Annotated in this window: 78 protein-coding genes, 2 tRNA genes and 3 pseudogenes; 43 read left to right on the forward strand and 40 right to left on the reverse strand. The window is 73.3% G+C overall.

The features are described from left to right. Positions 1-243: 243 nt before the first annotated feature. The 3 genes from tatA (at position 244) to ACLFMI_RS23235 (ending at position 3,148) form a co-directional block, all read left to right on the forward strand. Positions 244-528, forward strand: coding sequence for a Sec-independent protein translocase subunit TatA (gene tatA / locus ACLFMI_RS23225; RefSeq protein WP_410950068.1), 285 nt, complete (start codon positions 244-246; stop codon positions 526-528). A gap of 6 nt (positions 529-534) precedes the next feature. After that, a complete protein-coding gene (tatC, locus tag ACLFMI_RS23230; RefSeq protein ID WP_410950069.1) occupies positions 535-1,440 on the forward strand; it encodes a twin-arginine translocase subunit TatC in 906 nt (301 codons plus the stop codon). Positions 1,441-1,747: 307 nt separating this feature from the next. Beyond that, entirely contained in the window at positions 1,748-3,148 is a 1,401-nt protein-coding gene (locus ACLFMI_RS23235) for a hemolysin family protein (RefSeq protein ID WP_410950070.1), read from the forward strand. Between the two features lie 84 nt (positions 3,149-3,232). Here ACLFMI_RS23235 and ACLFMI_RS23240 read toward each other — a convergent pair whose 3' ends face one another. Next, a complete protein-coding gene (locus ACLFMI_RS23240; RefSeq protein WP_410950071.1) occupies positions 3,233-5,023 on the reverse strand; it encodes a BCCT family transporter in 1,791 nt (596 codons plus the stop codon). Between the two features lie 226 nt (positions 5,024-5,249). On the opposite strand from ACLFMI_RS23240, the gene ACLFMI_RS23245 reads away from it, so the two are divergent. Then, on the forward strand, positions 5,250-5,456 hold the full coding sequence (locus ACLFMI_RS23245) for a hypothetical protein (protein WP_410950072.1): 207 nt from the start codon (positions 5,250-5,252) through the stop codon (positions 5,454-5,456). Positions 5,457-5,576: 120 nt separating this feature from the next. On the opposite strand, the gene ACLFMI_RS23250 is transcribed toward ACLFMI_RS23245, so the two are convergent. Next, on the reverse strand, positions 5,577-5,858 hold the full coding sequence (locus ACLFMI_RS23250) for a hypothetical protein (protein ID WP_410950073.1): 282 nt from the start codon (positions 5,856-5,858) through the stop codon (positions 5,577-5,579). 92 nt (positions 5,859-5,950) lie between these two features. Continuing rightward, positions 5,951-6,394, reverse strand: coding sequence for an OsmC family peroxiredoxin (locus ACLFMI_RS23255; RefSeq protein ID WP_410950074.1), 444 nt, complete (start codon positions 6,392-6,394; stop codon positions 5,951-5,953). A gap of 329 nt (positions 6,395-6,723) precedes the next feature. Between ACLFMI_RS23255 and glmU the strand changes: the two genes are divergently transcribed. From glmU to pth, 4 genes are all read left to right on the forward strand, one after another. Then, positions 6,724-8,316 (forward strand): bifunctional UDP-N-acetylglucosamine diphosphorylase/glucosamine-1-phosphate N-acetyltransferase GlmU, encoded by a 1,593-nt coding sequence (gene glmU / locus ACLFMI_RS23260; RefSeq protein ID WP_410950075.1) that lies wholly within the window; start codon positions 6,724-6,726, stop codon positions 8,314-8,316. After that, positions 8,313-9,293: a ribose-phosphate diphosphokinase gene (locus ACLFMI_RS23265; protein WP_410950076.1), complete on the forward strand. Its 981-nt coding sequence runs from the start codon at positions 8,313-8,315 to the stop codon at positions 9,291-9,293. The genes glmU and ACLFMI_RS23265 overlap by 4 nt, the downstream gene beginning before the upstream one ends. Before the next feature lie 340 nt (positions 9,294-9,633). Further along, positions 9,634-10,329 carry a 50S ribosomal protein L25/general stress protein Ctc gene (locus tag ACLFMI_RS23270; protein ID WP_410950077.1) on the forward strand — a complete coding sequence of 232 codons (696 nt, stop codon included), beginning with the start codon at positions 9,634-9,636 and terminating at the stop codon, positions 10,327-10,329. Then, positions 10,326-10,919, forward strand: coding sequence for an aminoacyl-tRNA hydrolase (pth, locus tag ACLFMI_RS23275; RefSeq protein WP_410950078.1), 594 nt, complete (start codon positions 10,326-10,328; stop codon positions 10,917-10,919). Before ACLFMI_RS23270 ends, pth begins: the two co-directional genes overlap by 4 nt. A 31-nt stretch (positions 10,920-10,950) precedes the next feature. Here pth and ACLFMI_RS23280 read toward each other — a convergent pair whose 3' ends face one another. After that, entirely contained in the window at positions 10,951-12,633 is a 1,683-nt protein-coding gene (locus ACLFMI_RS23280) for a fatty acyl-AMP ligase (protein WP_410950079.1), read from the reverse strand. Between the two features lie 88 nt (positions 12,634-12,721). Here ACLFMI_RS23280 and ACLFMI_RS23285 point away from each other — a divergent pair, with 88 nt between their 5' ends. Further along, positions 12,722-14,089, forward strand: a complete 1,368-nt coding sequence (locus ACLFMI_RS23285; RefSeq protein ID WP_410950080.1) for a dipeptidase — start codon at positions 12,722-12,724, stop codon at positions 14,087-14,089. Between the two features lie 52 nt (positions 14,090-14,141). Then, positions 14,142-14,972: an LLM class F420-dependent oxidoreductase gene (locus ACLFMI_RS23290; RefSeq protein WP_410950081.1), complete on the forward strand. Its 831-nt coding sequence runs from the start codon at positions 14,142-14,144 to the stop codon at positions 14,970-14,972. Here ACLFMI_RS23290 and ACLFMI_RS23295 read toward each other — a convergent pair. The 9 genes and pseudogenes from ACLFMI_RS23295 to metG form a co-directional block, all read right to left on the reverse strand. Beyond that, positions 14,953-15,096 (reverse strand): alpha/beta fold hydrolase, encoded by a 144-nt coding sequence (locus ACLFMI_RS23295; protein WP_410950082.1) that lies wholly within the window; start codon positions 15,094-15,096, stop codon positions 14,953-14,955. The two genes, ACLFMI_RS23290 and ACLFMI_RS23295, sit on opposite strands and share 20 nt — an antisense overlap. A 69-nt stretch (positions 15,097-15,165) precedes the next feature. Then, positions 15,166-15,345 (reverse strand): alpha/beta fold hydrolase, encoded by a 180-nt coding sequence (locus tag ACLFMI_RS23300; RefSeq protein WP_410950083.1) that lies wholly within the window; start codon positions 15,343-15,345, stop codon positions 15,166-15,168. 217 nt (positions 15,346-15,562) lie between these two features. Continuing rightward, positions 15,563-17,407, reverse strand: coding sequence for an ABC-F family ATP-binding cassette domain-containing protein (locus ACLFMI_RS23305; protein ID WP_410950084.1), 1,845 nt, complete (start codon positions 17,405-17,407; stop codon positions 15,563-15,565). A gap of 143 nt (positions 17,408-17,550) precedes the next feature. Beyond that, positions 17,551-18,483 (reverse strand): annotated as a pseudogene (locus tag ACLFMI_RS23310) (4-(cytidine 5'-diphospho)-2-C-methyl-D-erythritol kinase); the annotation flags it as partial. 62 nt (positions 18,484-18,545) lie between these two features. Continuing rightward, positions 18,546-20,090: a DHA2 family efflux MFS transporter permease subunit gene (locus ACLFMI_RS23315; protein ID WP_410950085.1), complete on the reverse strand. Its 1,545-nt coding sequence runs from the start codon at positions 20,088-20,090 to the stop codon at positions 18,546-18,548. Positions 20,091-20,166: 76 nt separating this feature from the next. Then, complete coding sequence (gene rsmA / locus ACLFMI_RS23320) at positions 20,167-21,030, reverse strand: 16S rRNA (adenine(1518)-N(6)/adenine(1519)-N(6))-dimethyltransferase RsmA (RefSeq protein WP_410950143.1); 864 nt, start codon at positions 21,028-21,030, stop codon at positions 20,167-20,169. Between the two features lie 157 nt (positions 21,031-21,187). Then, positions 21,188-22,099 carry a resuscitation-promoting factor gene (locus ACLFMI_RS23325; RefSeq protein ID WP_410950086.1) on the reverse strand — a complete coding sequence of 304 codons (912 nt, stop codon included), beginning with the start codon at positions 22,097-22,099 and terminating at the stop codon, positions 21,188-21,190. A 268-nt stretch (positions 22,100-22,367) separates the two neighbouring features. Further along, the gene (locus ACLFMI_RS23330; protein ID WP_410950087.1) at positions 22,368-23,222 is read right to left on the reverse strand and encodes a TatD family hydrolase; all 855 of its coding nucleotides are present in this window, start codon (positions 23,220-23,222) and stop codon (positions 22,368-22,370) included. Then, entirely contained in the window at positions 23,219-25,009 is a 1,791-nt protein-coding gene (metG, locus tag ACLFMI_RS23335) for a methionine--tRNA ligase (RefSeq protein WP_410950088.1), read from the reverse strand. Before metG ends, ACLFMI_RS23330 begins: the two co-directional genes overlap by 4 nt. 112 nt (positions 25,010-25,121) lie before the next feature. Between metG and ACLFMI_RS23340 the strand changes: the two genes are divergently transcribed. The 3 genes from ACLFMI_RS23340 to ACLFMI_RS23350 are packed head-to-tail and all read left to right on the forward strand — an operon-like array spanning position 25,122 to position 27,431. Continuing rightward, a complete protein-coding gene (locus ACLFMI_RS23340) occupies positions 25,122-25,715 on the forward strand; it encodes a hypothetical protein (RefSeq protein WP_410950089.1) in 594 nt (197 codons plus the stop codon). Positions 25,716-25,759: 44 nt separating this feature from the next. After that, the gene (locus ACLFMI_RS23345) at positions 25,760-26,242 is read left to right on the forward strand and encodes a cation:proton antiporter regulatory subunit (RefSeq protein WP_410950090.1); all 483 of its coding nucleotides are present in this window, start codon (positions 25,760-25,762) and stop codon (positions 26,240-26,242) included. Positions 26,243-26,249: 7 nt separating this feature from the next. Beyond that, positions 26,250-27,431, forward strand: coding sequence for a cation:proton antiporter (locus ACLFMI_RS23350; protein WP_410950091.1), 1,182 nt, complete (start codon positions 26,250-26,252; stop codon positions 27,429-27,431). A gap of 24 nt (positions 27,432-27,455) precedes the next feature. On the opposite strand, the gene rsmI is transcribed toward ACLFMI_RS23350, so the two are convergent. After that, on the reverse strand, positions 27,456-28,307 hold the full coding sequence (rsmI, locus tag ACLFMI_RS23355; protein ID WP_410950092.1) for a 16S rRNA (cytidine(1402)-2'-O)-methyltransferase: 852 nt from the start codon (positions 28,305-28,307) through the stop codon (positions 27,456-27,458). A 24-nt stretch (positions 28,308-28,331) separates the two neighbouring features. Here rsmI and ACLFMI_RS23360 point away from each other — a divergent pair, with 24 nt between their 5' ends. From ACLFMI_RS23360 to ACLFMI_RS23375, 4 genes are all read left to right on the forward strand, one after another. Continuing rightward, positions 28,332-29,927 carry a dolichyl-phosphate-mannose--protein mannosyltransferase gene (locus ACLFMI_RS23360; RefSeq protein WP_410950093.1) on the forward strand — a complete coding sequence of 532 codons (1,596 nt, stop codon included), beginning with the start codon at positions 28,332-28,334 and terminating at the stop codon, positions 29,925-29,927. 65 nt (positions 29,928-29,992) lie between these two features. Continuing rightward, positions 29,993-30,313: a copper resistance CopC family protein gene (locus ACLFMI_RS23365; protein WP_410950094.1), complete on the forward strand. Its 321-nt coding sequence runs from the start codon at positions 29,993-29,995 to the stop codon at positions 30,311-30,313. A 6-nt stretch (positions 30,314-30,319) separates the two neighbouring features. Beyond that, entirely contained in the window at positions 30,320-30,547 is a 228-nt protein-coding gene (locus tag ACLFMI_RS23370; protein ID WP_410950095.1) for a hypothetical protein, read from the forward strand. A gap of 7 nt (positions 30,548-30,554) precedes the next feature. Then, positions 30,555-31,517 carry a CopD family protein gene (locus tag ACLFMI_RS23375; RefSeq protein ID WP_410950096.1) on the forward strand — a complete coding sequence of 321 codons (963 nt, stop codon included), beginning with the start codon at positions 30,555-30,557 and terminating at the stop codon, positions 31,515-31,517. 38 nt (positions 31,518-31,555) lie between these two features. On the opposite strand, the gene ACLFMI_RS23380 is transcribed toward ACLFMI_RS23375, so the two are convergent. From ACLFMI_RS23380 to ACLFMI_RS23405, 6 genes are all read right to left on the reverse strand, one after another. Continuing rightward, on the reverse strand, positions 31,556-32,176 hold the full coding sequence (locus ACLFMI_RS23380) for a DUF5701 family protein (RefSeq protein WP_410950097.1): 621 nt from the start codon (positions 32,174-32,176) through the stop codon (positions 31,556-31,558). Between the two features lie 159 nt (positions 32,177-32,335). Beyond that, a tRNA-Ala gene (locus ACLFMI_RS23385) sits at positions 32,336-32,411 on the reverse strand. A gap of 45 nt (positions 32,412-32,456) precedes the next feature. Beyond that, positions 32,457-34,028, reverse strand: coding sequence for a divisome protein SepX/GlpR (gene sepX, locus ACLFMI_RS23390; RefSeq protein WP_410950098.1), 1,572 nt, complete (start codon positions 34,026-34,028; stop codon positions 32,457-32,459). 209 nt (positions 34,029-34,237) lie between these two features. Beyond that, positions 34,238-34,900 carry a GNAT family N-acetyltransferase gene (locus ACLFMI_RS23395; protein ID WP_410950099.1) on the reverse strand — a complete coding sequence of 221 codons (663 nt, stop codon included), beginning with the start codon at positions 34,898-34,900 and terminating at the stop codon, positions 34,238-34,240. Between the two features lie 5 nt (positions 34,901-34,905). After that, on the reverse strand, positions 34,906-36,126 hold the full coding sequence (gene glp, locus ACLFMI_RS23400) for a molybdotransferase-like divisome protein Glp (RefSeq protein WP_410950100.1): 1,221 nt from the start codon (positions 36,124-36,126) through the stop codon (positions 34,906-34,908). A 5-nt stretch (positions 36,127-36,131) separates the two neighbouring features. Further along, positions 36,132-37,049 carry a UTP--glucose-1-phosphate uridylyltransferase gene (locus ACLFMI_RS23405; protein WP_410950101.1) on the reverse strand — a complete coding sequence of 306 codons (918 nt, stop codon included), beginning with the start codon at positions 37,047-37,049 and terminating at the stop codon, positions 36,132-36,134. 36 nt (positions 37,050-37,085) lie between these two features. Here ACLFMI_RS23405 and ACLFMI_RS23410 point away from each other — a divergent pair, with 36 nt between their 5' ends. Next, positions 37,086-37,748 (forward strand): 5-formyltetrahydrofolate cyclo-ligase, encoded by a 663-nt coding sequence (locus tag ACLFMI_RS23410; RefSeq protein ID WP_410950102.1) that lies wholly within the window; start codon positions 37,086-37,088, stop codon positions 37,746-37,748. Between the two features lie 86 nt (positions 37,749-37,834). Beyond that, positions 37,835-37,975: pseudogene (locus ACLFMI_RS23415) on the forward strand (FmdB family zinc ribbon protein); the annotation flags it as partial. Between the two features lie 14 nt (positions 37,976-37,989). Here the strand turns inward: ACLFMI_RS23415 and ACLFMI_RS23420 are convergent. After that, the gene (locus tag ACLFMI_RS23420; RefSeq protein ID WP_410950145.1) at positions 37,990-38,298 is read right to left on the reverse strand and encodes a hypothetical protein; all 309 of its coding nucleotides are present in this window, start codon (positions 38,296-38,298) and stop codon (positions 37,990-37,992) included. 178 nt (positions 38,299-38,476) lie between these two features. Here ACLFMI_RS23420 and ACLFMI_RS23425 point away from each other — a divergent pair, with 178 nt between their 5' ends. Then, positions 38,477-39,124, forward strand: a complete 648-nt coding sequence (locus ACLFMI_RS23425; protein WP_410950103.1) for an SAF domain-containing protein — start codon at positions 38,477-38,479, stop codon at positions 39,122-39,124. Between the two features lie 95 nt (positions 39,125-39,219). Here the strand turns inward: ACLFMI_RS23425 and ACLFMI_RS23430 are convergent, their stop codons facing one another. Continuing rightward, positions 39,220-39,384, reverse strand: a complete 165-nt coding sequence (locus tag ACLFMI_RS23430) for a hypothetical protein (protein ID WP_410950104.1) — start codon at positions 39,382-39,384, stop codon at positions 39,220-39,222. Positions 39,385-39,566: 182 nt separating this feature from the next. Between ACLFMI_RS23430 and ACLFMI_RS23435 the strand changes: the two genes are divergently transcribed. Beyond that, positions 39,567-39,983 (forward strand): Rv0909 family putative TA system antitoxin, encoded by a 417-nt coding sequence (locus tag ACLFMI_RS23435; RefSeq protein WP_410950105.1) that lies wholly within the window; start codon positions 39,567-39,569, stop codon positions 39,981-39,983. 81 nt (positions 39,984-40,064) lie between these two features. Here the strand turns inward: ACLFMI_RS23435 and ACLFMI_RS23440 are convergent, their stop codons facing one another. The 5 genes from ACLFMI_RS23440 to ACLFMI_RS23460 form a co-directional block, all read right to left on the reverse strand. Then, the gene (locus ACLFMI_RS23440) at positions 40,065-40,562 is read right to left on the reverse strand and encodes a MogA/MoaB family molybdenum cofactor biosynthesis protein (protein ID WP_410950106.1); all 498 of its coding nucleotides are present in this window, start codon (positions 40,560-40,562) and stop codon (positions 40,065-40,067) included. Positions 40,563-40,747: 185 nt separating this feature from the next. Continuing rightward, entirely contained in the window at positions 40,748-42,493 is a 1,746-nt protein-coding gene (locus ACLFMI_RS23445; RefSeq protein WP_410950107.1) for a trypsin-like peptidase domain-containing protein, read from the reverse strand. A gap of 62 nt (positions 42,494-42,555) precedes the next feature. Next, the gene (locus ACLFMI_RS23450) at positions 42,556-44,040 is read right to left on the reverse strand and encodes a sensor histidine kinase (RefSeq protein WP_410950108.1); all 1,485 of its coding nucleotides are present in this window, start codon (positions 44,038-44,040) and stop codon (positions 42,556-42,558) included. Beyond that, positions 44,037-44,738: a response regulator transcription factor gene (locus tag ACLFMI_RS23455; protein WP_410950109.1), complete on the reverse strand. Its 702-nt coding sequence runs from the start codon at positions 44,736-44,738 to the stop codon at positions 44,037-44,039. Before ACLFMI_RS23455 ends, ACLFMI_RS23450 begins: the two co-directional genes overlap by 4 nt. A 46-nt stretch (positions 44,739-44,784) precedes the next feature. Further along, positions 44,785-45,648: an NAD(P)-dependent oxidoreductase gene (locus tag ACLFMI_RS23460; protein ID WP_410950110.1), complete on the reverse strand. Its 864-nt coding sequence runs from the start codon at positions 45,646-45,648 to the stop codon at positions 44,785-44,787. Between the two features lie 74 nt (positions 45,649-45,722). Between ACLFMI_RS23460 and ACLFMI_RS23465 the strand changes: the two genes are divergently transcribed. Next, a complete protein-coding gene (locus ACLFMI_RS23465) occupies positions 45,723-46,427 on the forward strand; it encodes a mycothiol-dependent nitroreductase Rv2466c family protein (protein WP_410950111.1) in 705 nt (234 codons plus the stop codon). 38 nt (positions 46,428-46,465) lie between these two features. Then, the gene (locus ACLFMI_RS23470) at positions 46,466-47,155 is read left to right on the forward strand and encodes an SGNH/GDSL hydrolase family protein (RefSeq protein ID WP_410950112.1); all 690 of its coding nucleotides are present in this window, start codon (positions 46,466-46,468) and stop codon (positions 47,153-47,155) included. On the opposite strand, the gene ACLFMI_RS23475 is transcribed toward ACLFMI_RS23470, so the two are convergent. Both ACLFMI_RS23475 and ACLFMI_RS23480 read right to left on the reverse strand, forming a co-directional pair. Beyond that, positions 47,121-48,413, reverse strand: a complete 1,293-nt coding sequence (locus ACLFMI_RS23475; protein WP_410950113.1) for a DUF222 domain-containing protein — start codon at positions 48,411-48,413, stop codon at positions 47,121-47,123. The genes ACLFMI_RS23470 and ACLFMI_RS23475 overlap by 35 nt on opposite strands. A 315-nt stretch (positions 48,414-48,728) precedes the next feature. Continuing rightward, a complete protein-coding gene (locus tag ACLFMI_RS23480; protein ID WP_410950114.1) occupies positions 48,729-49,934 on the reverse strand; it encodes an MFS transporter in 1,206 nt (401 codons plus the stop codon). 371 nt (positions 49,935-50,305) lie between these two features. Between ACLFMI_RS23480 and ACLFMI_RS23485 the strand changes: the two genes are divergently transcribed. Next, positions 50,306-50,695, forward strand: coding sequence for a peptidase inhibitor family I36 protein (locus ACLFMI_RS23485; RefSeq protein WP_410950115.1), 390 nt, complete (start codon positions 50,306-50,308; stop codon positions 50,693-50,695). Between the two features lie 189 nt (positions 50,696-50,884). Here ACLFMI_RS23485 and ACLFMI_RS23490 read toward each other — a convergent pair whose 3' ends face one another. From ACLFMI_RS23490 to ACLFMI_RS23505, 4 genes are all read right to left on the reverse strand, one after another. Then, positions 50,885-52,618 carry a BCCT family transporter gene (locus ACLFMI_RS23490; protein ID WP_410950116.1) on the reverse strand — a complete coding sequence of 578 codons (1,734 nt, stop codon included), beginning with the start codon at positions 52,616-52,618 and terminating at the stop codon, positions 50,885-50,887. Positions 52,619-52,901: 283 nt separating this feature from the next. Continuing rightward, entirely contained in the window at positions 52,902-54,131 is a 1,230-nt protein-coding gene (locus ACLFMI_RS23495; protein WP_410950117.1) for a cytochrome P450 family protein, read from the reverse strand. A gap of 71 nt (positions 54,132-54,202) precedes the next feature. Beyond that, complete coding sequence (locus ACLFMI_RS23500) at positions 54,203-55,123, reverse strand: alpha/beta fold hydrolase (RefSeq protein WP_410950118.1); 921 nt, start codon at positions 55,121-55,123, stop codon at positions 54,203-54,205. 398 nt (positions 55,124-55,521) lie between these two features. Beyond that, positions 55,522-56,424 carry a dihydrodipicolinate synthase family protein gene (locus ACLFMI_RS23505; RefSeq protein ID WP_410950119.1) on the reverse strand — a complete coding sequence of 301 codons (903 nt, stop codon included), beginning with the start codon at positions 56,422-56,424 and terminating at the stop codon, positions 55,522-55,524. A gap of 165 nt (positions 56,425-56,589) precedes the next feature. Between ACLFMI_RS23505 and ACLFMI_RS23510 the strand changes: the two genes are divergently transcribed. The 3 genes from ACLFMI_RS23510 (at position 56,590) to ACLFMI_RS23520 (ending at position 58,783) form a co-directional block, all read left to right on the forward strand. Further along, positions 56,590-56,662, forward strand: a tRNA-Arg gene (locus ACLFMI_RS23510). A 348-nt stretch (positions 56,663-57,010) separates the two neighbouring features. Then, entirely contained in the window at positions 57,011-58,219 is a 1,209-nt protein-coding gene (locus tag ACLFMI_RS23515; protein WP_410950120.1) for an AI-2E family transporter, read from the forward strand. A 231-nt stretch (positions 58,220-58,450) separates the two neighbouring features. Beyond that, positions 58,451-58,783, forward strand: a complete 333-nt coding sequence (locus ACLFMI_RS23520) for a hypothetical protein (protein WP_410950121.1) — start codon at positions 58,451-58,453, stop codon at positions 58,781-58,783. A 69-nt stretch (positions 58,784-58,852) separates the two neighbouring features. Here ACLFMI_RS23520 and ACLFMI_RS23525 read toward each other — a convergent pair whose 3' ends face one another. Continuing rightward, complete coding sequence (locus ACLFMI_RS23525) at positions 58,853-59,242, reverse strand: DUF5997 family protein (RefSeq protein ID WP_410950122.1); 390 nt, start codon at positions 59,240-59,242, stop codon at positions 58,853-58,855. A gap of 43 nt (positions 59,243-59,285) precedes the next feature. On the opposite strand from ACLFMI_RS23525, the gene ACLFMI_RS23530 reads away from it, so the two are divergent. The 6 genes from ACLFMI_RS23530 (at position 59,286) to ACLFMI_RS23555 (ending at position 67,802) form a co-directional block, all read left to right on the forward strand. After that, positions 59,286-59,993, forward strand: coding sequence for a LysR family substrate-binding domain-containing protein (locus ACLFMI_RS23530; protein ID WP_410950123.1), 708 nt, complete (start codon positions 59,286-59,288; stop codon positions 59,991-59,993). 318 nt (positions 59,994-60,311) lie between these two features. Next, positions 60,312-61,214: a LysR family transcriptional regulator gene (locus ACLFMI_RS23535; RefSeq protein WP_410950124.1), complete on the forward strand. Its 903-nt coding sequence runs from the start codon at positions 60,312-60,314 to the stop codon at positions 61,212-61,214. Between the two features lie 118 nt (positions 61,215-61,332). Beyond that, positions 61,333-62,844 (forward strand): APC family permease, encoded by a 1,512-nt coding sequence (locus ACLFMI_RS23540; protein WP_410950125.1) that lies wholly within the window; start codon positions 61,333-61,335, stop codon positions 62,842-62,844. Between the two features lie 39 nt (positions 62,845-62,883). Further along, positions 62,884-63,912, forward strand: a complete 1,029-nt coding sequence (locus ACLFMI_RS23545; protein ID WP_410950126.1) for an aminotransferase class IV — start codon at positions 62,884-62,886, stop codon at positions 63,910-63,912. A gap of 193 nt (positions 63,913-64,105) precedes the next feature. Continuing rightward, a complete protein-coding gene (locus ACLFMI_RS23550) occupies positions 64,106-65,566 on the forward strand; it encodes a sodium:solute symporter family protein (protein WP_410950127.1) in 1,461 nt (486 codons plus the stop codon). A 304-nt stretch (positions 65,567-65,870) separates the two neighbouring features. After that, positions 65,871-67,802 (forward strand): N,N-dimethylformamidase beta subunit family domain-containing protein, encoded by a 1,932-nt coding sequence (locus tag ACLFMI_RS23555; RefSeq protein WP_410950128.1) that lies wholly within the window; start codon positions 65,871-65,873, stop codon positions 67,800-67,802. A gap of 30 nt (positions 67,803-67,832) precedes the next feature. Here the strand turns inward: ACLFMI_RS23555 and ACLFMI_RS23560 are convergent, their stop codons facing one another. After that, entirely contained in the window at positions 67,833-68,762 is a 930-nt protein-coding gene (locus ACLFMI_RS23560) for an alpha/beta hydrolase (protein WP_410950129.1), read from the reverse strand. 12 nt (positions 68,763-68,774) lie between these two features. Then, complete coding sequence (locus tag ACLFMI_RS23565; RefSeq protein WP_410950130.1) at positions 68,775-70,424, reverse strand: flavin-containing monooxygenase; 1,650 nt, start codon at positions 70,422-70,424, stop codon at positions 68,775-68,777. 250 nt (positions 70,425-70,674) lie between these two features. On the opposite strand from ACLFMI_RS23565, the gene ACLFMI_RS23570 reads away from it, so the two are divergent. Then, positions 70,675-73,101 (forward strand): ATP-binding protein, encoded by a 2,427-nt coding sequence (locus tag ACLFMI_RS23570; RefSeq protein WP_410950131.1) that lies wholly within the window; start codon positions 70,675-70,677, stop codon positions 73,099-73,101. A gap of 23 nt (positions 73,102-73,124) precedes the next feature. Here ACLFMI_RS23570 and ACLFMI_RS23575 read toward each other — a convergent pair whose 3' ends face one another. Beyond that, complete coding sequence (locus ACLFMI_RS23575; protein WP_410950132.1) at positions 73,125-74,129, reverse strand: AraC family transcriptional regulator; 1,005 nt, start codon at positions 74,127-74,129, stop codon at positions 73,125-73,127. Between the two features lie 158 nt (positions 74,130-74,287). On the opposite strand from ACLFMI_RS23575, the gene ACLFMI_RS23580 reads away from it, so the two are divergent. From ACLFMI_RS23580 to ACLFMI_RS23590, 3 genes are all read left to right on the forward strand, one after another. After that, on the forward strand, positions 74,288-75,154 hold the full coding sequence (locus ACLFMI_RS23580) for a dioxygenase family protein (protein ID WP_410950133.1): 867 nt from the start codon (positions 74,288-74,290) through the stop codon (positions 75,152-75,154). A 1-nt stretch (position 75,155) separates the two neighbouring features. Continuing rightward, a complete protein-coding gene (locus tag ACLFMI_RS23585; protein WP_410950134.1) occupies positions 75,156-76,235 on the forward strand; it encodes a maleylacetate reductase in 1,080 nt (359 codons plus the stop codon). A gap of 140 nt (positions 76,236-76,375) precedes the next feature. Next, the gene (locus ACLFMI_RS23590) at positions 76,376-78,295 is read left to right on the forward strand and encodes an FAD-dependent monooxygenase (protein WP_410950135.1); all 1,920 of its coding nucleotides are present in this window, start codon (positions 76,376-76,378) and stop codon (positions 78,293-78,295) included. 52 nt (positions 78,296-78,347) lie between these two features. Here ACLFMI_RS23590 and ACLFMI_RS23595 read toward each other — a convergent pair whose 3' ends face one another. Continuing rightward, a complete protein-coding gene (locus ACLFMI_RS23595) occupies positions 78,348-79,280 on the reverse strand; it encodes a LysR substrate-binding domain-containing protein (protein WP_410950136.1) in 933 nt (310 codons plus the stop codon). A gap of 137 nt (positions 79,281-79,417) precedes the next feature. On the opposite strand from ACLFMI_RS23595, the gene solA reads away from it, so the two are divergent. The 3 genes from solA (at position 79,418) to ACLFMI_RS23610 (ending at position 82,987) form a co-directional block, all read left to right on the forward strand. Continuing rightward, positions 79,418-80,602 (forward strand): N-methyl-L-tryptophan oxidase, encoded by a 1,185-nt coding sequence (gene solA, locus ACLFMI_RS23600; protein ID WP_410950137.1) that lies wholly within the window; start codon positions 79,418-79,420, stop codon positions 80,600-80,602. Positions 80,603-80,648: 46 nt separating this feature from the next. Then, positions 80,649-81,989, forward strand: a complete 1,341-nt coding sequence (locus ACLFMI_RS23605) for an aromatic ring-hydroxylating oxygenase subunit alpha (protein ID WP_410950138.1) — start codon at positions 80,649-80,651, stop codon at positions 81,987-81,989. A gap of 65 nt (positions 81,990-82,054) precedes the next feature. Next, positions 82,055-82,987 carry a PDR/VanB family oxidoreductase gene (locus tag ACLFMI_RS23610; protein ID WP_410950144.1) on the forward strand — a complete coding sequence of 311 codons (933 nt, stop codon included), beginning with the start codon at positions 82,055-82,057 and terminating at the stop codon, positions 82,985-82,987. 9 nt (positions 82,988-82,996) lie between these two features. On the opposite strand, the gene ACLFMI_RS23615 is transcribed toward ACLFMI_RS23610, so the two are convergent. Then, complete coding sequence (locus ACLFMI_RS23615) at positions 82,997-84,241, reverse strand: glycoside hydrolase family 140 protein (protein ID WP_410950139.1); 1,245 nt, start codon at positions 84,239-84,241, stop codon at positions 82,997-82,999. Between the two features lie 389 nt (positions 84,242-84,630). On the opposite strand from ACLFMI_RS23615, the gene ACLFMI_RS23620 reads away from it, so the two are divergent. The 3 genes from ACLFMI_RS23620 to ACLFMI_RS23630 all read left to right on the forward strand — a co-directional run bounded on the left by ACLFMI_RS23620 (position 84,631) and on the right by ACLFMI_RS23630 (position 86,311). Continuing rightward, positions 84,631-85,353, forward strand: coding sequence for a YwaF family protein (locus tag ACLFMI_RS23620; protein WP_410950140.1), 723 nt, complete (start codon positions 84,631-84,633; stop codon positions 85,351-85,353). Between the two features lie 177 nt (positions 85,354-85,530). Beyond that, positions 85,531-85,719, forward strand: coding sequence for a hypothetical protein (locus tag ACLFMI_RS23625; protein WP_410950141.1), 189 nt, complete (start codon positions 85,531-85,533; stop codon positions 85,717-85,719). 112 nt (positions 85,720-85,831) lie between these two features. Then, positions 85,832-86,311, forward strand: coding sequence for a hypothetical protein (locus ACLFMI_RS23630; protein WP_410950142.1), 480 nt, complete (start codon positions 85,832-85,834; stop codon positions 86,309-86,311). Between the two features lie 24 nt (positions 86,312-86,335). On the opposite strand, the pseudogene ACLFMI_RS23635 reads toward ACLFMI_RS23630, so the two are convergent. Then, positions 86,336-86,431: pseudogene (locus ACLFMI_RS23635) on the reverse strand (IS5/IS1182 family transposase); the annotation flags it as partial.

The following is an 86,431-nucleotide window of genomic DNA, read 5'->3' on the forward strand; positions in this document are numbered from 1 at the left end:
CCGGCCGACGAGAACGCGATCGCGTTCTCCCGGACCCCGGGCCAGGTGCTCAACATCGCCTACCTGAACCCGGCCGCCGTCACCTCCGGCGGGTTCTTCCCCGCCGGCGTGAACGGCGAGGTCAACAGCAGCGACGCCAACAACTGACACTCGCCGCGGCGGGGTGTCGGTGCTCCGGCGGCCCCGCCGCGACCCGCGCCCGGACCGGGCCGCGGTGGCCACGACGCTCGAAGGAGTCTCCTCATGGGTGCGATGAGCCCCACGCACTGGCTGATCGTGATCGCGGTGTTCGTGCTGCTGTTCGGCGCGAAGAAGCTTCCCGACATGGCCCGGTCGGTCGGCCAGTCCGCGCGCGTGCTGAAGGGCGAGATGAAGGGCCTGCGCAACGACGGCGCCGGCGACGAGGTCGCGGCCGACGGCACAACGGATGGCGATGATGGGCACGCGCCTGGCGGCGCGCTGCCGACCCCGTCCGGCACGCCGGCCACCCGGACTGCGCCGGTGGACGCGTCCACTCCGCGCGAGTAGCGGCGCGTGGACGGCACCGGCCCGGACGCCGGGCCGCGCACCCGGCGCCGGTCCCGGCGCGACCGGACCGGCGCCGCGTCGTCGATGCCGCTGGTCGAGCATCTCTACGAGTTGCGTCGACGGCTGGGCATCGCGCTGGCCGCGATCATCGTGACGACGGTGTTCGGCTACGTCTGGTTCGAGGTCGCGCTGTTCGGTCTGCCCAGCCTGGGTGCTCTGCTGAAGGAGCCGTACTGCTCGTTGCCGGCCTCGGCGCGGGCCACCTTCACCGCCGACGGATCGTGCACGCTGCTCGGCACCGGCCCGTTCGATCAGTTCATGCTGCGGCTCAAGGTCGGTGCGACGGCCGGGGTTGTGCTGGCCGCGCCGGTGTGGCTGTGGCAGGTGTGGCGGTTCGTCGTACCGGCGCTACGCCGGGGTGAGCGCCGCTACGCCGTCGCCTTCGTGACCGTGTCGACGCTCCTGTTCGTCGCGGGGGCCTACCTTGCCCACACGATCGCGCCACAGGGGCTCGGGTTTCTGCTCACCATCGGCGACGAGGTCCAGACGACCGCGCTGACCGGCCAGTCCTACTTCGCCTTCGTCCTCGGGCTGCTCGTGGTCTTCGGGATCAGCTTCGAGCTGCCGCTGCTCGTCGTGGCGCTCAACCTCGCCGGCGTGCTTCCGCATGCCACGCTGGCCCGCTGCCGGCGCGGGATCGTCTTCGGGCTGTTCGCCTTCGCCGCGATCGCCACCCCCGGCCAGGATCCGATCTCGATGCTCGTCCTGGCCACGGCCCTGGTGCTGCTGTTCGAGCTGGCAGTAATGGTCGCCCGGGTGCACGACGCACGAGCCCGGCGGCGCACCGCGCAGACATCCGACGATCTCGACACCCCATCGGACATCGACACCACGCCGAGCCCACTGGCCTGAACAGTCCTGAACCCCCGGATCAGCCCCGGTGAACCCTCCGCCGTGCCGCCTCGCCCGAGGTCCATCGGCGGTGGCCGACGAGCACAGATCATCACCGCCGCAGCGCAGGCAACCACCCTGTGGTTCAGCCTCGCCGGCAGACGGCTGACCCCCCTACCCGCTTGGACCACTGCAGTGGCTGGTGCTGGTCTGGCTGCTCTTCCGGTGGGTACGGGTACACGACGATCATGCGGACGGCGCCGACCGCACCGGCCGCCGGGTTCGTGCCGGCGCCCGGCCGAGCGCCGTGGTTGCGAGAATCGTTGCCGTGGACGTCGCGCTGAACCTGGCCCTGGTACTGCTGTTCGTGCTCATCGGGGGCTTCTTCGCCGCCGCCGAGATCGCGCTGGTCACCCTGCGGGCCGGGCAGGTGTCGGCCATGGCCGAACGCGGACGGCGCGGGGAACGGGTGGCGCGGCTGCGCGGCGACTCCAACCGGTTCCTGTCCGCGGTCCAGATCGGAGTCACCTTCGCCGGGTTCTTCGCCTCCAGCTACGGCGGCGCCACCATCGCCGTGCGCCTGGAGCCGGTCCTGGCCGGCTGGGGACTGCCCCTGGCGATCGCCTCCACCGCCGCGCTGGTCCTGGTCACCGCACTGGTGTCCTACCTGTCGCTGGTCGTCGGCGAACTCGTCCCCAAGCGTCTGGCCCTGCAGAGCCCGGAGGCGGTCGCCCAGGCCACCGCCGGGCCCCTCGACCGGCTCGCCACCGTGGCCCGGCCGCTGATCTGGCTGCTGTCCCGCTCGACCAACGCCGTGGTCCGGCTGCTCGGCATCGACCCGCGCACCCCCGACGACCAGGTCAGCGAGGACGAGCTGCGCGACATGGTCCGCACCGCCAACACGTTGACCCCCGACGAGCGACGGCTGCTCACCGACGCCTTCACCGCGACCGACCGCGTGCTCAGCGAGGTCATGGTGCCCCGCACCGAAGCCGACTTCCTCCACGCCGACGCCACCCTGGACCAGGCCATCACCCAGGTCCTCGACCGGCCCCACTCCCGCTATCCCGTCATCGGCGAGACCGCCGACGACGTCGTCGGCGTGGTGCACGTGCGTGACCTGCTCACCGCCCACCACGCCGGCACGCACGGCGATGACCTTGCTGACCGGCGCCGCCCCGGCAGTGCCGGCGGCGAGCGGACCGTGGGTGAGCTGGCCCGGCCGGCCACCGCGCTGCCGGGCAGCAAACCCGTGCTCGCCACGCTCGACGAGATGCGCCGCGGCGCCGGACACCTCGCCGTGGTCGTCGACGAGTACGGCGGCACCGACGGGATCGTCACCGTCGAGGACCTCGTCGAGGAGATCGTCGGCGAGATCCGCGACGAGTACGACCCCAGCGCCACTCCCGCCCGACGAACCGCCGACGGCGGATTCGCCGCCGACGGGCTGCTCCACCACAACGACGTCGAGGTACAGACCGGGATCGCGCTCCCCGACGGGCCCTACGACACGCTGGGCGGGTTCGTGATGCACGAACTGGGCCGTATCCCCGTCGACGGCGACAGCATCGACGCACTCGGACACCGCTTCACCGTCGCCGCCACCGACGGCCACCGGATCGCCCGCGTCCACATATCCCCCGGCCCGACCGACGACACCACACCGGCCGGCCACGATGGTGACGAACCTCCCGCGGCAGGAGACGCTGCTCCCGGTCGGTCCCACTAGGGGCCGGAATGCGAGATGGCCCGGCCGAGAGTCTCGGCCGGGCCATCTCGCGGTCGTTCCGTCAGGCGTGCGCGCCGACGCCGATCACGTGTCGCTGCGCGCGGACTGGGGCTGCTCGGCGAGCGGCTCGTCGGCGCCGTGGTCGCCACCGGTCCCCGCCCGGACGGTCGAGAACTCGGCGACCTCGGTCTCCGACATCAGCGGGTCGTCCGAGCCGGGAACGCCGTGCCCGTTGCCGTTGCCGTTGCCGGCCTCGTCACCGGTCCCGTTGCCGGCCGCCGAGGTGTCCCCGGCCCCGCCGCCGGGGCGCGTGGTGAGCAGCGGGGAGGGCTCGGTCGGCATCGCGACGACGAACCGTTCACTGCTCAGACCGCGGCTCAGCCCGATCGCCATCAGGATGAGCACGATGCACAGTGGCAGCCCGGCGACGATGGAGGCCGTCTGCAGAGCGGAGAGCGCATCTTCACCGGAGGCCGCACCGGCCCCGAGCAGGACCGCGGCGATGACACCCTCCAGGACCGCCCAGAACAGACGCTGCTGCCACCGGGGGTGCGGGTCGCCGCCGTTGGTCAGGATGTCGACCACCAGGGAACCCGAGTCCGAGGAGGTGGCGAAGAACAGCACCACCACGACGATCGCCAGGATCGACGCCAGGATGGCCAGGAATCCCGGAACCGGCAGATCGTTGATCAAGACGAAGATCGAGGTCTCGGACTCGGCGGTGGCGAGCGGGTGCTCGGGGTTCGCGAGCAGGGTGTCCAGTGCGCTGTCACCGAAGATCGTCAGCCACACCATGGACGCGCCGACCGGCGCGAACAGGGCACCACCGATGAACGAGCGGATGGTGCGGCCGTAGGAGATCCGGGCCAGGAACATGCCGACGAACGGCGACCAGGACATCCACCAGCCCCAGTAGAACAGCGTCCAGCTCTCCTGCCACGTCTGGGCATTGTCGTTGCCCGGGAAGGTCTCGAAACTCAACCCGGGCAGCTGCTGGACGTAGGTCCCGACGTTCGCGGCGGTCGCGTTGAGCAGGTCACGGGTTGGACCGAAGAAGAACACGAACAGCATCAGCGCGAACGCCAGCCACAGGTTGAGCAGCGACAGGTTCCGGATGCCCTTGTCGATGCCCAGCATCACCGACACCACCGCGACCGCGGTGATCGCCAGGATCAGGATGACCTGCAGGCCCGTGGTGTTCTCGATCCCGAACAGTGCCTCCAGGCCGGCTCCGACCTGCTGCCCCCCGATCCCCAGCGAGGTGGCCAGCCCGAACAGGGTGCCGAACACCGCCAGGACGTCGACCAGGTAACCGGGCCAGGAGTTGATCCGGTTGCCGATCAGCGGGTAGAGCGCCGAGGCCGGACGCAGCGGCAGGCCCTTGCGGAAGGCGAAGTAACCCAGCGCGAGCCCGAGCACGATGTAGATCGCCCAGGGATGCAGGCCCCAGTGGTAGAAGGTGTAGAGCATCGCGTCCTCGGCGGCCTGCGCCGTGCCGCCCTCACCGACCGGCGGGCCGGTGAAGTGCGTCACCGGCTCGGACACGGCGTAGAACACCAGGCCGATGCCCATGCCCGCGGTGAACAGCATCGCGAACCAGGACAGTGTCCGGTACTCCGGCACCGAGTCCGACGGTCCGAGCCGCACCCGGCCGTAGCGCGAGCACATCAGCACGACCACGAAGATGAGGAACGCGCTGGCGGAGAAGATGTAGAGCCACTCGAAGTTGTCGGTGATCACCGAGTTGACCGCGCTCGCCGCGGTCCCGAGCGTGCTGGGCGACAGCACCCCCCACAACACGAACCCGACCGCCAGCACGGCCGAGCTCAGGAACACCGGTGGGCTGGTGTGCTCCTTCAGATATCTGCTTAACACGACTCCCCCTGCTACTTGCTGTTCGAACCAAACGGGCGAAACGCCCGCGGCCCGCCAATTCGAGAACTGTAGTTCGACAGCACCGGCTTGCGGTAGTGACCCTCGGACCCCGACCCGTTCCCTACGCAGGGTAGCCGTTCCCTACGCCGGGTAGTTTCGATCTCGGCGCGTTTCACATTCGGGTGGAGCGGCGTAGCTGCCGGCCCCGGAACCCGTTGGATCGGACATGCAGGCCAATCCTGACGATCTCACCGGACCGATCCTGGACCGGCCGGTCACCGCGCAGCCGGCTGCGACATCGACCGGTCGACATCACCTCCGGGAGGCGAGGGGGCCGGCCGCACCCACCGGCGACCTGGCCTGGACCGTCCTGCTCGTGCTCGGCTGCCTGATCGTCGCGGCGATGCTGCTGATCATGGTGCTCTGGCGCTGACCGGGGAGGTCACGGTGTCGCCTGCCGCCCGCCGTCAGCGCGCGGGCGCCGGTGCCGCACCAGTCGCGACCGACTCCGGCAGCTCCCCCGGCCGGTAGTCCGGCACCCGGCTCGCCGGGACTACGGCGAGTGCGCTGACCCGGCGAGCACCAGCAGCCCGAGCCGCAGCGCGCGCAGCCGGGCGTCCTCGTTGAGCGCGACCGCCGTGTCGACCCGGGCCGGTGTCGCGTCGGTCCCGGCCAGGATCTCGCGCAGCCGGTCGTTGCTCACGAAGTCGGCGTTGTCCGGGTCGACCTGGGCGACGAGCTCCGGGGGCAGCTCGACCTCGCCCGCGATGTACGTCCGGTGCGGCACGGCGCCCGTGCCCGCGACCTGTTCGACGCCGTCGACGTCCAGATCCAACCGAGCCTCTCCCCGCCGGGACCGGCGTGCCACCGGCCGGTCGTGTCGACCGTCACGGTCGGGCGGCGTGCGGCAGCAGGACGCGGTGCGGCTCAGCTCTCGAGCGCGGCGTCCACAGTGATCTCGACACCGGTCAGTGCCTTGGAGACCGGGCAGCCCTCCTTGGCCGCCCGGGCCGCCTCGGCGAACCCGTCGGCGTCGAGGCCGGTGACCTCACCGCGGACCGTGATCGTGATGCCGGTCAGCTGGAAGCCTCCCCGCTCCTGGTCCGGTCCGAGCGCGACGTCGGCGTTCACCTCGAGGGACTCCGGGGTGCCGCCGGCCTCGGCGATGTTCGCCGAGAGCTGCATCGCGTAGCAGGCTGAATGAGCCGCGGCGATGAACTCCTCCGGACTGGTGTACCCGTTCGCCTGCTCCGCGGAGCGCTTCGGGAAGCTGACCTCGTAGGTCCCGAGCTTCGAGCTGCTCAGCTCGACCTGGCCGGAGCCTTCCTGCAGGGTGCCGTTCCAGGCGGTGCGAGCGCTGCGAGTGGGCATCGTGTCCTCCGTGCGGTCGGGATCGATCGTGCGCGACCGGTCAACCCGGTCCGCGTGCCGTACCTGCGGTTCCCGCGCACCGCCGCGACGAAACGGATCAGCCGCGGAAGCGGTGGCGCCGCCGGCGCCCGGGCCCCGGCCCACCGGACCGGCACGCCCGGGCAGCGGCGGGCGCCGGGCGTCCGGCGGGGCCCCGTACGATGCCGTACCGGCGCGCGGCCCGGTGGTCGCCGGACGACCGGCGCGCGGTCCGGGTCGTCGCCGTGACGGTGCTGCCGTGACGGCGCTTCGGCCAGGGCCCCGGCGAACGGCAGCAGGAGGATGCGAACATGCCCGATGCCCACCCCGGTGGCGCCGGCGACCGGCCCCCCACCGGAAGCGCGGGTCCCGCCGCGGCGGTGGTGCTCGCCGCCGGCGCGGGATCGCGGATGCGCTCGGCGACGCCGAAGGTGCTGCACCCGCTCGGCGGGCGCAGCCTGCTCGGCCACGCGGTGCACGCGGTGGCCGGCCTGTCGCCGGAACACCTGGTCGTCGTCGTCGGCCACCAGCGGGAGCGGGTCGACGAGGCCGTGGCCGGGATCGGCACCGAGCTGGACCGGCCGATCGCGACCGCGGTGCAGGAGAACCGGCTCGGGACCGGCGACGCGGTGCGCTGCGGGCTCTCCGCGCTGCCCGCGGAGCTGGCCGGAACCGTCGTCGTCACCTACGGCGACGTGCCGCTGCTCGACAGCGCGACGCTGTCCGCGCTGGTCGACGAGCACGAGCGGGCCGGTGCCGCGGTCACGCTGGTGACCTGCGATCCCGCCGACCCCGCCGGGTACGGGCGGATCGTGCGGGACGGCGCCGGGGCGGTGACCGCGATCGTCGAGCACGCCGACGCGACGCCCGACCAGCGGGCGATCACCGAGGTCAACTCCGGCGTCTACGCGTTCGACGCGCGGTTCCTGCGCGCGGGCATCCGCGGGCTGGCCGCGCACAACGAGCAGCAGGAGCTGTACCTCACCGACCTGGTCGAGGCCGGCGTCGCGGGTGGCGGGACGGTGCACGCCCTGCGGTGCGACGACGAGTGGCTGCTGCGCGGGGTGAACGACCGGGTCCAGCTGGCCGACGTGCGCGCCGAGCTGAACCGCCGGGTGCTGCGCCGGTGGATGCTCGACGGCGTCACCGTCGTCGACCCGGCGAGCACCTGGGTGGACGTCGCGGTGCGGCTCGGCGCCGACGTCGTCCTGCATCCGGGCACCCAGCTGCACGGCGCGTGCGAGATCGCCGAGGGCGCCGAGATCGGTCCGGACAGCACGCTGAGCGGCTGCGTGGTCGGCGCGGGCGCCTCGGTGGTCCGGACGCACGGGTCGGACTCGGTGATCGGCGAGAACGCCTCGGTCGGGCCGTTCGCCTACCTGCGCCCGAACGCCCGGCTGGGCGCCTCGGGCAAGATCGGCACGTTCGTCGAGGTGAAGAACTCGGACATCGGCCAGGGCTCCAAGGTTCCGCACCTGACCTACGTCGGGGACGCCACGATCGGCGAGATGAGCAACATCGGTGCGTCGTCGGTGTTCGTGAACTACGACGGCGTGCGCAAGCAGCGGACGACCATCGGCTCGCACGTGCGCACCGGTTCGGACACGATGTTCATCGCGCCGGTGACCGTCGGCGACGGGGCCTACACCGGCGCCGGCACGGTGCTGCGCGACGACGTCCCACCGGGGGCGCTCGCGGTGTCCGGCGGGGCACAGCGCACCATCGACGGGTGGGTGTCGCGCAAGCGCCCGGGCACCCCGGCCGCCGAGGCGGCCGAGCGGGCGGGGACCATCCCGCCCGCGGACACAGAACCGGGGCCCGCCGGCAACGGCGCGGGACCCGACCAGCACCGGTCCGCCACCGGACCGGCCGACGACCTCAGCCGAGGAGGCACCGCACGGTGAGCGCGATCGCAGGTACCCCGAAGAAGAACATGATGCTGTTCTCCGGGCGTGCGCACCCGGAGCTGGCCGAGCACGTGGCCAAGGAGCTCGACGTCACGGTCACCCCGCAGGCGTCCTACTCCTTCGCCAACGGCGAGATCTTCTGCCGGTTCGAGGAGTCGGTCCGCGGCAGCGACGCGTTCGTGATCCAGGCGCACTCGGCCCCGATCAACGACGCCGTCATGGAGCAGCTGATCATGGTCGACGCGCTCAAGCGCGGCTCGGCCAAGCGGATCACCGCCGTGATGCCGTTCTGGGGCTACGCGCGCCAGGACAAGAAGCACCGCGGCCGTGAGCCCATCTCGGCCCGCCTGGTCGCGGACATGTTCAAGACCGCGGGCGCCGACCGGATCCTGACCGTGGACCTGCACACCTCGCAGATCCAGGGTTTCTTCGACGGCCCGGTGGATCACCTGTTCGCGCTGCCGGTGCTCGCCCAGCACATCAAGAACACCCGCCCGGACGAGAACTTCGCGGTCGTCTCGCCGGACTCCGGTCGCGTCCGGCTGGCCGAGCGGTGGGCCGACACCCTCGGCGGGACACCGCTGGCGTTCATCCACAAGACCCGCGACCCGGACAAGCCGAACGAGGCCGTCGCGAACCGGGTGGTCGGCGACATCGAGGGCCGCTGCTGCGTCGTGATCGACGACATGATCGACACCGGTGGCACCGTGGCGAAGGCGGTCGACGTGCTGCTCGCGCAGGGCGCCACCAAGGTGCTCGTGGCGGCCACGCACGGCGTGCTGTCCGGCCCGGCCACCGAGCGGCTGGCCAACTGCGGCGCCGACGAGGTGATCTTCACCGACTCGCTGCCGATCCCGGAGGAGAAGCGGTTCGGCAAGATGACCGTGCTGCCGATCGCGCCGCTGCTCGCCGAGGCGATCCACCAGGTCTTCGAGGACGGCTCCGTCACCAGCCTGTTCGACGGCAACGCCTGAGCGACCACACGCCACACGAACGGCGTCCCACCTCCAAGACCCCTCATCATGGTCAACGACGACCCCGGTTGCCGGCCACTCTCGTGGTCCTGGACGCCTGCCGCGGGATCGTCGTGAGAACGCAACGCATCGAGCGGGCGACGGACACCGTCCGCGCCGTTGCGGGCGGGGGCCTCAGGGTGTAGTGCGGCCGTGACGTAGACTCCGGATCATCTCCGCGGCGAGGGCGGGTGCACGCTGACCCGCCGTGATCGACGTGGGCCGATCCCGGTCGGCTCCTCGCCGCGCGCACACCTTCCGGACAGCGCACAACGCAGCAGCACTCTCGAGGAGCATTCCCGTGGCCCAGACCCGCATCCCCGCCGAGAACCGGACCGAGTTCGGCAAGGGCGCCGCCCGCCGCACCCGCAAGGCCGGCAAGATCCCCGCCGTGCTCTACGGGCACGGCACCGACCCGGTGCACCTGTCGCTGCCGTCGCTGGAGTTCGCGGCCGTCGTCCGTGAGCAGGGCCGCAACGCCGTGCTCGAGCTGGACGTCGCCGGCTCCAAGCCGCAGCTCGCGCTGACCAAGACCGTGGTCGTGCACCCGCTGCGCCCCTACATCGAGCACGTCGACCTGCTGGTCATCAAGCGGGGCGAGAAGGTCGAGGTCGAGCTCGACGTCGTCGTCACCGGTGACGCCGCCCCGGGCTCGCTGGTCACCCAGGGCCTGAACACCGTCCTGGTCGAGGCCGACGCGCTGAACATCCCGGAGAACATCGAGATCTCCCTCGAGGACGCCGAGATCGGCAGCCAGTACTTCGCGGGCGACCTGCCCCTCCCCCGCGGCGTCGAGCTGCACACCGACCCGGAGTCCCTGGTCGTGCAGGTCGTCCCGGCGCCGACCGAGGAGGACCTGGAGGCCGAGATCGACACCGAGGGTGCCGGCGTGGTCGAGGACGCCTCCGACGAGGAGCAGGCCGCCGCGCCGGCCGCGACCGAGGGCGACACCGAGACCGGCTCGGCGGACGAGTCCGGCTCCGACTCGGACAAGTGAGTCCCGCTCCGGGCCCCGCACTGGTGGTCGGGCTCGGCAACCCGGGCCCGGAGTACGCCGAGACCCGGCACAACGTCGGTACCCGCGTCGCCGCACTGCTGGCGGCGCGGGCCGGCGCGGGCCGCTTCTCGGTGCACAAGCGCACGAACGCCGACGTGGCCCAGGGCCGGCTGGCCGGCCGCCCGCTGACCGTGGCCGTCCCGCGGGCATACATGAACATCTCCGGCGGCCCGGTCACCGGCCTGCTGAAGTACTTCTCGGTACCGGCCGGCGAGCTGATCGTCGTGCACGACGAGCTGGACCTCGACTTCGGCGTCGTCCGGCTCAAGCGCGGCGGCGGCGAGGGCGGGCACAACGGGCTGCGCTCGATCAGCCGCTCGCTGGGCACGAAGGACTACCTGCGGGTCCGGTTCGGCATCGGGCGCCCGCCCGGCCGTCAGGACCCGGCAGACTACGTGCTCAAGCGCTTCTCCGGGAGCGAGCGGGCGGAGCTGGAGCTGGGCGTGGACCTGGCCGCGGACGCCGCCGAGATGCTGCTGTCCGAGGGCTTGGAGCCGGCCCAGAACCGCTTCCACCCGCTGTCGGGCTGACCTCGGCGACCGCGGGCCGTTCCCCGCCGGATCAGCGGGGGGCGGTCAGCAGGTCGGCGGTGGCGGCGCGGCGCAGCTTCCCGGACGGCGTCTTCGGCAGTGCCCCGGGCGCGAGCACCGCGACCTCCGTGGGACGGACTCCGACCGCGGACACGACGCGGCGGATGACGTCGTCCCGGACGGTCTTCACGGCGTCGGCGCTGCCGGCCCCCTTCGCCTCGACCGCGACCGCGAACGACTCCCGGTGCCGGCCCTCCCCGGCCGCGATCCGGACCGCGACGACGTTGCCCGCGCGCACGCCGTCGGCCTCGCCGGCCGCCCGCTCGATGTCGGTCGGGTAGATGTTGCGGCCACCCATGATGATCACGTCCTTGGTGCGCCCGCACACGACGACCGCCCCGGAGTCGGTCAGGTAGCCCTCGTCGCCGGTGTCGAACCAGCCGTCTCCGTCCTTCGTGGACCTCGGACCGTCGAGGGTCAGGTAGCCCGGGGTCACCGCCTCACCGCGCAGGTGCAGCGCGCCGACCTCGCGGGGTCCGAGCACCCGCCCCCCGGTACCGACGACCCGTACCTCGATCCCCGGCAGCGGCGGGCCGAGCTCCGGGAACTCGCGCACCTGGCCGGACCCGGCCGGGGTCGCGCGCCGGTGCGCCTCCAGCGCCTCGGCGTCCACCCGGTCCACGGACAGCCCCGTGTGGACGGGTGCGAAGGCCACCCCGAGCGCCGTCTCGGCCATCCCGTAGGCGCACAGCACCGACTCCGGCCGCAGCCCGAAGCGGGCCCCGGCATCGGTGAAGGCGCCGACCGCGGCGGGATCCACCGGCTCGGCACCGTTCAGCGCGATCCGCAACGAGGACAGGTCCAGCTCGCCGTCGCCGACCCGGGCCAGCTGGCGGGCCAGCACCGCGTAGGCGAAGTTCGGCGCCGCGGTGACCGTGCCGCGGTACTTCGAGATCAGCTCGGCCCAGAGCCGCGGGCGGGTCAGGAAGTCGGCCGGGGTGACCGTCACCAGGTCCAGCCCGACCGCCATCGGCACGGTCAGGAAGCCGACCATGCCCATGTCGTGGAACAGCGGCAGCCACGACACCATCCGGTCGCGCTCGACGTCCAGCTCGGACGCCGTGACCATCGCGCCGATGTTCGCCCGCAGGTTGGCATGGGTGATCCGCACCGCCTTCGGGGCCGCGGTGGAGCCGCTGGTGAGCTGCAGCAGGGCGGTGTCGTCCTCGTCGGCGACGTCCGCGGCGGCGGTGACCGCGTCCGGGTCGCCCTCGAGCGAGTCCAGGATCCGGAACGGGACGCCCTGCTCGGTCAGGACCGGCGCGAGCGCGTCGAACGGCGGCCCGAGCAGCACCATCGACGCGTCGACCATCTTCAGCGTCGCGACGGTGTCCTCCGCCCAGACCGCGAGGTCGGTCCGCGGGGTCGGCTGGTGCAGCATCGTCACGCTGCCGCCGCACAGCCACACCGCCTGCGCCGTCGGGGCGATCGCGGCCGGCTCGCCGGCGAGCACGCCGACCGCGCCGCCGAACGGCAGCGCGGGCTCAGCGTCGTCGCGGGGGCGACGCAGCGCGTCCGCGGCACCCCGGGCCGCCCGATGCACCTGCGCCCAGGACCGCCACGCGGCCTCGCGCGGCTCCCCGGTCGTCATCCCGCGGGCGTCGCCGCCGGCACCGGTCGCGGACTCCAGCATCGCCGCCAGGAATCGGGACATGCCGCCGACACTAGCGATCCACCGGCGCCGTCGCCGCCACGGTCGGTGATCGGATCGGCCGCCGCACCCCGGCGTAGGATCCGGCGCCATGGCGGACCAGCAGATCTCCACTCCCCCCGCAGAGCTCGCCGACGCCGTGGCCGGCGTGCTGCCCGGCGCGCGGGCCGACCTGGAGGCGCTGGTCCGGATCCCGAGCATCTGGGCCGACCCGGCGCACGCCGAGGACACCCGCCGCTCCGCCGAGGCCGTCGCCGCGCTGGCCCGGGACGCCGGCGCCGCCTCGGTCGAGATCCTCTCCGCCGAGGAGGGGGCGCCCGCCGTCGTCGCGCACTGGCCGGCCCCCGCAGGGTCGCCGACGGTCATGCTCTACGCCCACCACGACGTCCAGCCCACCGGTGGCGACGAGCTGTGGGCGAGCACGCCGTTCGAGCCGACCGAGCGGGACGGCCGGCTCTACGGCCGCGGCGCCGCCGACGACAAGGCCGGCGTCATGACCCACCTGGCCGCGCTGCGCGCCTACGGCGGGACGCCGCCGGTCGGCGTCACGCTGTTCGTCGAGGGCGAGGAGGAGTCCGGCTCCCCGACGCTGACCGCGTTGCTGGCCGAGCACCGCGACGCGCTCACCGCGGACGTCATCGTGATCGCCGACGCCGCCAACCCGGCCGTCGACACCCCCGCGCTGACCACCAGCCTGCGCGGGCTGGTGGACGTCGTCGTCGAGGTGTCGATGCTGGAGCGCCCGGTGCACTCCGGGGTCTACGGCGGCCCGGTCGGCGACGCGCTCACCGCGCTCTGCCGGACCCTCGCCACGCTGCACGATGACAAGGGCGAGGTCGCCGTGCCCGGCCTGGTCCGCGGCTCGTCGGACGCGCCGGAGCCGGACGAGTCGACCTACCGCGCCGACGCCGGCCTGCTCGACGGCGTCGAGCTGCTCGGCACCGGCAGCATCCCGGAACGGGTCAACCGGAAGCCGGCCGTGGCGGTGCTGGGCATCGACGCCCCCGCGGTCGCCGAGGCGTCCAACGTGCTGCTCCCCCGGGCCAGGGCGATGGTGAGCATGCGCCTGGCCCCCGGCCAGGACGCGAAGGACGCCCGGCGGGCGCTCGCCGAGCACCTGGAGCGGAACGTCCCCTGGGGCGCGCACGTGACGACCGCGCCCGGCTCCGGCGGCGCCGAACCGTTCACGCTGTCGGCGACCGGCGAGGTGTACGACCATGCCCGCGCCGCGTTCTCCTCGGCCTACGGCACCGCCGCGGTCGAGACCGGCATCGGCGGTTCCATCCCGTTCATCGCCGAGTTCGCGCGGGCGTTCCCGGGCGCGGCGGTGCTGGTGACCGGCGTCGGGGACCCGGCGAGCCGCTGGCACGGCATCGACGAGAGCCTGCACCTGGAGATGTTCGGCAAGGGTGTGCTCGCCGAGACGCTGCTGCTGCGCCGGCTCGCCGGCGGCGCCTGATAACCGGGGCCCGGGCGCATGCCCCGATCCCGGCCCGGGTAAGTCTGTACACATGAAGTTCGGTATCGCCACGTTCGTGACCGACGAGGGAATCCGGCCCGCCCCGCTCGGCCGGGCCCTCGAGGAGCGCGGGTTCGATTCGGTGTTCCTCGCCGAGCACTCGCACATCCCGGCCAGCCGGGAGTCGCCGTATCCGGGCGGCGGTGACCTGCCGCGGATCTACTACCGCACGCTGGACCCGTTCGTCGCGCTGACGGCGATGGCAGCCACCACCACCGACCTGCTGCTCGGCACCGGGATCGTGCTGATGCCGCAGCGCGACGTGATCCACACCGCGAAGTCGGCGGCCAGCGTCGACCTGGTGTCCCGGGGCCGGCTGCTGTTCGGCGTCGGTGCCGGGTGGAACCGCGAGGAGATGCGCAACCACGGCGTCGCCCCGAAGAAGCGCGGCCCGCTGATGACCGAGCAGCTCCACGCGCTCAAGGAGCTGTGGACGGCCGACGAGGCCGAGTTCCACGGTGAGCACGTCGACTTCGACCCGGTCTTCAGCTGGCCCAAGCCGGACCGCGAGCCGCACCCACCGATCTACCTCGGTGGCGAGAGCGATGCCGCGCTGACCCGCCTCGCCGAGGTCGGCGACGGCTGGCTGCCGCGCGGGCACGTCCCCTTCGACGAGATCAGGAAGGTGCGCTCGGAACTCGCCGAGAAGGGCAAGCCGGACGTCCCGACAACGGTGTTCGCCGCGCCGCCGGACCCGGACCAGGTCTCCGGCTACGCCGAGGCGGGCGTCGAGCGGGTGACGTTCATGCTCCCGACGCTGCCCGAGTCCGAGACCCTGACCAAGCTCGACGAGCTGGCCGAGGTCAAGCAGAAGGCGAGCTGACCGCTCCCAGCACCAGCGCCGTCAGCGCCTCCGGCGCGTCGAGCTGGACCAGGTGCCCGGCGTCGGGTACCAGGTGCAGCTCGGCGCCGGGGATCACGGCCGCCAGCCGGTGCGCGCGGTCCACCCGCGTTCTCCCGGACGAGCTGGAAGAACTCCGACCCCCACGGCGCGAGCGCGACGACGTCGACCAGCGTCAGTAGCCGGGCATGTCCCACAGGTGGACCCGGTGGGTCCGTTCCAGGGCCGCGGCGATCGGCGCCCACAGCCACGACGACCACGGTGTGCCGTGGCACAACACCACCGGCGGGCCCGAGCCGCGCACGGTCCATGCCACCCGATGCCCGTCGATCACGCTCTCGTCGTCCTGATCCACGAGCGACACGATGTCACGGGACACCGACAGCGCACCGGCGCCGGCTCCACCGCCGCCCCCCGACGGCGGCGGCGGAGCCGGCCCGATATCCCCCCGACACGGCGTCGCTCCCCAGCACGCCGTGTCCGGCACACCGTATTCGCAGGGCGGGGCCGTCCGGATCGGTCGAATTGCGGATATCTCGCCCGGCGGTCTCCTCCCGTGGGAGGAGACCGGCCTATCCCTCGGCGCGCTCGGCCGCGGCGAGCCAGTCCAGCTCGACGGTCTCCCGCTCGGCGACGACGTCCTTCAGCTCCCGGTCCAGCTCGGCCAGCCGGGACGGGTCGGTGGCCGCCTCGGCCAGCTGTGTGTGCAGCTTCTCCTCGCGCGAGGTCAGCTGCTCCATCCGCCGCTCGAGGCGCTGGGCCTCCTTGCGGGCGGCCCGCTGCTCGGCCGCGTCGACCTTCGTCGCGGCCGGGGTGGCATCGGGGCCTGCCGCCGACGCGGCGGTCCCGGCGGGACCGGCTCCCGCCCCGGCCCGGGGTGCGGTGCCGGAGCGCCGCCGGTCCAGGTACTCCGGGATCCCGCCGGGCAGGTGGGTGAGCCCGCCGTCGCCGAACAGCGCGAACACCTGGTCGCAGACCCGTTCGGTCAGGTAGCGGTCGTGGCTGACCACCACGAGCGTGCCCGGCCAGCCGTCGAGCAGGTCCTCCAGCCCGGTCAGGGTGTCGACGTCCAGGTCGTTCGTGGGCTCGTCGAGCAGCAGCACGTTCGGCTCGTCCATCAGCAGCCGGGTCAGCTGCAGCCGGCGGCGCTCGCCGCCGGAGAGCCGCCCGACCGGCGTCCACTGCCGGGACGCCGGGAAGCCGAGCCGCTCCAGCACCTGGGAGGCCGTCATCTCCTGCTTGCCGAACCGCACGTACTTGGCGACGGCCTCGGTCGCCTCGAGTACCCGCGTGTCGGCCGGCAGGTCGATCAGCTCCTGGGTGAGCTGCGCCAGCTTCACGGTGCTGCCCTGCACGCGGCGCCCGCCGTCGAGGGTCCGGCCCCCGGACAGGGCACGCAGCAGCGTCGTCTTGCCCGACCCGTTGACGCCGACGATGCCGACCCGGTCGCCCGGCCCGAGCCGCCAGGTGACCCGGTCTAGCAGGGCACGCCCGGCGACCTCGACGCTGGCGTCCTCCAGCTCCAGCACCGTGCGCCCGAGCCGGTTGGTGGCGAACTGCATCAGCTCGACGGTGTTCCGCGGTGCCGGAACGTCGGCGATCAGCGCCTCGGCTGCCTCGATCCGGTAGCGCGGCTTCGACGTCCGGGCGGGCGGACCGCGACGCAGCCAGGCCAGCTCCTTGCGGGCCAGGTTGCGACGGCGCTGCTCGGCGGCGTCGGCCTGCCTGCTGCGCTCGGCGCGGGCGTAGACCCAGTCGGCGTAGCCGCCGAGGTAGGACTCGACCCGGCCGTTCGCCACCTCCCAGGTGCGGGAGCAGACGGTGTCGAGGAACCAGCGGTCGTGCGTCACGACCACCAGCGCGATCCGGCGGCCGACCAGGTGTTCGGCGAGCCAGCCGATGCCCTCGACGTCGAGGTGGTTGGTCGGCTCGTCGAGCACCACCAGGTCGAGCTCGCCGACCAGTGCCGCGGCGAGCGCCACCCGGCGCTTCTCCCCGCCGGAGAGCCCCTCGGTGGACCGCTCGAGTGCGGCGTCGACGCCCGCCCCGCTCCGCGGGGCGATCCCGAGCCCGTTCAGCACGTCGCGCACCCGCGGGTCGGCGGCCCACTCGTGGTCGGCGTCGTAGTGCTCCAGCACGATGTCGCGCACCGTCGACCCGGCCGGGAAGCGGTCGCGCTGGGCCAGGTGCGCGAGCCGCAGCCCGCCGACCCGGCTGACCCGGCCGCCGTCGACCGGACGTTCCCCGGTGATCACCTCGAGCAGGGTGGACTTGCCACCGCCGTTCAGGCCCACGACGCCGATCCGGTCGCCGCGCTCGACGCCCAGCGAGACGGCGTCGAGCAGCACCCGGGAGGCGTCCCCGGGCACGTGCGCGGTGACGTTCTCCAGGTTGAGGAGGTTCTCGCGGCCGGCCATCAGGCACGCGCCAGGGGCCCGGCGGCGGACCCGCTCGGTCGGCCGCGTCCGTGGGACGGCCCGCTGCCGGGCCCGTGCGCCGGTCCGCCGCGGTGGTGGCCCGGTGCCGGTCCGCCGCGGTGGCCTGGTGGCGGCCCGCCGCCGTGTTCCGGCGGGGGTTCGTGGTCGTCGACGATCCGGGCGCCGCCGACCGGGCCCTGCGCGACGCGCACGGTGCGGCACACCCCCATCCCGGCCAGCTCGGTGGCGACCTCGACCGCGGCGTCGGCGTCCGCGCAGAGGAACGCGCAGGTGGGGCCGGAGCCGGAGACCAACCCGGCGAGCGCCCCGGAGTTCACGCCGGCGCGCAGCGTGCGGCGCAGGTCCGGGGCCATCGAGACGGCCGCGACCTGCAGGTCGTTGCCCAGGTTCAGCCCGAGCTGGCGCGGGTCGCCGCCGGCGAGTGCCTCCAGCACCGGCTCGACCGGGCGGTCGTCGGGCTCGGCGTCGCCGCGCAGCCGGTCCAGCTCGCCGAACACCGCGGGGGTGGACAGCCCGCCCCGGGCCAGCGCGACCACCCAGTGCAGGCGGTGCCGGGCCAGCACCGGGATCACCTGCTCGCCGCGCCCGGTCCCCAGGGCGGTGCCGCCGTGCAGCGCGAACGTGACGTCCGAGCCGAGCTCCGCGGCCAGCTCGGACAGCTCGTCGCGGCCCAGCTCCATCCGCCACAGGGTGGACAGCGCGACCAGCGCACCGGCGGCGTCGGCGGAGCCGCCCGCCATCCCGCCGGCGACCGGGATGCCCTTGCGCAGGGTGACCCGCACGTCCGGGTCCCGGTCGGCCTTCGCGGCGAGCAGCTCGACCGCGCGCCAGGCCAGGTTGGTGGCGTCCAGCGGGACCTCGGCGACGCCGTCGCCGTGCACGTCCAGGGCGGGCGCGTCGGCGGGCTCGACCGAGACCTCGTCGAACAGGCTCACGGCGTGGAAGACGGTGACCAGGTCGTGATAGCCGTCCGGCCGCACCCCGCCGACGGCGAGGTGCAGATTGATCTTCGCGGGGACCCGGGCGGTGACCGGTCGCGGCACGGCGGACAGCACCGTTCAACCCTACGGGCCGTGGTCCGGGACTCGCCGCCGCCCGGCGGCCGCGGTGGCCGGGCTCACCGGCGTGCTACCGGCTCGCTCCCGGTGACGACCGCACGGCGGGCCAGCAGGTGCCGCGGCGTCGCGAAACAGGCGACCGCGGCCAGCCCCACGACCAGGAGCCCGGCCGGGAGCAGCACCGACTGGGCCATCGCGGCGGCGAACGGTTCGCGCAGCGGCTCGGGCAGCGGCCCGCCGGCCGCGGCGGTCTCCGGCGGTCCGGTGCCGGTACCGCCCCTACCGGGCAGCAGCGCCGCGAGCCGGGCCTCCATCAGCACCGCGATGCCCGCACTGCCCAGCACCGCGCCGACCTGCCGGGTCGTGTTGTAGACCCCGGAGCCGGAGCCGGCCTGGTCCATCGGCAGGTTCCGGGTGGCGCTGGTGGAGATCGGCGCCCACACGCACGAGTTCGAGATCCCGATCAGCGCGATCGGCAGCACCAGCTGCCAGACCGGGGTGTCCGCCCCCATCACCGCCGCCAGCCAGAACAGCCCGATCACGAACGTCGACATCCCGAACCCGCCGATCAACCGCGGGTGCACCCGGTCGGTGAGCCGGCCGGTCCACGGGGCGAGCCCTCCGGACAGGATGGCCAGCGGCGCGAGCAGCAGCGCGGCCTGGATCGGCGACCAGCCGCGGACGCTCTGCGCGTAGATCATCAGCGGGAAGCCCTGCGCCGTGACGGCGAACCCGACGGTGCAGATCGCCACGTTGGCCAGCGAGAAGTTCCGGTCCCGGAACAACCGCAGCGTGACCAGTGGCTCGATGCCACCGTCCCGGGTACGCAGCACCGACTGCCACCACACGAACACCGCCAGCACCACGACCCCGGCGACGATCAGCGCCCACACCGGGATCGGCCCGACGATCGGGCCCCAGTCGTACTTCTGCCCCTGCTGGATGCCGAAGACCAGCAGGAACATCCCGACCGCGGACAGCACCACCCCGACCAGGTCGAACCGGCGGCGTGTGGTCGCCAGCGACGGCACCAGCCGCCAGGCCGCGACGAACGCGACGAGCCCGAACGGCACGTTCACGAAGAAGATCCACTCCCAGCCGAGGCCGACCAGCGCCCCGCCCAGGATCGGCCCGGCCAGCGTCGCCACCCCGGCGACCGCACCCCACAGGCTCATCGCCCGGCCGCGCTGGTCGGCCGGGAACGTCCGCGTGATCACGGCCATCGTCTGCGGGGTCATCATCGCCGCGCCGAGGCCCTGCACTACCCGGGCCGCGACCAGCGCACCGACCGTGCCGGTGAGCCCGCACCACAGCGAGGCGAGGGTGAACACCGCCAGCCCGGCGAGGTAGACCCGCTTGGGCCCGAACCGGTCCCCGAGCCGGCCGGTGATCAGCAGCGGCACGGCGTAGGCCAGCAGGTAGGCGCTGGTCACCCAGACCACGGAGTTGACGTCGGCGTCCAGTGCGACGAGCAGCGCGGGCGTCGCGACGGTCACGATCGTCGCATCGACGAGAATCATGAAGAAGCCGATGACCATCGCCCACAACGCCGGCCACGGACTCGTCCCGTCCGGTCCGAGGACCCGTTCCCGAGCTCGTGTCACCCCGACATCATGCGCCCCACCGCCCGCCCGCCCGCACCATGGCTCCACAACGCCACCCAGGCCGCCCGGACTCGGGTCAGGGCTGCACGACGCGGGACTGGGCTACCCGGGCGAAGTCGGCGACGGAGAGGCGTTCGGCTCTGGTGGTGGGGTCGATGCCGGCGGCGCGCAGGGCGGTCTCGGCGGCGGCGGGCGAGCCGGCCCAGCCGGCCAGGGCGCCGCGCAGAGCCTTGCGGCGCTGGGCGAACGCGGCCTCGATCACGGCGAACGTCGCCGCCCGGTCGGTGCCGGTCGGCGGGTCGTGCCGGGCGAAGTGCAGCAGCCCGGAGTCGACGCCGGGGACCGGCCAGAACACCGCGCGCGGGACGGGACCTGCCCGGCGGGCGTCGGCGTACCAGGCCAGCTTGGCGCTCGGCGCGCCGTACTCCCGGGACCCGGGCCGGGCGGCCAGCCGGTCGGCGACCTCGGCCTGCACCATCACCAGGCCGCGCTCGATGCCGGGCAGCTCGGCGAGCAGGTGCAACAGCACCGGGACGGCGACGTTGTAGGGCAGGTTCGCCACGATCGCCGTGGGAACGCCCGCACCCGGTCCCGCATCGGCGGCCAGCTCGGCCGCGCCGACCCGCAACGCGTCCGCGCCGGTGACGGTGAGCCGCTCGGCCAGGCCGGGGGCCCGGTCGGCCACCGTCTCGGCGAGCAGGCCGGCCAGCGCGGGATCGATCTCCACCGCGTGCACCCGGGCGGCGCCCGGCAGCAGGCCCAGGGTGAGCGAGCCGAGCCCCGGGCCGACCTCCAGCACGACGTCGTCGGGACCGATCCCGGACGCCTTGACGATGCGCCGGACCGTGTTCGCGTCGTGCACGAAGTTCTGGCCGAGCTTCTTGGTCGGCCGCAGCCCCAGCCGATCGGCCAGTACCCGGACGTCGGCCGGGCCGAGCAGCCGGGCGGTCGCGTTCCCGCCCGCCGCCGACGGTTCGCTCGCAGACTCGCCCCGCACCGACGGTTCGCTCGCAGACTCGCTCTGCACCGACGGTTCGCTCGCAGACTCGCTCACGCCGCCATTGTTCTCGCCCACCGCCGGACCGGCGGCGGCGGGATCAGCTGAGGCCGACCTTGCTGGAGCAGGACGGCCAGGCGCCGTAGCCGCCGCGCTCCTCCTTCATCTTGTTGGCGACCGAGATCTGCTCCTCGCGGCTGGCCTGGTCCGGGCGCGAGGCGAACTCGTCGCCGCCGTAGGCGTTCCAGGTCTGCTTGTCGAACTGCAGGCCGCCGTAGTAGCCGTTGCCGGAGTTGGTCGACCAGTCGCCGCCGGACTCGCACTCGGCGAGCTTGTCCCAGGTGGCGCCGCCGGAGACCGCGGGCGCCTCGGCCTTCGACTTCTCGACGGCCTTCTCGGCGGCCTTCTCGGTCTCCTCGACCTTCTTCCTGGTTCCGACCTTCACGACCTTCGGGGTGGCCGGGGTGTCCTGGCCGGCGGCGATCCGCTCGCGGCCGACCTCCTTGCCCTTGTCGTAGGTGACCCGCCAGATCACGCTGCGCTCGCCCTCGCGGCCCGGGTCGACGACGGTGCGGGTGCCCTCGTCCATCGTCGGGTCCGCCACCTCCTTCTCCGGCGACGGCAGCTTCTGCGCCTCCACGACCTGCGCGTTGACGATGTCCGAGCCCGAGGTCGCCGACGGCGCCGACGGCGCCACCGGGGCGTAGGAGGCGGGCGCGCGGTCCAGCGTCATCGAGGCGCTGCCGAGGTCGGCTGAGCTCGCCGCGAGATCGGCCCGCAGGTCCTGCGGCTCGTTCTCCAGCTGCGGGGCCAGCACCGCGGCGGCGAGGCCGCCGGTCGGCAGCGAGAACAGGGCGGCCGCGGCGGCGGTGCGCATCCCGGCACGGGTGCCGGAGGTGCGGTGCCGGCCGCGGTCGGACTCGTCGAGCCCGGCCGGGAGGTCGGGGGACCCGGTGGCCGGAAGGGCGCGCCCGGGGGCGTCCCGGGACACACGGACAGTGCGGTCGATCATGACTTCCCGGAGGACTCGACGGCCCGGGCAGGGAGCGTGGCCCGCGGTGACGACGACCGGCGCGGTACCGGGGAGCGGAAACCGTTGCTGGGGAGCGGACCGGTCGTCGTCACCGCCTGGCCGGGGAGCGTTCCCATCCCGGCGGTACGGGCCGAGACGTTAGCGGACCGTGACCCCGCCGTCGGGACCCGGGACGACCCACGGCGACGAACGGCCGATGGTCGACGCCGAGTGACGACGACCCCGCCGCCCGGCTCGACGGGCGGCGTTATCCGGTTGTGTCCGTCCGGAAGATCCGTTCGGCGTTGCGCCGGGCACTTTCGGCGACCGAGGCCTCCGGTTCCCCGCGCGTCGCGGCGATCCCGCGGACGGTCCACGGCAGCACGTAGGGCTCGCCCGCCCGGCCGCGCTGCGGGTGCGGGGTGAGGAACGGCGCGTCGGTCTCCACCAGGTACTGCGACGCCGGGACCAGCGCCGCCGCGGCCCGAAGCTCGTCGTTGCGCTTGAAGGTGACGGGCCCGGCGAACGACAGCAGGTAACCGGACTCGACGCACTCGCGCGCCATCGCGGCATCGCCTGAGAAGCAGTGGAAGATCACCGTCTCCGGTGCACCCTCCTCGTGCAGGATTCGCAGCACGTCCTCGTGCGCGTCCCGGTCGTGGATCATCAGCGGCTTGCCGGTGCGCTTGGCGAGCCCGATGTGCCAGCGGAACGCGTCCTGCTGGGCGGCCGGCGGCGAGTACTCCCAGTAGTAGTCCAGACCGGTCTCCCCGACCGCGACCACCCGCTCGTCGCCGGCCAGCCGCTCGACCTCGGCGAGGTCGGCCTGCGACACCGACGCCGTGCGGGTCGGGTGCAGCGCGACCGCTGCCCACACCCGCGGGTCGGCGTGCGCGGCACCGACCGCCCACCGCGCGGCGTCCAGGTCGTCGGCGATGGTGACCGCGCCGGCCACCCCGACCGCGGCCGCCCGGTCCATCGCCGCGACGACGTCGGCGCCGGTCTCGCACCCGCAGGCGTCAAGGTGCGTGTGGCTGTCGATCGTCGCCGCGGCGAGCGGCTCGGGCGGTTCCGGGCGGGGACGCCGGCCGTGCGCGCCGCCCTCCTCGGACGGCCCGCTCACTGCGGGATCGGGGCCCAGTCCGGACCCGTCTCCCCCAGCTCCGGGGCGAGCTTGGCGAAGATCGGCGACGGCTTGGCCAGCGGGCGGCCGACCTCGACCGGGGTGGAGCCCCAGCGCGCCTGCTCGCCCGCGTAGTCCCCGGTCAGCACCGGGTAGGCGGGCCCTTCACCCAGGTCGTCGACGGTCTCCCGCTCCGGCTGGGCCGCCCACACCCCGCTCCCGCCGAGCGCGTCGTGCACCTTCTGCGCGGCGTGCGGCAGGAACGGCGTGAGCAGCGTGTTCGCGTCCTGCACGACCTGCAGCGCGGTGTGCAGGATCGTGTCCCGGCGCTCCGGGTCGTCCTTGCGCTTCCACGGCTCCTGGTCGGACAGGTAGCGGTTGGCCGCGGTGACCACCCGCATCGCCTCGCCCGCGGCCTGCTTGAACCGGTTGCGGGCGAGCAGCCCGCCCACGGTGTCGAAGCCGGCCTTCGAGTAGGCCAGCAGCTCGGCGTCGGCCTGCTGCGGGGCCCTCGGCTCCGGGATCGCGCCCACGTTCTTGTGCGCCATCGAGATCGACCGGTTGACCAGATTGCCCCACTCGTTGGCCAGCTCGAAGTTGATCCGGCGGACGAACTCGTCCCAGGTGAAGTCGACGTCCTGGTTCTCCGGCCCGGCGACGGCGATGTGGTAGCGCAGCGCGTCCGGCCCGAACTCCCGCAGGAAGTCACCGACGTAGATCACGGTGCCGCGGCTGGTGGAGAACTTGGACCCGAGCATCGTCAGGTACTCCGACGACACGACCTCGCTGGGCAGGTTCAGCTTCCCGTAGACGCCCGGCTCGCCGCCGCGGTCGCCCTGCCCGTTCTGCCCGAGCAGGATCGACGGCCACATCACCGAGTGGAAGGTGATGTTGTCCTTGCCCATGAAGTAGTACGCCTGGGCGTCCGGGTCGGTCCACCACTGCTTCCAGGCGTCCGGGTCCGGTCCGCGGCGGGCCCACTCGACCGACGCCGAGAGGTAGCCGATCACCGCGTCGAACCAGACGTAGATCTTCTTCATCGGGTTGTCCGACCAGCCGTCCAGCGGCACCGGAACGCCCCACTCCAGGTCCCGGGTGATCGCCCGCGGCTTGAGGTTCTCGGCCAGGTTCGCCGAGAACTTGAGCACGTTCGGCCGCCAGTCGGTGCGGGTCGACAGCCACGACCCGAGCGCGTCGGAGAACGCGGGCAGGTCCAGGAAGAAGTGCTCGGTCTCGACGAACTTCGGGGTCTCGCCGTTGATCCGCGACCGCGGGTTCTTGAGATCGGCCGGGTCCAGCTGGTTGCCGCAGTTGTCGCACTGGTCGCCGCGGGCGCCGTCGTAGCCGCAGATCGGGCAGGTGCCCTCGACGTAGCGGTCCGGCAGGGTGCGCCCGGTCGACGGGCTGATCGCGCCCATCTGGGTGCGCGGCACGATGTAGCCGTTCTTGTACAGCGCCGTGAACATGTGCTGCACGACCTCGTAGTGGTTCGAGGTCGTGGTCCGCGTGAACAGGTCGTAGCTCAGCCCGAGGCCCTGCAGATCCTGGGTGATCACGTCGTTGTACTTGTCCGCGAGCCGGCGCGGGGTCAGCCCCTCGGCGTCGGCCTGCACCTGGATCGGGGTGCCGTGCTCGTCGGTGCCGGAGACCATCAGCACCCGGTCCCCCGTCATCCGCCGGTACCGGGCGAAGACGTCGGAGGGCACACCGAAACCGGAGACGTGGCCGATGTGCCGGGGGCCGTTGGCGTAGGGCCACGCCACGGCGGTCAGCACCGCATTGCTCATGCTGCCCAGCGTATTCACCGGTGCGACCGGGTTGCGCGGCGGCCGGGCGCGGGTGTCGCCGGTGCGGCCGCGCTCGCGGCGCCGCAACCCGGCGCGGTGCCATGATGCGTCCATGGACCGTGTGGAACGGGACCGCGAGGCGCTCCTCGACACGGCCCTGCAGCAGTGGGCGGACGGCGGCTGGCCGGCCGTGGACCCGGTCGCCGCCGCCGAGCGGGCCGGGGTGGCCGGGCCGCGCACCGGCGAGATGGGCACCGGCGGGACGGGCACCGGCGAGTTCGGCACCGGAACCGACCTGGCCTGTGCGGTGTTCGACCACGTCGTCGACGAGCGCGCGGCCGCGACGCTGAGCGCGGTGCGCGAGGCCGCGCCGACCGTGCCGGCCCGGGTGCGCGCCGCGCTCACCGCCATCGTCGACGACGTCGCGCGCGACCCCCGGCGGGTGATCACGCTGGTGGACGCGGTCGGCAACCCGGAACTCGTCGCGCGGCGACGCAGCGCGAACCGCGGCTTTGCCGAGCTGGTCGTCAGCCAGAACGCCGACACCCGGATCGAGCCGGACGACCTGCGCGTCGCCGGGCACTTCTGCATCGGCGGGCTCACCGAGATGGTCCTGGCCTGGCTAGACCCGGCGAGCCCGGTGGACCGCGAGCAGGTCCTGGGGCACGGGGTGCGGCTCTACGAGGCCTGCCTGAGCACGCGCTAGGAGTTGCGGCCATGCTCCGGCGGGCCGGGCGTACCGTTGCACAGGTGAACGTCGACGTGACGCCGCTTCCCGGGATCGGGGTGCGCAAGGAGATCGAGCTGCGCAGCGGGCGCCGGATCGGGGTCATCACCCACCGGGACGGGCAGATGGAACTGATCCTCTCCCGGGCCGACGACCCGGACGCCTGCGTCGCCGAGCTGCCGCTGACCGGGGAGGAGGCCGGGGTGCTGGCCAACCTGCTCGGCGCGCCGCAACTGGTGAACCAGCTCAACGACGAGCACTCGGAGCTGCCCGGGATCACCACCCGCAGGCTGGCGATCAAGCACAACAGCGCCTACGACGGGCGGCCGCTGGGCGACACCGCCCTGCGCACCCGCACCCAGGTCTCGGTGGTCGCGGTGATGCGGGCCGGGCAGGTGCACCCCTCGCCGACCCCGGACTTCGTGCTGGTCGGAGGGGATCTGGTCTTCGCCGTCGGGACCGCCGAGAAGCTGGAACAGGCCGCCGACGTCCTGACCCGCGGCTGAGCGGCGCGTGGACCACGTCGCGCTGGAACTGCTCGAGCTGGGAGCTGTCTTCTTCGGCCTCGGGTTGCTCGGCCGGCTGGCGCAGCGGATCGGGCTGTCCCCGATCCCGCTGTACCTGATCGGTGGGCTCGCCTTCGGCAGCGGCGGGATCATCCCGCTCGGCGACATCGGCGACTTCACCTCGCTGGCCGGCGAGATCGGCGTCGTGCTGCTGCTCCTGCTGCTCGGACTGGAGTATTCGGCGGCAGAGCTGGTCACCGGGCTGAAACGCTCCTGGACGGCCGGGATCGTCGACATCGTGCTGAACGCGGCGCCCGGCGTCGCGGTCGCGCTGATCCTGGGCTGGGGCCCGGTCGGGGCGATGGTGCTCGGCGGGGTCACCTACATCTCGTCGTCCGGGATCGTGGCCAAGGTCCTCTCCGACCTGGGCCGGCTGGGTAACCGGGAGACCCCGGTGATCCTCTCGGTGCTGGTGTTCGAGGACCTGGTGATGGCGCTCTACCTGCCGATCCTCACCGCGCTACTGCTCGGCGTGACGCTGTGGGGCGGGCTGTCCGCAGTCGGGGTCTCGCTGCTGGTGATCGCGGTCGTGCTCGTCGTCGCGCTGCGTTACGGGCGTTACGTCTCGGCGATCGTCGACTCCGACGTGCGCGAGGTCTTCCTGCTCAAGGTGCTCGGCGCCGCGCTGCTGGTCGCCGGGTTCGCGCAGGCCATGCAGGTGTCCGCGGCCGTCGGGGCGTTCCTGCTGGGGATCGCGATCTCCGGCTCCACCGCGGAGAACGCCACCAAGATGCTGGAACCGCTGCGCGACCTGTTCGCGGCGGTCTTCTTCGTGGTGTTCGGACTGACCACCGACCCGCAGGCGATCCCGCCGGTACTCGGGTGGGCTCTGGTCCTGGCGGTGAGCACCGCTCTCACGAAGACCGCGACCGGCTGGTGGGCGGCGAAACAGGCCCGGATCGGCCGGATGGGCCGGGCCCGCGCCGGTGCCGCACTCGTCGCCCGCGGCGAGTTCTCGATCGTCATCGCCGGGCTCGCCACCGGCTACGCGGCGGTGCCGGAGGATCTGTCCGCGCTGGCCACGGCGTACGTGCTGATCATGGCGGTGCTCGGTCCGGTCGCCGCGCGCTACATCGAGCCCGTCATGCACGCGATCCCGACCCGCACGCGCACCCCGACCCCCGTATAGCTCCTCCACCTCGGAACCGCGCGGTCAGTCCCGGGCGGCGAGGGTGGCGTTGTAGAGGTCGCGCTTGGGCACGCCGGTGGCCTCGGCCACGGCGGCGACGGCGTCCTTGAGGCGCTCGCCGTCGTCGGTGCGCTCCCGGACGGCGTCGACCAGGCTCTCCACCGGCGGCGCGGTGCGCGGGGCGGCACCGGCCAGCACGACGGTCACCTCCCCGAGCACGTCACCCGAACGGGCCCAGTCCGCCAGCTCCGCCAGGGTGCCGCGGACCACCTGCTCGTGGGTCTTGGTCAGCTCCCGGCACACCGCGGCGCGCCGGTCCGGTCCCAGCACCGCGACGGCGTCGGCGAGCAGGTCCGCGGTCCGTCGCGGCGACTCGAAGAACACCACGGCACGGCGCTCGTCGCTCAGCTCCGCCAGCCGGCGCCGCCGCTCGCCGGGGCGGCGCGGCGGGAATCCCTCGAAGCAGAACCGCTCGCACGGCAGCCCGGAGAGCACCAGCGCGGTCGTCACCGCGGACGGGCCGGGCGCGCAGGTGACCGGCAGGCCCTCGGCGGCGGCCGCCGCGACCAGCCGGTATCCGGGATCGGAGACCGCGGGCATGCCGGCGTCGGACACCACGAGCACCGTGCCGCCGTCCCGGACGGCGTCGAGCAGTCCGGGGAGCCGGTCGACCTCCACGGCGTCGTAGTGGCTGACGACCTTGCCGACGTAGGTGACCTCCAGCGCGGCCGCGAGGGTCCGGAAACGGCGGGTGTCCTCGGCCGCGATCACGTCCGCGGTGCCGATCAGCTCGCGCAGCCGCGGCGAGGCGTCCCGCGGATCACCGAGCGGGGTCGCCGCGAGGACCAGGGCACCGGAGGCGGACGCGGGAGACACGGGGCCCAGCCTACGATCGTGCCGATGGCCCAGGGCACCGCGATCTCCGGCAGCCGGGTGGCCGGCGCCGCCCCGGAGCCGGGGCTGACGCCGCGGGGGACTCCCCCGCCACTGCGCCGAGCCGACCCGGGACCGGCCGCACGGCTCGGTACCCCGCCGCCGTCCGACCGGCTCCGCGGCTGGCTGGTGACGGCCGGCGTCGTGCTCGTCGCGGCGGTGCTGCGGCTGGTGAACCTGGGCGAGCCCACCGACCGCGGGACCCCGGTCTTCGACGAGAAGCACTACGTACCCCAGGCCTGGGAGATGGTCCGCAACGGCGGCATCGAGAACAACCCGGGCTACGAGAAGATCGTCCACCCACCGCTGGGCAAGCAGCTGATCGCGCTCGGCGAGGCCGCCTTCGGCTACGACGGCGTCGGGTGGCGGGTCGCGGCCGCGCTGGCCGGGGTGCTCACCGTGCTGCTGGTGGTGCGGGCCGGACGCCGGCTGACCCGGTCCACCGCGCTCGGCGGGCTGGCCGGGGCGCTGCTGATCGTCGACGGGCTGTCCCACGTGCAGTCCCGGATGGGCATGCTCGACGTGTTCGGCGCGCTGTTCGTGGTGGCGGCGTTCGCCGCGCTGCTCTGCGATCGGGACGACGTGCGTGCCCGGATGGCCCGGGTGGTCGCCGAGGGCCGGGTCGGCGACACCGAGTTCGGCCCCCGCTGGGGGGTGCGCTGGTGGCGGCTGGCCGCCGGCCTCTCGGTCGGGCTGGCCTGTGCCGTGAAGTGGAACGGCGCCTACTACGTCGCCGCCTTCGGGCTGCTCTGCGTGCTCTGGGACGTGACGGTGCGCCGCCGGGCCGGGGTGTCCCGCCCCTGGGTCGGGACCGCCGTGCGGGACCTCGCACCGGCGTTGTGGGCGCTCGCGCTCGTGCCGGTGCTGACCTACGTCGCGTCCTGGTGGGCGTGGTTCGGCAGCGAGACCGGCATCGACCGCCACCAGGTCGGCCGGGAGCTCGGCACCGGTGGGCTGTTCTCCTGGGTGCCGGACGCACTGCGCTCGCTCTGGTACTACCACGCCCGTGCGCTGGAGTTCCACAGCGGACTGACCACCGCCAGCGCGGGCCGGCATCCCTGGGAGTCGAAGCCGTGGACCTGGCCGATGGGGCTGCGGCCGATGCTCTACCGCTACTCCGACGACGCGAGCGGCTGCGGCGAGGCGGACTGCGTGTCGGCGGTGATGCTGATCGGCACCCCGGCGCTGTGGTGGCCGGCGATCCCGGTGCTGGCCTGGGGGCTGTGGCGGGCGGTGACCCGGGCCGACTGGCGCTGGGTGGCGGTGCTGGTCGGCTACGGCGCCGGGTTCCTGCCGTGGTTCCTGAACCTGGACCGGCAGATGTACTACTTCTACATGATGCCGGTGGCACCGTTCCTGGTGCTGGCGACCGTGCTGGTGATGGGCCAGCTGCTCGGTCGTACCGGCCATACCGAGCGACGGCGGCGGATCGGGCTGCTCCTGGCGTCCGCCTGGGTCGCGCTGATCCTGGTCAACTTCGTGTGGCTGTGGCCGATCCTGGTCGGCGACCCGATCACCCAGGCGCGCTGGCAGGCCGAGCTGTGGCTGCCGTCCTGGCGTTGAGCGGCGGTCCGCGCCGGGTCCCGGAGGCCGGGAACCGGACGGCCCCGTCCGGCGACCACTGTCGTGTGAGCACCGCCCTCCCCGCGATCCGCCGGGTCATCGTCGTCGTCCTGGCCGGTGGGCTGGCCCTGCTGCTCGGCTCCGCCCCGGCCTGGGCGCACACCGAGCTGGAGTCCAGCACTCCCGCCGACGGCGCGTCGCTCGCGCAGCCCCCGTCGGAGGTGGCACTGACCTTCTCCGAGGCGGTCCCGGCCGCCGGCGCCACCGTCTCCGTGTCCGGGCCCGACCGGACCGACTACGCCGCGGGGCCCGCGACCGGGGACGCCGGCACGCTGACCGTCCCGCTGCGCCCGCTCGGTCCGGCCGGTGCCTACACCCTCGAGTAGCGGGTCGTGTCCGACGACGGCCACCCGGTCGCCGGCACCGTGACCTTCACGCTGACCGCGGCGGGCCCGGGCGCGGCGCAGGCCGCACCCGCGGCCGCGCCGGCCGACGCCGGGACCGCGAACGGGGCAGGAGCCGGGGACGGCGGCGGTGCCCCGGTGTGGCCGTGGCTGGTGGGCGCGGTCGTCGTGATCGGGTCGGGCGCGGCGCTCGCCCTGCGCCGCGCCCGGTCCTGATCCGCGCGTGAGCAGTCCCGCCGCCCCGTCCCCGACCCGCCGTGGACAGCCGTCGAGCGGTCCGGTCGGTGGGGGCGCGGTCCTGCTCGGTGTGGCGGTCCTCGCCGCCGGGGCGACCGGTGGGCTCGGCCCGGGCACCGTCCCGCTCGATCTCGCGGCGACGCTCACCCGGGCCGGTGCCGACCTGGCCGCGCTGACCGCGGCCGGCGCGGCGCTGGCCGCGCTGCTCGCCCCCGGCCGGGTGCCGGGGGCCGACCGGGTACTGATCGGGGCCGCGGCGGCCTGGCCGGCCCTGCTCCTGCTGGACGCCGTCGTCCGCGGCGCGCTGCTGGCCGGGCGGGAACCGGCCGCGGTGCGGGTGCCCGACGTCGTCCGTTACCTCACCGGGCCGCTCGCCGGCACCGGCCTGCTGATCGCCGGCGCCGCCGCGGTGTTGCTGGCCGGCTGCGCGCTGGCCCGGCCGGCCGCGCCGGGACAGGGCACCGGGCCACCGGCCCTGGGGCTGGGGCTGGCGGTCACCGGCCTCGCGGCGCCGGCCGTGACCGGGCACGCCGCCGCCTCGGCGCACGCCGTCGTCGCGGTGCCGGGTGTGCTGCTGCACGTGGTCGCGGCCGCGCTGTGGGTCGGCGGGCTGGGCGCGGTCCTGGTGCTGGCCCGTGACGGCGCGGTGCTCGCCGGGGCGCTGCCCCGCTTCTCCCGGCTGGCCGGCTGGGCGGTCGGGGCGCTGGCCGCGTCCGGGGTGCTCGCGGCGACGGCCCGACTCGGCTCGCCCGCCGAGCTGGTCACCACCGGCTACGGTGCCCTGCTGCTGGCCAAGATCGGCCTGCTGGGGGTGGCCGCGGCCCTGGGCGGTCTGACCCGGCGACGGCTGCGGGCCGGCCGGGCAGCGGTGCAGGCCTGGGCCGCGGTGGAGATCCTGGTGCTGGCCGCCGCCGTCGGGGTGGCGGCCACGCTGACCCGGACCGCCTGACCGGTCAGGCGGTCCGGTCGGTCAGGCGGTCCGATCGGTCAGGCGGTCCGATCGGCCGCGGAGGCGAAGCCCAGCCAGGTGTGCCGGTTGTTCCACCAGCACCAGCCGACCTTGGCGGCGTCCCGGCGGGCGCGACCGTCCCGCCCGGTGCCGTTCGAGATCCACACCGCCGGAGTGCGGCTGTCGAACCGGCCGGACGGTCTGCGCAGCCGGGACCCGGTCGTCATGAAGCAGTGGTTGCGTTCCAGCACGTCCGGGGCCTGCAGGAGCCACTGGACCCCCTCGGTGAGCAGCATCGGGGTGCGGCCGCGGGCGGTCAGCTCCAGCTCGGCCTCGGCCGGCGAGGCGCTCGCCAGGTCGTCGCCGCGGTCCGGTTCGGTGAGCAGCCAGAGCGGCGCGTCCGGGACCTCGACGACCGGGGCGAAGTCGTCGACGTCGGTCATGTCCTCGACGACGAAGCCCGGCCGCTCCCCCCGGCGCAGCAACGGCGCCAGCCGGGACGGTCGTGCCGCGCCGACGACGAGCAGGCCCGGCCGGTCGGCCAGCGCGGCCGCGCCGGTCCGCACCACGTCCGGGGTGAGCGGGCCGGTCGCGCCGAGTGCGATCAGGCGTTCGGCCTGATCGGTGACGGGCGGCAGGACGACGGCGGGTGCGGTCACGCGGACCTCCGGTTCCAGGGACGGAGCCGGGTCAACGATGCTGCGGGCCGTCCTGTTCCCCGACCGTTCCCCCGCGTCCACGGCACCTGCGGTGCCGACCGGGCGCGGCGGGTGCGGAGACGGAAGAAGCCGGACCGATCGGCCCGGCTTCGTCGTGTGTGGTGGAGCTGAGGGGAATCGAACCCCTGACCTTCTCGATGCGAACGAGACGCGCTACCAACTGCGCTACAGCCCCGCGGTCACGCCCTCGCGGGCTGACCTGGAGAACACTAACAGACCCCTATTCACCCGCCGCAGGCCGGTGGGCGCCCGGCAGGTGGGAAGCGTCGACATCCTCCTCGGCGTCCACGTCGACCAGTGACGTCCCGGCCGGGACCGGGGGCGGCGGGGCCACCGCGAGCCGCGGCAGGGACGACTCGTGCTCGGTGCAGGAGGGCCCTTCGACGGTGCGGCGGCGGGCCGGCAGCACCCCCAGCGGCTCCCCGGTGCCGCGCACCCGGGTCGGCTCGCCGTCGTCGGCGGTCCAGTCGACCTCGACCTCGTCGGCGGCCCCGTCGGTGCCGGCGGGCTCCGCCCCGTGGGTCGCATCCGGGCCCTCGGTGTCGTCGGCGTCGTGCGGGCGGGCGGGCGTGTCGCGGACACCGGAGGCGTCGGGCGCCGGGACGGGGTCGACGGCGTGGTCGGGCCCGTCCCGGAGCCGGTCGTCGGTCGACCGGCCGCCACGGGCCAGCCGGGCGGCACGCCGGGCCCGGATGGACTCCTCGATCCGCACCTGGCGGCGCAGGTAGGTCAGGTAGCCGGCGAGCGCGACGGCCAGGCCCCCGGTGACCCACCAGAACACCGGCGCCACCAGCAACGCGACCCCGATACCGGCGAGGACCAACACGAGCAGGGCGAGCACCACCCGCTGCCGGAACGCGTACTTGGCGTGCGCGGCCGCGGCGGCGGCCTCCGGGTCGAACCCGCCGCGGCCGGGCCGGTAGCGGGTCGGCGGGGAGCTCTCGGCCTCCGGGGCGGTCCCGTAGCGGTTCTCCGGGTCGGCGCCGCTGTCGGCGCGCCCGTCCATCTCGTCGTCCGGGAGGTCGTACGCGTCGTCGTAGTCGTCCAGCTCGTCGTAGTCGTCCAGCTCGTCGTACTCGAGCTCGTCCTGCTCGAGTTCGTCGTGCTCGTGTTCGTCCTGTTCGAGCTCGTCCTGCTCGAGCTCGCCGTCGTAGCGGGCGTCCTCGTACCCGGCGTCGTCATACGCGGAGCCGGGGCCGGAGACCGAGCCGGAAGCGGAGGCGTCGTGGCCGTCCCCGGAGTGCCGCCGGGAGTCCGCACCCCGCGAGCCCGTACCCCGGGAGTCGAGATCGCCCTCGTCCGGGCGGGGGTCGCGCTCCCGCCCGTCGAGCCGATCCGCGTCCCGGCCGCTACGGCGGGGCACGGCGGGAACCGCTCCGAACGGAGCCCGGTCGTCCGCATCCCCGTCGAGATCGTCGAGATCGGCCTCGTCGTCGTCGAGGTCGTGCGGGTCGCCGGCCCGGCGGTGCACGCGGCCGTCGTCGTCGATCTCGGTGTCGAACTCGTCGTCGTACCCGTCATCGAAGGCCGACCGGTCGTCGTACCGATCGCCGTCGCGGCGAGGCCCGGGAAGGCCGTCCCGGCCCTCGACGAGCTCGCCCACCGTTGTCGGACCGGATCGCTCCATCACGCCCACCTCCGGGATTCGATGCCGCTTCGGACGCTCCAGTACGCGTCCGCCCAGCAGTGCCGGGCTCAGCCGGGTCACCTCCTGCTGACGCCGGGCGACCGTCGGCACGAGGATCAGCAACCACAGCACGACCAGACCCACGAAGATCAGAGAGCTGGGCACGGGCTGCCTCCTCCCCGACCGGCGCAGTCCACCCGGTGGGACGGCCCCGACCCGGCCCACCGTGGATCACCGTAATCGGCGAGCGGCTCCACCCCCGGCTGCGACGCGCCGTGGTCACCCGGACAGACGGTGCGCCGCCAGGGACGAGCGGTGCCCGAGTGACTCCGGTGAGTCACATCCTGCCGCGTACCGTGACTCTTGGTGACAGATCAGGCGCGGCGCGCGCGACCGTCCCGGATCAGCTTCGCGGCGAAACCGCCCGGAGGGACCTCCTCGGCCGTCAGCGCGTAGCCGTAGTGGTCCCGCCAGGCCCCGTCGACGTCGAGGTAGCGCCGCAACAGGCCCTCCCGCCGGAATCCGAGCTTGACCAGCACGGCGATGCTCGCGGTGTTCTCCGGCCGGACGGTCGCCTCCACCCGATGCAGCCGCACCGGGCCGAAACAGTGGTCGAGCACCAGCGCGACCGCCGCGGTCGTCACGCCCCGGCCGGCGAGCCCGGAGTCGCACCAGTACCCGACGTAGGCCGAGAGCAGTGGCTCGCGGACCACGTTGCCGACCATCACGTGCCCGGCGAACCCACCGTCGACGGTGATCGCGAACGGCAGTGACAGGCCGCGCCGGCCGGCCGTCCGCAGCAGGTACCAGCGACCCGGCCATTCGGCCGTCGAGTTCCGGCGCGACCAGCCGCCGTGGCTGGTCGGCTCCCAGGGCCGCAGGTACTCCTCGTCGCGCTGCCGGATCCGGGCCCAGGCCGCGCCGTCGCGCAGCCGGACCGGGCGCAGCCGCACCTCGAGGTCCCGCACCCGCAACGGGCCGAGCCGGGCCGGCCATCCCGGGTGGCTCCCGGCCGGCTCCGGGACCGGTGGCGGCACGTCGATCAGCCGCGTCCCCGCGGCACGAGGCCGACCTGCTCGCCCACGGTCAGCTCGGTGACGTCATCCGGCACCACGGCCAGCGCGTTCGCCTCGGCCAGCACCGCCAGCAGGTGCCCGCCGGAGTTCCCCAGCGGCTGGGCGAGCAGCTCACCGCCGTCGTCGGAGCGCAGCAACCGGGCCGGGACGTACGACCGCCGCCCGGCCGGCGAGCTCACCGGCGAGGTCAGCCGTGCGGTCCAGGCCCGGCGGCGCGGCTCCTGCCCGAGCGCCAGGCGGATCAGCGGCCGGACGAACACCTCGAACAGCACCAGCGCGGTCGCCGGGTGCGAGGGGACGAGGAACACCGGCACCGCGTCCTGGCCGAGCCGCCCGTAGCCCTGCGCCGAGCCGGGGTGCATCGCGATCCGGGTGTCGTCGATCCCGCCGAGCTCGGACAGCCCGCTGCGCGCCTCGGCCGCGGCCGCGCCGCCGCCGACCCCGCACACCACGACGACCTCGCTGGCCGGCAACAGGTCCTCGACCGCACCGCGGATCTCGTCGGCGGTACCGCCGACGGTGCGGGCGCGGTTGGTCTCCGCGCCCGCCTCGCGGGCCGCGGCGGTGAGCGCGTGCGAGCAGACGTCGGCGACCTGCCCGGCCGACGCCGACCGGCTCACCTCCACCAACTCGTCGCCGACCGAGATCACCGAGACCCGTGGCCGCGGGTGCACCAGCAGCTTGTCCCGGCCGGCCGCGGCCAGCATCGCCACCTGCGCCGACCCGACGACCTCGCCCTCACGCACGGCCACGTCACCGGACTGGACGTCCTCGCCGACCCGGCGGACGAACCCCGCCGAGGGGACGCTGCGGCGCACCGTCAGCCGGGCGGTGCCGCCGTCGGTCCAGCCGACCGGCGCGACGGCGTCGGCCAGCGTCGGCAACGGCGCACCGGCCGCCACCCGCACCGCCTGCCCGGGCTGCAGCCGCAGCGGCTGCCGGGATCCGGCGGTGATCTCGCCGACCACCGGCACCGTGGCCGGGTCCGCCTCGGTGGCGCCCGCGACGTCGACGCTGCGGACGGCGTAGCCGTCGATCGCGGCCTGGTCGAACACCGGCAGCGGGCGCGCCGCGACGACCTCCTCGGCGCTGCGCAGCCCCTGCGCGTCGGCGATCGCGACGCGGACCGGTGCGGGCCGCACCGCCACGTCCAGGATCCGGGTGAGCTGCTCTTCGACCGTGCGCACGTGCTTCAGTCCTTCAGACGGTCGGTCAGCCAGCGGCGCAGACCCTCGCCGTACTCCGGGTCCCGCAACGCGAAGTCGACGAACGCCCGGGCGAACCCGCCGGGGTTGCCCAGATCGTGCCGGTCCCCGCGGTGCACGACCACGTGCACCGGGTGCCCCTCGGAGATCAGCAGCGCGACGGCGTCGGTCAGCTGCAGCTCGCCCCCGGCGCCGGGGGTGATCCGCTCCAGCGCGTCGAAGATCGCCCGGTCGAGCAGGTAGCGCCCGGCCGCCGCGAGCGTGGAGGGCGCGTCCTCGGGGGCCGGCTTCTCGACCATGCCGTGCACCTGCTTGACGTCCTCGTCCGCGGTGTCCGACACCTCGAAGACGCCGTATGCCGGGACCTGGTCGCGCGGGACGTCGAAGGCGCACAGCACGCTGCCACCCAGCTCGGCGTGGACCTGCGCCATCCGGCCCAGGACGCCGGCGTCCGTCCCGTCCGGGCCGAGGACCAGGTCGTCGGGCAGCAGCACGGCGACGGCCTGCTCGTCGTCGGCCAGCGCAGGACCGGCCTGGGCGACCGCGTGCCCGAGGCCCCTGGGGTCGTGCTGGTAGACCGAGTCGACCGCGAGCAGGCCGGGCGCCCGGCGCACCTTCGCCAGCAGAGCGTGCTTGCCCCGGTCCTCGAGGGTCTGCTCCAGCTCGTCGTCGTTGCGGAAGTACCCGGCGACCGACTCCTTGCCGGGCGAGGCGACCACCAGCAACCGCTGCGCCCCGGCCTCGGCCGCCTCGGCGGCCACCAGCTCGATGCCCGGCGTGTCGACGACCGGCAGGAGCTCCTTCGGCACGGCCTTGGTGGTCGGCAGGAACCGCGTGCCGAGCCCGGCGGCGGGCACCACGGCGGTGCGGAACGCCCCGGCCACGGGGGAGGTCTGCGCGCTCATGGTCGCGGAGCCTAGCCATCGCAGTAGCCTGCGGCCGTGACGGCTCGCGCGGAGACACCGGACGGATCGACCCCGGATCACCGACACGGGCGATCCCGGGAGGCGAAGCGGGCGCTGCGCCGGCGCCTGCTCGACGCCCGGGCCGGGCGTTCGGCCGACGAGCGCGCCGCGGCGACCGCGGCACTCACCCGGCACGTGCTGGAGCTCGCCGCGACGACCGGTGGCCCGGTCGCCTGCTACCTGCCGGTCGGCGCGGAGCCGGGCGCGCGGGGCTCGGGCCGTGCGACGGTGCCGGGCGCACTGCTCGAGGCCGGTCACGAGGTGCTCGCCCCGATCGTCCCGCCGGAGCCCGGCCCGCTGGACTGGACCCGCTACACCGGCCCGGACGGCCTGGTGGAGGGCAAGCTGGGGGTGCGCGAGCCGGGCGGCCCCCGGCTGGGTGTCGACGCGCTCGCCCGCGCGGCCCTGGTGCTGGTCCCTGCGCTGGCGGTGGACCGGCGCGGCTTCCGGCTGGGCCGCGGCGGCGGCTACTACGACCACACCCTGCCCGGCGTCGCGGCCGGCGCGCGGGTGGCCGTGCTGCTGCACGACGGCGAACTGCTCGACGAGCTTCCCGCCGAGCCGCACGACGCACCGGTGCCGCGGGTGGTGCTGCCCGGCGACGGCGTGGTGCACGTCTCGCCCGGAGAAGGATCCTGACCGGTCGGACGGGTCGGGCATCCGGGCTCGGCGGGGTATGCTGGCACTCACAGGTGTGGAGTGCCAGTCGTTCCCCGGAGGATCTCGTGCCGACCTACCAGTACGCATGCACAGCGTGCGATCACCGTTTCGACGCTGTGCAGGCGTTCTCGGACGACTCGCTCACGGTCTGCCCGAGCTGCGAGGGCAAGCTGCGCAAGGTCTTCTCCTCGGTCGGCATCGTGTTCAAGGGCAGCGGCTTCTACCGCACCGACTCCCGCTCCGGCTCGGTGAACGGCTCGTCCGAGTCGAAGTCCGACTCCTCGCACGAGTCGTCGTCCTCGTCTGGTTCGTCGGAGTCCTCGTCCGGTTCGTCGGAGTCGACGTCCGGCTCGGGCTCGGCCGCCAAGTCGGAGTCCTCGAGCTCGTCGTCGTCCTCGACGTCCTCGGCCGGGTCGTCCGCCGCGTCCTCGTCCTCGTCCTCGTCGGGCTCGTCGAAGGCCGCCTCCTCCTGAGCCGTCCGTCCACACCCCGCCGGAGTTGTCCACAGGCGCGTGATCGGCCGGTGCACCGGCCGGGCCCGGCCCTAACGTCGTCGGTAACGGCGGCGGAGGGCGGGCACGGTGGGCGGCACGGACGGTTCCGGTAGCACGAGTGGTTCCGGTAGCACGAGTGGTTCCGCCAGCACAGATGGTTCCGGCGGCATCAGGGGTGCGCCCGGCACGAGCGGCCGGACGGGTGCCGACCCCGTGGCGGGCCTGCGGCGGTTCCGGGTGTGGCGGGTGCTGCGCGGCCCGGCCTGGGCGCGCACCGCGCTGCTGCGCCGGCTCGCCGCGGCGGCGCTGGCGATCGCCGCGCTCGTCGTCACCCTGGCCCCCGACGGTGCCGACGACCGCGTCCCCGTGGTGGTCGCGGCCCACGATCTCGCCCCGGGCGGGCCGATCGGCGCGGCCGACCTGACCGTCGCGGCCTGGCCGCCCGTCCTGGTCCCCGGCGGCGCGCTGCGGGACGCCGCCGACGCGCGGGGCCGCGCACCGGCCGGACCCGTCCGGGCCGGCGAGGCCCTCACCGACCTGCGGCTGATCGGCCCCGAGCTCGCCGTCCGGGCGGGTGGGCCGGGCGCGTCCGCGGTACCGCTGCGGCCCGCCGACCCGGGCGTCGCCGCGCTCCTCTCCCCCGGCTCGGTGGTCGACGTGATCGCCGGCGGGCCGGACGGGCCGCAGGTGCTCGCCGCGCGGGCCGCGGTGCTGTCCGTACTCCCGGCCACCGGCGCCGGTCCCGGCGCGGCGGCCGGGTCCGGGAGCGGCCCGCTGGTGCTGGTGGCGCTACCCGAGTCCGACGCCACCTCCGTCGCCGCGGCGACCCTGGCCGGGGAGGTGACAGTGACGCTGCGCTGATGGTCGGTGGTCGGTGGTCGGTGGCGCCACCGGTACCCGGCCGACCCGCCGCCCGGCCCGTACCGGTGCGCGGGGATCGGTAGCGGCCACCGGCGTCAGCCGCCGTGGTGCGGCGGGCGGTTCTCCCGCAGCCAGCGGTCCGCGGAGCCCTCCTCGCGCTCGTCGGCGGCCCCGCCGTCGGCGCGCTCGTCGCCCGGGGTGGCGGGCTCGTCACCGAAGATCTCCTCGATCCGGCGGCGCAGCCGCTCTGCGTCGGTCATGCCTCCATGGTGCCCCGCCACCGGCCCCGCGCGGCCACCCGGCGGAGCGACATCCGCCGGGTGCACCGGGCCGTCATCGCGTCGTGACCCCACGACACACCGTTCCGGTGCCACCATGAGAGCAGTACGCATGCTGCCCGCGCGACGGGTCGCGGGCAGCCAGTAGAGGGAGAGGACCGGCGATGGGGTTCCTGGACAAGGCCCGCGAGGCCGCGGAGAACGCGTTGGAGAAGGCCGGCCCGCAGCTGGAGAAGGCGAAGGAGAAGGCGGGCCCGCAGCTCGAGAAGGCCCGGGAGAAGGCCGGGCCGCTGGTCGGGAAGGCCGCCGAGCAGGTCGACAAGGCGACCGGCGGCAAGTACACGGACCAGATCGACGGCGTCAAGGGCAAGGTCGAGGGCGCGCTGGGACACGGCGGGCCGACCGCGCCCGGTGCCGGCACGCATTCCACCGGTGGCGACGCCGTCCCGCCGGTGCCGCCGGCCCCGCCCGGTGGCGACACCCTGCGCCCGCAGGGCAACCCGGCCGACTCGCAGCCGCCGACCCCGGGCGGCCGCACGGACGGCGGCGACGACGTCCCGCCGGTGCCGCCCGCCCGCTGACGGACGGCCCCGACAGCGACCGCGGGCCCCGGTGGAGCTCCACCGGGGCCCGCGGTCGTTCGTGTTCGGGGCGCTCGCGCGTCAGCTGTCGAGGCCGGACAGCTCCGAGATGACGTGCGGGACGAGCGGGGTCAGGGTCGCCATCCCGTCCCGCACCGCGGCGCGGGACGCGGCCAGGTTCACCACCAGCGTGCTGCCGGACACGCCGACGACCCCGCGGGACACCCCGGCGTCCACGGCACCCGCGGCGAGCCCGGAAGCCCGGATGGCCTCGGCGATGCCCGGCACCGGGCGGTCCAGCACACCGCTCGTGGCGTCCGAGGTGACGTCGCGGGGCGAGACCCCGGTGCCGCCGACGGTCACCACCAGGTCGACCCCACCGATCACGGCGGTGTTCAGGGCGCTGCGGATCGCCACGACCTCGCCCGGGGCGGTGACCACCCCGTCCACGACGAAGTGCGCCTCCTCGAGCAGCTCGGTGACCAACGGGCCGGTCGAGTCCGACCGTTCACCGGCGCTCACCCGGTCGTCGACGATCACCACGAGAGCACGGCCGATCTGCGGACCCGGGATCTCCATGCCGCCGACCCTATCTCCGGATCGGTGGGCGTGTGAGAGGCCGTGCCGGTGCAGGGAGGGGGACCCGCACCGGCACGACGCTCGTGACGGATACCGGTGGGGCACCACCGGACCGGTCACGTTCCAGCCCATCACGAGATGCTTCACCCGTCAACGAGACGAGGCGGCCGGCACCGCCCGGACGCTCAGCTCTCGCCGAGGGTGACCTGGACCGTCCGGTCGGCGAGCTGGAGATCGACGGTCGTCCCCGGTGGCTGGGAACGGACCGCGGCCTGCAGGTCGGTCCCGGTGGCGATCCGCTGGTCGCCGAGGCGGACCACCAGGTCCTGCGGGCGCAGGCCCGCCTTCTCCGCCGCACCGCCCGGCGTGACCAATGCCACTCGTGCGCCGGCCAGCTGCGGGTCATCGGTGACCTCGACGCCGAGCACCGCGTGCGTGGCCTGCCCGGTGGTGCGCAGCTGGTCGGCGACCCGGCGGGCCTGGTTCACCGGGATCGAGAACCCGACGCCGATCGACCCGCCGCCCGGGCCCGCGGTCGCGATCGCCGAGTTGATCCCGACGACCCGGCCCCGCATGTCCACCAGCGGCCCCCCGGAGTTGCCGGGGTTGATCGCCGCGTCGGTCTGGATCGCGTTGAGCACGGTCTGCTGGTTGCCGGGTTCGCCGCCCACGCTGACCGCGCGGTCCAGCGCGGACACGATGCCGGTCGTCACCGAGCCCCCGAGACCCAGCGGCGAACCGATCGCGGTGACCTGCTGGCCGACCCGGACGTTCTCCGAGTTGCCGAGCTCCACCGGGGTCAGGCCGGTCAGATTCACCTTCGCCAGCGCGATGTCCGACTGCGGGTCCCGGCCGACGACCTCACCGGTCGCGGTGCGGCCGTCCTGGAACACCGCACGCAGCGTCCCGCCGGTCGCCGCCGGGGCCACCACGTGGTTGTTGGTGAGGATCAGGCCGTCCTCGCTGAGCACCATCCCGGAGCCCTCGCCCTGCTCCCCGGTGTTGAGCGCGCCACCCTCCACCCGCAGCTGGACGACGCCGGGCAGCACCCGCTCGGCGACCGCCTCGACCGGGGTGGTCGGCAGGTCGGAGTCGGTGCCGGGGACCGGGTCCGACAGCACGCCGCCGTCCCCGGCCGACGACCGGGAGACCTCGGCGCCGATCGCGCCGCCGATCCCGCCGGCGACCAGCGCGAGGATCGCCCCGGCCGCGATGATCGCGACGAGCCGGCGCCGGCCCGGGGGCGGGCCGGGCGGCGGCGGGGGCTGCCCGGCGTAGGGCGGCGGGTAGGCCTGCGGGTACGGCGGCGGGTACGGGGCCGTACCCGGCTCGCCCTGGCCGTACGGGGCGTACGGGGGCGCTCCGGCGGGCATGCCCGGCGCGTCCGGCCGGTCGTAGGCCTGCGCGGCGCCCGGTGCGCCGGGAGCGGCCCACGGGCTGGGCGCGGCCCACCTGTCGGTCGGCGGGTCCTGCCGGGCGACGGGATCGGCCTCCGGCCCGGCGCCGTGCGCGGCCCCGGTGGCGTCCGGATCGGCACCGGGCTCGCCGGTTCCGGGCGGATCGGCACCGGGCTCGTCGGTTCCGGGCGGATCGGCACCGGGCTCACCGGCGCCGGGCAAATCGGTGCAGCGCGGATCGGTGTCGCCCTGGCCGGACGCCTCGTGACCGGCCGTCGCCGCGGCGCTCCCGCCGTGTCCGGTGCCGACGCCGTCCGAGTCGCTCGACCCGGTGCCCGCCGCGTCCTCCGCGACCCCGCCGCCCGCGGCAGGAGCCGGGGCGTCGTCCCCGGTCGTGCCGTCCGTCCCGCCCGTTCCGGTGGCGGCGATCGGGTCGGCCTCCGCGGCGGCCGGCTGCCGGTCCGGCGCCCCGGTCGACGACTCCGGCGTCGCGTCGGTCCCGGCCCCGTCGCCGGGCGGGTTGTCCTGGGCCATACGTCCACCGTCCGTCGTGTCGCGTGCACGGGCCGCCGTCGGCACGGCCCGTCCGGTCCAGGCTATGGGCTGTCCGGCTCCGCCACGTGACGACCCGGTAGCGCCATGGACAGCAGGGCCCCGCCCTCGGGAGCCTGCCCGGCCCGCACCTCGCCCCCGTGCCGGGCCGCCGCCTGCGCGACGATCGAGAGCCCGAGCCCGGATCCGGGCATCGTCCGGGACGTGTCGGCCCGGTAGAACCGGTCGAACACGTGTGGCAGGTCCGCGGTGGCGATGCCCTCCCCGGCGTCGGCGACCTCGACGACCAGCCACTCCGGCGAGATCGGGACCATCGACAGCCGGACCGTGCCGCCCGGCGGGCTCCACTTGGCCGCGTTGTCGAGCAGGTTGAGCACCGCGCGCTCCAGGGCGTTCGCGTCACCGTCGAGGACCCAGCGGGTGAGCTGCGCGTCGAAGGTGATGTCCCCGGCGCGGCGGCGGACGCGGACCAGCGCCCGCTCGACGACCTCGCCGAGCTCGAACGCCTCGGTGGCCATCGTGGGCGCGTCGTCCCGGGCCAGCTCGACCAGGTCACCGACCAGGTGCGAGAGCTCCTCCACCTGGGCCCGGACGTCGGCGATCAGCTCGGTCCGGTCCTCGGCCGGGAGCTCCGGCGCGTCCGGCCGGTCCGCCGAGGCGAGCAGCTCCAGGTTCGTCCGCAGCGAGGTGAGCGGGGTGCGCAGCTCGTGCCCGGCGTCGGCGACCAACCGGCGTTGCTGCTCCCGGGACGCGGCGAGCGCGCCGAGCATCGCGTTGAAGCTCACCGTGAGCCGGGCCAGCTCGTCGGACCCGGAGACCGGGATCGGGCGCAGGTCGCCGGTCGTCGCGACCCGCTCGGTGGCCGCGGTGAGCCGCTGCACCGGGCGCAGCCCGGTCCGGGCCACGGCGAACCCGGCCAGCGCGGCCAGGATCACCCCGCCGAGCCCGACCAGCGGCAGCGCGGTGCCCATCCGGCTCACCACCCGGGTCATCGTGCCCAGCTGCTGGGCGATGACCAGCGCGCGCCCGTCCCCGGCCTGTACCGCCACCACCCGGTACGGGACGCCGTCCAGGCCCGCGGTCCGTCCCGGCTGGGTGACACCGTCGCGGGCCACCTCGAGCTCCTCGGCGCCCACCGGCGGCATCGACGACTCGTCCGAGAAGATCGCCATCCCGGACGAGTACACCAGCGCGATCCGCAGGTCGGCGGCCCCGAGCACGTCCGGGGACACCGTGGCCAGCAGTTCCGGGTTGCCCAGCTCGCTCTGCGCGGCCGCGTAGGCGCGCTGGCGCAGCGTCTCGTCCAGCGAGCTGGTCAGGTTCTCCCGCACGACCAGGAACGCCGCCGCCGACACGATCAGCACCATCACCGCTGCGACCAGCGCGGCGAGCATGCCGATCCGGGCGCGCAGGGTGACCCGCTCCCGGTCTGCGGGCAGCTCGATCCGGCGCCACCAGCGGGTCCCCGGGGTCGCGGCGTCCGGGTCGCGGTCCGTCCCGGCCGGAGGCGCGGCAGTGCGCCGGCTCACGGGGGCGACTCCCGCAGCACGTACCCGACCCCGCGCACGGTGTGGATCAGCCGCGGCTCGCCGTCGGCCTCGGTCTTGCGGCGCAGGTATCCGACGTAGACCTCCAGGGCGTTGCCGCTGGTCGGGAAGTCGTAGCCCCAGACCTGTTCCAGGATCTGCCCCCGGGTCAGCACCCGGCGCGGGTGCGCGAGCAGCAGCTCCAGGAGCGAGAACTCGGTGCGGGTCAGGCTGATCGGCCGGTCGTCGCGGCGGACCTCGCGAGTGTCCGGGTCCAGCGACAGACCGGCGAAGGCCAGTGTCGCGGCGCCGGGCACCGCATCGGCGTCCTCCTCCTCGGGCGTGCGCCGGCGCAGCAGCGCGCGCAGCCGGGCCAGCAGCTCCTCCAGCGCGAACGGCTTGGGCAGGTAGTCGTCGGCGCCGGCGTCCAGCCCGGCGACCCGGTCGGAGACGGCGTCGCGGGCGGTGAGCACCAGGATCGGCAGGTCATCGCCGGCGCTGCGCAACCGCCGGCAGACCTCCAGGCCGTCCACCCGGGGCATCATCACGTCCAGGACGAGCGCGTCCGGGCGCTGGGTGAGCATCGTGTCCAGCGCCGCCTGCCCGTCCTCGGCGAGATCGACCTGGTAGCCGTTGAACGCCAGCGACCGGCGCAGCGAGTCCCGGACCGCCTTGTCGTCGTCGACGACCAGAATGCGCATGGGGCCAGTCTGGACCGGGGCCCTGAGAGGTGTCTGAGCGCCCGGTCTACGACGCCGTGTACGCCGCCGCCATGTCGTCGTCGCCGTGCCCGCGTTCGGAGGCCCGGTGCAGCCGCGCCCGCACCGCCTCGGCGACGTCGAGCCGGACCCCGGACGTCCCGGCGGCGTCGACGATCAGCCCGGCGTCCTTGGCCGCGTTGTCGACGGTGAAGCTGGGCGTCCAGTCGCCGTCCAGGATCGTCCGCGCCTTGTTCTGCAGGTAGGGCAGGTCGAGCGGGCCACCGGCGACGGCGTCCAGGAACGCCCGCGGATCCACCCCGAGCACCTGGGCGAGCGCGACCGACTCCCCGGTCGCGGCGGTGACCGCCAGCACCCAGCTGTTCGCGACCAGCTTGAGCCGGCTCGCGGCGGCCCCGGCGCTGGTGTCGGCGACCCACACGGTCTGCCGACCGACGGCGTCCAGGACCGGGTCCACGGTGGCCCGCACCGCCGGGTCGCCGGCGACGAACATCACCAGCTGCCCGGCCTCGGCGGGCGCCCGGGTGCCGAGCACCGGCGCGTCCAACAGGGTCAGGTCGTGCCGTTCGGCGATCGGGTGCAGCCGGTCCAGCGGCGCGACGCCGACGGTGCTGGTCTGCAGCCAGACCTGGCCCGCGGCCAGTCCTCCGGCGGCGTCGTCCATCACCGCGACGACGTCGTCGGCGTCCCCGAGCATGGTGACCACGACGTCGGCGCCGCGGACGGCCGCGGCCGGGTCGGCGGCCGCGACGGCGCCGGCGTCGACGAGCGGCTGCGCCTTGGCCGCGGTCCGGTTCCAGACCCGCAGCTCCAGCCCCGCGGCCAGGATGTTGCGGCCCATCCCGGCACCCATGATCCCGGTACCCAGCAGTGCGACGGTCGGTGCGCTCATGGTCGTCACGGTAGGGCGGCGGCGGTGATCTCGCCGGGGTTGATGACGGCGTGCCGAGTGGGTACCCGGTGTCCGTGAGCGACGAACTCGAGTTCTTCTTCGACCCGATCTGCCCGTTCTGCTGGGTGACCTCGCGCTGGGTGGTGGAGGTCGGCCGGCAACGCGAGCTGGCGGTGACCTGGCGACCGCTGCCGCTGGCGCTCCTCAACGAGGAGATCTCATACGACGAGCGCCGGAAGGTCTCCGAGGCCTACCCGGACAGCCACCTGCGCGGACTGGAGATGCTGCGGGTGATCCACGCGGCCCGGGAGAAGCACGGCCCGGAGGTGGTCGGCGACCTCTACACCGCGCTCGGCGAGCTGGTGTGGGACTCCCCCGCCCCGGAGGGCGAGGGCTTCGACCCGGTGATGCAGGTGATGGCGCAGCGCCGCGACCTGCGCCCGGCCCTGCAGCGCTGCGGGGTCTCCCCCGACCTCGCCGAGGCCGCCGACGACACCTCCCGGGACGCCGACCTGCGCACCGAGGTCACGGACGCGCGGCGGCGCTGCGGGGACGATGTCGGCACCCCGATCCTGTCCTTCGCCCCGCCGGACGGGCCGGCCCTGTTCGGCCCGGTGATCGACTCCGTGCCGTTCGGCGAGGACGCGGCGCGGCTGTGGGACGCGGTGCACACGCTCGCGACCTGGCCCGGGTTCGCCGAGCTCAAGCGGGGCCTGCGGTCGTTCCCGGACACCCCGCTGACCGCGCGGATCGCGCACGGCGAGACCACGGTGCGCTGAGCCGCGGCGCCCCGAGGGCTTCTGCTTCACTGGCGTCCGTGACCGACCCGGGAGCCCTCGGCTTCTCCAACCGGACCGGCCGTCCGCCCGGGCGACTGATCACCCTCGCTGGGCGGGTGCTGCCCGGGATCCGGAAGGTGCAGGCCCAGATCGAGCCGTGCGCGGCGTACTGGGAGGAGCACAACCGCACCGAGCTGACCCGGCCCGGGCCGCTGTGCGTGGTGCTCGGCGATTCGATGGCCCAGGGCGTCGGCGCGGCGACCCCGCAGGGCGGGTGGGCCGGCCGCCTGGCCACTGCCCTGCCCGGCCTGCGGATGGTGAACCTGTCCGCCTACGGCGCCCGGGTGGAGGACGTCCTCGACACCCAGCTCCCGGCCGCGCTGCGCCTGCAACCGGACCTGCTGGTCTGCCTGATCGGCTCGAACGACCTCATGCAGCCCAAGCACCAGGACGGCGTCGGCAACCGGTACGCGGTGCTGCTGGACCGGCTGCCGCCCGGCACGGTGATCGGCAACCAGCCCGGGACGTTCGCAGCCGCGCTGCAGGTCAACGGCCTGATCGACGACGCCGTCCGGCGCCGCGGGCTGGTGTTGGCCGAGCTGCGCGACCCGCGGACCCGGCACTGGCGCGGCAAGCTGGCCTCGGACCGGTTCCACCCCAACGACGCCGGTTACGCCGGCATCGCCCAGATCTTCACCGAAGCGGTCCGCCGGGCCGGGTACTACTAGGACCCGAGCCCGCCCGGTAGGTGTGCCCGGTCGGCGTCGTGGTGGTGACGCCCTCGGGTGTGCGTTCCACGCGCCAGCCGGGGTGTTCGCGGACGTGGTTGTGGAACTCGCACACCCCACGCCCCGACTCCAGCTCGGTGATACCACCGTCGTCGACACGACGGATGTGGTCGATGTGGCGGATCGGTGCGTCGCAGTAGGGGTCGGCGCACCGGTTGCGGGTCCGGGCCCGGATGACCTCGGTGAGGAACCCGGTGAAGTTCCGCTGCCGGGAGTCACCCCCGACCACGGTCCCGGCCCGGGTGGTCAACCGTCGCCAGGTGATCCGACCGTCGGCGGTGGCCAGCAGGTCGGCCGGGACGGGCCCGTAGCCGGGGATCTCCACCGGTAGCGGACTGTCCGGGTCGACCAGCAGCTCCAGCGGAACCAGTACCTGTAGCTGCAGGTCGGTCTGCCCGGCGTGCGCGGCACCGGTGAGGCGCTCGACCAGGGTGTCGGCGGTGAACTGGCCACGGGTCCGGGTGAGCGGCTCCGGGCTGCAGGAGGCCGCAGCGTGGGCTTTCGTCAGGGCGGCCAGGCAGCTGACGGCCTGTTCGAGGGGGAGGTAGGCGCTCAGGTAGGCCATGCCGTCCGGGGCGGGGCGCACGGTGACCCGCCGCCCCTCGCGGACTTCGCGGGCCCGCCGGCGGAACTGGTGCGGTGCGACGCGGGCGGCGATGCTGCGGGCCAGATCGCGGATCCGCCCCAGGCCGAGCTCGGTGAGGTCGTGGTCGGCGAGGCGGCGGTCGACCTCGCGACGCTGCTCGGTGTCGAGGTGGTCGGTGGCCGCGGCGATCGCAGCGGCAGCCTCGGCGTTGAGCGCACCGGCGGCGTGCAGGGCGCGGACACGGTCCAGGCCGTCGTGCAGGTCGCGGGCCACCCGCACCCGGCCGGCGGCGACGGTCGGCGAGGTCCGGGTGGCCAGCGCGACCTGCGCGCGGACGCTGCGGTCCAGCTTCTCCGGCTCCACGGTCCCCGCGGCGATCCGCGCCGCGACGTGGGTGCGGGCGAACCCCCGGATCCGCGCGGTCTGCAACGCCGCCAGTGAGGTCTGCAGCGTCTGGAGCTGGGTGATCTGGTCGATCAGCTCCGCCTCGCCGGCCCCGTCGGTGTCCGCGCATGCGGCGTGTTCCACGGCGACCTGGATCAGGGCGAGGTCCAGGTGTGGGAATCCGGGGTTGTCGGTGTCGGGTAGTGGTGGGTCGTCGACCGCTGCCATGGCTCTCATTCTAGCTGGCAACTCGACATTTATCGAACATGCGTTCGCTACTGCGAAGCTCGAGTGAGGTGGGTTCGCTCGCCGGGTTCTCGGGGAGCTCGGCGACGACGGCGGGGCCACGAGCCGGCCGCGAGACCGCCCGGCGGTCAGGCGGACGCCTCGGGGGCGAGGCCGGACAGGCGCAAGCCGGCGCCGGCCGAGGCGGCTGCCCTGCCGGACACCGAGACCGGACGCTGAGGCCGGAGACCGAGGCCGGGCCGACCCGACCACGGACGGACCCCTTCCGATCTCCTCGGGCACCTCCGGTTCCGGGCGTTACGCCGCCGAGCTCCCGGCGAGCACCCGTTCGCGGCGGGCGCCGGCCTTCTCCGAGCGCCCCGCGACGACCGCGACGACCAGCCCGACCGCGGCCAGCCCGGCCGCGACCACGTTCGGCGAGGCGTAACCGAAGCCGGCGCCGATCACCGCGCCGCCCAGTGCCGCGCCGATCGCGTTCGCGACGTTGAACGCCGCCTGGTTGGCTCCCGACGCCAGGTTCGGCGCGTCCCCGGCGGCGGTGATGATCCGCAGCTGCACGGCCGGGACCAGCGAGAACGTCGCCACCGCGAACGCGAACAGCGCCACCATCGCGGTCGCCTGGTTCTGCAGTGCCGGGACGAACAGCAGCGCGACGACGATGTCGGCGACCAGCGCACCGTAGATCGTCGGCATCGTGGCGAGGTCGGCCAGCCGGGCGCCGACCAGGTTCCCGACCGTCATCCCGACGCCGAACAGCGCCAGCAGCAGCGTCACCTCGGTCGGGGTGAAGCCGGCGACCTCGGTCAGCATCGGCGTGATGTAGCTGTAGGTGGAGAACAGCACGGCCCCACCGACGGTCGCGATCAGCAGCGCCAGCCACACCGGCCGGTGGGCCAGGGCACGCAGCTCCTGGCCGAGCCGGACCCCGCCACCGGCCCGGACGTCCGGCACGGCGAGGACGACCGCGAGCGCGGCGGCCGCGGCGATCAACCCGACGACGGCGAACACCCAGCGCCAGCCGACCTGCTGCCCGATGAGCGTCCCGACCGGGACGCCGGCCACGTTGGCCAGGGTGAGCCCGGCGAACATCATCGACATCGCCCGCGCCCTGCGGTCCGGGGTCACCAGGTTCCCGGCGACGACCGCGCCGATGCCGAAGAACGCGCCGTGCGGCAGCCCGGCCAGGAACCGGGCGCCGAACACCAGCTCGTAGCTGGGCACGAGCGCGGAGAGCAGGTTGAACCCGGCATAGCCGCCCATCAGTGCGACCAGCACGGCCTTGCGCGGGAACCGGTTCGCCGCGGCGATCAGCAGCGGCGCCCCGACGACGACGCCGAGCGCGTAGGCCGAGATCAGCCGGCCGGCGTCCGGGATGTCGACGCCGAGACCGCCGGCGACGTCCGGGAGCAGCCCCATGATCACGAATTCGCCGGTGCCGATCGCGAACGCGCCGACGGCGAGTGCGGCGAGCGCGAGCGACGGGCGCGTGGTGACGGCACGCATCGTTGCCCCTCCGGGAGTGCGGTGGTGGTGGAGATCCGACGTCCGGGGTCACCGGACCGGATATGCCTCCGAGATACAGAGCGACGTCGTCGACGCGAATATCCACGCTAGACGAGGAAATGCCGTCCGGCCAGGCCCGGACGCTGTCCCCTGCGTCACGTCGCTCTGGTCGGTGGCCCGACAAGGGCATGCACCTGAGCTGATCGGAATTGCACGGATGTCACTCACGATTGAATGTGCCGACGTGTCCGCGCGATCCATGTTGCGTTGTAGTGATAGGTATCACCTGTGACAACTCATAGCGTTTCCGCGCGTCTTCTCCTGTGACCGGCTCGAACAGATCCGGTCGGATTTCGAGGAACGGGGGAACCATGAGATCCACTATTGCGCGACTGGGCCTGGGCCTGGCGGCAGCCGCGACGGCGATCGTATCGGTGGCGACGGCGGCGTCCGCGGCGCCGGCCGACCCGGCACCACTGGTCGGGCCACCGTGCGAGGTCGGCAACCTGTGCGTCTGGGACGGGCCGGGCTACACCGGCAACCGGGTCGACTACCGCGTCTGCGACATCTACGACGTCCGCGCGGAGCCCGCCGCGCTGAGCAGGGTCGCGTCGTTCGTGAACAACCAGACGGGCGACCAGGTCGCGACGTTCTCCGGGCCGGGCCCGGACGGCGCCGTCGTGCCGCAGTACTCGTCCACCGCGGTGGACGCGCGCCCGGACACCACCGACCGCACCACCTGGGTCGTGCAGCCCTGCTGACCGGCCCCGCGCGGTGACGGCGGTGGCGCCCGGCCACGGGGGGTGGGCGCCGCCGCCGTTCCCGTCGGTCCCGCACGACCGGACCGGAGGGCAGGCGGGCACGGGCATCGCCGTGTCCGCCGCCAGGTCCGCACCCGGCGAGCACGAGGGCACCGCGGCCGGACGACAACCGGTCGGCCACGACGGAGGTCAACCGGCCGGCGGCGCCTTGTCCCGCTCCGGACCGGAAGCACCTGCGTCGTGCTCCGGCACCTTTCCCGTGGCCGTCCTGACGGCGGCGCCCTCGGCTGCGGCCTCCCCGCTCACGACCTCCCGGGACGACGGGTCCGCCTCGGCCGACGGTCCCGGCGGACGTCCGGAGACGACCACGGTCGTCAGCGGGCCCTCCCTCCGGAACCCGACCAGCAGCGCCGCGAGCATGCCGCAGACCAGGATGAAGATCGGCAGGCCGATCACGGTGATGACCTCCTCGAGCGCGCTGATCGCCTCGTCCCCGCCGAGCAGCAGCAGGGCGGCGGCGAGCCCGCCGAGCGCGAGCGCCCAGAACAGCCGCTGGCGCAGCGGGCTCATCTCGCCCGTGCCGGAGCAGAGCATGTCGACCACCAGCGACGCCGAGTCCGCGGAGGTGACCAGGAACAGCACGACCACGATGACCGCGATCCCGGAGATCAGCGTCGCCATTGGGAGCTGTTCGAAGAACGCGAACATCGCCAGCGAGGCGCCGCTGTCGGCCACCGCGGTGGAGATCGGGCCGCCCTGGCCGTCGATCCCGTCCGAGGCCATCGCCGACCAGCCGAAGATCACGAACCAGACGACCGTGAACGCGGCCGGTGCGAGCAGCACACCGCCGACGAACTGGCGAACGGTGCGGCCGCGCGAGATGCGGGCGAGGAACACGCCCATGAACGGTGCCCAGGTGACCGTCCACGCCCAGTAGAAGACGGTCCAGCTCGCCTGCCAGCCCCAGCCCTCCGGGTCGGTGTAGGCGGCGAGCGAGTCGTTCCAGAACGACAGCGGGATGATGCTGCTGGCGTAGACGCCGATGCTCTCGACCAGCGAGCGCAGCAGGAAGACCGTCTGTCCGCCCGCGAAGAGCACGAACAGCATGAGGCCGACGGCGATGCTGATGTTCAGGTTGGACAGGCGCTTGATGCCCTTGTCCAGGCCTGCCGCCACGGAGAACGTCGCGATCACCGCGACCAGCAGGACGATCCCGACACGCAGCACGGTCGAGTCCGCCATCCCGGTCAGCGCGCTGATGCCGGCGCTGATCTGGGAGGTGCCCAGGCCCAGCGACACGGCGAGGCCGAACATCGTGCCGAGCACCGCGGCCACGTCGATGGTCTTCCCGACGGGACCGTGGATCCGGTCACCGAGCAGCGGGTAGAACACCGACGACACGCGCAGCGGCAGGTTGTAGCGGTAGATGAAGAACCCGAACGCCAGCCCGGGCAGGGTGAAGATCGCCCAGGTGTGCAGGCTCAGGTGGTAGAGCGCGAACGACATGGCGTCCTCGGCCGCCTGCGCGCTGTACGGCGCGACGCCCTCGAACGGCGGCTCGCTGAAGTGCGAGATCGGCTCGGCCACGCCCCAGAACATCAGGACCGTGCCGATACCACCGGCGAACAGCATCGCGAACCAGGACACGTTCGAGTACTCCGGCTTGTCGTCCGCGCCCCCGAGCTTGAGGTTGCCGTAGCGGGACAGCGCCGCCCAGGCCAGGAACGCGAGCCAGACGGTCACGCCGAGCACGAAGAACCAGCCCAGGTTCGTGGTGATCCACTCCCGGCCGGCGGCGAATACGCTGCCGATCGGCCCCGGAAAGATCAGCAGCAGGGCCAGGAAGAAGAGCATCAGACCGGCCGACCAGAAGAAGATCTGCGGGTTCGTCCGCAGACCCAGCTTGTTCGCGAGATCCTGCACTCGACCGCTCCTCCCCGACCGACGGGCCACACCGCTGTTCGGACGTCCGCGGGCGGAAGCGGGGGCTGCGTCGGCGCCGTCGCGAAAGAATGTCCGAATGCTGTCGGTGTGTCCACTGATGATCGTCGTGGATCGCCTCGCGTGCGGCCGGTTCAGCCGTCTGACCTGCACGTATCTCAGGTCCACAACGGTGCGTGATCACTCATCCGTCCGACGCCGTCCGGCCTCCCGGTAGGGTCACCCATACCGGGAGGCCGACGGTCGTCACGTGTCCGCGGGCGGGTCAGCCGAGAAGGACCGGCAGCGTGTCGTAGCGGGTCCAGAGCGGCATCGGTTCGAGGCGCAGTTCGTCGCGTGGGATCGCCAGCGACACGTGGGGGTGCCGGGCGAGCAGCGTCTGCACGGCGATGCGGGCTTCGAGGCGGGCCAGGTTCGCCCCGAGGCAGAAGTGCGGCCCGTAGCCGAAGCCGAGGTGGTGGTTGGGGCTGCGGGTGATGTCGAACCGGTCCGGCGCGTCGAAGGCGTCCGGGTCCCGGTTCGCCGATCCCAGCAACGGCAGGACCGAGGATCCGGCAGGGATGGTCCGGCCGTCCCAGTCGATGTCCTCGGCGGCGGTGGCCGGCTTGGTGCCACCGACCGGCCCGGAGTAGCGCACGATCTCCTCGATCGCCGAGCGCCACAGTGCGTCGTCGTCGGGGGCCTGCTGCAGGCGGGTGCGCTGTTCGGGATGGTCGAGCAGGGTGACGACGGCGTTGGTGATCAGGTTGTAGGTGGTCTCGTAGCCGGCGATGACCAGGGTGAACACCATGGCCACGACCTCGTCCTCGGAGAGACGGTCACCGTCCTCCTCGGCGTGGATCAGGCCGGTGAGGATGTCGTCGCCCGGATCATCGTGCTTGCGGGCGACCAAGTCCCGGGTGAACGCCACCAGATCACGGATCTGGAGGTCCCAGCCCTCGGCGCTGCGGTCGCTGAGCAGGGCGGTGACTCCACTTTGGAACCGCGGGCGGTCGGCCTCGTCGACCCCGACCATCTCGGCGATGACGGTGTAGGGAATGGGCAGGGCGAACTCCTGCCGCAGGTCGACGACGTCCTGGCCGGCCAGCGCGTCGAGCCGCGCGACCGCCAGGTCGCGGACCCGCTCCCCGAGCTTCGCGGTCATCCTCGGGGTGAACGGCCTGGACACCAGCGAGCGCAGCCGCTTGTGTTCCGGATCGTCCTTCATGATCACCGACTCGATGCTGAGCAGCCGCAGGTGCTCGGGCAACCCGGTCGTCATGGCCGAACCACCTGCCGGTGAACGGGGCAGCCGGGGGTCGGTGAGCATCGCCCGGCAGTCCCGGTACCGCGAGAAGACCCAGATCGGCTGGGAGACCGGCCCGTACTCAAGCCGGGTCCGGGCCAGCGGGGCGTTCTCGCGCAGCCAGGCGTAGTGCGCCTGCGGGTCGGCGACGAACTCCGGGGTCCCGATCGTGAACGGGGCCTCGGGCACCGGTGTGGTGGGAGTGCTCATGTCCGGTTCTCCTGTCCGATCGTGCGTCGTTCCTGGCGCGGTCGGCCTCGATCGCCACCAGGTCTCATCGCTTACCTGCCCCACATCGAGCCGAGCCCCCGGGATGTCGCGGCGGCCACCGCGTCCGGGCTGGTGTGCGACAGCAGGTGCCCACCGCCCGGGACCGTGGTCGTCGCTGCTTGCAGCAGGCCCGCCGCTGCCGGCCGCACCCGTCCGGGTGTGAAGAACCGGTCGTGTTCGCCCACCAGCACCTGGCACGGCGTCGTATGCCACCCGGCGACGACGCGCTCCGGCAACGGTGACGGGGACAGGCTGCTGCGGACGTGCCGCGCCACCAGTGCCATCCAGTCGACGAGCTGGTCGTGGTCCGCCACCACGCCCTCGCCGTACATCGTGGCGAGCATCCGCGCCGAGCGTGCCGGCGTCGGTCGCAACAGCCACGGCACCGACGCCCGCAGCACTCCCGGGGTGAGCCGGGCAACGACGAGCCCGGCCGGCGCCGCCAGAAGCAGTCCGCCGACCTTCGGCCCCGGGGACGCGCACAACGCCACCGCCGCCCCGCGCGATTCACCAGCCAGGAGCACCGGCCCCTCGCCCACCGCCGCGAGCACATGATCCAGCCAGGCCCGGTACCCGTCGACCAGGTCGGCCTGCGGACGCTCCCCCGCGCTCAGCCCGGGCTGCCCCGGCAGGTCGGCCACGGTGACCCGGACCGAACCCGCCAGCGCCCGGATCACCGGGATCGAGGTGGCGGCGTTCATGTTCGTCCCCGGCAACAGCACCAGATCCTGCGGCCCGCTGCCGGACGTCGTCAGATGGGTCGGGCCGAGCGGTGAGTCCACGACCCGCCGGTCCGCCGACGGCAACCGCCCATCCAACTCGTCGGCGCACCAGGCGTGGATCGCCGTGCGTCCTCGATCCGAGCGGTAGATGTCCACCGAGGCCCCCTCCGGACGCAGCACCATGACCACGCCGACCAGGCTTCCCGGCACACCAGGAGGGCGACCTTACGCCGCGCAATCACCGAAGGGAAGGGTCGCGCCGACTACCTCCGAGGTCAGGACGCCGGGGCATGATCCTGTTTGGACGGCCATCTTCTGGGGCGGTGACGGCGTAGAACACGCACGCGGTGGCGATGACCCGGCGCCCGTCGGCGGCGGTGTCGACGCGACGGCCCACGAACGGGCCGAGCAGGTGGGGCAGTGATGCAGGCGGCGAGCGCGCCGGCCAGCAGGCCGGATCCCCCGCCGGCGGTGACGAGCAGGACGATGCCGACCACCGCGCCCGCGTCACCGCACCGGGCCGGTGCTGCGGCGACGACGTAGCGCGCGACCCCGCCGGCCGCGGCATCGCGCTCGACAGTGGACGGTTCGAAGCGGGACACGGCAGGTCAGTGACGCGCCAGGATCGGCGCGAGCCCCCGCACGGCCTGGTCGACGCGATGCCGGGCGCCGTCCGGAAGCCCCTGGAGCGGCCTGGGCAGGTTCGGCGCCCCCACGAGGCCCATCTGCTCGGCGATCGCCGAGACCACCCGCAGGCTCCCGTAATCACCGAACAGCTCCCACAGTGGAGCGAGGTCGTCCGAGATCGAGGAGGCGGTGTCCGGGTCGTCGCGCTGGGCGGCACGGGTCAGCGCGAGGCACGCCTGAGGCCACAGTCCCCCCAGCACGCTGTACCAGGCGTCGCAGCCGGCGAGCAGCCCGCCGGCTGCGGCGGGATCGCCGCTGACCCCGATCGTCACGTGCGAGGGGATGCGGGCCCGCAGCTGCTCGACCCGCTCGCGGGCTGCCTGCGGGTCCGCGGGCGTGGCCGGGATCTTGATCGACCCGACGCGGGGCAGCGCGGCGATGCGGCCGTGCAGCTCGTCGCTGAACGTGAAGTGCGTGGTGCCCGGGTTGTCGTAGACCACGAGCGGGACCGACAGCGTCGCCGTCACGTCGGCGTAGAGGTCGTAGACCTCCTCGTCGGTCAGCGGCTGGTACGACATCGGCGCCAGCAGCACCGCACTCGCCCCGCCCGCCTGGGCGTCCTCGGCGTGGCGCAGGACGTCCACGGTGCGCAGCCCGCCGATCCCGACCAGGACGGGGGTCCGCCCCGCGGCCCGGACGGCCACCTCGGCCAGCCGGCGCCGCTGCTCGCGCGTCAGGTAGGCGTAGCTCCCGGTCGACCCCAGCGCCCCGATCGAGTCGACCCCGGCCCGGTCCAACCTCGCCACGAGATCGAAGAACGCCGACTCGTCGACGTCCGTCTCGCTGACCGGGGTCAACGGGAACGCGCTCAACCCTGTGAACACCTGTATCGGCTCCTTCGCATCACGACACCGTATGTCACCACCTGTCCCGGACCGGATGGACGAGCTCGCCGACCGGATCGGCTCGGCGGCATGAGCCCCAGATGTGCCCCAGGACGACGACGGCGATGGGAAGGTGCCAGAGACTCCCAGGTAGCCTTCATGCAGGCCCTCGTAGCTCAGGGGATAGAGCACCGCTCTCCTAAAGCGGGTGTCGCAGGTTCGAATCCTGCCGGGGGCACGCAGGTCAGAGGGTTGGTCCACCCGGGTGGACGTCATGGACAGGCACCTGGAGCTCCTCATCGAGGAGACAACCCGACAGCGCTACGAACAGGTCATCCGGACCCACATCCGGCCGCTGATCGGTCACTTCCAGCATCTCGAACGTAGCGGCCGAGCCGCCACACCCGCCGTCTCCGGCCGGGCACCGATCATGGCGTGGAGTCGGCGTAACTCGCACCCGTCCGGGTAACCCGACGACGGGCCCGGGCCGCGGCCCACCGGCGTTCGTTCCGAAAGGCGGGCCATGTCCGACGGAATCCGCGCTCACGGCCTGCGTAGAGGGAACTCCCCTGCATCGCTGTCGGCGGTGGCGCGCGACCGCGCGCGCCGGCGTCCGGACGACCTGAGGCCGGCGATCCCGACCCCGCTGCGGGTGGGTGCCGCGTGGGGCTGGCGGCTCTTGGTGCTCGTCGCCGTGGTGTGCATCCTCGGCCTGATCGTCTGGTACCTGGCCTCGCTCGTCGTTCCGGTCGCGATCGCGCTTCTGCTGGCCGCGCTGCTCTCCCCCGCGGTGGGCTGGCTGCAGCGCCACCGGATCCCCCGGGGTACGGCGACCGCGGCGGTCATGGTCGGCGGTCTCGCGCTGCTCGGCGGCGTGCTCACCTTCGTCGTCATCACGGTCGTCGCCGGTCTGCCGGAGCTCGGGGCCCAGCTCTCGGCCGCCGTCGACGCCGTCGTCGCCTGGCTCAGCCGGTCCGGGCCGCTGCGCCTGAGCGAGCAGCAGCTGCTGGAGGCCCGGACCGAGCTGTTCTCCACCCTGCGCGACAACCAGGGCGCGATCACCGCCGGGGCACTGACCACCGCGGTCACGATCGGTGAGCTGGTGACCGAGACCCTGCTGGCGCTGTTCGCGCTGATCTTCTTCCTGCACGGCGGGGCGGCCATCTGGCAGTTCCTGCTCGGTGCGGTGCCGGCCGAGATGCGCACCCGCGCCGACGTCGCCGGACGCCGGAGCCTCACCGCCCTCGTCAGCTATATCCGGGCCACGGCCGCGGTCGCCGTCGTCGACGGCGTACTGCTCGGCATCGGGCTCGCCGTCCTCGGCGTCCCGCTCGCCGCTCCGCTCGCCGCGCTGGTCTTCCTGGGCGCGTTCGTCCCCATCCTCGGTGCGGTGGTCAGCGGCGCTGCGGCCGTCCTGGTCGCACTCGTCGCGCAGGGCCCGATCATCGCGCTGATCGTGCTCGCGCTGCTGGTCGCGATCATGCAGCTCGAAGGCCACGTGCTGCAGCCGTTCCTGCTCGGACGGGCGGTCAAGCTGCACCCACTCGCCGTGGTCCTCGCCATCGGAGCCGGACTGGTCGTCGCCGGGATCCCCGGCGCCCTGCTCGCCGTCCCGTTGCTGGCCGTGCTGAACTCCGGCATCCGATCGCTACGCAGCGACGCCGATCACGAGGCCGATCCCGCCGACATCCACACGAGCGAGCCCACCGAGAGCGCCGTCCCGATCGACGAACCCGCGCCCGAGCGGGAACCGGACACCACCGAGCCGGCCAGGACGGCCGGGCCGGACCACTGAATCGCTACCGGCCCTGCCGCGAAGGGCTTCCCGGCATCCAGGAGTGCCGCCTGATCGTCCCGAGCAGGGTTCCACCCGACCGTGTGGGCCACCTTCCCGATTGCGGCGATCCCGTCGGGGTAGCTCCGGTCCATGCGGCATCGGCGAGCGACGAGGGCCCCGGGCGTCCGACGACCGTTGTCAGGCGCTGCTCCCTCGTCACGCGCGTGCTGGCGCCGGCTCGCGACCACGGTGCTCGGCACCGGCGGCCTGCTCGGCCTGCTCGTGGTGAGCATGCTCGCGGTCGGGTACCTGCTGCCGGCGCCGATGCTGGTCGTTCCAGCGGCCGCCGCGACGGCGGTCGCCGTCCACATCACCGCCCGCAGCCGCGATGTCCGGGCGGTGGCAGCCACCCCTCGGCGGCTCACCGACACCGCCCGGGCCGCGCATGTCGACGCGGCTCCCCGCCGCCGTCGCACCACGCCCGCGTGGCCGACCGGGCGGCACCGGCGGGCGTCCCTCCGGGCGGCGGCACACGTCGGTGGCGAGATCACCGCCTCGCCGTGGCGGACCTCCAGGGTATGACCGCGCAGCCCTGCCGCTGCGGCTACGCGGGCGCGCCTATCGACGCCCGTCATCGTCATTGGACGACGGCTACCGCGCGGTCCCGCCCCCGGACCGCTCGGCCTGCAACCGGGCTTCCTCGCGCTGAGCCTCGGCCCGGGTGTTGCGCTCGCGGCGGAGCCACTCCGGCTGCTCCTCCTTCAACGCCGCGATCTGGGCGGTGGTCAGCGGCTCGGTGATCTCGGCACGGGCCAGACCGGAGATCGACACCCCGAGCCGGTCCGCGACGACCGGGCGGGGATGCGGGCCGTTGCGCCGCAGCTCGCGCAGCCACTCGGGCGGATCGGCCTGCAGGGCGTCGAGCTCGTCGCGCGAGACCACCCCGTCCCGGAACTCGTCGGGCGTCGCCTCGAGGTACACGCCGAGCTTCTTCGCCGCCGTCGCGGGCTTCATCGTCTGGGTCGCCCTCTGCCGCGTCATACGCCCAGGCTATCGGGATCGGACCGGCCGATAGTCTGGGCCGGTGACCGAGCCCGACGACACCGTGTCCTTCCGGCTCGGCTACGTCCCGGGCGTCACGCCGGGCAAGTGGGCGCGGATCTGGGCCGAGCGCCGTCCGCAGGTCCCCCTGGAGCTGATCACGGCGACCACGGACGAGGCGGTGGAGCTCGTCCGGACCGGCGAGGTGGACGCCGGCGTGGTCCGGCTGCCGATCGACCGGACCGGGCTGCACGCGATCCCGCTCTACACCGAGACCACCGTGGTCGTCGTCGGGAAGGAGCACCTGGTCACCGCGGCCGAGCAGGTCACGCTCGCAGACCTGGCCGACGAGATCGTCCTCCGTCCACTGGACGACACACTCCCCTGGCCCGGGGACCGGCCGGGACGAGCGGCGGCGACCGACCCCGCCACGACGGCCGAGGCGATCGAGCTCGTCGCCGCGGGCATCGGCCTGCTGGTCGTCCCCCAGTCGCTGGCCCGCCTCCACCATCGCCGGGACCTCACCTACCGACCGCTGACCGACGCGCCGGAGTCGGTCGTCGTCCTCGCCTGGCCGGACGCGGAGAACACGGACCTGATGGAGGAGTTCATCGGGATCGTCCGCGGGCGCACGGTCAACAGCTCCCGCACCCCCCGCCGGGCGGGGACCCCGGCACCGGGGACACCCGCCCCCTCGAAGAAGGGCGCCGCCCGACGCCCTCCGCCCCGGCGCGGCACGCGCCGCCGCTGAGCTCACCCGTAGACGACGATGTTCCCGCACGGAGCCCGTGCGGGAGCGGCGTACGTGCGACGCGCAGGCTCAGGCTGCAACGGAGCAACAGCACTCTCGGCGTGCCCAACGTGGATCGTCACTCCAGTGACGGTGTTCGATTACGTCGGCATGCATGCCGCCTGCCCACCAATGCCGCTACGCTTCGCCCCGTCAGGTACCCGCCGCGCTGCCTGAGGTGCGAGCGTCCGAGCCTGCCGGGCACGGCGACGAGACAGCTCGACGGGACGGGGCCGGTCGCGAGCAGGCCGGGACGGAGGCGACATTTCCGCTGCTGACGTGACTGTGAGGCAACTCCGCTACTTCATCGTCCTGGCGGAGGAGTTGAACTACCACCGCGCCGCCGCCCGGCTCTTCATCTCCCAGCCCGCGCTGTCCAACGCCATCAAGCAGTTGGAGAACCAGTTCGGCGTCGCGCTGTTCGAGCGCAGCACTCGGGAAGTCCATCTCACCGACATCGGCAGGAGCTGGCTCCCCGAAGCAAGGAACGCGATCGATCACGTCGACGCCGCTGTCGACCACCTCTCGACCCTCTCCGGCGGGCGGCGGAGTCGGCTACGGCTCGGCTATCTGATCGGCACCGGCGCCGACATGGTCTTCGAGCTCGTGCGCGGTTTCGAGGCGGCTCACCCCGACATCGCAGTCGACCCCGTCGAGTACGACTTCGCGGATCCGACCGCGGGGCTCGCCGACGGCCGATCCTCGATCGGGTTGATCAGGCCGCCCGTCGAGCTCCCCCGACTTCGCTCACTCGTCGTCGACAGCGAGACGTGGGTGGCCTGCCTCTGGCGCGACCACCCGCTCGCCGAACGCGGTGAGGTCAGAATCGGTGAGCTGCTCGACGACCCCATCGTCGCGGCGCCCGAGAGCGCAGGAATATGGCGGGATCACTGGTTGGCGATGGACGCACGCAACGTGCCACCGACCGTGGCCGCCGTGGCCAACACCTACGAAGCCGAGATCACGTGTGTGGCACGCGGCCTCGGAATCAGCTTCACCACCGCCTCGAGCGCGCGCCTCTACGACCGGCCGGGTGTCGTCTACGTTCCGATCGTCGATCGCCCGCCGAGCCGCGCCGCTCTCGCCTGGATCCCCGAGAACCTTCCCTACGCGGGCGACCTCTTCCTGCGCCACGTACGGCGCCAGCGTGGACGATGGAGCGACACGCACGCCGCGCGATAACGTCCAGTTATCAGCTGATCCAGATTCGGAACTTCTTCTTCGCCGTCGACTGCGCTTACCTGTCTCCACCGCAATGACGCGATCCACAGCGGACCGCCGGAGCCGAGACGGAGCAGCCGTGACCGAGAACGAAACGCGTCCCGCAGTACAGGGGCTCGTCGCGGGGGCGGCACCCGCTGACGAGGACGCCCGCCTGGCCGACTTCGGCTATACCCAGCGACTGGACCGCTCGATCGGTCCGCTCGCGTCCTTCGCCATCGGCTTCGCCACGATCAGTGCGACGACAGCCGTCTTCACCGGGTTCGGGGCCGGATTCACCAGTGCCGGCGCTCCGTTCGTCTGGACGCTGCTGATAGCCGGTGCCGTGTTCGCGGTGTGGACGACGATCGCCGCCGACCTCGCCGCGAAGATCCCGCTCGCCGGCTACTCCTACCAGTGGACGAGCCGGATCAACGGTCCGAACCTGGGCTGGTTCACCGGCTCGATCGCGGTGATCGGGTGGATCTGTGGGATGACCGGCGTCGGGTACATCTTCGCGGGCTACCTGGCCGGCCTGTTCGGACTCGAGACGAACCAGACGACGCAGATCCTGATCGCGATCGGCGTCGTCGCGCTCTGCGCCCTGATCAACATCTACGGCGTCCGATTCGCGACGATGGTCAACAACACCGGCGTCGCGCTCGAGCTGGTCCTGACGGTGCTCGGCACGCTGGTGGTGGCTGTGGTCGCGTTCTCGGCGCCGGACCGACACCAGCCGCTGTCGACCCTGTTCACGCCGGGTGGTTCGGGCGAGCAGGCGAGCTACGCGCTGGCGTGGCTCGCCGCAGCGCTCGGCCCGTTCTTCGGGCTGATCGGGGTCGAGTCCAGCGCGGACGTCGCGGAGGAGACCAAGCGAAGCCGCCATGTGGTGCCGCGCGCCATGATGTACGCGCTCGGAGCCTCGATCGTCGTCGAACTGCTGATGTACATCGTCTACGTCCTCGCCATCCGGGACGAGGCCGCCGTCCTGGCCAACAGCTCCGCTCCGATCGAGACGATCATCGATCAGCAGCTGGGTCCGGTCGCCACCAAGATCGTGGTTGCGATCGCTCTCACCAACATTCTGGCCTGCCTGCTCGCCAACATGCTCGTGGCGACCCGCTTGGTCTACTCGATGTCGCGGGACAACATGCTGCCGTTCTCCGCGGCCTGGCGGCGGGTGTCACCCCGCACGCTGACCCCGACCGCCGCGGTCGTCGGCCTCGGCTCGCTCTCCACGCTGATGCTGTTGTCGGCGCTGGTGAACGAGGAGGCGTTCACCTACATCATCGGTGTCGCCTCGCTGGCCTTCTTCGCCGTCTACACCTTGCAGACCATCGGGCTGCTCATCGGCGTCCGGAAGGGCACGATCCCGGCCGCCGAGGCGGGGACGTTCGATCTCGGCCGGTTCCGGACGCCGCTTTATCTCCTCGCCCTGGCGGTGTTCCTCACCGTCGCCGGGGCGCTGATCCTGCTCCCGGAGTTCGCAGGAAACGGCTGGGTGTTTCTGGGCATCGTCGTCGTCTGTGCGCTCTGGTGGGCCACCGCGTTGCGTGCGCGGCTGCGCGCGGGCGAGGCCGGCGCCGGCTACGCCGGCAAGCACACCTCCTGAGCCCCTGTCAATCGCTCACCCACGGAAGGGAATCCCACCATGACCATCGCCGACTCCGGCACCGACTTCTCGACCAGCAACCTCGTCGCGGTCGAGCCCGGGGCGATCCGGGAGGACACGCCGCCCGGCTCCGTGATCCAGTACAGCGACTACGAGCTCGACACCTCCAGCCGCTACGCCGGCGGGGTGGCGTGGATCGAGGGCGAGTACGTCCCCGCCTCCGACGCACGGATCTCCATCTTCGACACCGGCTTCGGCCACTCGGACCTGACCTACACCGTCGCGCACGTGTGGCACGGCAGGATCTTCCGGCTGTCCGACCACGTCGACCGCCTTCTCGACGGCGGCCGAAGGCTGCGGCTCGCCTCGCCCTACGACAAGGCCGAGATCGCCGAGATCGCGAAACGCTGTGTCGCCCTCTCCCAGCTGCGCGAAGCCTATGTGAACATCACGCTCACCCGCGGCTACGGCAAGCGGAAGGGCGAGAAGGACCTGAGCAAGCTCACCTCGCAGATCTACGTCTACGCGATCCCGTACCTGTGGGCTTTCCCTCCGCACGAGCAGATCTTCGGCACCTCCGCGGTCGTGCCGCGGCACGTACGGAGAGCCGGGCGCAACACCATCGACCCGACGATCAAGAACTACCAGTGGGGCGATCTGACCGCCGCGAGCTTCGAGGCCAAGGATCGTGGCGCGCGCACCGGCATCCTCCTCGACGCCGACGGGTGCGTCGCCGAAGGCCCCGGATTCAACGTCGTCGTGGTCAAGGACGGTGCGCTGGCGTCCCCGCCCCGCAACGCACTTCCCGGGATCACGAGGAAGACCGTCTTCGAGATCGCCGACGCGCGGGGCATCCCAGCCGAACTACGCGACGTCAACGGCCCGGAGCTCTACGACGCCGACGAGCTGATGGCCGTGACGACGGCGGGCGGAGTCACTCCGATCACCACTCTCGACGGCGTCGCCGTCGGCGACGGCGAGCCGGGCCCGATCACGGTGGCGATCCGTGACCGGTTCTGGGCTCTGATGGACGAGCCGTCTGCGCTGATCGAGCCGATCGAGTACTGAGCCCGGGCCCGCGCGGTACGGCGGGCACCGACGCCCGTCGTCGGCCGGGTCTGCATGGATCAAGTCATCGGTCGTCGAGGGCGACCGCCCCGTCCTGCCACGAGGACGCCAAGGACGCGTGCTCCGGCCATTATGTCTCACGTCGTGGGGCGACCCATCGACCGCCCTGACCACGGCTGAACCGGAGGTTCCCTTGGTCGAGAAATACACCATCACCGCGCTCTTCGCGGGGATTCTGGTCTATCTCGCGTACCGCTCGTGGAGGCGAGCACGCACTCATGACGAGTTCGACCTCGCCGGCCGTCAAACGGGACTGTTCCCACTAGTCGGAACGCTGGGCGCAGCCGAGTTCAACACGGCCACACTCATCGGCGGGGCCTCTGTCGCGTACCAATACGGGACGGTCGGCCTCTACTACACGTCGTTCATCTTCGTGTTCGTCTTCGGGATCTACGCGCTGACGGTGGCGAAGCCCTACCGCCGCCTGCACATCTCGACGATCGCGGAGTACTTCGAGAGGCGGTTCACGGGTCGGCTCGCCGAGCCGACGCGGCTGCTCGCAAGCCTGATCACACTCAGCTTCACCTGGCTTGCGCCCGCCACATACCTCGCAGGTCTCTCGGTCGTCGCCTCCGTCCTGCTGGGCGTCGAACCGGCTACGACGGTCGTCGTCATCGTCGTGTTCTGCCTGGTACTCGCCATCACCGGAGGACTGGTGACCGCCATCTCGTTCGACGTACTCAGCTACGCCATGATCCTGGTGTTCGTCCCCGTCCTCTTCGCGATCGGTTACGTGCAAGCCGACGGACTGAACAGTCTGGGTGACGTATTCGCGCCTGAGTACCTGTCCTTCAAACCCGTGTGGGGCTTGGAGCAGTACGGATTCGCCTCGGTGCTGGCGTGGTGTTTCCAGAACATCCTGGCCTACATCGCCGCGCCGTGGTATGGCCAGCGGATGTTCTCGGCGCGCTCCGGTCGGATCGCCTACCGGGCGATGTTGATCAACACTGTGGCGATCACCGGGCTCTACGGACTCGTGGCGGTCACGACCATGCTCACCCGGGTGCTCATTCCGGACCTCACCAGCCCCGAGGAAGCCCTCCCACGACTGGTCCTCGACTACACCCCGCCGATTCTGCAGGGCCTGATCCTGGTCACCCTCCTGCTGGTGGGGAGCAGCACCATGATCGCCATCTGGAACTCCGCAGTGTCGATCGGGACCAACGACATCGTCCGGCGCTACCTCGCCCGCGACCGCCCTGACAGATTCTACGTCCGGCTCGGACGGGTGCTCTTCCTCGCGATCGGAGCGACAACTCTCGTCCTGTCCCTCACCATTGTCGGGAGCATCCTGCTGGTCCTGACCTACGTCTCGGTCTATCTGGCACTGCTGGCCTTTCCGATTCTCGCTGGTCTGTACTGGAAGCGGTTCACCACCACCGCCGCGTTCGTCTCCCTGCTCGTCGGAGTCGTCTACGTGACCCTCGCCCTGCTCGTCGATCTGCCCTATTACCTCATCAGTCCGGTCGGAGCCGCCCTCAGCGCCGCCGCCGGGACCGTCGCCACGGTGGCGTCCGGTCATCAGGACATCTCCGAGACGGTCGAGGACTTCCACGCCATCGCCCACGGCACGAAGGAGGCCAGCCATCCGTGACACGAGAGCCGGACAGTCCACCCCGGATGGACACTCCGGGAGACTGAGGATCTTCGGTTACACCGACTGTTGGACCGTGCGTCCCGGTGAACGGATCACGTTGCATGTCCACTCCGAGAGCCCCCGATACGACTCGACCGTCGTCCGGTTGCATCGGCCGTTCAGCGAAAGCGATCACTCCGGCGCGGAGGAACTCACCGGGACTCGCGAGCCGCACGACGACGGCCGGCAGCGGGAGTCCGACACCGGATCATTCGCGGTACTGCCCCTGCCCGACGACTGGCTGTCAGGCAATGGGTTCACAGTGGCGTTGCGCTTCCTGCCGTGGCTCCCCGGGACGGGTCGCGAGCAGACGGTCCTCGCCGTCCAGGACAAGGGCGGAGAGGTCCGCTTGGAACTCGTCGTGCGTGGCGACGACCGCCTCGTCGCCCGGCTCGACGGCGACGGATCCGGGGCTGAGGCCGTGTGCCGACCCGCACTGGCACCACGGTGCTGGTACCAGGTCGCGGTCGTCTTCGACTGCACCGCGCAGCGCCTCGACCTGCACCTACGTTCGATCGGCGCCGGATGGGGCTCAGCGGTCGAGACAACCTCATCGACACAGGCGGATACTGGATACCGCGACACGGTGGCATGGACGACTCTCGCGGGAGTACGACGTCCGGGCGCCTGGACTGTGCCGCGAGCGGACCGACACTTCAACGGCAAGATCGAGAATCCCGCTTTCTGGTCTCGCGCGCTCGGCTCCGACGAACTCGGTTCCGACGAACTCGTCGAGGCCCCCGGCCGGGCCGCACTGATCGCTGCCTACGACTTCGGCCGCGACTTCACCGGCACGGTGCTGCACGACCGCTCCGGGAACGAGCGGCACGGGACGCTCCACCAGGCACCGCAACGTGGCGTCACCGGTAGTCGTTGGGACGGCACCGCCGGGGACTTCCGCGTCTGCGGGCAGCACTACGCCGCCGTGCACTTCCACGACGACGATCTGGAAGACGCCGGCTGGCCCCCGGCTCGGACCTGGGCGGTTCCCGATCTCGCCCCCGGAGCGTACGCGTTCCGCCTGCACAGCGACGACGAGACCGACCACATCCCGTTCTTCGTGCACTCGAGGAGTCACGCTCCAGCACTGTTCCTCGCGCCTACCTTCACCTACCTCGCCTACGCCAACGAGCATCTCTACGCCGCGGGCGGCAACCAACAGTTCATGGCCCACCGACCCGAGCTGTCGCGGTACGAACGACACGTCCTCGACCATGCGGATGTCGGGAAGTCCGCCTACGACCTGCACGGCGACGGGTCCGGTGTGGCGTACTCGTCGCGGAAGCGGCCAGTACTGAACTTTCGCCCGTACCGGCACAACTGGCTCGCCGGGAACGTCCGGCACTTCAGCGCGGACCTATTCCTGCTGGACTGGCTCGACCAGATCGGGATCGAGCACGAGGTCGCGACCGACGAGGACCTTCATCACGACGGACAGTCGCTCCTCGATCGACACCGGGTCGTCGTCACCGGCTCGCATCCCGAGTACTGGACCCGCCCGATGCAGGAAGCACTGCACGGATACCTCTCCTGCGGTGGACGGCTCATGTATCTTGGTGGCAACGGCTTCTACTGGGTGACCAGCGTATTCGACGATCGCCCACACCTGATCGAGGTTCGACGCGGGAACAACGGTGCCCGAAGCTGGGACTCCCCGCCCGGAGAGACCACGCACAGCGCAACGGCGCAGCCGGGCGGCCTCTGGGCGTTCAACGACTACCCACCACACGCCGGGCTGGGTGTCGGGATGGCGGCGCAGGGCTGGGGGCCGGCGTCGGCCTACCGACGGCTACCCGACAGCCACGATGACCGCGCAGCGTTCGTCTTCGACGGGATCGCCCCGGACGAGATCATCGGCGGGTTCGGGTACGTTCTCGGCGGCGCCGCAGGGGACGAGGTGGACCGTTACGCTCCCGAGCTGGGCTCGCCCGCCTCCACATTGCGACTTGCCACGTCCACAGGGCTCGACGATCGCTACCAGCTCACCCAGGAGGAGCTACTGATCACTGCCCCCGGACAGGGCGGATCGAGCAACGAGAAGGTCCGATCCGACATGACACTGCTCGAGACGGCGGCGGGTGGGGCCGTGTTCTCGGTAGGTTCGATCTGCTGGGCCGGGAGCCTGGCGTGGAACGACTACCACAACAACGTCGCGCGCATCAGTGAGAACGTGGTGCGGCACTTCGTCCGCTAGCGGTGCGCCCACAGCACGACAGGGTCCGGTTCACCTCGCCGCGAGGTTCGCGCGCAGGTGCTCGACGGCCTCAGTGTGGATCTCGGCGCTGCGCGGCACCGCGCCGGAGGCCCAGTACAGGGCGTGCACGAGCCCGTCGATCCGGGTCGCGCGCACCTCGTTCCCGGCCGCGCGCAGCGACTCGGCGAACGCCTCGCCCTCGTCGCGCAGGGTGTCGTACTCGGTCGTGACGACGAGGGTGGGCGGCAGCCCGGCCAGGTCGTTGCGGTCGAGCGCCAGGCGCGGATCGGCGACGTCGGCGGGCCCGGTCACGTACTGCGAGCCGAACCAGGCCAGCGCGTCCAGGTGGATCAGATAGCCCTCGGCGAACGCGCGCCGCGACGGCGTGTCGGCCGCCGGGTCGACCAGCGGGTAGAGCAGCACCTGGGCGCGGACCGCCGGCTCGCCGGCGTCCCGGGCCCGGATGACCGCGGCGGCGGCCAGGTTCGCACCGGCGCTGTCACCCATCACCGCGATCCGCCCGGCGTCCCCACCGTGCGCGGTGATCTCCTTCGCGGTCCACTGCAGCGCCGCGTAGGCGTCGTCGTGGGCCGCCGGGAACCGGTTCTCCGGTGCCCGCCGGTAGGTCGCCGAGACCACGACGGCGCCGACGTCCAGGGCCAGGGCGCGGGCCCGCTCGTCGACGACGTCCAGGCCGCCGCCGACGAAGCCGCCGCCGTGCACGTACAGCACGACGGGGAACGGGCCGTCGCCGGGCGGCAGGTAGACGCGGGCCCGCTGCTCCGGGTCGGAGCCGTAGGGCACCTCGGTGATCGCGGCGACGTCGCGCGCCGGGTTCTGCAGGCCGACCAGGGTGTCCAGGGTCTGGCGGGTGGCCTCGACGCCGATCTTCTCGAAGGACTGGAAGCCCTGCTGTCCGAGGCCGTCGAGCAGGGACGCGACGGCGGGATCGAGTGGCATGGTCGTCTCCTCTCAGGCCTGCGCGAGCGCGCGGTCGCCGGCCGGGGAGAGGCGGAAGCCCTCGTAGCCCGCCGCCACGACCTCGTCGCACGTGGCCCGGTAGGCGGGCGCCCCGCCCAGGTACACCAGCGGTCGCCGGGGCTTGCCGGGCACGTTGCTGCCCATGTACCAGGACGTCGGCGAGTCGGGCAGCAGCGTGGCCCGGGCCACCTCGTTGGTGTGCGCCACCCACTCCCGCTCCGCCTCGGAGGTCGGCTCGATGACGTCCTCGCCGCGCTCGTGCAGGTACCGGATCGCCGCGGTGGTGAAGTCGACGTGGTCCTCGATCGCCAGCGGCATGTTGTAGAGCACCGACGGGCTCTGCGGACCGGTGATCATGAACAGGTTCGGGAACCCGGCCGCCATCAGACCCAGGTAGGTCTGCGGCCCGTCGGTCCAGTGGTCGGCCAGGCGCAGCCCGTCGCGCCCGGTGATGTTCATGGCCAGCAGCGGCCCGGTGCAGGCGTCGAACCCGGTGGCCAGTACCAGCACGTCGAAGGCGTGCTCGGTGCCGTCGGCCAGCCGCACCCCCTGCGGGACGACCGCGTCGACCGGGTTGCTCTTCACGTCCACGAGATCGACGTTGGGCCGGTTGAACGCCTCGTAGTAGTCGGTCTCCAGCGGCGGGCGCTTGGTGCCGTAGGGGTAGCCCTGCGGGGCGAGCAGCTCGGCCGTCGCCGGGTCACTGACGCGCTCCCGGATCCGGCCGCGGATGTACTCGGCGATCGTGTCGTTGGCGTCCTTGTCGAACAGGATGTCGCCGAAGGAGTCGATGAACAGGCGGAACCCGCCGCGGTTCCACCGGTCGTCGAACACCTCGCGGCGCTCGTCCGGGCCCACCGCGAGCGCCGAGGGCTGCGCGTCGGTGTAGGGGACGCCGAGGAAGTGGTTGCGCGAGGCGTCCCGGATCGCGGAGTAGTCGGCCTTCTCGGCGGCCTCCTGCTCCGGGTCGGTGGGTGCGTTCCCGATCGGGGTGGCGTAGTTCGGGGTCCGCTGCAGGACGGTCAGGTGCCCGGCGGTCTTGGCGATCTCGCTGACCGCCTGGATGCCGGACGAGCCGACACCGATGATCCCGACCCGCTTGCCCTCGAAGCCGACCTCGTGGTGCGGCCAGTTGCCGGTCATGTAGACCTCGCCGGCGAAGTCGGAGATGCCCGTGAACTCGGGCTTCTTCGGCACCGACAGCGTGCCGGCACCGGAGATGACGTGCCGGGCCCGGTGGGTCTCGCCGGTGTGCGTCGTCGCGGTCCACAGCGACTCGTCGTCGTCCCAGGTCAGGGACGTGATCCGGGTGTTGAACCGGATGCTGCGGCGCAGGTCGAACCGGTCGGCGACGTGCCCGAGGTAGTCGAGGATCTCCGGCTGGGCGCAGAACCGCTCGCTCCAGCGCCACTCCTGCTGCAGGTCCTCGTCGAACGAGTAGGAGTAGTGCACGCTCTCGATGTCGACCCGCGCGCCCGGGTACCGGTTCCAGTACCAGGTCCCGCCGACGTCGCCCGCGGCGTCGACCGCGATGACGTCGAGATGCTGTGTGTTGCGCAGCGCGTGCACGGCGTAGAGACCCGCGAACCCGGCACCGACGACAAGTGCGTCGCGGGTCGGGGTGGTTGTCGATGGCACCACGTGATCCAGCCTCCTTGGATGGGTCGGGCGATGCGCCTGGCTGCCGGCACCGGGAACCGGCAGCCGGCGCTGTGAGCGCGGCAACAGCGTGGGCGCCCCGGCCGCGGAGCCGACAGGGTGAGATCACCCCACCGGCCACCCCACCGGGGCCGCGGGGTCTACCCGGGTAGTCGGCACCGCGATCGACCCCGCCCGACCCGGCTCCGACGTGACATGCTCGGCGCGTCGAGTACTGCGATCAGGAGGCGTCATGGACGACGTCACCGGCGGCGGCCACCCGCGGCGGCCCGGTGCCCGGGGACCGTGCACCCTGCGCCCCGCGACGACGCTGACCAGCTTCGTCGGCCGGCATCGGACGGTCGACCGGCTCGTCGACGAGCTGAGGACGAACCGCCTGGTGTCGGTGACCGGGCCCGGTGGGGTCGGCAAGACCCGGACCGCGGTGGCCGTGGCCGACGCCGCCGACCACCCGGAGGGTGTCGTGCTGGTCGAGCTCGCCAGCGTCACCGATGCGACCCAGGTCGCGCCGGCGGTCGCGACCGCGCTGCGCGTGCCCGACCAGTCGAACCGCGACGCCGTCGACCGGATCGTCGACCACCTCGCCGGCGCGGCCGCCCTGCTGGTGATCGACAACTGCGAGCACCTGCTGGAGGCCGGTGCACGGCTGGTGCTGCGGCTGCTCGAGGACCTGCCCGAACTGACGATCCTGACGACCAGCCGGGAGCCGCTCGGCATCCGCGGCGAGCGGGTGCACCTGCTCGCCCCGCTCGCCGTACCCGAGGAGGTCGAGGGGCTCGGCAGCCCCGGGATCGAGCACGTCCCCGCGGTGCAGCTGCTCCTCGACCGGGCCCGTGCGGTGCTCCCGGACTTCGCGGTCACGCCGGAGAACCGGCAGGCGGTCGTCGCCCTGTGCCGTCGCCTGGACGGGCTCCCGCTGGCGATCGAGCTGGCCGCGGTCCGCCTCCGGTCGATGTCGGTGTCGCAGGTCGTCGACCGGCTCGACCGCCGGTTCCACCTGCTCGGGAGCTCCGACCCGGCGGCCGACCCCCGGCAGCGCTCGCTGCGGGCACTGATCGACTGGAGCCACGACCTGTGCGGCCCGGACGAGCGGCTGCTCTGGGCGCGGATCTCGGTGTTCCCGGCCACCGTGGACCTGGAGACGCTGGAGGGTGTGTGCACCTTCGGTGAGCTCACCGAGGACCGCCTGCTCGACGCGCTCGACGGCCTGGTCGGCAAGTCCGTGGTCGTCGCCGACCGGGACGGCGAGCGGCTGCGCTACCGGCAGTTCGTGACTCTGCGCGAGTACGGCTCGGACCTGCTGGCCGGCTCGGCCGAGGCCGACGAGGTCCGCCGCCGGCACCGCGACCACTTCACCGATCGCGCCCGCCTCTCGGTCGAGCGCTGGTGCGGCCCGCACCAGGCCGCCGACCTGGCCCGGTTGCGCGAGGACCATCCGAACCTGATCGCGGCGCTGGCGTGGTCGGCGGCGACCCCGGGTGAGGTGCGGGCCGGTGCCCGGCTGGCGTCGTTGCTGCGCTACCACTGGATCGCCGGCGGGTTCCTCACCTACGGCCGCCGGTGGACCGAGCGGCTGCTCGAGCGGCTCGACCCCGGCAGCCGGGAACGCGGCGAGGCGCTGTGGGCGGTGGCCTGGGTGGCACTGATCCAGGGCGACGCGGCCACCGCCCGCAGCTACCTCGACGAGTGCGCCGGGATCGCGGATCAGCTGCAGGACCCGGTCATGCAGGGCCACGTCGCGCACTGGCGCGGGCTGATGAACCTGTTCGAGGGTGATCTCGACGCCGCCGAGGGCTACTTCCACCGCGGCATCGGCCTGCACCGGTCGGTGGACGACGAGGGATCGGCGCTCGCCACGTCCTTCATGCTGGCCATGACCCAGGCCTACGCGGGGCGGCCACGCGAGGCGCTGCAGACCTGTGCCGGGGTCGTCGAACGGGCGTCGGCCGCCGGGGAGCTGTGGAACCGCGCCTACGCGCACTGGGTCGCCGCGATCTGCCACCTGCACCTCGACGACCTCCCCCGGGCCCGGGCCTCGATCGCCGAGACGATCCGGATCGAGCAGGACTTCCGCGACGGCGTCTGCACGGCACTGTCGATCGAGGTGAGCTCCTGGATCGTGGCGGCGTCCGGACGGACCTCCGACGCCGCCGCGCTCTCCGGGATCGCGGGCGCGGTCTGGCACCGGATCGGGACGTCGCTGCAGGCCTTCGGCCCGCACGCCGCCAGCGAGGGGCGGCAGCACGCGTCGCTGATCGACGAGCGGCTCGGCGCGTCCTGCGCGGCCGCCGTCCGGGCCGAGTACGGCCAGGTCGGCGTGCCGGAGGCGGTGCGGCTGGGGATCGAGATCACCGACGGCGCCGCGGACGGTGCGGCGCCCCGGCCGGAGCCGGGACCACACTCCCCACAGACGTCCGCATCGCCGACCTCCGCACCGCGGGCCGCCGCATCGCCGGCCTCCTCGCCGCTGACCGGCCGGGAGCAGCAGATCGCGCAGCTGATCGCCGACGGCATGAGCAACCGGGACATCGCCGCCGAGCTGACCATCTCGGTCCGGACGGTGGACGGGCACGTCGAGCGGATCCTGCGCAAGCTCGACTTCGGCTCGCGTACCCAGGTGGCGTCCTGGATGGCCGCGGCGGCCCGGGTCCGGTCCTGACCGGCCCGCCGCGTTCCGGGAGGTCAGCTCCGCGGGACGGCCCGGGCCCCGGCCAGGGTCTGCGACGGGCGCTCCGCGAACCGTTCCCGGTAGGCGGCCGAGAACCGGCCCAGGTGGGTGAAGCCCCAGTGCCGTGCCGCCTCGGTCACCGGAGCGGCCCCGGCGCGCAGGTCGACGTGCACGCGGTCCAGGCGGACCCCGGCGAGGTAGGCCATCGGGGCGACCCCGACGTGCTCCCGGAAGGCCTCCTGCAACCGCCGGCCGCTGACACCGGCGACCCGGGCCAGCTCGCCGAGGGTGTACGGGTCCTCCGGGCGGGCCTGGATCAGGTCCACCACCGCGCGCACCGCCGCCGGCCGCGCAGGTCCGCCCGGAGCGTCCCCGGTCAGGACGGCGGTGTGGTTGTGCCGGTGGCCCAGCAGGAGGCCACCGACCAGCAACCGCTCGTACCGTTCCCGCATCGGTGCCGCGCCGATCAGGCCGCCCTGGTCGAGCTCGTCGATCAGCAGGTGCAGGGTGTTGTACCAGCTCCGCCCGGCCGGGCTCGTCAGCCCGAACGCGAGGTCGAACTCCAGCGGGTACGCGGCCGGGCGTCCCAGGAGCGCCGCCAGCTCGTCGTCGACCAACCGGCGCCGGATCTTCACGCCGACATGTTCGGTGCCGGCCGCGCAGTGCAGGAGCCGGTGGCCCCGCTCCGGGGTGAAGACCCCGGCCGTGCCCGGGACACCGATCGACTGTCGATCCGCGGAGGCCGCGACCACCTTCCCGCGCAGCACGACGTTGACCTGGTAGTGGGCCGAGGTGCCCTCGGGCACGACCGATGTGTCCTGGCCGAAGCGCACGAGGCCGACGGTCAGGTTCTCGGTCCGGACCCCGCGCAGCTCGCCGCGCCCGGCCGCGCCGCGCGCGAGCGGGCGCACCTGCGCCGGGTAGAAGAGCGCGTTGAGGTGCTCCCGGAAGTCCTCGAAGCCGGCGTCCCGGGTCAGGACGTTCCGGGCGAACTCCGGACGGTCGGTCGTGCCGATCACGGTCCTCCCTGCAGGATCCACGTCGTCGTGGCGACGGCCGGCGGGGTCCCGCAGTGTAGTCGCGCGATCCGGCGGGCCGGCCGCGTGAACCGGATGGCGCGGCGCCCGCCACGTTCGTAGCGTCGGCCCCGCCGACCACCACGAACGGAGCCCGAGGAATGGACTTCACCGAGGAAGCCGCGGTCACCGCGGTCAAGGAGAGCTTCGCACCCGGCACCGACCCCCGGCTCGCCGAGCTCGTCGGCGGGCTGGTCGATCACCTGCACACCTACGTCCGCGAGGTGCGGCCCACGGTCGAGGAGTGGAACACCGCGATCGGGTTCCTCACCGCTGTCGGGCAGACGTGCAGCGACACCCGCCAGGAGTTCGTGCTGCTCTCCGACGTGCTCGGGGTGTCGATGCTGATCGAGACGATCAACGGTCAGGAGACCGGGACCGAGAGCACGGTGCTCGGGCCGTTCCACATGACCGAGAGCCCGCGCCGGGAGATCGGCGACAGCATCGACGAGCTGACCGGCGGCCGGGACTGCGTGGTGGAGCTGCGGGTGCTCGGCGCGGACGGCACCCCGCTGCCCGGTGCCACGGTCGACGTCTGGCAGGCCACCGCCGAGGGCTTCTACGACGTCCAGCAGCCCGACGTGCAGCCGCCCGGCAACGGGCGCGGGCTGTTCACCGCCGACGACGAGGGCCGGGTCCGGTTCCGGAGCGTCGTGCCCAGCCACTACCCGATCCCGACCGACGGCCCGGTCGGCGAGCTGCTCGGCGCCCTCGGCCGGCACGGCTACCGCCCGGCGCACGTGCACGTGATCGCGTCCGCGGCGGGTCACCGCGAGCTGACCACGCACCTGTTCGTCGCGGACAGCGCCTACATCGACTCGGACGCCGTGTTCGCCGTCAAGCGGAGCCTGATCGTCGACTTCGAGCAGGTCGACGACCAGGCGGTCGCGGCCCGATACGGCATCGACGCCCCGTTCCGGCTCGCCCGGTACGACGTCGTGCTCGACCCGGCCCCCGCGCAGGCCTGAGATGTGGACCGACTTCCGCTACCAGGCGCAGCCGATGCGCGTCGTGTTCGGAGCGGGCCGCTCGGCCGAGCTCGCCGCCGAGCTGGAGCACCTCGGGCTGGTGCGCGTGCTGGTGCTGGCCACCCCCGGGCACCGGGAGCTCGCCGAACGGATCGCGGACACGCTCGGCCCGCGCACCGCGGGCGTGCATGCCCGCGCCCGGATGCACGTCCCCCGGGAGACCGCCGACGCCGCCGCCGAGGACGCGCGGGCGCGCGCCGCGGACGGCTGCGTCGCCGTGGGCGGTGGCTCGACGATCGGGCTGGGGAAGGCCGTCGCGCTGCGGCACGGCCTGCCGATCGTCGCCGTCCCGACGACCTTCGCGGGCTCGGAGATGACCCCGGTCTGGGGCATGACCGAGAACGGGGTCAAGACCACCGGACGCGACCCGGCGGTGCTGCCCCGCAGCGTGGTGTACGACCCCGACCTCTGCGCATCGCTCCCGCCGGGGATCGCGGTGACCAGCGCGGTCAACGCGCTGGCGCACGCCGTGGAGGCGCTCTACGCCCCGGACACCTCGCCGATCACCGCGCTGATGGCCGAGGAGGGCGCCCGGGCGGTCGTCGCCGCGCTGCCCGGACTGGCCGTCGCGGGCGACGCCGACGCCCGGGCCGAGGCGCTCTACGGCTCCTGGCTGTGCGGGGCGGTGCTCGGCGCGACCACGATGTCGTTGCACCACAAGCTGTGCCACGTGCTCGGCGGGACCTTCGACCTGCCGCACGCCGCGGTGCACACCGTGCTGCTGCCGCACGTCGTCGCGCTCAACGCGCAGGCCGCGCCCGCGATGACCGCGGCGCTCTCCCGGGCCCTCGGCTCGGACACCCCGGCCGGCACGCTGTGGGAGCTCCTCCGCGGGCTCGGTGCGCCGGTGTCCCTGGCCGAGCTCGGGTTCGCCGACACCGACGTCGACCGGGTGCTGGAGGCGGTGGCCACGGCGCCCTACGCCAACCCGCGCGAGGTCCCCGCCGGGGAGATCCGCGCCCTGCTCCGGCGGGCCCGCCACGGCGGGTCCCCGGCCGAGGGCGCCGCCCCGGCGCGCTGAACCGCACGTGATTCCACCAGGCAGAACAGCATGTCCTCCAGGGCATAACGTGCGCCACGATGTCCGGGCCACCGGCCGACGGCGCCGGTGCCCCGCGCCGGTCCGGCCGGCGGTCCGGTCCCGTACTGAGGAGCCCGACGATGCAGTTCTATCTCGACGGATACCGACCGGGTGACCCGTTCGTCGAGCCGGCCGACCCCGCGGTGGCCGACCGGCCGCCGGGGATCCCGGAGACGGTCGACGTGCTGATCGTCGGCTGCGGCCCGGCCGGCCTGGTCCTGGCCGCCCAGCTCGCCGAGTTCCCGGACGTCCACACCATGATCGTCGATCGACGGGACGGTCCGCTGGAGGTCGGCCAGGCCGACGGCGTCGCGTGCCGCACGGTGGAGATGTTCGAGGCCTTCGGCCTGGCCGACCAGCTCGTGCACGAGGGCTACCAGGTCAACGAGGTGGCCTTCTGGCGACCGGACCCGGCCGAGGGCTCGTCGATCGTCCGCACCGGGCGGATCGACGACGTCGAGGAGGGGCTCTCCGAGATGCCCCACATGATCGTGAACCAGGCCCGGATGCTGACCTACCTGCGCGAGCACATGGTGCGGTCGGCGAGCCGGGCCGAGCCGTACTACGGGCTGCACCTCACCGACGTCCGGGTGGATGCCGACCCGGACGCCGACTACCCGGTGACCGTCGACCTGGCGCACCTGCGGGACTCCGAGCCGACCGGGGAGACCTCCACCGTGCGGGCCCGGTACGTGGTCGGCTGCGACGGGTCGCGCAGCAGCACCCGGGAGGCGATCGGCCGCCGGCTCGTCGGCGACGTCGCCAACAGCTCCTGGGGCGTGCTGGACGTGCTGGCCGTGACCGACTTCCCGGACATCCGGCTCAAGTCCGTCGTCCACTCCGAGCAGGGCAGCATCCTGATCATCCCGCGCGAGGGCGGGTACCTGGTCCGGCTCTACATCGAACTCGACAACCTCCGCGACGCCGAGATGCTGCGAGAGCGCAGCGTCACCCCGGAGAAGCTGACCGCGGTCGCCAACCGGATCCTGCACCCGTACTCGATCGACGTGCGCTCGGTCGGCTGGTGGGCGGTGTACGAGATCGGGCAGCGGCTGTGCGACCGCTTCGACGACGTGCCGGAGGCCGAGCTCGACACCCGGCTCCCCCGGGTGTTCATCGCCGGCGACGCCTGCCACACGCACAGCGCCAAGGCCGGCCAGGGCATGAACGTCTCGATGGCCGACGCCTGGAACCTGGGCTGGAAGCTCGGGACGGTGCTCCGCGGCACGTCGCAGCCCGAGATCCTGCGCACCTACTCGACCGAGCGGCAGGCCGTCGCCCAGGAACTGATCGACTTCGACCGCGAGTTCGCGGCGCTGTTCAGCGCCCGGCCGGACGGGGGCACCGACCCCGACCCGGGGCGGTTCCAGCGCTACTTCCGCGACCAGGGCCGCTTCACCGCCGGCGTCGCCGTCCGGTACGGGCCGTCCTGCCTCACCGCCGCGACCGGGCACCAGGACCTCGCGACCGGCTTCGAGGTAGGCACCCGGTTCCACTCCGCGCCGGTGATCCGGCTTGCCGACGCCAAGCCGATGCACCTCGGGCACGCCGCCCGGGCCGACGGGGCGTGGCGCCTCTACGCCTTCGCCGATCGGGCGCACCCGGGCGAGGCCGGGTCCCGGCTGCGGGAGCTCGCCACCTTCCTGGCCTCGGAGAAGTCGCCGCTCGGCCGGTTCACCCCGCCCGGCGCCGACCCGGACTCGGTGATCGACGTCCGGGCGGTGTTCCAGCAGGGCCACCGCGATCTCGGCGTCGACGACCTCCCGCCGGTCCTGCTGCCCCGCAAGGGCCGGTTCGGGCTCGTCGACTACGAGAAGGCGTTCTGCCCGGACCCGGCCTCCGACGTGTTCGACCTGCGCGGGGTGGACCGGGACGCCGGCTGCGTGGTGCTGGTCCGCCCAGACCAGTACGTCGCGCACGTCCTGCCGCTCGACGCCCACGACGAGCTCGGCGCGTTCCTCGCCGGCACCCTGCAGGAGGTCGCGGCCCCAGCACACTGAACCCACCCCGACCCCGTCTCCGCGTTGCGAGACAGGGGTGCGGGGTGCGGAGTCAGCTGGTGGGGGCGGCGAGGGTGGTCGACAGCGCGCCGCAGACCTGGCGCACCGCCGCGAGGCCGGCGGCGATGGTGGGCTGCTCCTGCGAGCCGGCCCGCACCGCGGCGATGACGCGGCGGATCGGGACCGGCGGCGCGCCGATCGGGATCCGCCGGGTGTCGTGCCGGGCGGGCAGGTCGGCCAGCCGCGGCACCAGGGCGACGCCGAACCCGCGGGCGACCAGCGCGGCGCCGGTGTCCCACTCGTCGGCGTAGTGGGCGACGTCCGGGGCGAACCCGGCGCTGGTGCAGGCGAGCGTGACGAGCTGGTGGTAGGCGCGGCCGGGACTGCTGCAGATCCAGGGGTCCGCGGCCATCTCGCTGAGCGCGACGTCCGGACGGCCGACGACCGGATGCCCGGCCCCGACCAGGAGGTCCAGCGGCTCGTCGTAGAGGGTCTGCTGGTCGAAGGCCGCGTCGGAGACCGGCGGGATGTTCGGCGTCGCGACGACCACGGCGATGTCGGCGTCGCCGGCGGCGAGGAGGTCGAACGAGCGGGACGGCTCGGTCTCGCGCAGGTGCAGTCGTAGCGCCGGGTGCTCGCGCCGCAGCCGATCGAGCGCCTGCGGGACGACGGCCGCCGCGGCGGTGGAGAACCCGCAGAAGCGCAGCGTCCCACCCACGTCCCCGGCCCCGTGCGTGGCGAGGTCGGCCACGGCGCGCTCCCACTGCGCGGTGAGGGCCTCGCCGTGCGCGAGCAGGGTGCGCGCGGCCGAGGTCAGCCGCACCCCGCGGCCCTCCTGCTCCAGCAGGACGACGCCGAGCTCCCGGGCGAGCGCCTGCATCTGGTGCGAGGCGGCGGACGGGGTCATCCGACACACCTCGGCGGCAGCGGTGACGGTCCCGTGCCGTTCGATGGCCCGGAGCACCCGCAGCCGTCGATCAATCATGTACGCAATGTACAAGATCCTTGGTTCGATTCTTCGGTAGACGCGAAGAATCGGTGGCGCCGACACTTCCCCTGCGCACCGCGGTGCGCGGCCCCACCACCGAGCCGGGGCTTCCCCGGCACGCCCAGGAGTCAGAGATGACGGGTAGTCGCGTGATCGTCGTCGGCCTCGGCGGGCTGGGATCGGCGGCGCTGTACCGGCTCGCCGCCGAGCTCGGTTCCGAGGTGCTGGGCATCGAGCAGTTCGAGGTCGGCCACCATCGAGGCGCCTCCCAGGACCACTCCCGGATCATCCGGCTGGCCCAGCACGAGGAGCAGTACGCCGTACTGGCCGGCCCGGCCTACAAGGCGTGGGACGAAATCGAGGCGGAGTCCGGCCAGCAGCTCGTCACCCGGACCGGCGGACTGGTCGTCGAGGACCGGATCGCCCGCCGGAGCGCCGCCACCGGCACCCGCAACATCGAGGGCTACACGGCGATGTTCGACCGCTACGGCGTCGGCTACGAGCTGCTCGACGCCGACAGCCTGGTCGAGCGGTGGCCCCAGTTCCGGGTCTCCGGCGGCGAGCAGGCGCTCTACCAGCACGAATCGGGCATCGTCGACGCCGCCCGGGCGAACGCCGTGCACCTCGCGCTGGCCCGCGCGCACGGTGCCGAGGTCATGTCCGGCACCCGGGTCCGGGCCGTCCGCCCGGACGGCGCGGGTGCCGCCGTGGTCACCGACGCGGGCACCTTCCGCGCCGACCGGGTCGTCGTCGCCGGGGACGCCTGGACCAACCAGGTGCTCGCCGACACCGGCGTCACGCTGCCGCTGACCGTGCTGCAGGAGCAGGTCACCTACTACGCCACCCCGTACCTCGCCGAGTTCGCCCCGGCCCGGTTCCCGGTCTTCATGTGGCACGGCCGGCACAACTTCTACGGCTTCCCGGTCTACGGCGAGGTCGCCACCAAGCTCGGCCAGCACATGGGCGGGCACGAGACCACCCCCGACGACCGCACCTTCGACCCGGACCCGGTACGACGCGAGCGCTACGCCGCGTTCGTCGACCGGCACCTCCCCCGGTTCGGCGGACCCGAGCTCTACACGAAGACCTGCCTGTACACCGTGCCGCCGGACCAGAACTTCGTCCTCGACACCCTCCCCGACGCCCCGCAGATCGTCGTCGCCAACGGCGCCGGGCACGCCTTCAAGTTCGCCGCGCTGATCGGGGGGATGCTCACCGACCTCGCCCTGGATCGCGAGCCCGGCCACCCGATCGACGCCTTCTCGATCACCCGCCCGGCGCTGACCGACCCGTCGTTCCCGCGCAGCTTCCACGTCTGATCCCACCGGCCGCAGCCCGGTCGTTTCCGGAAGGGAGACCCTCGCGATGACAGCCGAGACCACGGCGGGACCCGCCGCCGACCCGCACGCCGCGCTACCGGCCCGCCCGATCGACCCGGCCCGGTTCACCGAGGAGGCCACCTACCGGCCCACCCGGCTGCCGGTGGAACGGGCGTCCACGCTGATCCCGGACGCCTACTGCGCACCGGAGTTCTTCGCCCTGGAACAGGAGCGGGTGTTCGCCACCGGGTGGGTCGCGGTCGGGTGCACCGCCGACGTCGACCGGCCCGGCGCCTGCGTGGTGGTGGACGTCGCCGGCCGGTCGATCATCGTCACCCGCAACCGCCACGGGGAGCTACGCGGCTTCCACAACGTCTGCCGGCACCGCGCCACCAGACTGCTCGACGCCGACACCCGCGAGGTCGGCCGGCGCGGCCGGATCCGCTGCCCGTATCACAACTGGACCTACGACACCGACGGAACGTGCCTGGGTACGCCGCTGTTCGAGGGTTCGGACGTGCCCGCCGGGCAGGAGGCGATCTTCGACACCTCGGGTGCCCGCGAGTTCGACCGCGCGGATTTCGGCCTGCTCCCGGCGTCGGTGGACACCTGGGGATTCCTCCTCTTCGTCAACCTGGCGCCGGACCCCGCGCCGCTGACGGACCACCTCGGCGACCTGCCGGACCGCTTCGCCGGCTACCGGCTCGAGCAGTGGGTGCCGCAACGGCGTCGCAGCTACGACGTCGCCGCGAACCACAAGCTGGTCGGCGAGAACTTCATGGAGTACTACCACCTGCCCTGGGTGCACCCGGAGCTCAACCAGGTCTCCAGGTTCTCCGACCACTACCGCTGGCAGGGGCCGGGGATGTACACCGGCATGTGCACCACACCGGTCTCGCGCAACACCGGTGCCGGCGGCTGGGACGGGCTGGCCCCGCTGAGCACGCTCGGGGACGGGGACGCCGATGCCGGTCGGTTCGTCTACCTGTTCCCCGGTACCGCCCTGGTCGTGCTGCCCAACCACGCCTTCGTGCTGTTCAACCGGCCGGTCGCCGCGAACCGCACGGCGGAGACCGCGGTGCTGCTCGCCCACCCCGAGTCGCTCGACGACCCGGCCGCCGAAGCCGGGCTCGACCAGCTCGAGGAGTTCTGGGACCTGATCAACCGGCAGGACCTGGAGATCGTCGAACGGGTCCAGGAGGGCATCGAGAACCCGGCCTACCGGGGCGGGCGGATGTGCTTCCGGTTCGAGGAGCCGCTGCACCGCTTCCAGAACATGATCGCCGACCGGATGCTCGGGATCGACCGCGTGCCCGGCGGCGACGAGGACACCATGACCCGCATGTTCCCGGACCCGGCGCAGCCGCACCCCTCGGCAGCGCCCTGACCCGCCGGATTCGCCGACCGCCGGACCCGCCGCCCCACCGGCCCCGAGGAGCCCCCGTGTACCGGATGCTGATCCACGAACGCCGCGACGAGGCCGACGACGTGGTCTCGCTGACCCTCAGCCGCGCCGACGGCGGGGAGCTCCCCCGCTGGAGCCCCGGCGCGCACGTCGACGTCGCGCTCGCCGACGGGCTGACCCGCCAGTACTCGCTGTGCTCGGACCCGGACGACCGGCTGCGGTGGCGGATCGGGGTGCTGCGCGAGCCGGACGGCCGCGGCGGGTCGCGGTACGTCTTCGACAAGCTGCACGGCGGCGACATCGTCGAGGTCGGCGAGCCCCGCAACCACTTCGCGCTCGAGCCCGCGCCGCACCACGTGTTCGTCGCCGGCGGCATCGGGATCACCCCGATCCTGCCGATGATCGCCCGGGTGGACGCGGCCGGTGCGGACTGGAGCCTGCTCTACGGCGGACGCAGCCGGTCGTCGATGGCCTTCGTCGACGAGCTCCCGCGCGACGACGGCCGCGTCACCCTCGCCCCGCAGGACGAGACCGGGCTGCTCGATCTCGACGGCCTGCTCGCCACGCCCCGCCCGGACACCCTCGTCCACGCCTGCGGGCCCGGGCCGATGCTCGACGCCGTCGCCGCCGCGATGACGGCGTGGCCGCCCGGGGCACTGCGCATCGAGCGCTTCACCCCCCGGGAGGTCGAGCTCCCCGGGGCCGACGAGGCATTCGAGGTCGAGTTCCGCACGAGTGGCGTCACCGCGACCGTGCCGCCCGACCGCTCCATCCTGGCCGTCGCCGAGGAGGCCGGCATCGTGGCCGACTGGTCCTGCCGCGAGGGCACCTGCGGCACCTGCGAGACGTCGCTGCTCGCGGGCCGGGCCGAGCACCGGGACGCGGTGCTGACCGACGAGGAGCGGGACGCGGGGAGCACGATGATGATCTGCGTGTCCCGGGCGGAACGGGGCTGCGCCCGCCTGCGTCTCGACCTGTGAACCGCCCGGCTACCGGTTGGTGACCAGCAGGACCCAGTCCCCGTCGGTGGGCGGGTCGTAGCGGTCCCCCGGCGCGGTCTCCGTGCGCTCCCCGGTGCGCGGGTCGACCCAGAACGCCCGGGCCGCACCGGGCACCGCGCCCGGGTCGACCGCGAACTCCCCGCCGGACGGGGAGTAGACCAGCGCGTACGACCCGTCGGAGGCCCGGTTGGCCACGACCCGGTCCGCCCCGGACCCGGCATCCGAGGTCAGCACCGACGGGGCCGGCTCACCCAGCCCGAACGGCAGCGACTCCAGCAGCTCCCGCAGGTGGCGCATCTGCCCGGCGGCCGGCAGGTCCAGTGCATCCGTCCAGCTGCCCCGGGCGCCGAGGGCCCCGCTCCCGCCGTCGCTGAACTGCCACACCGCGTGGGCCCCGTAGGTGTGTCCGGCCGCGCCGCCGAGGACGGCCCAGTAGGCGTCGCGGCGGACGTCCTGCGCGGTGGAGAAGCCCTTCTCCGGCTTCCAGCAGTACGGGTGGTCCTCGTAGATCGGCTCCCCGTCCACGAACGGCTTGGCCGGGCGGGCGGCGTAGGTGGACTCCACCAGGTCCGCGCGGACGTCGTAACGCAGGCAGTGCCCGCCCTGGATCATGTGGAAGTCCAGCCAGTCCGCCCCGGAGAACCACTCGGCCGAGCTCTGGTCACCCTGCGGGTGGTAGGTCTTCAGCTGGGTGGCGCCGCCCTCGTCCAGGCCCTCGGCCAGGCTGCGCCACAGCCCTTCCTCACCCTCGGCCGGGTGATCCCCGCCGAGGGTCCAGGTGACGTTGCTGCGATCACCGAACCGCTCGCCCAGGAACCGGCCGTAGTCCCCGGCGTTGCCCTCGTCGACCACCGAGCCGGTCTGCTTGTCGCCCCAGACCGGATGGATGGCCAGGTACATGCCGCGCTGCGCGGCGGCGTCGATCACGAAGTCGACGTTCTCCCAGAAGTCCGGGTGGTCGGCGGCGCTGCTCACGTCCCCGTCGACCGGCTTGTCGGCGCCGGCCTGGGGGAAGATCGCCACCGTCTGGATCACGTTGAAGCCCTGCTCCCGGCGAGTGTCCAGATACCGGAGCGTCTCGTCCCGGTCCGGCTTGCCCAGCAGCGCCCACGCCGTGTCGCCCAGCCAGAAGAACGGCTTGCCGCCTGCGGTGAAGTACCGGCCGTCGACCTGCAGCGGCGGGAGTCCGGCGGCCGGGGGCGCCGGGGCCGGTTCCTGCTCCGGTGGTGCCATCCCCCCGCTCACCCCCGCCGCCGGCAGGAAGCCGACCATCGCCACGAGCGCGGCCGCCTGCAGCGCCCTCCGGGTTCGACCTGGCCTCCGCGGCATCCGCCCTCCGCACGCCTCGCTACTCGATCTTCTCCGACCACCGCAGGCGGTCGGCCGTCCCGGGATCATCGGGAACCTACCGGCCGCCCGGTCTGTTCGCGGTGAATGTCCGGATCTCGAACGGGTGTGATGCGACCGCGCGCCGCACGGGTGGCGGGATCCGGCACCGCCGAGGTCGCAACACATCGTAGGGTCCGGCGCGTGCGGACCACGGACCCTGCCCGGCGTCGGACGGTGCCCCGGTGAGCGGCCTGCCGCGGCGGCGGACGGGCACGGCGCACGCCTGAGCGCCCATGCCACCCGCCGACGTCTTCGTGCCCTACGGCCCCACGCACTGGGTGGTGCTCGGCATCGGTGCGGCCGGGGCGGTGCTCCTCGTCGTGGCCCGCCGGCGCCTGCGGGGCCGTCCGGCGGGGACCACGTCCGACCGGGCGTTCGCGGTCGCGATCCTCGCCTTCCAGGTCCCGTTGCAGCTGCGCCGGCTCACCCCGGAGCACTGGAACCTCTACACCTCGCTGCCGCTGCAGCTGTCCGACCTCGCCTGGATGACCGCGGCCTACGCGCTCTGGTCGGGCCGGTGGTGGGCGTGCTCGCCGCTGTACTACTGGGGCCTGACGCTGACCCCGCAGGCACTGTTCACCCCCGCCCTGGACGCGCCGGACTTCCCGCACGTCGACTTCATCGCGTTCTGGGGCCTGCACCTGCTGCTGCCCTGGGTGGCGCTGTACCTGACCTGGGGGGCCGGCGTGCGCCCCACGTGGAAGGGGCTGCGCGTCACCCTCGCCGCGACGGTCCTCTGGGCCGCCCTGGTGCTCGGGTTCAACTCGGTGGCCGGCACGAACTACGGCTTCCTCAGCCACAAGCCGGACAATCCCTCGCTGCTCGACCTGCTCGGCCCGTGGCCGTGGTACCTGCTCGTGGAGTTCGTGCTCGTCGTCGCCGGCTGGATCCTGATCACCTGGCCGTGGACCCGTCGCAGGACCTGCCGAGGCGGACGCCCGTTGCACATCGCGTGATCACCGCGAGTCCTCGCCGCACTCTCGTCGGGCGAAGGGCGGGACACACATGGACACCACGGACGACGTGCTGGTCGTCGGGGCCGGGCCGGTGGGCTTGACGGCGGCCTGCCTGGGCGTGCTGCCCCGGCTGGAGGCCCGCGGCCGGCGGATCGCCGCCCTCGAGATGGTCGACGGGTGGCCGGTGAGAGCCGGGCCCGCCTCGACCTCGCCGAGGCCCCCACCCGGCACCCCTACGTCCTCGACGTCGCCCAGCCCGACACCGAAGCCGTGCTGGCCGAGCTGGTGGCCGACACCGCGGATCCGCAGCTGCTGCGCCGCCACCTCGCCGGTGCCCTGCATCTCCGGGAGCCCTCGACGGCCTGACCGGCCCGGCGCCGCACCCGGCGGCGGCGCCGCGGTGTGATCCCGCTCTCGCCCGGCGCCCACCGCTGTTCTACTCTGGAACTCGGTTCGAGCAGGGAAGCGGGGCCTCGGGATGACGATGGGGAGCGGCCTGGTCAACGCCGACCTGCGTCGCAAGCGGTCGGTCGACCTCGCCCAGCGGATCCAGGCAGAGCACCCCGACCCGCTCACCGAACTGCGCGTCGCGCTGCTGGTCCAGCCCTACCCGCACCCGGTGCCCGCGCGCCGGGTGCGCGAGATCCGGGTCCGGGCCTTCCAGGGCCCGTGCGAGCTGACGCTGGTCACCGCGACCGCGCCGGACGACGCCGCACCCGCCGCCGGGATCGGCATCTGGGAGCTGAGCGTCACCGGGAGCGAACCGCTGCCGAAGGGCGAGGCCGAGGGCTGGGCACGTGCGGTGTTCGGTTACCGCTGCGCGCCGCTGGTCTACCGGCGGTCGGACGACGGGACCGGCTGGTTCCGTCGCCCGACCAGCGTGGTGTTCACGGTGTTCCACGGCGAGCACGGGCCGATGCACCCGGTGGACGTCCCGGCCGCCGGGGCCTGCGCCTGAGAGCGTGTTGTGAAACCTCGTGAGTCAGTTCTCGAGGTCTTCTGCTAGCCGGCGGGCAGCTTCCTTCTCGACGTCGCTTCGAGGCTCGGGGAGCTGCTCGCCAGCCAGCCGGGCGGACAT

The sequence above is a fragment of the Pseudonocardia nantongensis genome, from assembly GCF_046546495.1.
GTDB classification, from domain to species: domain Bacteria; phylum Actinomycetota; class Actinomycetes; order Mycobacteriales; family Pseudonocardiaceae; genus Pseudonocardia; species Pseudonocardia nantongensis.

Bases quoted from the DNA above. Each gene is read 5' to 3' on its own strand.
- tatA (WP_410950068.1), top strand. From the start codon at position 244: ATGGGTGCGATGAGCCCCACGCACTGGCTGATCGTGATCGCGGTGTTC.
- ACLFMI_RS23245 (WP_410950072.1), top strand. From the start codon at position 5,250: ATGCAGGCCAATCCTGACGATCTCACCGGACCGATCCTGGACCGGCCG.
- ACLFMI_RS23255 (WP_410950074.1), bottom strand. From the start codon at position 6,394: ATGCCCACTCGCAGCGCTCGCACCGCCTGGAACGGCACCCTGCAGGAA.
- glmU (WP_410950075.1), top strand. From the start codon at position 6,724: ATGCCCGATGCCCACCCCGGTGGCGCCGGCGACCGGCCCCCCACCGGA.
- ACLFMI_RS23280 (WP_410950079.1), bottom strand. From the start codon at position 12,633: ATGTCCCGATTCCTGGCGGCGATGCTGGAGTCCGCGACCGGTGCCGGC.
- ACLFMI_RS23285 (WP_410950080.1), top strand. From the start codon at position 12,722: ATGGCGGACCAGCAGATCTCCACTCCCCCCGCAGAGCTCGCCGACGCC.
- ACLFMI_RS23290 (WP_410950081.1), top strand. From the start codon at position 14,142: ATGAAGTTCGGTATCGCCACGTTCGTGACCGACGAGGGAATCCGGCCC.
- ACLFMI_RS23305 (WP_410950084.1), bottom strand. From the start codon at position 17,407: ATGGCCGGCCGCGAGAACCTCCTCAACCTGGAGAACGTCACCGCGCAC.
- ACLFMI_RS23325 (WP_410950086.1), bottom strand. From the start codon at position 22,099: ATGATCGACCGCACTGTCCGTGTGTCCCGGGACGCCCCCGGGCGCGCC.
- metG (WP_410950088.1), bottom strand. From the start codon at position 25,009: ATGAGCAATGCGGTGCTGACCGCCGTGGCGTGGCCCTACGCCAACGGC.
- ACLFMI_RS23340 (WP_410950089.1), top strand. From the start codon at position 25,122: ATGGACCGTGTGGAACGGGACCGCGAGGCGCTCCTCGACACGGCCCTG.
- ACLFMI_RS23360 (WP_410950093.1), top strand. From the start codon at position 28,332: ATGGCCCAGGGCACCGCGATCTCCGGCAGCCGGGTGGCCGGCGCCGCC.
- ACLFMI_RS23405 (WP_410950101.1), bottom strand. From the start codon at position 37,049: ATGAGCGCGCAGACCTCCCCCGTGGCCGGGGCGTTCCGCACCGCCGTG.
- ACLFMI_RS23430 (WP_410950104.1), bottom strand. From the start codon at position 39,384: ATGACCGACGCAGAGCGGCTGCGCCGCCGGATCGAGGAGATCTTCGGT.
- ACLFMI_RS23435 (WP_410950105.1), top strand. From the start codon at position 39,567: ATGGGGTTCCTGGACAAGGCCCGCGAGGCCGCGGAGAACGCGTTGGAG.
- ACLFMI_RS23440 (WP_410950106.1), bottom strand. From the start codon at position 40,562: ATGGAGATCCCGGGTCCGCAGATCGGCCGTGCTCTCGTGGTGATCGTC.
- ACLFMI_RS23445 (WP_410950107.1), bottom strand. From the start codon at position 42,493: ATGGCCCAGGACAACCCGCCCGGCGACGGGGCCGGGACCGACGCGACG.
- ACLFMI_RS23455 (WP_410950109.1), bottom strand. From the start codon at position 44,738: ATGCGCATTCTGGTCGTCGACGACGACAAGGCGGTCCGGGACTCGCTG.
- ACLFMI_RS23460 (WP_410950110.1), bottom strand. From the start codon at position 45,648: ATGAGCGCACCGACCGTCGCACTGCTGGGTACCGGGATCATGGGTGCC.
- ACLFMI_RS23475 (WP_410950113.1), bottom strand. From the start codon at position 48,413: ATGGCAGCGGTCGACGACCCACCACTACCCGACACCGACAACCCCGGA.
- ACLFMI_RS23480 (WP_410950114.1), bottom strand. From the start codon at position 49,934: ATGCGTGCCGTCACCACGCGCCCGTCGCTCGCGCTCGCCGCACTCGCC.
- ACLFMI_RS23485 (WP_410950115.1), top strand. From the start codon at position 50,306: ATGAGATCCACTATTGCGCGACTGGGCCTGGGCCTGGCGGCAGCCGCG.
- ACLFMI_RS23495 (WP_410950117.1), bottom strand. From the start codon at position 54,131: ATGAGCACTCCCACCACACCGGTGCCCGAGGCCCCGTTCACGATCGGG.
- ACLFMI_RS23525 (WP_410950122.1), bottom strand. From the start codon at position 59,242: ATGACGCGGCAGAGGGCGACCCAGACGATGAAGCCCGCGACGGCGGCG.
- ACLFMI_RS23545 (WP_410950126.1), top strand. From the start codon at position 62,884: ATGACCATCGCCGACTCCGGCACCGACTTCTCGACCAGCAACCTCGTC.
- ACLFMI_RS23560 (WP_410950129.1), bottom strand. From the start codon at position 68,762: ATGCCACTCGATCCCGCCGTCGCGTCCCTGCTCGACGGCCTCGGACAG.
- ACLFMI_RS23570 (WP_410950131.1), top strand. From the start codon at position 70,675: ATGGACGACGTCACCGGCGGCGGCCACCCGCGGCGGCCCGGTGCCCGG.
- ACLFMI_RS23580 (WP_410950133.1), top strand. From the start codon at position 74,288: ATGGACTTCACCGAGGAAGCCGCGGTCACCGCGGTCAAGGAGAGCTTC.
- ACLFMI_RS23585 (WP_410950134.1), top strand. From the start codon at position 75,156: ATGTGGACCGACTTCCGCTACCAGGCGCAGCCGATGCGCGTCGTGTTC.
- ACLFMI_RS23590 (WP_410950135.1), top strand. From the start codon at position 76,376: ATGCAGTTCTATCTCGACGGATACCGACCGGGTGACCCGTTCGTCGAG.
- ACLFMI_RS23595 (WP_410950136.1), bottom strand. From the start codon at position 79,280: ATGATTGATCGACGGCTGCGGGTGCTCCGGGCCATCGAACGGCACGGG.
- solA (WP_410950137.1), top strand. From the start codon at position 79,418: ATGACGGGTAGTCGCGTGATCGTCGTCGGCCTCGGCGGGCTGGGATCG.
- ACLFMI_RS23605 (WP_410950138.1), top strand. From the start codon at position 80,649: ATGACAGCCGAGACCACGGCGGGACCCGCCGCCGACCCGCACGCCGCG.
- ACLFMI_RS23610 (WP_410950144.1), top strand. From the start codon at position 82,055: ATGCTGATCCACGAACGCCGCGACGAGGCCGACGACGTGGTCTCGCTG.
- ACLFMI_RS23615 (WP_410950139.1), bottom strand. From the start codon at position 84,241: ATGGCACCACCGGAGCAGGAACCGGCCCCGGCGCCCCCGGCCGCCGGA.
- ACLFMI_RS23620 (WP_410950140.1), top strand. From the start codon at position 84,631: ATGCCACCCGCCGACGTCTTCGTGCCCTACGGCCCCACGCACTGGGTG.
- ACLFMI_RS23630 (WP_410950142.1), top strand. From the start codon at position 85,832: ATGACGATGGGGAGCGGCCTGGTCAACGCCGACCTGCGTCGCAAGCGG.